Below are 115343 nucleotides of genomic sequence, written 5' to 3'. Positions count from 1 at the left end.
CGTCAGTGGCGCGCAGGTGTCGGGTCAAACCACCACGATGTCGCTCGACCGCCTGGCGCAGGATGTCGTCGCGAACAATCCGGAACGGCAATTCTACCAGCGCCAGATCGAGACCGCAGGGGTCGAGCGCGCCGCCGCCGGGCGGTGGGCAGACCCCGAGGCGGTGGTCGAATTCGGCCAGCGCAACGCGAACGATCGCACCAGCGGCGCGGCGCTGGGCGAGGGGACGACCTATGCGGTGTCGATCGTCCAGCCGGTCGAGTTCGGCGGGCGCATCGCCTTGCGGCGCGCGATCGCGGAACGACAGGTCGACCTTGCCAAAATGGGTCTGCAGCAGTTCGACGCGACGCTCGCGGCGCGCGCGCGGACGCTCGGCTATGCACTGTTCGCCGCAGACGAAAAAGCGAACGTCGCGCGGACCGTCGCGGAGCGGATGCGCGGGCTTGCGCGGATCATCGTCGCGCGCGACCCCGCAGGCCCCGCGCCGCGGCTGGAGGCGGCATCGTTGCAGGCAGGCGCGATCAGCGCGGAGCGCACCGCGGCGCTGGCGGATGCCGAGGCGAACTCGGCGCTGTACGAACTCAACCAGTTGCGCGGCGCTGCCTTTGCGGTGCGCATTCGGATCGTGCGCCCCGACATGAGCCTGCCCGCGCTGGGATCGAGCGAACTGCTCGCGGAGCGCGCAAGTGCCAATAATTTCGAGCTCAAGGCGTTACGCGCGCAGTTCGAGCAGCAGGGGCTGCGCGTCGACCTTGCGCGCAAGGCGCGGATCCCGAACCTGGGGGTGGGGCCCTATTACGACCGCGCGCGTTCGGACATTCGCGAGACCAATTACGGCGTGCGCCTGTCGACGACGATCCCCTTGTGGAATCGCCAGGCGGGCGATGTCGCGGTGGAGCAGGGGCGCCAGGCGCAGGCGAATGCGACGCTGATCAACGCGGAACGGCGGATCGCGCGCGACGTGTTCGACCAGGCGGCGCAATATGAGGCCAAGCGGCAGGCGCTGACCAAATGGGACGGCACGTCGTCGCAAAGCTTTGCCAGCGCGGCGGAGGATGCGGACCGCAACTATCGGCTCGGCGCGATCCCGCTGACGACGTACATGCAGATGCAGCAATCCTATGTCGAGGCGACCAACGCGCTGCTCTCGACCCGGCGCGAGGCGCTCGAGGCGTTGCTGTCGTTGCGCGCGCTCAACGGCGGCACCGCGCTCGTCCGATGATCGGCCGGCTGCTCGATCTCGTCACGCGGTACCGGCTGGTTGTCGCGGCCGTCACCGCGGTGATTGCCGTGATCGGCATCTGGGCGTTCGCGACACTCCGGATCGATGCGATCCCGGACATCACCGGGGTTCAGGTTCAGGTCAATACGATGGTCCCGTCGCTCGCGCCCGAGGAAATCGAGCGGCTGGCGACGCTGCCGATCGAACGCGCGATGGCGGGGCAGCCCGGACTCAAGGAAACGCGTGCGCTAACCAAGACCGGGCTGTCGCAGGTCACGCTGATCTATGAGGACGGTACCGACCAGATGCGCGCGCGCCAGCTCGTCACCGAGCGGCTGAACGCGGTCCGCGACCAGTTGCCGCCGGGCGCCTCGCCACAGCTCGCGCCGATCACCACCGGGCTGGGCGAGATCTATTATTACACGCTCGAATGGAAGCGCCCGCCGCCGGGGATGGACCCGCAACGCCAGTTGATGGAGCTGTACGAGGCGCAGGAATATACCGTCCGCCCGATGCTGCGCGCGGTGACGGGGGTTGCCGACGTCAACACCAATGGCGGGCTCGAGCAGCAGTTCGTCGTCGAGCCTGACCCGGTACGCCTGACGATGCACGGCGTCACCGCTGCCGAACTGGCTGCGGCGGTCGGCAAGAATGTCGAGAATGCGGGCGGCGGTATCATCGCGCGCGGGGCAGAGCGCTTTACGGTGCTGACCAACGGGCGCGTCAGGAATGCGACCGATATCGGCGCGATCCCGGTCAAGTTCGCAGGCGGCATCCTGCCGCTGCAGGTGCGCGATGTCGCCAATGTCGTCATCGGCGCGGCACCGCGGCAGGGGGCGGCGACGCAGAACGGGCGTGAGACCGTCCTCGGCACGGTGATGATGCTGGTCGGCCAGAACAGCCGCGAGGTCGCTTTACGTGCCGCGCAGGCGCTCCCCGATATCCGCGCGGCGCTCCCCAAGGGCATGGTGATCGACCAGCAATATAGCCGCGCCGAGCTGGTCGACCGGACCATCTCGACGGTCGAGCATAACCTGGGGGAGGGGGCGCTGCTGGTCGCGCTGGTGCTGTTGTTCGTGATGGGCAATTGGCGCGCGGCGCTGATCGTGACGCTGGTCATCCCGCTCGCGTTCCTCGTCACGGTGACGGGGATGAACGCGATTGGTGTGTCGGGCAATCTGATGAGCCTTGGCGCGCTCGATTTCGGGCTGATCGTCGACGGTTCGATCGTGGTCGTCGAGAACAGCCTGCGGCTGCTCGCCGAACGCCGCCGCGCCAAGGGTGAGGATCTGACAGCCGAGGAACGTCGCGCGACCGTGGCGGATGCCGCGCGGATGGTCGCGCGTCCGACGATGTTCGGGATCGCGATCATCGCTTTGGTCTATGTGCCGGTCCTCAGTCTCGGCGGGGTCGAGGGCAAGCTGTTCCAGCCGATGGCGCAGGCGGTGATGCTCGCGATCGTCGCCGGGCTGGCGTGGACGTTCACGATCGTCCCCATGCTGTCCGCCTGGCTGCTGCGCGCACCCGCGAGCGACAAGGAAGACGGGCGGAACACGGGGCTGATCGGCTATGCGGAGCGCGGCTATGCGCCGGCACTGGAGCGCGCGATCGCGCATCCGTGGCTGCTCGTGATCGGTGCGGTCGCGCTGCTGGCGGTGACGTTCGGCGTGTTCCGGACGCTCGGCTCGCAATTCACCCCGCAGCTCGACGAGGGCGCGATCACCGCGATGGTCTATCGACCGGTCGGCATGTCGCTCGAACGCAGTCTTGCGATCGAGCAGGAAACCGAGCGGCAGATCAAGCGTCACTTCCCGCAGGTGACGCATACCTTCTCGCGCATCGGCACCAGCGAGGTGGCGACCGATCCGATGCCGCCCAACGAGAACGACCTCTATATCTTCTATGCGCCGCAGAAGGACTGGCCGACCGGGAACGGCGCACCCAGGACCAAGGACGAACTGGTTGCCGGGATCCGCAAGGTCGGCGAGCAAGTCTATCGCGGCCAGACGTTCGAGTTCGCGCAGCCGATCGAGATGCGCTTCAACGAGATGCTGGAGGGCGTGCGCGCGGACGTATCGGTCAAGATCTTCGGCGGCGATTACGACGTGCTCGAACGCGCCGCCAAACAGGCCAAGGCAATCCTCGAAAAGCAGGACGGCACGGAGAGTGTCGAGTTCGAGACCGCGGGGCGGCCCAAGAGCATCGTCGTCGAACTCGATCACGCCGCGCTGTTTCGGCTTGGCCTGAGCACGGCGGAGGTCAATCAGGCGATCACCGACGCGGTGGCGGGGGCAGAGGTCGGCTTCATCCCGCACAACGAGGCGCGCCACGCGATCGTGATCCGCATGGCCGAAGGTCTGCGCGCAAATCCGTCCGCGATCCTCGCGCTGCCGCTGCGCGTCGGCGACTATGGGATGGTGCCGCTGTCGCGCGTCGCGCGGCTGCGCGAGACGCGGACGGTCGAGCCGATCCTGCACGACAGCGGCAATCGCCGCGCGGCGCTGATGGTCAATCTCAAGACCAGCGACCTTGCGGGCTATGTCGCGCGTGCGCGCGCCGCGGTCGACGGGCAGGTCAAGTTGCCGCCCGGCTACCGGATCGAATTCGGCGGCCAGTTCCACCAGCTCGAGGCTGCGCAGAAGCGCCTGTCGATCGTCGTTCCCGCCGCGCTGCTGCTGATCTTCCTGCTGGTTTACGCGGCGCTCGGCAGCATCAAGGAGGCGGTGATCGTCTATACCGGCATCCCCTTCGCGGTGACCGGCGGGGTGCTTGCCTTGTGGCTGCGTGGCATGCCGTTCTCGATCACCGCGGCGATCGGGTTCATTGCCTTGTCGGGGATCGCGATGCTCAACGGGCTGGTGCTGGTAGATCACATCAATAGCTTGCGCGACGGTCGCGATGGCGATCCGCTGCCGGTCGACGCGGCGGTGTGGCAAGGTGCGCACGACCGGTTGCGCCCGGTCCTGTCCACCGCGCTCGTCGCCGCGATCGGCTTCGTTCCGATGGCGATCGCGAGCGGGGCAGGGGCGGAAGTCCAGCGTCCGCTGGCAACGGTGGTGATCGGGGGGATCGTCACCTCGACCATCCTGACGCTGCTGCTGTTGCCGAGCCTCTATCGCTTGAGTGTCCGGGTGTCAGGATCGACGGCAAAGACGTCAGGCAAGTGAGCGGACGGACCGCCAACGGGTCCTGCGGTCAAGCGCGCGTGATCACGTCACCCGGCAGTTCTTGCCCCGTTTGGTTGCCGACCGGGTCATTATGACCGCAAATGCGACGAGCCGTTGCCAATGCTACGGCTGCACTATGGTGTTTCTAGTAATCGATCTCGAATCCCTACGCTTGGGTTCGTAATTCCGGTCTGCGGGTGCTTGGACGCCCGATCATAGAGGCACGAAGGCGAACATGTCGTCTAAACCCAATCCGGAGCCCGACGAACACGGGCTCGTCATCTACGTCGGTCAGGACAAGGCGGGCCATTGGCTCGTCCAGGATAACGGCAAAAAACTGGAAGGCCGTTTCGTATCACGCAGCGCGGCGCTGAGCTTCGCCAGGGGCGAATGCCAGATCTACCACGCGAGCCTGGAAATCGCGGCAATGCCGCTGGTCCCGCTGATCCCCTTCGGCCCGATTGCCGCAGCGGATTACGCGCTCGCCCGCGCTGCCTGAAGGACATTCCGACATGAAATCCATACAGAACAGGGTCGGCGTACCCTCGGGTGCGGCCGGTCGTCTGTGGCTTGCTGCGTCCGTGGCGGCGGGCGGTCGCGGGGCGCAGAGCGATCCGCGCTGGCCGTCTGTCGCTGCTGCACTTGCTGAACTGCGCGAGCAGCATCGCCACGCGGTGCGGATCGTCGATGCGGATTGCGCTTGCGGAACGCTGCTGATCGAGACGGCACGCTATGCGCGCGGGCTCGGGTTCACCGCGATCGAGGGACATGGCATCGATGGTGCGCCCACGTTGATCGGTCGCGCGCGGGCGTCCGCAGCTAGGCTGCAGGAACCCGCGATCGGCCTTACCTTCGAATGCGCCGACATGGTGGAGGCGTTGGCACGGGAGGCAGACTTTCCAGCCGACATCGTACTGTTCCATTGCCGTCACGGGGGAAGCGATCACCGAGTCACCTCGGCGCTGCTCGCTGCCGCCGGTAAGGTCGTGATTGGCGATGCGGTAGCGACCTCGGTTCGCAGGCAGGCAGCATGACGCGGCGCGACTTGCAATGGAAAGGCGCAGGCTTTGCGCTGACGGCGATCTCCTGTGCGCTGTGCGTGGCGGTCGACGGGGCGCCGTTCACGATCGCCTTCTTTCCGTTGGCGCTGCTCGGCCTGCCGCTGATGCTTCACGGCAAACGTGTGGGGCAGATGTTCCGTGCGGTACGGCGGGGTCACGGACACACCGTCGACGTCGTCCATGCAGCCCGTTTGCGCCGACGTGGGCAGGGTACGGACGGCTTCGGTCATTGAAGCGCTGAGGAATCATCATGACCTTCTTCAAATATCACAACGGCATCCTGCATGCCGAACGCGTACCGCTGCCGGTTATCGCAGACGCGGTGGGTACGCCCGTTCATGTCTATTCAGCCGGGGCCCTGCGACACACCGCCAACCGCTTCATGGCTGCGCTCCGCCATCTTCCGTCGGCGCGGTTCGCCTTTGCCGTCAAAGCCAACCCCAATACGGCCGTGCTCCGGCTTCTGGCGGATTGCGGCTATGGTGCCGATATCGTGTCGGGGGGCGAATTGCGGCGTGCGCTGGATGCAGGGATGGCGCCTTCCGGAATCGTGTTCTCCGGCGTCGGCAAGACCGACCGCGAGCTTACGGATGCGCTGGACGCCGGGATCGGTCAGTTCAACCTCGAGTTGGAAGAGGAGGGGCACGTGCTGGCGCGTCTCGCCCAATCGCGCGGTGTGCGTGCGCCTGCGGTTCTGCGGGTCAATCCGGACATCGACGGGGGCACGCACGCCAAGATTTCGACCGGCAAGCGCGAGAACAAGTTCGGGGTCGCCATCGCCGAGGCGCCCGACATGTTTGACCGCCTAGCGCGGTTGGATGGGCTGGATCTCCACGGCATCGCCTTGCACATCGGCAGCCAGCTTGCCGACCTCAAACCGCTTGAAGCCGCGTATCGCCGCGTCGGGAAACTGGTGTTCGAGCTGCGGTCGCGCGGGCACGCGATAACGCGTGTCGATCTTGGCGGCGGGCTGGGCATTCCGTACCGGTCTGGCGACGCAATGCCGTCGTTCGATGACTATGGCGCCATGGTTTCCCGGGTGACCGAACAGTGGAATGTTGGCCTCACGTTCGAGCCAGGCCGGGTTATTGCGGGTCTCGCCGGACTGCTGATGACTCGCGTGATATGGGTGAAGCCGGGCGTTACGCATCCGTTCGTTATCGTCGATGCCGGGATGAACGACCTTGCGCGGCCAGCTCTTTACGACGCGTTTCACCGTTTTGCTGCGGTGACCCCTGACGGGAATACCATGGTGGCCAACATCGCGGGTCCGGTCTGCGAGACCGGCGACACGTTCGGCATGGCGCAGACCGTCGATCTGGTACGTCGCGGGGACCTGGCGGTATTCCATGCCACCGGTGCTTATGGTGCAGCGATGGCGTCGAGCTATAATTGCCGCCCGCTGAGCCCACAGGTGCTGGTCGACGGCGATACCTTCGCGGTGGTGGGCGATCGTATCTTGCCGGCAGAGTTGGCGGCTTGATCCACGCGCCTTCGGGACCGCCTGTGATGCTCGGGAGGAAAATGATCCGCCCGAGCCTTTTCTCGACACCATCGGCGATCGTTGGGCTGATCGGTGCGATGATGGACCGACAGTCGCCCTGGAACGGGTGCCTTTCATCGTAGCAGCTGAACCCCCGCGATTGCCATATTGCGGGCGGGAGCGGCCAAGCCGATAAGGGTGAGCCGGACGAAAGCCGCCTTGGGTGAGGTTGGAAGTACGATCCTCTGCGGTGTCAACGCGTTCGCGATGTTAGAGAACTCGTCCGTGCGCGCTGTGGTCCATGTCTTTCCGTCCATGCTTGCTTCGACACGATAGCGTTTCGGTGGCGCTGCATCGGTCATCACCGCCCGTGATGGGATCAGGACGAACCCCCGCAGGCGAACAGGCACCGCGAGTTTCATCGTGATGGACACCTCCTGTGTCGGGTCGGTGACGGGGACGCGCCAGACGGTGCCGGAGTCATCGTCGGTCAGCGCCTCGGCGCCCGGTGCCGCTGCTGCAATGATCGACCACGCTTCGGGCGGCAGGACATCGTTCGGTCGTGCCGCAGGAAGCTCTACCCCCGCCGGATCAACCTGGCGGAACAGCGCAATCTCGGAGATGGCGGGGCATACCGGCGCGTCGACGATCCGCAAACGCAGCCGTCTGGCGTCGACCGGAGCCGGCAAACGAACAACGCGCTGCGCCGAGATGCAGGCGCCCGTTGCGGCTTCCTGCCATCCCGAACCTGTATCCAGATCGATCGCGAAGCGCGTGACGCGGGTTCCCAGAGGCAGATATTCCCGGATCCTGATGAGATCGAAGGGACGTCCTGGACGCAGATCGAGCACGATCTGCGGGGTGTGGATTGCATCCGGGCTCGACCAGTAACTGTCGGGGTCGCCGTCGAGGACCTTCGTCGCTGCGAAGGCGACGCCGCGTTCGTGATCGGCGGTGGCCCGTGCACCTTCCGCCAGGTTGGTGGAGAAAGTCGCTTGCTGGGCTTTTCCGAACGACTGCAGGACCGCGACATCCGGGTCAGCGAGCCGTCCGCGTCGATCGGGTGGGAGGTTGAGGATCAGGTTTGTTCCACGCGCCACCGACTCATCGTATAACCGGACGAGCCGCTGGGGCGTCTTGATCTTGGAATCCTCATCCGCATGATAGAACCAACCGGGTCGGATCGACGTGTTGGTTTCCGCCGGCCACCACAAGGGGCCATTCCGCAGGCCACTATTGCCCTCGGCCTGGCTGGGTTTGTGGTCGGCCATGGTCGGCCAGCACGGGTCGCCCGCGACGCCGTCTTCGTTCCCGACCCAGCGCAGATCGGAGCCGAGCGGTTCGAACGTGCAGGCCATCGGCTGATGCCGATGGACCAGCGAAACGATCGACGGCCAGTTGTAATAGGCTTCGGCGTCGATCTTCCGCGTCTCTCGCGCGCCGCCGTAATAGCCGTCGCCGCCGTTGGCACCGTCGAACCAGAATTCAAACAGTTCGCCATACCGCGTGCAGAGCTCGACGATCTGCTTGCGGTAGTAATCGATATAGGCCGCCTTTCCATAATCGGCATGGTTTCGGTCCCAAGGCGACAGATAGAGCCCGAACGCGAGACCGGCCCGCCGACAGGCCTGTTCGAACTCGCGGACAATATCGCCCTTGCCCTGCCGGAAAGGACTGTTGCGGACGCAATGCTCGGTCAGGGTCGTCGGCCAAAGGCAAAAGCCATCATGGTGTTTCGCGGTCAGGACGATCCCCCGCAATCCGCCAGCCTTCGCGGCACCGACAATCTGGTCCGCGGAAAAGTCGCCGGGATCGAACAGCTTCGGGCTTTCGTCGCCATAGCCCCATTCGCGATCCGTGAACGTGTTGATCGAAAAGTGGATGAAGGCATATTGCTCGCGCTTGTGCCACGCCAGCTGGCGCGGGGAGGGGGTGGCACCCCAGGGTGCGGGCGCCCCGGCTTTGCCGGAGCGCGGTGCAGCAGCGCTCGACGTTCCGATCATCGCCAGCCCGGATGCGGCGATGCTGGAAACAAGGACGGTACGGCGGGACATCTCGGACATGGGTATTCCTCGTATCTGTGCGTGGCGCATCGACGATGCCTAGGCCGAAACCTGTGCCGCGGTTCGGTTCTGCAGCGTGATGCGATAGGTCCTGCCAGGCGTTGCCTTGAACGCCACGAGACCCCGGTCGAGGGTGTGCGAGATCGCGCGGCCCGCGTGCTGCACGGCTATCGTGTCGAACGCGCTCGGCGGCCGGATCGTGATCGTATCGGCGCCAGCCGTGATCGTTGCGGTGACGCTTGCTGCTGTCCACTCGACCGCAACACGGTGCCCGCCCCGCGCACGCAGGCCGGTAATTCTTCCGGCTGTCCATGCTGGCGGAAGGGCCGGGAGCAGCGCGATCGCGCCTCCATGGCTTTGCACCAGCATCTCGGCGATCGCGGCGGTGATGCCGAGGTTCCCGTCGATCTGGAACACCGGCCGCGGCTGCGCCGGGTGTGTGTCGAGAAGGTTGCCCGCCACACTGTGCGCCAGGAAAGCGGACAGCGACCGGCCCGCATCCGAGCGGCTCCCCAGCCGCGCCCAGACTGCGGTCGCCCATGCGCGGCTCCAGCCGGTGCTCGATCCTCCGTGCGCCTCTCGCCGCGTCAATGCCGCCCGAACAGCTTGGGCGAGCCGCGGGGTGTTCTGCGGATCGAACTCGGTTCCCGGATAGCTGGGGTAAAGATGGGAGATGTGACGATGGCCCGGGTCCTGTTCGGGGACATCGTGCGACCATTCCTGCAGCTGTCCGTAGCGCCCGATCCGATAGGGCTCGAGTTGATCGCGCAGCTTTGTGAGCCGCCCGGCAAGCGCACTGGTGTCGCCCACCAGCCTGGCGGCTGCGATGCAGTTGACGAACAGTTCGCGGATCATCGCCAGATCCATCGTGCACCCGGTACCGATCGCTGCGGCTTTGCCGGACGCGTCGAGGTACAGGTTTTCCGGTGAGATCGACGGAGCGGTGGTCATCCGGCCGTCGCGCGGATCGCGGACCAGCCACGCGGCACAGAATTCCGCCGCGCCGCGAAGGATCGTGAATCCCCGTCGTTTGAGGAAACCGAGATCCCCGCTGAAGCTGTAGTGCTCCCAGACATGATGCGCGAGCCAGGGCCCCGCCATTGGCCAGTTTGCCCAGTTCGGGTCGCCGTCCCCGCCGCCGACCGGATTGCTCATCGCCCAGATGTCGGAATTGTGATGCACGCACCAACCCGGCATGCCGTACAGGATGCTGGCGGTGCGCGCGCCGTTCACTGCCATGCGTTCGATATGGTCGATCAACGGCAAGTGGCATTCCGCCAGATCGCAGCTTTCCGCGGGCCAATAGTTCATCTGCAGGTTGATGTTCGTGGTGTAGTTGGAACTCCACGGCGGCCGGACGGTCGCATTCCAGATGCCCTGAAGGTTGGCCGGCATGGTTCCCGCGCGTGAGCTTGCGATCAGGAGGTAGCGGCCTAGATGAAACAGGCGTTCCGAACAAGCGACGTCCGGGTCGCTCCCCGTGGCGTGAAGCTCCAACGCCGTGCGCCGGTAAAGCGCACGGTGATCCTTCACATGGCGATCCTGCAAGGCACGATACGAACGGCGCATACCTGCCGCGAGATCTCGGCGCGCATCGGCGAGGATCACTGCTGGCGCCAGATTGGGTGCGCAATCGAACCTTCGGAAGCCAGTCGCGGCCGTGACGCGGACGATGACTTCGCTTGCCCCGGTGATCTGCACTCCGTCCTCGGCAGCGACAACCCCGCCGCCAGTCGTCTCGACGCTGAGGATCGTCGCAAAGTGCATGCCCAGACCGGGCCTATCGGAATAGGCAATCGGTTCGGGCACCTTGCGATACTCGGGTTCGCATCGGGTGGGCGCCTTGCCGATCAGCGTGATGGCGTTGCCTGCCGCGGTGGCACTCCCACGAAGTTGGGTGCTCAGTCCGATCCGGCAGGAAATGGCGGAGCCCTGGTCCGCACTCAGCCTGAGGACGATCATCCGATCGGGATGCGACGCAAACAACTCCCGACGGAACCCGATGCTACCGATGCGATACGCGACCGATGCGATCGCCCGGTCAATATCGAGCTCTCGCCGATAGGCTGTGGGGACGTTGCTATGGTCCATGACGAGCTTCAGGTCGGCCATCGGCGCGAAACTCTGGCTGAATGCTCCCTGCAGCGGCTTGCTCCGGCGATCGGCCTCGACGCCATCCCCGGCAAAGGCAGCATCGCGCACCGCGGTCAGCACCGCCCGGCCGTCATGATCCGCTGCCCGGTCCGGCTGCCCGGTCCAGAGCGTGTCGTGGTTCAGCGAGATCGTGTCCTCGCGGATGCCGCCGCCCATCATCGCGCCAAGGATTCCGTTGCCGACCGGATGCCCAAGCAGCCATTCGCTTGCCGGCGAGGTTGCCGTGATGCGATGCCGGTCCGCCTGAGACCACTCTCCGCCAGCAGCGGCATCCACGTGAGCGGCAACCCCCAACAGCATGGCGCCACCCCCCGCCGCGAGAATCTCCCGGCGGGAAGGGGCGTCCGAAAAGCCGGGTGCTGCCAGGACAGCGTCGCTCGAAATGGTGCGCGTTTCAGAAATTGATCGACGCCCCGAAGTTGATCGACCGACCGAGCGCGTCATAGACCGACGGCGATGTATTCACCCGTTCCGCCGCCTCAAGCGGGGGGCTGGGCCGGATCGGCGCGGATGCATCGAACAGGTTGTTCAACACGACCCGAAGCGTCAGCTTCTGTGCGATCGTGATGCTGGCACTCAGATCGAACAGGTCGTAGGACGGCAGATACTTATACTGGTCCGGAACGCTTGCATCGTCCGATCCGAAAATCGGATTGCCGGCGAGCCGGGAGTTCTTCAGCCCGGAATTGTGCCGCCAGTTGAGCGATACCAGCGCGGGGTTCTTGGCAGATCTGGGCGACGAGAACGTGGTCCGCAGGTTGTGCTGATACCGGCGATACCCCTGACCGGCATAGGGGCCGAACAACCCGACGACGTTGAAGTCCGTATCCGGCAAGCCGAGATCGCCGCCCTTGTCGGTCTGGAGCGTGGCGACATAGCTGGTCGAAAATTGGGCCCAGCGGCCGAGCCGGGTCTCGTAATTGGCGGAGAAATTGAAGCCGGCTGCGCGTGTCTTGCCGAGGTTTGAGTAGCCTTGGTTGATGTATCCGCTTGACGCCCCGGCATTGCTGAACAGGGTGCCGTCGGAATTTCGAACCAGCTGCCCGCAGAAGAAATCATAGCCCGTATTGGCGCAGGTCTGCGTGAAGTCGATCGCGCGGTAATAGCCGATCCCGTTCTCGATCTGGATGTTGTAATAGTCGGCCGTCGCCGAGAAGCCGTGCAGCACCCGCGGCGTCAGCACCAGGCCGTAGGTGTAGGTATGTGCAATCTCCGGGGTAACCAGCCCTTGCGAGCCATTGCGTACCGTGCACAGGAAGTCCGGGCATTGTGCTATCGAACCATATTGCGCCGCCGTCACCCCCGAACGCTGACACGCAGCAAGGCTCGCGACCGGATTGGCGCCGGCACAGGGATCGCCCAGCGTGTTGGTGTCGAGCGTCCCGTAGCTGATCGCGGCATTCGAGGAGAGTTCGTAGATGCTCGGTGCCCGCGTCGCCTTGTTGTAGCTCGCGCGGAACAGCAGGTCCTGGATCGGTCGCCAGCTGCCGTCGAACTTGTAGGTCGACCGCATCTTGTCGACCCCCGAATAGCTTGACCCACGGATCGCCGCGCCAACGCTCAGATCGCGAATGAATGGCCGGTCGCTGACCAGAGGGACATTGATTTCGCCGTAGATGTCCTTGGCGTTGTTCGAGAGGCTTGACGGGGTCGAGCCGAACGCTGCCTGATACGCGGCGTCGGGATTGGATCGGTAGCTGCTGTTACGATATTCCGCGCCGATCGCGACGTTGATCCCCTTGCTCGAAAACGGGCTGCGAATTCCGTATTCGCCCAGATCACCGGTTACGTTCGCGTTGCCGACCCATTGTTGATACCGTTCCCGAAACAGGCCCCCGCCGCCGCCAAAGGCCAGTGCTTCAACCGCCGCGGCGCTTGGGCCAGCACTCGAGAAGATGTCGAGCGGGACGCAAGCGGGGTTGGTTGCCGCCGAGGCACAGGTTGCCACGCCATTCACGTTGACGACCTGCAAGGCAGCCGCGACCTTGGTCGGATCGACGCGATTGTTCTGGCGCTGCTGATAGAGCGTCGTCGAGTAGACGCCGCCCACGTCATAATGCCAGGCACTGCCAAGATCGCCGCGGAAGCCCGCAACGCCCCGGTAGATTTCGTTCGACGAGCGGGTCGTTCGTGCGTCGCTGAACCGGTACCGGACGTCGGTGGTGACATTGGTCGCGGTGCCCGCCGCGCTGCCGCACAGGGCTTGTGCCTGTTGCCCGGACAGCAAAGGATTGTCGCAGTTGATGGCATACGCAACGGACCCGGGCTGGATCGTCGCGGGGTCCGACTGGCTCACCGCTTCGGACTTCAGGTACAGGCCGTTGGCGTATAGCTGCAGCCCGGGGGATACCTTGTAGTTCAGGAAGACGGCACCGTTGTACCGCGTGTTTTCGCGCTGGAAGTAGAAGGTCTGGTTGTAGTTATACCCGTTCGCCCCACTGTAGGGCACGAACTCGCGACTACCGTTCGGGGCATTGCTGAGAATCGTCCCGTTCTGATTGGGACCGGATAGCGCCTGGAAATAGCCGGACGGCGTTGCCGATGACGGGGACGCGCAAACCACGCTTTGTCCTGACAGGGTGATCGGGCAGACCGAGAAGGACCGGTCCGATGCGAGGACGGGATTGACCTTGCTATAGGCCCCGAACACCGAAATGTTGCCGCGCCCTTCGTCGAAGTTGTGACCGACGCTGATATTGGCGTCGAAGCGACCACCGTCGTTAACCGACCCCTCCGGCACGCTAAAGCCAGCGTTGCGCGCTGCCTGTGCGGCGATATTGTCGCGGTTTCTGGTGTTGTAGAAGCCGTAATTGGCGTTGGCATTGATGCCTTCGAAGTCCTTGCGGAGGACGAAGTTGACGACGCCACCGATCGCGTCCGAACCGTAGACCGCGGACGCGCCGCCGGTCAGCAGGTCGACCCGTTCGATCAGGCCGACCGGGACCACCGACGCATCGATACCCTCGGTCACGCCGATCCGCTGCCCGTCGATCAACGTCAGGGTGCGGTTCGTGCCAAGCCCGTGGAAGTCGAACTGCTGGCGACCGTTACCGTTCGACAGATTGGTATCATTGTTCTTGATCGCCGGGACCCTGTTCAACACCTCCTGAACGCTGAACGCGGATTGCAGCTTGATCTCCGTCTGACCGACGCTGGTGACCGGCGCCGTCTCGACCAAATTCTTCGATCGGATCCGCGAACCCGTCACGATCAGGTCGCCGCCATCCGGTTCGGCTTGCGGAGCGTCCACCGGAAGCGGGGAGGCGATCGTCGCAACCGGCGCGGTGGCCGCTGCCCCCGAAATCGCATAGACGCCGTTGGATGTACGGGTGACCTTCAGGTCTGTGCCTTGCAGGATCCGGTCCAGCGCCGCGTCGATGGTCATGCTACCGGTCAGGGCGGACGAGTGCCGGCTTCCGAACGCCGCTTCGTCGAACACCAACTCGATCCGCGCCTGCCGCCCCAGCGCTCGCAACGCCTGGCCAAGCGGCTGCGCTTTGATATCGAACGAGAGCTGTCGTTGCTGGGCATAGGCCGGTGGTGCGATGACCGATGTCCCTGCTGCCATCGCCAACGCGCTCGCGCCCACAATCACCCGCTGCATCGCCCCCATCTTCCGCCCCTTTTTCGAAGTGTTACCGTTCAAAGACGTTCGACTTGGGCAAACCCACAGCACGCTTGAAACTTTTTTATTACCTCTCGCGCAAGATGGCATCAGATTGGCAATACACGGTGGTCATTTTCGATCGTCACCCTGTGTTTGGCCAAATCCCGTCAGGGGAAAGGGCTGCCATCGCAATCTGCTGTCCCGGCGTACCGGGGGATCAACGTTCGCCCGAAATTTCGGCCCTGTATCACCCAGTTCGCTACGCCGGCGCAGCTTCGGGTTGGCGCGACAGATCACGGGGCAAGACGCGTAGCGTGCGATCGTCCGCTGTATCATCCTGCATGGGTCAGGACGGATTGCGGACCATGCTGTGCGCCAAGACGCCGAGCCTTTCCTCGCAACCACTGTTCAAAATCGTCGACATAGGTGAAAATCACCGGCACCACGAGCAAGCTCAGCACGGTCGAGGTCACCAGACCGCCGATCACCACCACCGCCATCGGCTGGCGGAAGCTCGGATCAGCCCCGAAGCCCAGTGCAGTGGGCAGCATGCCCGCGGCCATCGCGATCGTCGTCATGATGATCGGCCGGACGCGCTTGTGGCACGCATCGATCAGCGCGTCGTAGCGTGACATGCCATGCTCGCGGCGCGCCATGATCGCATATTCGACCAGCAGAATCGAATTCTTGGTCACCACGCCCATCAGCATCAGCAGCCCGATTACCGAGGGCATCGAGAAACTCATCTTGCAGATCAGCAGCGCGAACAGCGCCCCGCCGAGGGACAAAGGGAGGGCCGACAGGATCGTCGCCGGTTGCAGGAAATCGTGGAACAGCAGCACCAGCACCGCCCAGATACAGAAAATCCCGATTGCCATCGCCAGACCGAAACTGCCGAACAGTTCGGATGTGCGTTGCAATTCGCCCTGTTCGACGAGACTCACCCCGGCAGGCAGGGTCTTCATCGACGGCAGCAGCTTTGCTTCGGCCATCACGTCGCTGAGCGGGCGGCCGTTGAGTTCGACCGAGATCGTGACATTGCGGTGGCGATCGAGCCGGTCGATCTGCGCAGGGCTGCTGCCGAAGCCGATCTCTGCGATCGAGCCCAGCGCGACCTGCCCGTTGGTGCCGTTGACGCGCAGCAGCCCGAAGGCCTGCGGATCGCTGCGTGCCGCGGGGTCGAGCCGGACGAGGATATCGACTTGCCGGTCGGACAGGTTGAGCTTGGGCAGGGACGCCGCATAATCGCCCGAGGTCGCGACGCGAACGGTATCGCCGATCGTTTGGCTGGTCACGCCCAGCGCGGCGGCGCGCGCATAGTCGGGCCGCAACTGGATTTCGGGGCGCTGCTGCGCGGCGCTGGAGGTCACGTTGCCGATGCCGGGAACGCCGCTGCGCACCGCCGCCTCGACGGTGTCGGCCGTGCGTTCGAGCAATGCGCCGTCGTCCCCCGCGAGCACGATCTGCAGCACTTCACCATTGCCCGATCCGCCGACGCTGACGCGCGTGCCAGGGAGGGCGCGGAGGGCGTCGCGCATCTTCGCCTCCACCGCCGACTGCTTGTCGTGCCGGTCGCCACGCTCGGCGAGGTCGACCGTCAACGTCGCGCTGTTGACCGCGGCAGTCTCGGTCGATGCCATGCCCCCGCCGGTGGTGGCGGTGCCGACGGCCGCAAAGACGTGCGTCACTTCCGGGATCTTCCGAAGGATCGCACTTGCTTGCCGCGTGATCGCGGCGGTCTCGTCGAGCGTGCTGCCGGGCGGCAATTCGAGCGAGACGCTCGACTGCGCATTGTCCTGCGCCGGGATGAACCCCGAGGGCAGCAGCGGGATCATCGAGCAGGAAACGAGCAGGAACACGGCGGCCAGGATCACCGTCGTCCGCCGATGTTTGAGCGTGGCCCGGATCGCGCGCATGTAGCGCTGCATCAACCGGCCGTCCTTGTCCTCATGATCGGTCGGTCGGAGGAAATAGGCGGCCATCATCGGCGTCAGCAAGCGTGCGACGAGCAGCGAGCACAATACCGCGACCGACGCGGTAACACCGAATTCGCGAAACAGTTTGCCGGGGATGCCGCCCATGAACGCGGTCGGCAGGAACACCGCGACCAGCGTGAAGGTCGTCGCGACCACCGCCAGCCCAATTTCGGCAGCGGCCTCGGTAGCGGCCTCGATCGGGCCCTTGCCCATGCGCATGTGGCGTTCGATATTCTCGACCTCGACGATCGCATCGTCGACGAGGATGCCGATCACCAGCGCGATCGACAGCAGCGAGATCATGTTGAGCGTAAAGCCGCACAGATACATCACCCCGAACGTCGGGATGATCGACAGCGGCAGCGCGGTGGCGGAGATCAGCGTCGCGCGCCAGTCGCGCAGGAACCACCACACCACCAGCACCGCCAGCAGCGCGCCTTCGATCAGCAGGTGCATCGAGCCTTCGTAATTGTCGACGATCGGCGTGATCGCGTTGCTGGCTTCCGTGATCCGGACTTCGGGATGCTCCTTGGAGAAGCGCTCGACGGCGGCGCGGACCTTCTCCGCCACCGCTGCGTCGCCGAAGCCGAGCGATCGCGTCACGGTAAAGCCAATGACCGGCTTGCCGTCGCGATAGGCGAGTGTGCTGCGCTCGGCATGGCCGTCGTCGACTGTCGCAATCTGCCCGAGCATGATGCCCTGGCCGGTGCTCGCCGGGATGCTGATCGCGGCCAGCGCCTGCGGATCGTGCACCGCCGCCAGCGTGCGGAGCGACTGGCGTTGCGTCCCCACGTCGCCGCGCCCGCCCGACTGGTCCGTCTGCATCGCCTTGAGTTTCGTGCTGACGTCGGCGGGGGCGACGCCGAGCCCGGCCATCGCGGCGGGATCGAGGTTGACGTTGACCGCGCGCGAGACGCCGCCGACCCGCGCGACACTGGCCACGCCCTGGACCGCCTGCAGCGCCTTGGTCACATCGTTGTCGACGTACCAGGACAGGGCCTCCTCGGTCATGTTCTTCGCCTGGATCGTATAGGTCAGCATCGACGAAGCGTTGGCGGTCTGCTTCGACACGGTCGGCGTCTGCAGCGCAGAAGGCAGGTCCTGCCGCGCGCCGTCGACTGCGTTGCGGACTTCCTGCACCGCTTCGTTGCCGTCCTTGTCGATCGTGAACTGCACCGCGATGCTGACCGTGCTTTCGGTGATCGTCGTGGTGACATGGTCGAGCAGCCGCAGCGAGGTCAGCCGATCCTCGATCTTGCGGGCGACCTCGGTCTCGAGTTGTTCGGGGGCTGCCCCTTCCAGCGAGGCGGTGATCGTGACGGTCGGCAAGTCCATGTCGGGGAAATTCTGGACCTGCAGCCGGTTGAAACCGATGATCCCGAAGATCGTCAGCATGATGAACAGCAGCACGGCGGGGACGGGATGCCGGATCGACAGCGCGGAAATGTTCACTTGGCTGTACTCCGCACGACGCGCACCGCGACCCCGTCGCTGAGGAACGCGCCGCCCGCGGCGACCACTTGCGCGTCGGCCGCAAGTCCGCTCACCTCGACGCGGCCGTCGCGGCGCTGGCCTGCGGTGACGGTGGTTTCGCTGACGCGATTGTCCTTGCCGACGCGATAGACGTAGGATTTGCCGTCCCGGAGCACGACCGCGGCGTCAGGGACGGTCAGCACCGGCCCGGCGCCGACCGCGATCACCCCGCTGCCATACATGCCCGCCCGCGCCAGCGATCCTGCGGGCAATCGGACATAGACGATCCCACGGCTGGTCGTGCTGGTCAGCGTTGGCGAAACCAGACGGACGACCCCCGCGACGGTCTGCCCGTCGGGCAGGGTAACCCGCGCGGACTGGCCGGCGCGCACCGCTGCGATCTGGCGCGCATCGAGTTCGGCTTGCCACTCGATGATCCCCTGGCGCACGAGGCGGAACAGCTCGTCCCCGGAATTGACGACCTTGCCGAGCAGCGCCGTGCGGGAGGAGACCACGCCGTCGTCCGCCGCGCGCACATTGGTCTGGCCGAGTTGCACGTCGGTGCCGCGCACCTGCGCGCGCGCCGCGGCGAGCGTCGCCTGCGAGGTCTGCTGCGTGACGCGATAGCCCTGGATCTGTTGCGCCGAGAGCGCGCCGCTGTCGCCGATCTGCCGTGCCCGCGAGACGTCGCTGTCCGCCTTGGCGAGATTGGCCTGCGCCTCCGCCACCGCCGCCTGCAGCCGGGCACGCTCGGCGAGCAGCGTCTCGCGTGCAAGCGTCGCCAGCACTTGCCCCTTGCGCACTTGCGCGCCGACGTCGGCGTCGAGCGTCGCGACCCGATAGGGGCCGGTCTCGGCGCTGATCACGACTTCCTGCCAGGGTTGCAGATTGCCGTTGGCGTTGAGCAGTCGCGGCCAGGACAGTTGCTGCGGGCGCACGACCGAGACCGTCAGGCTGGTGGGGGTTTCCTTCACCGCGGTGTCCTTGGCGCTACAGCTTGCCAGCAGCAGCGCACCGGCGAGCAGCGCGGCGGAAGAGGGGGATCGCATCATCTTGTCATTCCAATGGAGACTACGCCGGCATCCCATCCACCGCCGAGCGCCTTGTAGAGCGCGATCAGCGACTGCACTTGGGTCTGTCGCAGGTTGACCAGCGTCCGCTCTGCTTCGAGTGCGTTGCGGCGGGCGCTTTCGCGGTCGATCATGCTGACCGAACCGACCTGCCGCTGGCGGTCGATCGCCGCGTAGTTGGCCGCATAGCCTTGTGCAGCGCGGGACAAATCTGCGTCGCGGGCGCGCGCCGACTTAAGCCGGACAAGCGCTTGCTCGACCTCAAGGATCCCGGTGCGAACACTCTCGCGGTAGGTGGCGAATTGCAGCTGATACGCGGCGCGTGCGCTCCGCACCCCGGCGCGCGCCTTGCCGCCGTCGAGGATCGGCAGGCTGAGCGAGGGACCGAACGACCATTGCGACAGCCCGCCGCCGGTGGAAATCGAGCCCGAAAGCGACAGGCTGGGATAGAGTTCCGCGGTCGCCGCGCCGATTTCGGCGCTGGACGCCGCCAGTTCGCGTTCGCTCGACGCGATGTCAGGGCGCTGCCGCACCAGATCCGCGGGAAGCGTCGTCACGGATAGCATCGCGGGCATCGGCAAGCGGCCTTTGCCGGGCAGCAACGTCGCGCGCAGCGTCGCTTCGCCCGATCCGGTGAGCGAGGTCAGGCTTTTCACCAGCAGGTCGCATTGCGCCACCTGGTCGGTCGCGCTGGCACGCACGCTGGCTGCGCTGGCATCGGTCAGTTCGGCGTCGGCGGGGGCGGTGAAGCCCGCGCGCTGGCTGATCCGGGTCAGCCGCGCGGTCTCGGATTGCGACGTGGCTTGTTGATCGTAGAGTGCCGCCAGTTGTTCGCACCCGCGATACTGGACGTAATCGTCCGCCACCTCGGCCGCGAGCGCGATCCGCGCGTCGGCGAGGTCGTCTCCGCGCGCTTCGATCCGGGCGCGCGCGGCCTGGCTGTTGCGGCGGATCTTGCCGAACAGGTCCAGCGCCCAGCTGGCGTCGGCGCTCGGCTGGAGGCCGCCAGTGACGAACTGGAAGCTCTGGCCGCCGGTGCTCGTCCGCTGGCCACTTTCGGTAAAAGATGCGCCGACGTTCGCCAGCGGGCGCCCCTGCGCGCGGTTGGTGTCGAGCGTGGCGCGCGCTTGCTGGATCCGCGCGACCGCCTGGTCGAGCGTGGGGCTCGACGCCTCCGCCTGTTCCTGAAGGCGGAGCAGGACGGGATCGTCGAACCGCTGCCACCAGCCTTTCGGCGCAGTCGCGCTGGCGTCGTGGGGCAGCGGGGCTACCCATGCGGCGGGCATCGCGACCTGCGGGCGGCGATACTCGGGTCCGACGGTGCAGCCCGCCAGCAACGCCGCCGTCAAAAGCGGCGTCCAGCGAAGCGACCGGCGTGTGCGGGCAAGGGAGGGCAGGGGGATCATGGCCCCCCTTGCTTAGCCGAGCGCGATGTCCGGGTGTTCGTGGCGGGTGTAAAGTTAGGAAAAAGGTGCGTTTAGTTTTGTAAAGGTGCACGCCTGACGCGGCTTTACCAGGCATGACAGTGCAACCCGACACGCGCCGACCGGAGAAAATGACCAAGATCCTGCTCATCGACGACGATCGCGAACTGACCGCGATGCTGGCCGAATATCTCGCAGGCGAGGGTCTCGGCGCGTTCGCCGTGCATGACGGACAGAGCGGTGAGACCGAAGCGCTGTCGGGGCGCTACGATCTGGTAGTGCTCGACGTGATGTTGCCGCGCCTGTCGGGGATCGAGGTCTTGCGGCGGATCCGGCGGACCAGCGATGTACCGGTGCTGTTGCTGACCGCGCGGGGCGACGATATCGATCGCATCTCCGGGCTCGATCTCGGCGCGGACGATTATGTGCCCAAGCCGTGTTCGGCGGGAGAACTGGTGGCGCGGATGCGCGCGATCCTGCGGCGGGTCTCCAGCAACCGCGACAATGGCCCGGCCGATCCGATCGTCGCTGGCCCGCTTACGGTGTTGCCCGGCAAGCGGCGCGCGGAGTGGTATGGCGCTGCACTGGATCTGACGGGTACCGAGTTCAGCCTGCTCGAGGAACTGGCGCGCAACGCGGGGCATATCGTCGGCAAGGAGCAATTGTCGCGCAACGCGCTGGGGCGGGCGCTCACCGCCTATGATCGACGGATCGACGTCCACATCAGTAGCATCCGCCAGAAGCTCGGGCCGCGTCCCGATGGCCAGCCGTGGATCCTGGGCATCCGTGGGCAGGGCTATCAGCTGGCGTGCGAGTGATGACACCGTTCGCCCCGCGCCGTCCTGGTCGGCTGTTCTGGAAACTGTTCGTCGCGTTCCTGCTTGCGAGCGGCACGTCGTTCCTGATCGGTGCGGGTCTGTTCGCGTTCACCAGGCCGGATGCGGCGGAGCGGGCCGTGCTCGACGCGCTGCCGTTCAACCGCACTATGCCGCTGATGATCGGCACGGTCGTCAGCCTGTTCTTCAGTGCCGGACTGGCGTGGTATCTCGCCCGCCCGATCACGCATCTGAGCCGCGGGTTCCGCGCGATCGCGGACGGCCAGCTGGCGACCCGGGTCCATCCCTTGGTCGGTACGCGCCGTGACGAGATCGCCGATCTGACCCGCGACTTCGACGGGATGGCCGCGCAACTTCAGCACCTGCTCCAGACGCAGGAGCGGCTGTTTCACGACGTTTCGCATGAGTTGCGATCGCCCTTGTCGCGGCTGCAACTGGCGATCGGCCTGTTGCGCCAATCCCCGGAGAAGATCCCGGACATGCTGTTGCGCGTGGAGCGCGAGGCGGAGCGACTGAACAGCCTGATCGAGGAACTGCTGACGTTGGCACGTCTCAAATCGAGTTCGGCGGACTTCGGCGTCAGCCCGGTCGACCTCATCGACCTGCTGACCGCGATCGTCGACGATGCCAATTTCGAGGGCCGGGCGAAGGGGTGCACGATACGATATTCTCCCGCGGCACCGTTCGTCACTCTGGGTAACGGCGATCTCCTCTACCGGGCGTTTGAAAACGTGATCCGGAATGCCATCAAGTTTTCGCCGCCCAATACGTCTGTCGACGTGACGGCAGACGTGAACGGTGAATGTGCCGTCGTGTCGATCCAGGACCGCGGCGCGGGTGTTCCGGTCGGAATGGAAGCCGACATCTTCGAACCGTTCAAACGCGTCGATACCGACGGTGTCGAAGTCACTGGTTTCGGGCTTGGGCTTGCCATCGCAAAGTATGCGGTCGAACGGCACGGCGGGTCGATCCGGGCAATGGCTGGTGTCGGTGGCGGGCTGAGGGTGGTGATCTCGTTGCCACGGGGCATGCCAAGCGCGTGACGCAAAGTCTGCGCGATCGGTAAGCCCGCACATCCAGCGGATCAGGCACCGTCTGGCGCGATGGCGGGTGGATTGAGCGTGCAACGCCACCGAAACGGCTTGCCCGTGCAGAACCGAAACGCAATTCACGGGTCGAACGTTCAGTTCGATCAACGAACAAGGGAGACGGTATGTCTGGCAAGATTTTCGAGACGCCAGCGGCTGCGCTGGACGGACTGCTGGTAGATGGCATGACGATCATGTCGGGCGGCTTTGGTCTGTCCGGCAATCCGGAAAGCCTGATTCCCGAAATTCGCGCCAGCGGGGTCGGCGGGCTGACGGTAATCTCGAACAATGCCGGGGCAGACGGGTTCGGGCTGTGGATGCTGCTGGAAAGTCGGCAGATAGCCAAGATGATCTCAAGCTATGTCGGCGAGAACAAGCTGTTCGAGCAGCAATATCTGTCGGGTGACCTCGCGCTCGAATTGACCCCGCAGGGCACGCTGGCGGAACGGATCCGTGCGGGCGGTGCTGGCATCCCTGCCTTCTTTACCAAGACAGGCGTCGGCACCGTCGTCGCCGAGGGCAAGCCCGTGGAGACGTTCGACGGGGAGGCCTATGTCCGTGAAACCTGGCTGCGCGCGGATCTGTCGATCATCAAGGCGTGGCGCGCCGATCCGGCCGGTAACCTGATGTTCCGCAAGACCGCGCGCAATTTCAACCCCAATATGGCGACGGCGGGAAAGGTGACGGTCGTTGAGGTTGAGGAGATCGTCCCCGCGGGCACGTTCGACCCGGACTGCATCCATACGCCCGGCATCTACGTCGACCGGGTCGTGCTCAGCACCATCAACGAGAAGCGGATCGAGAAACTTACGACCCGCGCAAGGGAGACTGTCTGATGCCCTGGACTCGTGAACAGATGGCCGCGCGCGCGGCGGCAGAACTCGAGGACGGCTTTTACGTCAATCTGGGGATCGGTATTCCGACGCTCGTCGCGAACTATATTCCCGACGGGATCGACGTGACGCTCCAGTCGGAAAACGGGATGCTCGGCATGGGGCCGTTTCCGTTTGAAGGGGAAGCGGACCCCGATCTCATCAACGCCGGCAAGCAGACGATCACCCAGCTTCCCACGTCGAGCTTCTTCTCCTCGGCCGACAGCTTCGCGATGATCCGCGGGGGCCATATCGACCTTACGGTCCTCGGCGCGATGGAAGTTTCTGCTGACGGCGACATCGCCAACTGGACGATCCCCGGCAAGATGGTGAAGGGAATGGGCGGCGCGATGGATCTGGTCGCGGGGGTGAAGCGGGTGGTCGTGGCGATGGATCATGTCAGCAAGAACGGCACGCCCAAGATCCTGCCCGAATGCAGCTTGCCGCTGACCGGCAAGGCGTGCGTCGACCTGATCATCACTAATCTCGCGGTCATCGCTTGTGACAAGCCCGGCCTTCGGTTGATCGAATGTTCCCCCGGGACGAGCATCGATGACATTCGCGCAAGGACGGGCGCACCCCTCACGGTAGCACAGGAGCTCATGGCATGACCGACGCCTTCATCTGCGACGCGATCCGCACCCCGATCGGTCGGCTCAACGGTGCCTTGTCGAGCGTGCGGGCGGACGATCTTGCCGCGATCCCGATCCGGGCGCTGATGGCGCGCAATCCGCACGTCGACTGGCATGCGGTCGACGACGCGATCCTCGGCTGTGCGAACCAGGCGGGGGAAGACAATCGCAACGTCGCCCGGATGGCGGTGCTGCTTGCGGGGCTTCCCGAACAGGTCTCGGCATCGACGATCAACCGGCTGTGTGGCTCCGGCCTAGACGCGATAGGATCGGCGGCGCGGGCGATCCGCAGCGGCGATGCCGACCTGATGATCGCAGGCGGGGTCGAGAGCATGACGCGAGCGCCCTATGTGATGGGCAAGGCGGGCAGCGGTTTCGATCGATCGCAGAAGATCGAGGATACGACGCTGGGCTGGCGCTTCGTCAACCCGGCGATGCAGGCCAAGTACGGCGTGGATACGATGCCGCAGACCGCGGAGAACGTCGCGGCTGAGTGGCGCGTGAGTCGTGAGGATCAGGATGCTTTTGCTTTCGCCAGCCAGCAGAAGACGGCCGCCGCGCAGCGGAACGGCCGTCTTGCCGCGGAGATCGTCCCGGTCACCATCGCGCAACGCAAGGGCGACCCGATCGTCTTCGAAGCCGACGAACATCCGCGCGCTACCAGTCTAGAAGCGTTGGCAAAACTGCGCCCGGTCGTCCGTCCCGACGGAACCGTTACCGCGGGGAACGCTTCGGGGCTCAACGACGGCGCGGCCGCAATGCTGGTGGCTTCCGAAGCGGCAGCAACACGGCACGGACTGGTGCCTCGCGCGCGCGTAATCGGGATGGCGGCGCATGGTGTGGCGCCCCGGGTCATGGGCATAGGGCCGATCGAGGCTGCGCGTCGGCTGACGGCGCGCACGGGCGTCGGGCTCGATCAGATCGACGTCATCGAATTGAACGAAGCCTTTGCCGCCCAGGCGATCGCGACGCTGCGTGACCTTGGCGTCGATCCGGCAGACCCGCGCGTCAATCCGAACGGTGGCGCGATCGCTTTGGGACATCCGCTCGGCATGTCGGGCGCTCGGATCACGATGTCGGCGGTCGAGGAACTGCAGCGTACCAAAGGGCGCTATGCCTTGGCGTTCATGTGCATCGGCGTGGGGCAGGGGATCGCTTTGCTCGTCGAGCGTGTCTGACTCAGACTTGGGATCGCCAGACAGCATCTACGACCAAGGCTAAGAAAGATATGTCTTTTTCGTAAGGCATGAGTTGAGACGACGGGCGACCTGGGGTCGCCCGCGCTCGCTGTGTCATTCCGTCAGATCACGCCGGCCTGCATCTGTTTGAACGCCTGATCCGCGGCGCGCGCCGTGATCGCCATGAAGGTCAGCGACGGGTTGACGCAGGACACCGAGGCCATCTGCGATCCGTCGGTCACGAACAGGTTGGGTGCGTCATGCGCCTGGTTCCACTTGTTGAGCACCGACGTCGCGGGGTCGTGGCCCATCCGTGCGCCGCCCATCTCGTGGATCGCCTCGCCGGGGACATGCTTGCCGCGATAGCTGGTGACGTTGGTCAGGCCTGCCTTGCGCAGCATGATCATCCCCTGCTCCTGCGCATCGTCCATCATCTTGATTTCGTTGTCACGGAACCGGACGTCGAAGCGCAGCAGCGGCGTGCCGAAGCGGTCGACCTTGTTATGGTTGAGCGTGACGCGATTGTCGTCATAGGGGAGGCATTCGCCAAACGCGCCCATCTGGAAGCGCCACGGGCCATATTCGCGCATGCCGTGCTTCATCGCTGCGCCGAAGCCTTCGGGGGCGGCGGCTTGCCGGCCTGCGCCGCCCTGATAGCCATAGCCGCGCTTGAACGGCAGATCCTCGTCGGCGAGGTTGCGGAAACGCGGTACGTAGACCCCGCCCGGTCGCCGGCCATATTCCACATAGTCGGTCATGCCGGGAATCTCGCCCGACACGTTCACGCGGAAAATGTGATCCATCACCGCGCTGCCCAGCGCTCCGTTGGAATGGAAATAGCTCCGCTGGCTGTCGGCGGGCCGCGAGTTGAGCAGGATGTGGAGGGAGCTCATCGCCGAGGCGCACAGGAACACGATCCGCGCCGGGATCACTTCCGCCACCCCGGTATTGCCGTCGACCAGCCGCACGCCGGTGACGCGCTTGCGCGCCGGATCATATTCGAGATTGGTCACCCAACTGTCCGAACGGAGCGTCAGCTTCCCCGTCGCGCGGGCGGCGGGCAGCGTCACCGCCTGCGTCGAGAAATAGGCACCGAAACTGCACCCGCGATGGCATTGCGCGCGCTTCTGGCAGCGCGAGCGGTTCTGCTCGGGCTTGTCCTCGGTGATGTTGCTGAGGCGCGCGTTGATCAGCTTGCGGCCGGGGAATTCATTTTCGAGCCGGGTCTTGAGCCACTTCTCGGCGATGTTCATCGGCATCGGCGGCATGAATTCGCTGTCGGGTAGATAGGGCAGGTTCTCCCGCCCGCCCGAGACGCCGATGTACTTCTCGACATAGGTGTACCACGGCGCGACGTCCTCGTAGCGGATCGGCCAGTCGGTGCCGACGCCCTCGCGCTTGTTCGCCTCGAAGTCGTTCGGGCCCCAGCGGAAGCTCCACCGCCCCCAAGTCAGCGACTTGCCGCCGACCACCGACGGGCGCACCCAGTTGAACTTGTTGGGGGCATCGTAATCGTAGGGATTGAGCCGGTCGTTGATGAAGAACGGCTGCGTACTGGGCTGGACCCAGCCGTTGAGCGCAAAATAGTCACTCTTGGCGAGCGCGGCGGGCATCCGGTCGCGTGCAGGGATGTCGTAGGCGGACTTGCCGTCATACGGATAATCCTCGCCATGCTCGACCATCCGGCCGCGATCGATCATCAGGACGCGCAGCCCTTTTTCGGTCAGTTCCTTCGCGGCCCAGCCGCCGCTGATGCCGGAGCCGATGACGATTGCGTCGTAGCGATCTGTTGCTGCCATGATGATTGTCCACCGGATCGAAGAGGGGGATAGGGGAGGGTGCGCGAACCGCGCGGTCAGGCCGAGAAGATGCGCTTGACCTTCGCGTAGGGATACGCGCCGTCGTAATCACCGGGCACGGGCAGGTAATGCCGCTCCTGGGTGATGCCGACCTCGGACGTGTAGTAGCCGGTGATCACGAGCTGGCGGAACGGCTCGAAGAACGCCGGCGCGCCGGGCAGGGCACCCTTCATCGAGAGCGTCAGCAGCGCATCCTGCTGCGCCGCCGAGGCCTTGAGCGCAGGCTTGCCGTAATCGGCGATACTGCGGGCATCGATCGCGGCGAGGCCGTCGAGGATCGTCGCTCGGTCGTCATTGACCGCCCAGTCGCCAAGCATATGCTCGATATATTCGGGCACCCCCGCCGCGATCGCGCCGGGCGTGTCGGTGGTCGGCAGCACGCGCTCGCTGAGCGCGGCGACCAGCGCGCGTTGCGCCGGCGTGAAGACCACGGCGGGTGCGCCGGTGTTGATGGCGGGATTTGGCTGATAGCCGACGGCGCGGGCGAGCGGCGCGAACAGATTTGCCCCGAAGACTCCCACCAGACCGACGAGCGCAGCCCTGCGGTCGATCATCATGCGGCACCCCGGCCGGTCAGGGGGACCGCGCGGGCGAATGCCGGCTCACGCCCAGTTAACGTTAACACTCTGCTATGCGATGCTGTGTCGAACTGATGACCAATGGTCATTCGCCTCTCCTAGCCATTTTGTTTTTATGGCGGGAGTTAGTCATGCGTTAGCCCGATAGTCAATGCGGATGACATGCTGACCGGTCGTCGGGGGGCTCGATCCTGCCGCTACGGGGCGCTAGGCGGACGGGCACGTGCGGGCAGTTGAAAGCGAGACTGCGCTGCTATGGTTGCGTTCCCGCCGGCTAGACGAGCCTGTGGACCGAGCGTGCGCTCGGTCCAGGGAGCGGTAAGGGCTTGGCCGAATGTGCCGTACGTCGGGACGTAGCGGCACACATACGGCGAGCGGATCAGAACCGGACGGTCGCGCCCACGGACAGGTTACGGCCCAGGGAGTCATACCGCTGCGGGATCGTGTTCGTGCGGGCGAGCGCGACGTTGTACGAGTCCGGCACGATCGGCGCGCTGCGATCGAGCAGATTGTTCGCGATTAGCCGCAGCGAGAATGCCTTGTTGACCGCGAAGTTGAGCGCCAGATCGAAGTAGTTCTGCGGCGCGACCCGGAAATAGCCCGTCCGCGCGCGCTCCGGCGTGCCGCCGATTGCGGGATCGCCCGAATTGTCGGCGTTGGTCAGCGACCCGACATAGCGCCAGTTGGCCGAGGCGCTGAACACCTTGCTCATCGTGGTGTAGGTTGCACGCAGGCCATGCGACCACTTCGGGATCAACTGGCCGCAACCATTGCCATAATAGCCCGCACAATTGCGCGACGGCTGCACCGGCGAATCCTGGCCACCGGCAAAGGTCGTCAGCGAGCCGTTGAAATTCCAGTCGATCTTGCCGAGCTTGTCGAGGTTGAGCGTGTATTGCGTCTGGAAATCATAGCCGCGCGCGATCGACGTGTAGAAGTTGGTCGTGCCCTGACGAATGAAGCCCGTCGTCGGGTTGCTGGCCGCCGACGAATACAACGTACCCGTGCCAGGGTTGCGCACGATCCCCTGGCAGAAGAACGCATCGCCGTTCGAACGCTGGCAGCCATCGGTGTAATAGCTGAAATCGTTGTACCCGAGCGAGTTGTTGATCTTGATCCGGTAGCGATCGACCGAGAAGAACAGCCCCGGCACGAAGCGCGGCTTGATGATCAGGCCGTAAGTCTGGGTGTAGGCGGTCTCGGGATCGGCGGTGAACCCGCCCGAGCGCACGGTGCACCCGGTTGCGCCGGTAGAGGCGTCGCCCGGGCAGAGCAGCGTCGGGCTGCCGTACAGAGCGTCCGACAGGCCCGTCGCGCGGCAGACATCGCGCGATGCGACCGGCGACCCGTACGTCACGCCGCCATTGGGGTTGCTAGTGACGGTCGGCGCGCAGAAATCGTTGAACGTGCCCGATCCGCCGCGCGCGAACTCGACATTGGTCGCCTGGCGGATTTCCACCACCGTCGGTGCGCGCTGTGCCTTGTTGAACGAGGCGCGGAACGTCAGGTCGCGGATCGGGGCGTAGATGCCCTCGACCTTCCAGGTGTTGAAGGTGCTGGGGTTGCTGCTGTATTTCGACAGGCGGTAGCCGCCGTTTACCTGCAGTTGCTCGACGAACGGCTTGTGCTGAACGAGCGGTGCCTGGACCTCGATATTGCCTTCCCAGACATCCTGGCTGAGGAAGTTGTCGGTTCCGCCAAGGCCGGCGCGATACACGCTGTCCGCCCGCGATTTGAGCGTATCCTTGCGATATTCCGCACCCAGTGCGACCGCCAGACCCTGCTCCGCGAACGGCGATGTGATGCCGTACTTCCCGAGGTCGCCGGTCACGTTGGCCTGGACGTCGTACAGCGTGCCGACGGTGACCGCAGTGCCCTGATTATAGAGATAGTCGATCAGCGCCGGATCGCTGTTGCCCGCGCTGAAGGCGTCGAAGGGAACGCACGCCGCGTCGGCCGTCGCAGCGCAGGTCGGTGCAGCGCGGGTCCCGCCGACGTTGATCGCATTCTGCAACCGCGTCGGATCGACGAAGCTTGGCGAATAATCCTGATGGTTGCGCGCGTAGACGCCGCCGACGTCATACGTCCACGCATCGCCGACCTTGCCGCGCACGCCGCCGGTGAGGCGGACGCCGGTGTTGAGATAGGCGTCGGGCTGGTCGTTGCCTTCGCCCAGACGGTAGCGAAGATCGATTGGTGCGGTAGTCGCGGTTCCGGCGGCAGCACCGCAGATCGCGGTGGCCTGGCTCGCGGACAGGAACGGATTGTTGCAATTCACCTGGACGTTGCCCCCGGCGATCGCCGGGTAATTGTTGTACGACTTGTCGCGGAACCAGATGCCCGATGCGTAGAGTTCGGCGTTGGGCGAGATGTCGAGGCTGGCGAAACCACCGGCGTTCACGCGCTCGGAGGGGCGCTGATAAGCGTAGTTGCTGAAATAGTTCGACGCGTTCCCGGCACCCGGTCCGAACGGAACGAAGGTCCGCGAGCCGTTGGGGTTGTTCACATATTGCGCGTTGGCGTTCGCGCCGCTGAGCGGCGTGACCAGGCCGCTGGTCGAGCTGCTCGGCGTCAGCCCGCACGACAAGGGTGCGTTGAGGCCGGTCTGCGTCAGATAGCAGCCCGAGTTCGAGCGATCCGACAGCAGGATCGCGTCGGTGTGCTTGTAATTGACGAACCCGTTGAGCCGCAGCGCGCCGTCGAAGAACTTCTTGCCCGCGGTGAGCGTCACGTCGGCGCGGCCACCGTCATTGCTCAGCCCGCGCTTGCTGCCGAAACCGGCGCCATTCGCCAGCGACGACACGACCGTGTCCTTGTTGTTGTGGTTGTAGAAATTGTAGTTGCCGTCGAGCTGGATCCCTTCGAAATCCTTCTTCAGGACGAAGTTGACGACACCCGCGACCGCATCGGAACCATAGACCGACGAGGCACCGCCCGTCAGGACGTCGACCCGCTCGAGCAGCGACGGCGGGATGATCCCGACGTCCTGGCCGTTTTGCGTGCCGATGCGCTTGCCGTCGATCAGCACCAGCGTGCGTTCGAACCCGAGACTGCGCAGTTTGATCCGCTGGCGGCCATCCGAATCGTTATAGGTCTGCTGGCTATCCGGCGCGACCTGCGGGAGCCGGTTGAGCACGTCCTCGACGTTGATCGCGGCCTGCGCCTTGATGTCCTGCGCGGTCACCGACGTGATCGGGGCGGCGGAGGTCGTGTTCGGGCGCTGGATCCGCGACCCCGTCACGACGATCGATGCATCCGCTTGCGGATCGGGTTCTGCTGCGACGGTCGCCGTGGCGGCGTCGGCCTCGGTCTTGGCCTGTTCGGGTGTTTCCTGCGCAGCGGCGGGTGCCGCATTCAACAGGAAAACGGCAGCCAATACAGCTTGCGACGCAACGTTCCGTACAATCATAGCAACCTCATCCAGATGGCGTGCGCTCACGCTCAGCAACATACCGGGCTGGTACCAGCAATATTGCGAACTGGAAATACCAAAACATTACCAAAATGTTGTAATGTAGGAACGGGCGTACGATGCTCAAGGCGGCATGCCCTGGAGGCACGTTTACACACTACGACCGCAAGATGCGCCGTGCGGATTTTGCGAAGCGCACCTCCACGGCAGTAACGCCTGCTTTGCAGTGTTTTCGGCCACCGAGTTGAGATGCGTCGGACTGCGACGGCAGCGGGACGGGCATTCCATCGTCGGGTTCGCGGAAACCGGGAAGGGAGACGTTGACTGTACCGCGTTGGTTCTCTAAAGGTATGCCTAGAGCCAAACTGCCGGGGCGACCATTTCAGCTTTGGGCCATTCTTTAGTTTGCCCGGGCACCAAGCCTGACGCCGATTTGAGTGAAGCGTCAGAGCGACGGCGGTGGCTTCGTCGCGAACGAGCGCCTGCCTTGGACCGTCAGATCTGTTCGCTGGCGTGCGGAATGGAAAGATATTTCGGATCGAAGTCGCCCTGCCGCTTCAGGCCGGCCCAGTCATCGATCGAGACAGACCTCCGGTCGACGACCGCCAGTCCGATGTCGCGAATTTCCCGGACCATGCGATTCACGTGAACGGCGGTCAGCCCGAGGAAGTCCCCCAACTGGGATTGCGTCAGACCCAGGTTGAATTTCAGCCGGGGTTGATGGTCCGATACGCTCAACCGGTACGCCATCTCGCACAGCAGATGGGCAATTTTCTGACGGGCGGATAACCCGGCGACCCGGACGACGTGCTGGGCGATCAACAGCGTGTCTGAAACACAATCGCGCCAGAAGGCCTGGGATATTGCCGCATGGAGATGGGCGAGGGCGAGCAAGTCCGCTTTGGAAACCAGTTCGACCGTGACGTCGGTCATCGCCTCGAGCCCGAACGACACGTCCTTCAGAACGGTGGTGCACAGGTCCGCCATGTCGCCCGGAAGGTGCATGGCAACGAAATTCCGGCGTCCGTCCCTCGCCTGGTGATAGCGACCGACCACCCCTGCAGAGATGATCGCAGCATAGTCGGACTGTTCGCCGTATCGGCGCAGATCCCGGCCTGCGGGGATGACCGCTTCGCGCGTGTGGAGCCCCAGCAACGCAAGCTGTTCACCTTCCGTCAAATCGGAACGAACCAGTAATCGGTCGATAAAAGTGCGCAAGCCGCCCTCCCTTTGCCATCGTGCGGGAGGGTCCTCTACCCGGTGTTTGCGCGAAATAGAACCGACCGGTGCGGGCGGAACCTGGCATCACCCCGTTTGCGCGCACCTTTTGCTAGGCCGCCTTTGGCTGGGGTTCGAGCATGCGTGAGATGAAGGGGAGAGTTTCGGCAAGCGGGACGGGGCGGCTGTAAAAATACCCCTGCGCGCTGTCGCATTTTTCGGCGATCAGGATGTTCAACTGGTCAAGCGTCTCGACCCCTTCCGCGATCGACATGATCCCGAGGCTGCCGCACAATCCCGTCACCGCGCGAACGATGGCAAGGCTGTCATTGTTGGTGCCGAGGTCGCGAACGAACGATTGGTCGATCTTGACGCGGTCGAACGGGAAATTGCGGATGTGGCTCAGCGACGAGTAGCCGGTGCCGAAATCATCGAGCGAGATAAGCACGCCTTGTTCCTTTAATCGCTGCAATTGCTCGATCACACTGGCCGTGTCCTCGAGCATGGCACCTTCGGTGATCTCGAGCTCGAGCCGCTTTGGATCAAGACCGCTTTCGGACAGGGCTTGCGAAACGATTGCGGGCAGGGTGCCCGACTTGAACTGGAGCGGGGACAGGTTCACCGCGATCTTGATGCTTTTCGGCCAAAGCGCAGCGTCGCGGCACGATTGTTTCAGGACGAGTTCGCCGACGGCGCCGATAAGGCCGATTTCCTCGCACACCCCGATAAAGTCGCCCGGCGGAACGACCCCGCGTTCGGGATGATACCAGCGCGCGAGGGCTTCGAAGCCGATGACCGTATGCGTCGTGATGTCGACCTGCGGCTGGTAATGGACTTCGAATTGGTTGGACGACAACGCCTGGCGCAATTCGATCTCAAGTTGGCGTCGCCGGGTCGCAAAGACGTGCATGTCAGGCGTGTAGAAGCGATAGCTTCCGCGCCCTCCGCGCTTCGCACGGTAGAGCGCTAGGTCGGCGTCACGCAGCAACGTATCGGGATCGATCGTGTCGACCTCGACCAGCGCGATGCCGATGCTCGCGCCGATCTGGATATGATTGCCGGCGATCTCGAATGGCTGCGTCAGCGTGTCGATGATCCGCTGGCACAGCTGCTCGACCATGTCATCCGACGTCACGTGCTGCACGAGGATCGAGAATTCGTCACCCCCCAACCGCGCGACGACATCATGCGGCCGCACGAGTTTGACGAGCCGCTCGGCCACCGCGACCAGCAAGGCATCGCCAACGGGATGGCCAAGCGTGTCGTTGACCAGCTTGAACCGATCGAGGTCCAGGCCCAGCATCGCGCACCGATCGCCGCGGCGCGCGTTACGCACCATCTCGGCCAGCCGTTCATGCAAAAGCGTTCGGTTGGGCAAGTTGGTCAAGGCATCGTGTCGCGCAAGATGCGCAATCTGCGCAGATGCGTTACGCGCTTCGGTCACATCGGCAACCGTGTCGAGAAAGCCGCCATCGGCCAGTCGCGTGCGTTCGATCGTGATGGTCCGGCCATCCGGCAGGCGTTGTTCGATCTTGGCACCGCCAACCGATGTAACATCACGATATTCGTTGATCAGCCGACAATGCTCGACAGCCGTTCCGACCAACAGGCAGGGGCTGCGGCCCAGCACTTGATCCACCGTGTTGCCCGGCGGTGCGTCGTCGAGGCAGTAAATGTCGAGAAACCGCTGATTGGTCAGCACCAGCCGCCCAAAGACGTCGAACAGTGCAAGGCCCTGGTTCATGTTGTCCAGTGCAGCCTTGAAGCGCAGGTTCTGCAACGCGCTTTCCGACAGGGCCGCTTCCAGTTCCGTCGCCATCAACCGGTTGGCGTGATCGGTGCGCCGGCGATCGACATCGGTCTCGGTGTAGGTTTCGGACATCAGGGCCAACAGGCGATCGACGTCGATGCTTCCGTCCGGCATGCGGGCGCGGCGGGCCTGTCTCAGCGCGATCGGGTGCAGCCGGGGCGGTTCGATCGGGGGCCCGATTGTGGATACGTTCGAGGTGGGGGGGCTCATACGCGTTCGCCGATCAACGTGATCGTCATCGTCTGGTTATGAAGGCACGGGACGCCGGTGACGTTCTGGGGTGCGATCTCGCCATAAGAGTAGAAGCCCGCCAGAGCGATATCCGGATGCAGCGCTGCCGCAACCGCTGCAATCTCCTCCTCCGTACGCTGTCCCATGAGCAACCGGCGGCCGACACAGCTGATCGCCAGGCAGGCGGAGGGGGCGACGCCCCAAGTCGAGGCCTGGTGGAGCGCATGCTGCGCCGCGGTCGATGCCCCGTCGACCAGGTCGTCGAAGATGCCGCGCATCAGCCGTGCTTTCCATCCCTGGGGCATGTCTCCTGCAAAGGTCAGCGTGCCCCGGTCGCGGTCGATCGCGAGCAACGTCCGAACGACGCGGTCGTCGGGCTTTGCGGGATCCCAGATCTCGAGCGGATACAACAGTCCGGACGCCGGCAGGTCCGCCGCTTCGTCCCCCAGATAGCGCTCGTAGAGCGCGAGCGCCGGTTCATGATCGAGGCGGCACAATTCCGCGCCGTTCGCATCGCTGATCGTGCGCACCGGTCCGAACGGCTGCCATTCACCCGCGCTGCCATGGGCAAGGCGGACATGTTCCCCGTAAAAACCGATGGCAGCCACCGCGTTGGACAGACAGTCCCCGCCCGCCAGAATTCGCGTGTCGCCAAAGCGTGCGCCATCGCCCGCAAGCCCGCCGCTCAGCAAAACGGCGTCACCGGTCCCGCTCCGAATGCCGGCGACCAGCGCACTGCCGTTGACGTTCAACCCGTTGGACAACACGAATATCGCGGACAGGCTATCGTCTGCCAGATCCATGCCGATGGCAGCGCCCGCTGCAAACGAGCCGTCCGCCGAAGGCAGCGGCTGGACCGCGAGGGCGAGTTTGGTTCGTTCGAACCCCATGCCGAGCAAGACGACGGCATCATCGTCCAGACCGTCGCCATCGACCATCGTTCCCGAACTGCAGCCGATCACGATTGCGTCGCCGCAGCTGGACATCAGCCGGTCTGTCAGACCCCCGTCGGCCAGACGATCGGTCGGGCCGAAGACGACAACCAGATCGGGGATTGCCGGGAACGTCTCGGCGGGATCTTCTCCGTTAATACGCTTCGACCACATGACTCACGACCCCCAGAACGCGGTAGCCTCCGTCGTATCGGGATATTCGTTACGGCCGCTTTATTTGGCGATTACGGGCAAACCCCTAGTCCGAGCGTTTGTCGGGATAGCGCTGCGGGCATGGCAGGTGGTTGGCGGTACGACGGTTGCGATCAGACGCGCCGTTGTGATGACGCTACCGACACGCGGAAACATTTGGTCTTTCGCGTGGAGAAAAGCCAGCTAGGCTGAGGGGATAACAAAGTTCCGGGAGGGATGGCATGGCGATCAACCGTCGCGAGTTCGCGACCAGAACAGCAGCAACCGCGCTGTTAGCGCTACCCGCGGCTGGTCAGGCTGCCGCTGTGAAGGCCCCTTGGCATCAACGCATCAAGCGCGTTCTCCACATCAACTTCAATGAACTCGATCCGCTCGACATGGATGTGGAAGCCTATGCCGACCTGTTGGCGGCTGCGCAGGCACAAGTCACTTTCCTGAGCGTGACAGGTTCGGTGTCCTTCTATCCCTCTGCGGTCCCGGATTTCTACCCGGCGGCGGGCCTCGATGGCCGCGATCTTTTCGGTGAATGCGTCAGTGCGCTGCGCAAGCGCAACATCCGGGTTGTGGGGCGGTTCAGCCCCGACATCGTTCAGCTGAGGGCCGCGCAAAAGCACCCGGACTGGTTTCGGCGCGAACGCGACGGCACGATTGCCCGGCACGGCGCAGGCGGCGGCGTGCTGCCGCCCACTTACGGCGAGACATGCCAGTTCACGGCGTATTACGACCAGCAGATTCCCGCGATCATGCGCGAACTGGTCACGCGATACGACGTCGATGGACTCTATACGAACGGCTGGCCGAACACAGAGGTTCGCAAATGCTGGTGTGCTGCCTGTCAGAAAGTCGCGGACGCCGACAGCACGGCCTATGTCGGTGCCTATCAGGCCCGCGCGATCAAGCTGTGGAACCTATACACCGGCATCGCCAAGACCGGCCGGAGCGACCGCTTCTACACCGGCAATATCACCGGTGGCCTGCGCGGCGGGGAACTCGATCTGACCTCGCTTACCAAGAACGCGGAAGTCCTGCTGTGCGATAACCAGAACCGCGGGGCCAACCTTCCGGTGTGGGATTCGGCACAGCAGGCGCGCATTGCCCGCGATGTCATGGGCCAGCGTACCGTCCTGAACCTGACCGGGGGATGGGCGCGCGGGAACAACATCTGGTGGCGCAACGCGACCCAGAACCCTGCGGAGCTCCAGACCCGCATGGCGCAAACTGCAGCCGCTGGCGGGGCGATCCACTATCATTGGCTTGGCGCGCATCAGGGATTCAAGGAGGATCGCCGCTGGCAGGCGATCGGTCGCGAATACCTCGCCTGGCAGGCAAGAAACGACGCGCATTTCCATACAGTGCGATCTTTGCACAAGGTGGCGATGATCGTCTCCCCGCTGACGAACCGGGTCTATCCCAAACCCGATGGCAGCGAGGCAACGGATTCGGTTCAGGGACTGTATTCGATTCTGCTGGAAGCACGCATTCCGTTTGACGTTCTGACGGCCGAAAACCTGACGCGCGACAAGCTGGTGCAATACAGTGCCGTCCTCCTGCCCAACGTTGCGATCCTCACGGACGCGCAACTGGGGATGATCAGCGCCTTCGTCGAGAACGGGGGCTCGCTAATGTCGAGCTTCGAGACGGGGCTTTACGATACGAAAGGGATCATGCGACCCGATTTCGCGCTCGGCCCCTTGCTGGGGATGCGCCGGGTGGGCGACCGGGCCTCTTCCCATGAGCCGCTGCCGGGCAACACGGTGCCATATCCGCCGACCTTTGCCAGCTACCACCGGATCGAAGCGACCCACGCGATCCTCAAGGGTTTCGACGATACGAACTGGCTTGCGGGTCCGAACTGGACGATCCCGATCGAAGCGGGTGGGGACCCCATTCTGACGCTGATCGATCCGTGGCCGATCTACCCGACGGAGCAGACCTACAGTCGCGCAGACCGGACCAGCAAGCCCGCCATTGTCCTGCGCGAACGGGGTAAATCGCGTTTGGCGCACTTTGCGGGCGACGTAGAGGGCAGTTTCTGGCGCACCGGTGACAATGATCTTGCCACGCTTGTCGCAAATACGGTGCGGTGGATCATGCGGGACGACATCGGGCCGGTAGTGGATGGCGATGGGTTGATCGAGGTTTTCGCGTGGCAAACCGAACCGGGCTACGCAGTTCACCTGCTGAATTACACGAACCCCAATGCGCTCGCGTACACGGTGCGCAAACATTACCCCCTGGGGCCGCAGACTGTCCGCATGACCTTACCCATCGATACGAGGATCCAGCGGGCTCGTCTGCTGCGGGCAGATACCGAATTGGTCTTCAAACAGGACGGACGTCAGCTCAGCTTCACGGTCCCGGGGCTGATGGAATATGAGGTCGCAGCGTTCGAAATCTGATGCACTCAGATCTCAAACGCGGCGGGGTTTTGCCACAAAGCCGGAAAGCCGGTTCACCTCGAATACGCAATCGTCAGCCGCCTTTGCGGCCGCTGCATCACTGCGTCCGAACGCCTCGGGAGTCCCCGATTTCCAGCCAGTAGCCGTCGGGATCCTGCACGTAGATTTGCCGGACGCCGTCGAAACGGTTCTGCATCGTGCGCGCCGTACCAGCGAGGTCAGTCCAAACAAGCTTGTGACGGTCCAGCCATGCCGTGACCGTCGCGAGGTCGTTGACGTGGAGCGCGAGGTGTTCGTTCCGGTTCGACGGCTTGGGAGTGACGCGTCCGTCGAGGATGTGCAACGCCATCCCGTTGCCGAGGTCGAGCCACCGGCGGTTCTTCAGGGGTGTGGAAATGATCCGCAGTCCGAACGCTTCGTGATAAAAGGCCGCACTGCGATCGATGTCCGTCGCCTGGATTGCAACGTGCTCGGCCTGCGCGGGCGCTGCGACCTCGGTCTGTTGGGCGGCGGCGAGGGTGAGCAGAACTGGGTATAGGATCATGGATGACTCGCTCCGCGACAGGGGATGCGCACGCTAGCCTATTCGCGGTCAATCGCCAGCGTTGCGATCGCAGATTGGTTGCGCTGCGCCGACACGACCGCCCGAGCTTGCGAGGGCACCTGCGGTATTCTACGCCGTTCCGTCCCACCTGAAGGAACGCTTGGTGTCGCTGAAACTGCTGATTGCCGCCTTACTGTCCACCACGCTCGGCGCGACCGTAGCCACGGCGCAGGCACTGCCCCCGCCGGTCGCACAGCCAGGGGAGGGCGCAGACGACACCCGCCTCAAAAGGCTTTTCTACGACAGCGACGAGGCGAGCCTGAAACGCAATCCGATCACGGCGATCTTTCGCGGCGACCTGCGCTACGCGGATCGGCTCGGCGACTATCTGACCGATGCGTATTTGGCGGGCGAACGCGCCGCGATCGAGGGCAATCTCGCAGCGCTCAAGACGATCGATCGGAACCGGCTGACCCCGATCGACCAGATCGCCTATGACGTGTTCAAGACCAGCAACGAGACCGATCTCGCCGGATACGCGCCCGGGATCCTCAAGGTCCAGCGCGTCCTGCCGATCGACCATTTCAACGGGTTCCAGACATTCTACCCGGACTTCGCCTCGGGCAAGGGCGCCGCACCGTTCAAGACGCTCGCGGATTACGAGAACAACCTCAAGCGCAACGCGCAATATGCCGCGGTGCTCGACCGCGCGATCGGATTGTTTCGTCAGGGCATGGCGGACCGTATCGTCCATCCGAAGCTGATCGTCACCAACATGATCCAGGAGTTCGACAATCTCATCGCCGAAGGCGTCGAGGGGTCTACCTTCTACGCCCCGGTAAAGAGCTTTCCCGCGACGATTCCCGCCGCCGTGCAGACGCGCCTGAAGGCCTCCTATGCGGCGCAGATCCGCGACGTCATCACACCCGCGCATCAGCGGATGCGCGACTTCCTTACGAAGACGTATCTGCCGGTCGCGCGCGACACGGTGGGGCTGTCCGCGCTGCCCGGCGGCGACGCCTATTACGCGTATCTGATCCGGCAGAATACGACGCTGTCGATGACTGCGGAGCAGGTGCACCAGCTCGGGCTGTCGGAGGTTGCGCGGATCCTGAAGGGGATGGAGGCGCAGAAACAGGCGGTCGGCTTCACCGGCGATCTGCCCGCCTTCTTCACCTTTCTGCGCACCGACAAACAGTTCCAGCCGCGTTCGGTCGACCAGCTTCGCGACGGTTACAAGGCGATCGAAAAGCGCATCTACCAGCGCATTCCCGAGCAATTCTCGCTGACGCCAAAGACCGCGCTCGACATCCGCCCGGTCCCCGCGTTCAAGGAAAAGACGGAGGCGGGGGGCTCCTACAACGGCGGCACGCCCGACGGGTCGCGGCCGGGCGTGTTCTATTACAACAGCTACGACCTGCCCTCGCGCTACATGTGGGAGATGGAGACGCTGTTCCTCCACGAAGGCGTGCCGGGGCATCATTTCCAGATCAGCCTTGCGCAGGAAAACACCGCGCTGCCCGCCTTCATGCGGTTCGGCGGGAACACCGCTTATGTCGAGGGCTGGGCGCTCTATGCCGAGACCCTGTGGAAAGAACTCGGGGTGGAGAGCGATCCGTATCAGCGGATGGGTGGCCTGAACGACGAGATGCTGCGCGCGATGCGGCTGGTGGTCGACAGCGGCCTCCATGCCAAGGGTTGGACGCGCGATCAGGCGATCGATTACATGCTCGCCAATTCGCCGATGTCGCGCACCGATGCGACCGCCGAGGTCGAACGCTATATCGCAATTCCAGGGCAGGCGCTCGCCTACAAGATTGGTCAGCTGACGATCTCGCGGACCAAGGCGAAAGCGCAAGCGGCGCTGGGTGCGAAGTTCGACCCGCGCGATTTTCATGCGCAGGTGCTCGATACGGGATCGTTGCCGATGCCGGTCCTCGAACGCAAGATCGACGCTTGGATTGCCATTGGCGGGGGCCCCGCGAAATGATGCTGCGCCTGATCCCTTTGCTCGCTGTGGCAAGCCTGGTCGCGACACCGATCGCGGCACAGGACAAGAAGGAAACCTCGACCGTCGAGAAGAAGGTCGACGACGAGGTCAAGCTGCCGCCGCTGCCCGCCGACAAGACGGTGCGTCAGTCGGCGATGATCGGTGGTCGCCGCATCGCGTACGACGCTACCGTCGGCAAGATCTCCGTGCGGGACGACAAGGGCAAGGAAATTGGTCAGGTCGTCTACACCTCCTATGTCGCGGCCGGTTCGGGGAAGGGGGGTGCCGCACCCAATCGTCCGGTGACGTTCGCGTTTAACGGTGGTCCCGGCGCGTCGTCGGTGTTCCTGAACCTTGGCGCGGTAGGCCCCAAGCGGGTCCAGTTCGGCGCCCAGGGCAACGCACCGTCCGATGCGCCGATCACGACCGACAATCCCAACAGCTGGCTCGATTTCACCGACCTGGTGTTCATCGATCCCGTCGGTACGGGGTTCAGCCGCAGTCTGGTCGACGAAGAGAAGACCAAGAAGGCGTTCTACGCCAATGACCCCGACATTAAATATCTGTCCAAGGTGATCTACGACTGGCTCGTTACGGCGGGCCGGTTGCGGTCGCCGAAGTACGTGATGGGCGAAAGCTACGGCGGCTACCGCGCGCCGCGCATCGCCTACGAACTCCAGTCTCAGATCGGGGTTGGGGTCAACGGGATCGTGATGGTCTCGCCGTATCTCGACCCCGCGTCGGGCGACGGCGCGACGGCGCTGTCGCCGTTGCCGTGGATGATCGCCTTACCGTCGATGGCCGCCGCGCATCTCGAGCAACAGAAGCAATTGACGCCTGCGGCGATGGCCGACGTCGAAGCGTACACCCGCGGAGCATTCGCAACGGACCTGCTGCGCGGGCGGACCGATCCGCAGGCGGTGTCGCGGCTTGTGGCCAATGTCAGCCGGTTGACGGGGCTCGATCCGGGGCTGGTCCAGAAATTGGGCGGGCGGGTCGACTCCGCGACGTTCCTCCGCGAAATCCACCGTGCAGACGGGACCATCGGCAGCATCTACGATTCCAACGTGACCGCGTTCGATCCGTTTCCCTGGTCTGCCGCACGCCAGTCGAGCGATCCGATCCTTGACGCGCTGATCGCGCCGACGACCAGCGCGATGGTCGATTTCATGACGCGCGAAGTGGGGTGGAAGACCGACGCCCGGTATCATGCGCTGTCGTACGAGGTGAATGCGGCATGGGACCGTGGCAAGCCGGACGACACGCCGGTCACCGACCTGCGCAAGGCGATCGCCAACGATCCCAGAATGGCCGTGATGATCGTGCACGGCTGGGACGATTTGTCCTGTCCGTTCTTTGCCTCGCGGCTGATCGTCGACCAACTGCCGAGTTTCGGTGCGGTGGAACGGGTAAAGCTCACCGTCTATCCCGGCGGCCACATGTTCTATAGCCGCGAAGACAGCGGCGCAGCCTTCAAACGCGATGCCCGCGCGATCTATGGAGGCGGTGCCTTGCCAGCCAATTAGGCAATGGCACCGTCGCCCGGTTGCGCATCACGTCCTTTGCTGGCGGGCGACTTTCTCCAGAACGGTGAGCGGCATGGCACCCATCGTCAGGATCTTGTGGAACGCCTTCGGATCCCATTGCGCGCCCGCCTTCCGCTTGGCCTCGTCACGCAACCGGACCCAGACGGTGTGGCCGATCTTGTAACTGCACGCCTGGCCCGGCCAGACGGTGTAGCGGTCGATCTCGCCCTGACTGCGACCCCGCGCGATGCCGGTGGTGGCGATCAGATAGTCGGTCGCCTTCTCGCGGCTCCACCGCTTGGCGTGCATCCCCGAGTCCACCACGAGACGCGTTGCGCGGAAGAGCAGCGACTGCAGATAACCGACTTGGCCTAGCGGATCGCCCTCATACAGGCCCATCTCGTCGGCAAGCTGCTCGGCATAGAGCGCCCACCCTTCGGAATAGCCCGAATAGAAGCCGCGGCGGCGGATCAGCGGGATGTCCTCGCTCTCCAGCGCGGACATGACCTGGAGATGATGACCCGGTACTGCCTCGTGATAGCTGAGCGTCGCCAGTCCGAATTTCGGACGGTCGAACGTGTCGCGGAGGTTGATGAAGTAAATCGCCGGTCGCGTGCCGTCCAGTGAGGCCGATTGGTAATACCCTCCGGGAGCACCGGCTTGAATCGCCTCGGGCACCCGACGGACCTCGACCGGCGCCCGCGGCAGAACGGCGAATTGCTCGGGAAGGCGCTTCGTCATCGCGGAAATCTGCCCGCGCAGTTGCAGGAGAAGCTGTTCGCGCCCCGGATCGGTATTGGGATAGAGTTGGTCGGAGCGCTTGTTGAGGGCCACCAATCGCTCGCCGACGCTGCCTTGGGTCAGTCCCTGTGACCGGAGGATGGTGTCGATCCGCGCTCCAATCTCCGCCACTTGTGCGAGGCCGAGCCTGTGGATCTCGTCGCCGGTCATGTCCACCGTGGTCGCTGCGCTGGCCGCCGCAGCGTAATAGGCGTCGCCATCGGGCAGGCGCCAGACGCCGGCATCATGGCGTGCGCGTCCGCGAAGCTCCGTTACCAGCGCGCGTTGCCGGTCCAGCGCGGGGTAGACCCGATCGCCCATCAGTTTCTCGACGTGCATCGCGCGTTCCGGCGGGAGGTTGGCCGCCTTGAGCTTGGCAGAAAGGTCCGCCACGAGACCGCTCGCGCCGGGTGCCTTGTCGCGTACGGCGGCCAGCTGTTTCAGCGTGGTGTTGAGGATGAAATCCGGGGCAAATACGCCCTTGGCAGCGTCTTCCTGCTGCCGTTCGGTTTCGGCATCGATCGCGCCGGCGAATGCCTCCACCCGCGCGACATAGGCGTCGGCGTCGGAAGCGTTTTGAACCCTGTGCTGGTTAGCCAGGAAGTCAGGGACATTCCGGTACGCGCCCGTCAGCTGCGACAGGACATAGGGCGCGTAGCGACCGGCACTGGCCCCATAGGCATATCGCTCGCCGTCTAGCACCCGCTCCAGGCCATAGCGGACGACATCATAGTCGAGGCGCGCGGCTTCGCCCAACGTGTCGCGCCGGACCGTCTTGAAGGCGGCGAGTTCCTGCCTGGCCCGCGCGAACTGTCGTGTTTGGGCAGCGCGCGATGTGTCGTCCAGTTTCATCTTCAACTGCGCGCGCGGGCCGCTATCCAGGCCGAGCGACGTTGCCTGTTCGGGGCTGTCCTCGAGGCGGGCGTAAAAGAAACGATCGAGCATCGCGCGGAAGTCTGCGTCCTGATTGCGCGAGGCTGCGAAAACCGCCTGAGGCAGTGTTGCCGCAGCTGCAGACAGGAGGCTGGTAGAGGCAAGGAATTGACGGCGGTGCATGATCGCTCCCGATGATGATGGCGACCGGCTTACTGTATTCTGTCGCTGAAATTTAAGCGATTTGTTTGCATTAAAGGATTGTGACGGGCGTTTTGCGGAACGTCAGGCGTCGGAACGCAGGCGGTAGCCAACGCCCAGTTCATTGGCGATGACGCTGCCGACCGGCCCCGGATGTTCCAGTTTCTGCCGCAGGTTGCGGATCACGATGCGGAGATATTCGACGCGCGGGTCCTCCTCGCCGCCCCATGCCGCGGCGAGCACGCGCTGGTGCGTGACCACGCGACCGACATGCCGTGCAAGCACCGCGAGGACGTCATGCTCCTTGCGGGTGAGATGGAGTTCCTCGTCGCCGCGCAACACGATCCGGCGATCGAGATCGATGCTGACGTCGCCGGTGCGCACGATCTTGGGCGTGGTTTCTGACAGTCCACGATGCCGCAGCGCCACCCGAAGGCGGGCCAGCAGTTCCTCGCTGTCGAACGGCTTGGTGATGAAATCGTCCGCCCCCAAATCGAGCGCGGTGACCTTCTCGTCGACCGCATCGCGCGCGGACACGACCAGGATCACCGCATCGCCATGCGTCCGCAGCAACGGGATCAGACTCAACCCGTCGCGGTCGGGCAACCCGAGGTCGAGCAGCACCGCGCTCGGATGCTCGACCGCCGCCTGGTGCAGCGCTTGCCGTCCGTCCCCCGCCTCGACCACGGCATAGCCCGCGCGGGTCAGCGTGTTGCGGAGCAGGCGACGGATCGCGGCTTCATCGTCCACCACGAGGATCTTTGCAGGCATTCAGGCGAGGCTTTCGGGTTTGAGATCGCGGACGATGAGCGCGGGCGGGAAGATCAACGCGAAGGCAGCGCCCGGACCGTCGTTGCGGTTCCCGGCCTCGACCGTCATGTCCATCGCCTCGGCGAACGCCTTGACGATCGCGAGGCCAAGGCCGGTTCCCCCGATCGCGCGATCGGACCCTTCGAGGCGGCGGAACGTCTCGAACACTTCGGTTTCCTTGCCCGGCGGCAGGCCGGGGCCGTGATCCTTCACCGCGAGGCGAAGCTCGCCGAATCGGTGCCGCCCTTCGATCACGATCTCGGTGCCGGGATCGCCGTAACGCCCGGCATTGTCGAGCAGGTTGAGCAGGCAATGGTGGAGCAGCTGCGGATCGGTGTAGACCAACGGCAGGTCGGGCGGGACGTCGAGCCGGACCGCATGGCCTTCCAGCGCGCGCCGCGCATCGTGCGCCGCGCCGGTCACCGCATCGCTGAGGTCGGTCGGCTCGATATTGAGCTTGAGCGCCCCCGCCTCGACCCGCGCCATGTCGAGCAGATTGGCGACGAAGCGGTTGAGCCGCGCCGCCTCGGCCTTGATCGTCCCGATCAGGTCTGGCGTCGCGCCGTGCTCGAGCTGGTCCGCCGCGGCGATGACCGCGGTGAGCGGGGTGCGCAGATCATGGCTGACCGAGGACAGCAGCGCCGCGCGCAACCGGTCGCGCGTCCGCACGGTCTCGACATCGCGCATCTCGACCTCGAGCCGCAACCGTTCGAGCACCAGGGCGGACTGGTCGAGCAGGCTGCTGAGCAGCGGCAATTGGTCGGCGCGGACCGGGTCTGCGGTCGTGTCCTTGGCGACGCCGAGCACGCCGAGCACGCGGCCACCGGCTTTTAGCGGCTGGAACAGCCATTCCGACGCCGCGAGCGTGCCCGAGCCCTTGCCGGCCGCCATGCCGGTGTCGAGCGCCCAGGTCGCGGCGGCGGTGTCCATCGTGTCGAGATGGTAGGCCGCATCGCTCGCCGCGAGGATCTCGAGGTTGGTGCCCGTCCCGGCGACGAGCAGGATCACCTGCACGTCGAGCAACCCGCCGACGTCGTCGCAGATCATCTGCGCGGCGACGTCGATGTCGTTGACGCTGGTGATCTGGCGCAGGAACCCCGCGAGCGTCGCATTGGTCCGCGCACTCGCCGCGGCGAGATCGGCCTGCGCCCGGACGCGCGAGGTCAGCTGGCTCGTCGCGATCGCGATGCCGAGCAGGACGACGACCGAGACGAGGTTCTCGGGGTTGCTGATGCTCAGCGTGCCGACCGGCGGCAGGAAGAAGAAGTTATAGGCAAGGCTGGAGGCGATCCCCGCGAACAGGCCGGTGCGCAGGCCATAGAGGCTCGCCGCGGCCATCACCGGCAGCAGATACAGCAGAGCGACATTGCCGAGATCGAGGATGTGGAGCAGCGCGCTGGCGATGCCGGTGATGCCCGCGATCATCGCGGTGGTCACCGCATAGCCACCGGGCGTGCCCCAGCGCGCCGGACGGCGGCGGCCGCGTTCGCTTGCCCCCCCTTCCGCGACCATCGGCAGCACATGGACCGTCACCCCCGGCGTATCGCGGATCACACGGTCGACGACCGAGCCGTGGAGCCATTCGAACCAGCGCGACCGCCGCGACTTGCCCATGACGAGCTGCGTCGCGCGTGCGTCGACCAGGAAGCTTTGGAGTCCCGAGACGACATCGGTCGCGGGCACGGTGGCGACCGCCGCGCCGAGCTGCGTCGCCAGCGTCATCGCGGCGGCAACGCGTTGATGCTGGAGGTCGGTGAAATGCGCCGCGCGCGGGGTTTCGATGAACACCGCGGTCCAGGGCCCGCGCAGGCCGTCCGCGACGCGCTTGCCCGCGCGCACCAGCGTGTCGGCACCGGGCAGTTCGTTGATCGCGACGACGATCCGGTCGCCGCCCGCCCAGGTGCCGCCCAATCCCAGCGCGCGAACGTCGTCGAGCATCCGCGCGTCGACCGCCTGTGCCGCGCGCCGCAGCGCGAGTTCGCGCAACGCCGACAGGTTGGATTTGGAAAAGAAATGCGACAGCGCGCGCGTCGCTTCCTGCGGCAGATAGACCTTGCCCGCCTTCAGCCGATCGATCAGCTCGTCGGGCGGGATGTCGACGACCTCGATCTCGGCCATTTCCAGCACGCTGTCGGGCACGGTTTCGCGGACGCGGACTCGGGTGAAGCTGGCGACCACGTCGTTGAGGCTCTCGACGTGCTGGATGTTGAGCGTCGAATAGACGTCGATCCCGGCGGCGAGCAGTTCCTCGACGTCCTGATAGCGTTTGGGATGACGGCTACCGCTTGCATTGGTGTGCGCGAGTTCGTCGACCAGGACGAGCCCCGGCGCACGCGCGAGGATCGCGTCCAGATCCATCTCGTACAGGGTGCGCCCTTCATAGGGGATCGGACGGCGCGGCATGATCTCCTGCCCGCGGGTGAGCGCCTCGGTTTCCGCGCGCCCGTGCGTTTCGACGACGCCGACGACGACATCCGCCCCGTCACGCCTGCGCGCCGCGCCTTCGGACAGCATTTCGAAGGTCTTGCCGACTCCGGGCGCGGCACCGAGGAAGACCTTGAGACGCCCACGGCCCTCCTGCGCGGCGGCGCGCAGGAGGGCGTCGGGGTCAGGTCTGCCGTCGCCCGAGACCGGCATCAGCGCGCGGGCGCGCCGGAGGCTGGCAGAGCGTCGAGCGCGCGGTTGAGCGCGAGGACGTTGACGCGCGGCTCACCGAGGATCGATGCATCCGTCGCATGTGTGACCAACGCGCTTACCCGCTCGACCGGCACGCTGCGGACGCGCGCGATCCGCGGAGCCTGCGCCAAAGCGGCGGCGGGCGACAGGTCGGGGTCGAGCCCCGAACCGCTGGCAGTGACCAGATCCGCGGGCAGCGGACCCGACACGCCCTCGGCACGGCGTTTGGCGATGTCGGGCTTGACGCGATCGACCAGCGCCTGGCTCGCCGGACCGAGGTTCGAGCCCGACGACGCCAGGCCGTCATAGCCCTTGCCGGCGGCCGATGGCCGGGTCTGGAAATAGCGGTCGGTCGTGAACGCCTGCCCCACGACGGTGGAGCCGATCACGGTGCCGCGGGCGTCGCGCACCAGGCTGCCGTTCGCCTGGCTCGGGAACAGTGCCTGGCCGATTCCGGTCATGGCGAGCGGGTAAACGAGCCCGAGAAGGACCGCGAACAGGATCGTCATGACGATCGCTGGTCGGAGTGCGGAAGAGAAATCCTTGCCCATTTCAGTTGATCCTTACGCGAGACCGAGGCCACCGACCACAAGGTCGATGAGCTTGATGCCGATGAACGGTGCGATCAGGCCGCCAAGGCCATAGATCGCGAGGTTGCGCGCGAGCAGCGGTCCGGCTGCCATCGGCTTGTAAGCGACGCCGCGCAGCGCGAGCGGGACGAGGCAGGGGATGATGACCGCGTTGAAGATGATCGCCGACAGGATCGCGCTTTCAGGGCTGCCCAGCCGCATCACGTTGAGCACGCCAAGCCCCGGATAGAGCACGACGAACATCGCCGGGATGATCGCGAAATACTTCGCCACGTCATTGGCGACCGAGAAGGTCGTCAGCGCGCCGCGCGTCATCAGCAACTGCTTGCCGAGGCCGACGACCTCGATCAGCTTGGTCGGATCGCTGTCGAGATCGACCATGTTGCCCGCCTCGCGCGCGGCTTGCGTGCCGGTGTTCATCGCGACGCCGACATCCGCCTGCGCGAGCGCGGGCGCGTCGTTGGTGCCGTCGCCGCACATCGCGACCAGCCGGCCGCCGGTCTGCTCCTTGCGGATCAGCTCGAGCTTGTCCTCGGGCGTCGCCTGGGCGAGGAAATCGTCCACCCCGGCTTCCGCCGCGATCGCGGCAGCGGTGAGCGGATTGTCGCCGGTGATCATCACCGTGCGAATGCCCATCGCGCGCAACTCGCCGAACCGTTCGCGGATGCCGGCCTTGACCACATCCTTGAGGAAGATCGCGCCGAGCAGACGCCCGTCCTGCGCGACCGCCAGCGGCGTGCCACCGGCGCGGGCGATCTCGTCGGTAATCCGGCGGAGTTCGGTTGCGGCTGCGGTTTCGCCCGATCCGGCATTGGCGCGCAGGATCGAATCGACCGCCCCTTTCTGGATCAGCGTGTCGCCGATCCGCACGCCCGATATGCGGGTCTGCGCGGTGAACGGGATGATCTCGGCCCCGGTCGGAAGCTCGGTCGTCGCGACGCTGAACGCTTGCCGCGCGAGCACCACGATCGAGCGGCCTTCGGGCGTTTCATCGGCTAGGCTCGCGAGCAAGGCTGCCTCGGCGAGTTGCTGCGGACTGGTACCGGAGACGGCGCGGAACTCGCTTGCCTGCCGGTCGCCGATCGTGATCGTGCCGGTCTTGTCGAGCAGCAGGACGTCGATGTCCCCCGCCGCCTCAACCGCACGACCCGACTTGGCGAGCACGTTGAAGCGCACCAGCCGGTCCATCCCCGCGATCCCGATCGCCGAGAGCAGCGCAGCGATCGTCGTCGGAATCAGCGTGATCAGCAACGCCGCCAGGATCGCCACCGGGATCGACCCGTGGGCATAAGACGCGAAGCCCGGGATCGTGCCGACCGCGATCAGGAAGATGATCGTCAGCCCGACGAGCAGCAGCGTCAGCGCGATCTCGTTGGGGGTCTTCTGGCGCTCAGCGCCTTCGACCAGCGCGATCATCCGGTCGAGGAAACCCTTGCCCGGCTCGACCGTCACCTTGACGCGGATCTCGTCCGAGATGACGCGCGTCCCCGCGGTCACCGCCGAGCGATCGCCGCCCGCCTCGCGGATCACCGGCGCACTTTCGCCGGTAATCGCCGCCTCGTTGACCGAGGCGACCCCCGAAACGACGTCACCGTCCGACGGGATCAGGTCGTTGGTCTCGACCAGCACGATGTCGCCGACCTTGAGCTGGCTGGCGGGGACCGCGTCGATGTCCCGGCCATCGCCCTTCAGCCGCTTGGCGGTGAGCTCCGCTTTGGTCGCGCGCAGGCTAGCGGCCTGCGCCTTGCCGCGTCCTTCGGCGAGCGCCTCGGCAAACGTGCCGAACAGCACGGTCAGCCACAGCCAGATAGCGAGCTGGAGCTTGAAGCCGAGCGACAGATTGTCCTGCCCGGCCATGAGCAGCACGGTCATCAACGCCGCGACCACGCCGGTGACGAACATCACCGGGTTGCGGATCAACTCTTTCGGATTGAGCTTGAGGAACGACGCCTTGATCGCGGGGACGACGAGGTCGGCCGTGAACAGGCTTTTTGTCTGGGTCTTTGCCATATTGGCCCCCGATCAGGACAGTTTGCCGCTGATCATCGCAAGATGATCGGCGATAGGACCGAGCGCGAGGCTCGGCAGGAAGGTGAGACCACCCAGGATCAGGATGATGCCGACCAGCAGCCCCACCCACAGCCCGCCCGTCGTCGGGAACGAGCCCGCGCTTTCGGGCGTGTACTTCTTCGCCGCGAGACTCCCCGCGATGGCGAGCATCGGCACGATGATGAAGAACCGCCCGACCCACATCGCGACACCCAGCAGCCCGTTGTAATACGGCGTGTTGGCAGTCAGGCCAGCAAAGGCGGAGCCGTTGTTGGCTACCGCGCTGGTGAAGGCGTAGAGGATCTCCGAGAAGCCATGCGGCCCCTTGTTGAGCGGCCCAGCGAGTCCTTGTTGCAGCACCGACGACAGCGCGGTGAGCCCGAGGATCATCAACGGCAGCACCGCGATCGCCAGCACCGCGAGCTTCACTTCGCGGCTTTCGATCTTCTTGCCGACATATTCGGGCGTGCGCCCGACCATCAGCCCCGCGACGAACACCGCTAGGATCGCGAACAGCAGGAAGCCGTAGATCCCTGCGCCGACGCCGCCGATGACGACCTCGCCGAGCTGCATGTTAAACAAGGGAACCAGCCCGCCGAGCGCAGTGAAGCTGTCATGCATGCTGTTGACCGCGCCGCACGACGCCGCGGTCGTGACGACCGAGAACAAGGCGGATGCGGCGATCCCGAAGCGGACCTCCTTGCCCTCCATGTTGCCGCCCGCGACGCCGAGATGCTGGAGCACCGGATTGCCCGCGGCTTCCTGCCAATAAGTGACGGTGACGCCGGCGAGGAACAGGATCACCATCGCCGACAGGATCGCCCAGCCCTGCTTGGTGTTGCCCACCGCCTTGCCGAACGTCCAGGTCAGCCCGAAGCCGATCAGGAAGATCGACAGCATCTGGACGAGGTTGGTCAGCGCGGTCGGGTTCTCGAACGGATGCGCGCTGTTCGCGTTGAAGAAGCCGCCACCATTGGTGCCGAGCATCTTGATCGCTTCCTGGCTCGCGACCGGGCCGAGCAGCAGCGACTGTTTCGCGCCCTCCAGCGTCTGCACGTCGACCACGCCCGCCATCGTCTGCGGCACGCCGCTGGCGATATAGAAAAGTGTCAGTGCGAGACAAATCGGCAGCAACAGGTACAGCGTGATCCGGGTCATATCGGCCCAGAAATTGCCGATCGCTTTTGCTTCGCGCCGCGCAAAGCCGCGGAACAACGCAAAGGCGAGCGCGATGCCCGTCGCCGCCGACAGGAAGTTGTGGATCGTCAGCCCCAGCATCTGGCTGAGGTTCGACATCGTGCTCTCGCCGCCATAGCTCTGCCAGTTGGTGTTGGCGGTGAAGCTGATCGCGGTGTTGAACGCGAGATCCGGCGACAGTCCGGCCAACCCCTGCGGATTGCCCGGAAGCATGCCCTGCAAGCGCAGTACGGCATAGGTAAACGCCATCAGCACAACGTTGAACAGCAGCATATGCACCGCATAGCGCCGCCAGCCCTGCTCGACGTCGGGATCGATTCCGGCGAGTTTGTAGAAGCCGCGCTCGACCGGGCCGAGCACGACGTGGAGCGGAGTACGCCGTCCCTCGTACAGCGTGAAAAGCCACACGCCGACCGGCTTGGTCAGCGCGAGCAGGATGGCAACGAAGCCTAGGATCAGGAACCAGCCCTGGAATGTCATTGGTCCGCCTCCTTCAGAAGCGTTCGGGGCGGATGAGAACCGCCACCAGGTAGAGGAGAAGGCCGAGCGCGGTCAGCGCCGCGAGCCAGAGGTCGAGGGTCATTGCCTGCTCCTCACGCGTTATCGCAGAGGCGGGCGAAGGCGAGCGTCAGCGCCACCAGTCCGACCATGATGGCGATCCAGAGAACGTCCTGCATCAGATGTCCTTTCGAGGTCAGAAGGCAGCCGTCAGCGAGACCACGACGGTGCTGCCGGCGATGTTGCCGGTGCCGTCCTGGCCCTTGCTGAAGCTCGGGCGGAGGTAGCTCGCCTCCTGGTTCGAGATGTCGGTGTCGATGTAGCTGACGTTGAGCGTCAGGTTCTTGTAGGTGGCATCCGCCCCTAGCGACCAATCCCAATAGTCGCCGGTGGGCGCGACTGCGGTGGCGTTCGGGCCGAGGCCATCCTGCCCCGAGCTGTGGCCGACATGCGCCTTGGCGGTGATGGGCGTACCGGCAACCGCCAGCGCGCCGTCACCCCACAGATAGAGGTTGTCGTCCTTCGCGCTCGGACGGTTGTAGACGCCGGCCGCGGCATCCGCGCCGGTGTTGTACCATTTGCCGATCGCCTGCTGCTTCGGCGCATAAGCGACGCCCGCGGTCAGCGTGGCGGGGCCGGTCGTGCCGGTCAGCTTGGCATAGGGCTCGGCGAAGTCGGTCTTGTCCGCCCCGCCCGGATACATGTACCAGGTCACGCCGACGTCGAGCGTCGCGCTGTTGGTCAGCTTGGTCTTGTAGCCGCCGATCAGGTCGAGCTCCATGTTGGCGCCGCCGAACGTCCCCCAGCCCGCGAGGTTCGAGGCCCAGGTGCCGACGTAGAGCCCGCTCTGGTGCGCGACCGTGATGCCGCCCTGGATCGCCATCTCCTGGTCCGACTGCGACACGCCGCGGAAGCGATAGTCGGAAGCGAGCGCGACCGACCCGGTGACCGTCAGCGCGGAAGGAGGTACGGTGGGCGGGTGTGCGGTGGCCTCGGCCGCAGCGGCCTTGTCGTCCGGAGTCGATTGCGCGTGTGCGGCGATCGGAAACATCGAGATCGCGACGACCGCGGCCGCATGACGGAACTTCATTGGTGCACCCCTTGAGCGGCGCTCGTCCCACGACGATGCCTTCAGGGATGTGCGATTAGGCGCATCCAACGTTCGATTTCGAGATCGATTCCGGGAAAACGCATAGTGCGCGCATATAGTTGGCGTATTTTTCGTCGGTTACGACCAACGCCGCCGGGGGGGCTGAAGCCTTACTCCTCCAGACCCAATGCCCCACGGTCGGCGGTTGCCGCCGCCAGTTCCGCGCGGGCGGAGGCGATGCGGGCCTGTGCGTCGATCAGGCGAACGCGCGCGTCCGTGGCAGTGTCCTCGCGCTGGTTGACCAGAAAGAAGTCGCCAGATCCGAGCTCGAACCGCCGACGTTCGGCAACGGCAAGGCGCTCGGCGAGGCTTTGTTCTTCCGCCGCGATCGTCGCCAGTCGTTCGGTCGCGCCGACCGCGATCACGATGCCCTCGACCTCGACCGCGATCTGGTCGCGCAGAAAGCGGCTGCGTTGGGTCAGCGCGTCGATTTCGGCGCGGGCTTCCGCGGCGCGGCCCTTTGCCGCGCGGTTCTGCAACGGCACGCTGAAGCGGAAGCCGACCACCGCTTCCAGTGGCGTTTTGGTCGGGCCGCCGAGCCCGACCGCGCCGACGTCCTTGCCGACCTCGCCGCGCAGGTCGAGCCGTGGCGCAAGGTCGTTCTCGGCCAGCATCAGCCGGGCGGTCGACTGGTCGATCCGAGTCAGGATCGCGCGATAGTCGGGGCGCTCGACCGGTGCAGGTCCATTGCCGCGCAGCGCCACCCCGGACAGCGCGCTGCTGTCGGGGGGCAGCCGCTCTGCCGATACGAGCAACGGTGCCCCGTTCTCGTCGCGCAGGTAGAAGGAGAGGGCATTGGCCGCCGTGGCGAGATCCTGCTCCGCCCGCACGGTCAGCGCACGCCGCCGGACGAGGTTCTGGTCGTTCTCAACCAGCAGGATGTCGGGCCGCGCGCCGAGCGTGATCTGCCGCGCGATCGCGCCGCGCCGCCGTTCGGTCAGATCGAGCAAGTCGCGATAGGCGCGCAGCCGCAATCCCGCCGCGACCCACGTCTGATAGGCATCGACCGCGCGGCGCTGAACGCCGATCGCGACCATCGCCGCCTCGAACCTTGCGACATCAATATCGGAACCCGCGACGCGTCGCCGGGTGCGCCGCTCATCCACAACACGGTCACGCAGCAACGCGAACAACGCGCCGACCTTCGCCTCGCCAAGGCGATTGGTGTAGGACTGATCCTCATACACCGGGAACGTCCCGCGCGACGCGCGATAGTTGCCGTAGAGATAGCCGCCATTGTTCGTCAGCGGCCGGGTCGCGCGGCCCTCGACGACGGTGCCGTCGTAATAGCCCGCGACCCGCGAACGCCCGTCGACATCGAACACCGTGTCGAACGCGCCGTCTGCGGACAGCGCACGTCCCTCCGCTTGCCGAACCCGTGCCAGCGCCTCGACGATCTGTGGCGCGGACCGTGCGGACGACTGCAACACCTCTTCGAGTGTGAGGGGTTCGGTCTGTGCGATCGCGGCGACCGGGCATAGGGCTGCAGCCACGAACAGGATCAGGCGGATCATTTCTTGCCGCCTTCGTCGCTGGCAGTGTCCTTCGATTCCGCAGGCTTGGCACCCGCCTTGGCCGGCGGGGCAGGGCGGCGGCCGAATTCCAGCGGGAAGTCGTTGAGCTGACGCCACAGTTCATAACCCACCAGCACGGTCTCCCCGCGCACCCAGCCGCGCACCTTGCCGCCGGGCCGGACATAGTCGCGCGTCGGCCAGGCGGGTTTGCCCGGCGCAGGTTCGACCAGGATGCGGAACAGACCGTCGGGCGCGGCATTGGGATCGATCGCGCGGACGCGGCCGTCGAACATGCCTTGCGCGACCGAGGGCCAGCCGCTGAACTGGATCGCAGGCCAGCCCTCGAATTCCAGCCGGACCGGACGGCTGGGGCGGACCAGCGGCATGTCGCGCCCGTCGACATACAGTTCGACCGCGCGCTGGACGCGTTCGGGTGCGATCACCGCAAGCACCGTGCCCGGCGACACCATCGATCCGCCGGTCGCGGCGTTGAGTTGTTGTACGCGCCCGTCGCGCGGCGCGCGAACCATCTGCGCGGACTGGCGGTTGAGCTGGATGTCGATCCGGTTAAGCTTGGCGCGCGCCTCGGCCAGCTTTGCACCCGCGTCAGCGACCTTGATCTGCGTCTGCTCATAGTCGCGGCGTGAAGCGAGCCCTTCGGCGAACAGCTGGCTTGTGCGGTTCACGTCGATCCCGGCGACCGCGCGGCTCTGCTGAACCGCGGCGATCTCCGCCTGCACTTGCGCGCGTTCGGCCCGGAGCCTGGACAGCAGGTCGGGATCGAGATCCGCGACCCGTGCGATGGGGTCGCCCTTGGCGACATGCTGTCCGTCCTGGACGTACCATTGTTCGACGCGACCGGGAACGAAAGCGGTCACCTGTTGCTGGCGGTCGTCGGGATCGAGCGCGACGACTTGTCCCGTGCCGCTCGCGGTCTGCACCCAGGGGACCAACGCCATGATCGCCACCGCGACGATGATCCCGATGATCAGCATGCCCGCAATAGTCAGTGCGATACGCGGCGCGCGCATCGACGCCAGCGTCGGAAAGTGCGCCACGCGGTCAGGCTGGTACGCCATCATCGCCTCCACGCTGCTGATCTTCGTTCATATCGGCAATCAGCGCGTCACGCGTCGCGAACCGTCGCTGTCGGTGGGGTTCGAGCCGGAACCAGCCATCGAGCGCAATGTCCTCGGGCCGACCGGTACAGAGCAGGACGGTTGTCTCCGCCGCCTTCAACCGCTGCAGCACGTCCGCCAGCCGCTGGGCGGGGATCAGATCGTAGAGCTGCGACAGCATCAGCACGCGTGGCTGGACGAGCAGCGCGTTGGCGAGCTTGAGCGCCATCACCTCGCGGATCGACAGCGGATAGCCCGATCCGGCAAGCGGGGTATCGAGCCCGTGGGGAAGCCGCGCGATCCGTTCGCGCAGGCCGACCGCGTCGAGCGCATCGAGCATTCCGCCTGACATCGCCCCCGCAGCACCAAGCGCGAGATATTCGCGGATCGTGACTTCGACGATCGTTGGCCGGTCGAGCACCATGATTTCCGAGCGCAACAGGTACATGTCGAACGTCGCCAGATCCGTGCCGCCGACCGTGACGAGACCGCGCTCGGGCACGCTGTGGCGCTTCAGCACCATCGCCAGCAGTCGCTCGGCACCCCCGTCCGCCAGCGTGACGAGCTGTTCGCCTGCAGCGACCGCGAAATCGAAACGGGCGTCCTCGATCGCGACGCCCTCGAGCCGGACTGCGCCGTCCGCCGGCGCCTGTCCCGCCGCGGCGACGGCGTGTTCCTGTGGGATCGCGAACACCAGCGACAGTTCCTCGGCGCTCGCGACGAGGTCGTACAGCGTGTCGAGATACCAGCCGAGCTGCGAGATGCCGTAAAAGACGCCGCTCAGGATCAGCTCGGCGGCGACGAGCTGGCCGATCGACAGTTCGCCCCGCAGGATCAGGTTGCCCCCAAGCGCGAGCAGCGCGGCGCTGGCGAACGCATAGAGCAGCAGGAAGGCGACCGTCTGCGCAAAGCTGTAGCGGAAATAGCGGCGATGCCGGTCGATATAGGTTGCGGTCACCGCTTCGGAGCGATCCATAGCGAAATCGAGATGACGGCTCGACTTGTAAAAACCGTTCGACCCGCCGACGCTTTCCAGCCAGCGCGCGGCGTCATGCTTGGCATGGCTGAGCGCGACCGCCGAGCGGATCGATCCGCGCGACCACAGCAACCAGATCGCGAGCACCAGTAGGATCAGCAGCGCGTTGAACGCCAGGAAGAACGGGTGATAAAAACTGGTGATCACCAGCCCGACCGCGGATTGCAGCAGAATGGTGAAGCCGCCGATCACCAGGCTCGGGATCGCCTTCTGCACCACGACCAGGTCGAAATAGCGGTTGAACAGGTCACCGCGATTCTGGTCAGCGAAGAACGGGTTCTGCGCATGAACCGCGCGCTGCGTGATCTCGGCAACCACGCGCGCGAAGAAGCGCCGCTCGAACAGCGCCATGATCCAGAAGCGGAGCGCGCTCAGCCCGGCGACGAACAGCAGCAGCAGAAGGAGCAGCCCGGCCAGCGTCCAGAGCGGGGCGGGGAGGGCGGTGTTGGCGACGCTGTTGATCAGCAACTGGACCGAGATCGGGGTCGCCAGCGACAACAGGCTGATCGCAAGGCCATAGACCATCGCAAGCCGCAGATAGGGCATGTCGGGCCCGACGATCTCCGCCAGCCACCCCGCCGCTTCGCGCCAACCGATCCGTTTTCCTGCCGCGTCCATCATCCGTCCTAACTGACCCCGGACACAGGATCGTTCCGGCGGGCTATTGGCGCAAGAATGGGTAAGCTATACTTCCGATAGGATATACCTATCGGACGACCGCACGCAACATGTCGGCAATCAACTTATAGGCGGGTGCCCGACCGGCACCCGTACGCCACAGCAGGCCGATTTCGCGATACGGCCGGCCGCCCGCAAAGGGGCGCACGACCACGTCGTCACCGTCGCGGATTTCCTGGCGGACGTAGAGGTTCGGCAGCAGCGCGAGACCCATGCCCATCCCGGCCATCTGCCGGATCGCGTCGAGGCTGGTGCCTTCATAATCGTTGAGCACGACCGCGCCGACCTCTTCGGCAATCACGGCGACCTGTTGCGCCAGGCGATAGTCCGCGACGAGCGTCAGGAGGTTTTGCCCCGCCAGATCGCCGACGGTCACGGACGTCTTCTGGCTGAACGGATGATCGGCGGCCATCGCCAGATACAGCGGCTCGCGGAACAGGCGCTCGCTGTGGAAGCCGCGCCCTGCAACGGGTAACTGCGCGAGGATCAGGTCGTGATCCCCGGCCGTGAGGCCTGCCGTCAGCGCAGAGGGGAGCCCTTCGCGCACGTGAATCCGCAGCGTCGGATGTTCGCGGTGCAGCCGCGCGACAAGGCCGGGGAGCAGATAGGCGCCGAGCGTCGGCGACACGCCCAGCCGGATCGTGCCGACCAGCGCGTCGGCCGACGCCGCACGGACGTCTTCCAGGTCGACCAGATCGAACAGGATCCGCCGCGCCCGCTCCAGCAGTTCACGCCCGAGCGGGGTCAGGATCGCGGGACCACCGCGCTCGAACAGCGGTGCACCGAGGATCGTCTCCAGCGCGCGGATCTGTTGCGAGAGCGATGGCTGGGACACCCCCATCCGCTCGGCGGCACGCGTGAAGCTGCCGGCTTCGGCGAGCGCGACGAAGTAGCTGAGTTGGCGGATCGTCGTTCGTGGGCGCTGCATGGGGCATGGTACCGAGCCGCTACGCCTTTGGCACGCCCGAAGAGATTGCGGGGTCCTTGCGGGGAGAATGCGGGGGCGGGATCTGGCGTACCTAAAGCCCCTCCCCCTCGGGGGAGGGGTTGGGGTGGGGCAGTCCAGCAGAACCCAATTCTCTGCGAGGCACCGCCCCCACCCCCGACCCCTCCCCTGAAGGGGAGGGGCAAGAAGAAGGGATCACGCCAACCTCAACATAAGCCCCTCCCCATCGGGGGAGGGGTTGGGGTGGGAAGTCCAGCAGAACCCAATTCTCTGCGAGGCACCGCCCCACCCCAACCCCTCCCCTGAAGGGGAGGGGCAAGAAGAGGGGGCACCCCGACCGCAACTAAAGCCCCTCCCCCTCGGGGGAGGGGTTGGGGTGGGGAAGTTCAGCAGGACCTACTTCTCTGCGAGGCACCGCCCCACCCCCGACCCCTCCCCTAAAGGGAAGGGGCAAGAAGAGGGGGCACCCCAATCGCAACGCCGCTGACCGGCCTGTCGCGCGAACCCTCAATCCCGGAACAGCAGCGGGGCCATCTCGTGCAAGCTGCGGCGCCACGTCAGGAACTCGTGCGCCGTGTTGGGCGAAACGTAGAACGCACTGTTAATCCCGGCGGCCTTGATCGCTGCCGCATTCGCGCGCGGATCGGGGCGGGGGCCGCCGCCGGGCGCGGGCGGGCGGTTGCCTTCGAGTTCACGACTGCCGAAGCTGACGAACACCAACTTCACCTTGTCCTTGAACCCCGGCGTTGCGCCGACGTCGTCCATCCCGACCGTGCCGCCGCTCAACAGCCCGATATAGGCGAACGTGTCGAGGTTCTTGGGCGCGATCAGCTTCGTCTCGAAGCCGCCCATCGACAGGCCCGCCATCGCCCGATGTCGCGCATCGGCAACGGTCCGGTAGGTGCGGTCGACATACGGAACCAGTTCGTTCAGCAGCACCGTCTGGAAGGGCCGGATGTCGAAGCTCGCAAGCCCGCCCGGGCTGCCGGGTTTGATCTCGTTCGTCATGCCGTAGGTCATCACGATGATGAAGGGCAGCGACTTTTTCTCCGCGACCAGATTGTCCATGATCAGGTTTGCATGGCCCTGGTTGCTCCATGCGGTCTCGTCTTCGCCCCAGCCGTGCTGGAGGTACAAGACGGGGTAGCGGGTCTGCGGCTTGTCCCCGTAACCGGGGGGCGTGTAGACCAAGGCGCGACGTGGCGTGCCCGTACTCGGCGACGGGAACAGGATCTGCTCGACCCGGCCATGCGGCACGTCCTTCAGCGCGTAGAAATCGGCATCATGCGCCGGTATCTCGATCCCGCTTTCCCAGCGGGTCGATCCATAGAAGTTCAGCGCGCCTGGGTCGTTGAACGTGCCGCCATCCACGGTGACGTGGTAATAGTGAAAGCCTTCGTCGAGCGGACCTTCCGACGTGCCGATCCAGGTGCCATCGGGTGCCTTGGCAAGAACGGTACCGCCGCGTCCGCCCAACCCGAGGCTGACCTTCACGGCTGTAGCCTCCGGCGCGACGATCCGGAAACGCGCATAGCCTTGCGAGTTCACCTGCGGGTATTGCTGTCCGGGTTGGTTGAGCGATGACGGCTTGAAGTCTTCGGAAATGGACGGCGCAACTGTCTGCGCACCAAGCGGGAAGGCCGAAATACCGGCCATCAACAACGCTGCTGCTATGCGTTTCATCATGCTCTCCCTGAAGTGTTCGTGCCGCCCTGTTTGGCGATCGACTGATCTTGACCAAGGTATTGCAACAACCTTTGCCGCCCGCAACGCCTTAATCTGCAAACGCTACCTGTTCTGTGCGAATAGTGCCAGTGCCAGCTGTCTTGTTGTTGTCGTCCGAGACGTGGGGCCGCAGAGGCTTCATCACCACGCCTATCCGGCCAAAGTCCGTGCCGGCTCGGAGAGGGGCGACCGTGGGGCCATCAATCCCTGTTTGCACACGCGATCGGATCGCCTAGAAGGCGCTATCCCCGGGGGGCCGCTGACGCGCGGCTGAGAGGTGGGCTGCAGCCCATGACCCGCTGAACCTGATCCGGCTGATACCGGCGTAGGGAGGGTTGGCGGAACGTCCGTCGTCCTTCCGTGTGGAGTGGACGTAAGACAATGCCAGCAATGATTTCGTATGATGGGTTGAGGAGCCGGCGCAGGGCGTTGGTGCTGACGGCGGTGCTTCTGACGGTGCCGGCATCCGCATGGGCACAACAGACCACCGAAGACACCGCGGACATTCGCGTCACCGGACACCGCGATCCCGAAGGACTGTTGCCCGACCAGACCGCCCCCAAGGCGGTGAGTGAGATTTCTGCCGACTTCATCGTCAAGCAGGCCCCGACGCTGAATGCGTTCCAGCTCGTCAACCTGTTGCCGGGCGCAAATGTGGCATCGAGCGACCCGTACGGCCTGTCGACGAGTTCGAGCCTGACGCTGCGCGGGCTGGGGCAGGATCAGATCGGCGTCCTGATGGAAGGCGCGCCGCAGAACGATATTGGCTATTATTACGCGTATCCGTCGCAGTTCGCCGACCCGGGCAACCTGCGCACGATCACCCTGGCGCAAGGGTCGGTGGACATTGATTCCCCGACCGTGGGCGGGGCAGGCGGGCTACTGTCGCTGACGCTCGACGACCCCAAGGCCGCGCCGCAAGCACTGCTCGACGTGTCGCTCGGCTCGTACGATGCGCGGCGGGTGTTCGCACGGGTCGATACGGGTGAGATCGGGCGGACGGGCGTGAAGGCGTTCGTTTCCTATTCGTACACACGCGCGGACAATTGGCGCGGGGCTGGCTTCGACACGCGCCAGCATGTCGACGCCAAGCTGCTGCGTGACTGGGGCGACGGCAACCGCGCCAGCCTGGCGCTGTCGTACAACAACGCCAATGCATCGAGCTATCCCAGCCCGACACTCGCCGACTGGCAGGCCCAGGGGCGCGGGTTCAACTATGATGCGCGCTACACCGCGGGAAACACCAATTACTGGCGGCTTTACCGGGCCCCGTTCCGTAACCTTTATGCGTCGGCTCCGGTGCATCTCAAACTGAACGACCGGCTGACGCTCGACAACACGACCTATTTGCAGTTCGGCTACGGCAATTCGCCGTACGGCACGCAGCTTGCCACGACCGGCAACTTCCTCGGCAATGAGGAACTGACGCAGCCGATCGTTCTGCCGGGCGCGGTGGATGGCGTCGCGACGGTGCTCGGCAATTACACCGGCGACCAGATGCGCACCGGCAATGTCACCACGCTGACGTTGCAGGCGGGGATGCACCGGATCACGGGCGGCCTTTGGTTCGATTACGGGACGGACCGGGTCACGCAGACGTACACCAATGTCGATCCGGACGGGAACCCGACCGACCGATGGGGATACCGCGACAGGGCGATCCAGACTGCGGATGGCCGCCTGCTCGCTTATGAGAATCAGCGCACCGTCACGGTGACCAAGGGCTTCTTCCTCGCCGACAGTATCGCGCTCACCCCGCGCCTGACGCTCGACGCCGGTTTCAAGGGCGTCAACTTGCTGCGCAATGGTCGCAACTATCTCCCGGGGCCGCAAACGCGGGTCCGCAAGGACAGTTTCGCCGCCTTGCCGCGTGCCGCGATCCATTATGCGTTGAGCGATCGTCAGCAGATTTTCGCCAACATCACGACCAATTTCCGGACGCCCAACGAATTCACGCTCTACGACAGCTATGACGGCGGCGTGGTTTCTACCCGCGGGACGAACGCGCTGAAGAACGAATATTCGGTCTCGCAGGAGCTTGGCTATCGCTACATCGGGCCCAATCTGTCCGCATCGGCGACTGCCTTCCACTACAAGTTCCGCAACCGGCAACTGGCGACGGTGATCGACGTCGGCGGCGCGCAGGTGAACTCGACGCTCAATGCCGGGGGGCAGACAACGTACGGAGTCGATGCGGAAATCGATTATCGCCCGGCGAAGGGCGTCAGCGTCTATCTTTCGGGCGAGTATCTGCACGCGCGGATCGACGATGATCTGCCGGTCGGCGGCGATTTCCTCCCCACGCGCGGCAAGCATGCGGTGTCCAGCCCGAGCGTCCAGTTCGGCGCGGGCGGCACCTATGATGACGGGCATTTGTTCGGCAGCATCGCGGGCAAGTATCTCGGACCCCAATATGCGACGTTCATGAACGACGAGCGGATCGCGGGCTATGCGACGCTCGACCTGTCGGTCGGCGTTCATCTGGCCGACTGGATCGACGGGAAACGCACGGATCTGCGCGTTAACGCGATCAACGTGACCAATCCGCACGTGCTTGCGGGGGTGCAGGCGGTCAGCACCAACGCACGTGATGTCGTGGGGAGCGGGGGCACGGTGATTTCGGGCTATGCCCCGGCCTATTACATCGGCAGCGGTGCGGCGGTCATCGCGACCGTGTCGCGTAGCTTCTGAGCATGGCCAAGGCCGCACCCGCGTCCACCGGGCATCTGGTGCACGGCATGGGCACCGCGTTGGAGACGCCCGCCTGGCCCATGATCGAGGTGGGCGAGGCCGACGCGGTCCTTGCCCGCTTTCCGGCGGCGGGCCGTATCGAGCGATTGCTGTGGCATTCGCCGCGGCCGTTTTCCGCGGCGACGCTGATCGATACGACGCGCGGGCAGTTCCTGCTGAAACGGCATGATCGCCACGTGCGGTCCGCGGTGGAGCTGTCTCAGGAACATGCGTTCGTGTCGCATCTCGCGGCGGCCGGAATATCGCTGCCCGAAATCATGCGGACGGCGGACGGTGCCAGCGCCCTGGCAATGGGCGAGGGGACCTTCGAGCTTCAGCGTCGCGCGACCGGGGCCGACCTGTATCGGGACAGGCCGTCCTGGACCCCGTTCCTGTCCTATGGCCACGCGCACGCGGCGGGTGTCGCGCTTGCCCAGGTGCATCAGGCGTCCCGCGCGTTCGCCGCGCCGGCGCGCACGGTGCAACCGCTGGTCGCGAGCTTCACCATCCTGCCGGCGAGCGATCCGATGGCGGCGGCAGAGGCCTATGTCGCGGCACGCCCCACGCTGGCGGCTTTCCTCGCCACCTTGCCGTGGCGCAAGGAACTGGAGCTGCTTTTCGAAGCACTGGCGGGAGGGCTGGCGGCGCGCCTTGCCGATCAGCCTTCGCTTTGGACGCATAACGATTGGCATCCGTCCAATCTGCTCTGGGCTGCGGACGGCACGGTTGCGACGGTGTTCGACTTCGGATTGTCCGACCGGACTTGCGCGCTGCACGACCTCGCCACCGCGATCGAGCGGACGGCGGTGGAATGGCTGCGACTGGGTGACGACGATGATGCCATCGCCGATCCGGCGGCGGCGCTGTCGTTGATCGCGGGCTATGCGACGATCCGGCCCTTGAGCTGCGCCGAGATCGAGACAGTCGTTCGACTGCTGCCGCTGGTGCATATCGAATTCGCCCTGTCCGAGATCGCGTATTTCGCAGGCGTCTTGGGGGATCCTGCGGCCGCGATGCATGCCTGGGACGCGTATGTCATTGGCCATGCCCAATGGTTCCTGTCCGCACCCGGCCAGGATTTCATGGCGCAGGTCGGCGCGGCGGCGGGCGGTTGATGTCGACGCTGGAGATCGTCGCGGTCGTCGTCAGCTTCCTGGCGATCTGGCTGACGGCACGGCGCAATCTGCTGTGCTGGCCGCTCAACCTCATCGCGTGCGGCCTGTATTTCAAGCTGTTCCTCGACGTGCGCCTCTACGCCGACATGGTGCTGCAGGCGGTGTTCGCCGTTGGTATCCTGTATGGCTGGCTGGTCTGGGCGCGGGGCAAGCGTGATACGGGGGCGGTCGTCGTGGTGCCGCTGAAACGATCACACGCGCTGATGGGGCTGAGTGGCGGGGCGATCGGTGCGATTGCGATCGGATGGTTCACCAGCCATCATACCGACGCTGCACTACCGTGGATCGACGCCACTCTCAGCAGCTTCAGCCTTGTCGCACAATATTGGACGGCGCGGCGACATTGCGAAAACTGGCTGCTGTGGATAGTCGTCGATGTCGCCTACGTCGGCATGTTCGCTTTTAAGGGGCTGACGCTGACCGCTGGATTGTATGCAGCCATGATCGGACTGGCGATCGCCGGATATCGCGAGTGGCGGCGGGCGGGGCCTGCTGCATCCATCGTCTGACAGACGGATTTTCGTGCGGACCGCCGCGCCACCATAGGCTAGGATCAGCCTGCGACTTTGAGGGCCTTGTCAAGCATCTGCAGTTCGATCGGGGTGAGCCCAGCGCGCGGATCGTCATTGAGCCGCCGTGGAACCTGTGCAGCCCTTTTGGACAGAGCCGATCCGTAAGTCCTGCGTACCATGTTCTGCTTCCTGAAGAACGAGTTAACCAATCCCGCACGCAAACGCCGACCTGCTCTGACAGTTCCATACCGCGTAGAAACGGCCATCATCAGGCTGTGCCGGATTGGTACGGCCCGGTTCGATCCCCCCCGGTCACTGATAGCGCAGGGCGTTCTCGAACCCTTCGTTCGTCTTGACCATCTTCGCCAGCTTCCGGAGATAGCTACGCACATGTCGTTCGAAACGCACGTCGTCGTAGATCCCCGTTACGGGATAGTCGTCCTGCCCGATGAGGTCCTTGATGCGCTTGGCAAACGCAGGCTGGTCGTTGACGTCAGCAGCGCCCTGAAGCCTGCTGCAGACCCATTCCTCGGCGGCGGCCTTGTCGTAATCGTCGCAAGCCTCATAGCCGCGCCGATCCGCTGCCGCCTGGTCCAGCTTCGCCGCCGCCACGCGCCGCGTCAGCCAGTTCCGAACTTGTTCACCGTCCCATATCTTTGTCGGGTTGCTCATCGCGTGCTCCAATAATCGTGCCCATGGCGGCAAGGATCGTTCGTGCGTGAACGAGCCTGCCGGCCAGTCCGCGGCAGGCCAACGGCGCTTGTCTTTCCGCGGCGGCCAAGGCAACCCCGCGCAATGCATACCGAGGCAAATCTGGAAACCATCCTGCTCGGGCCGGTCCTCCCCGACCGCGTATGTGGTGACTGCACCGTCTGTTGCACCGTCCTGACCGTGGATACGCCGGAGTTTCGGAAGCCCGGCGAAACGCCCTGCATGCACCTCACGCCACAGGGGTGCGGCATCCATGCGACGTGGCCCACGATCTGCCGAACGTGGTTCTGTGCCTGGAGACGCACCGCGGCGATGCCGGAGCAGGCGCGTCCGGATCTGTCCGGCCTTCTCGTCTCGCTCAATTTCGAACGCGCGCCGCGCAATTGCTTCGAAGGCGTGTCGATCATCGTCCGCACCACCAGTCGCGGCGGTGCGATCGACAAGGGCATGGCCGGGGCCGTTCTCGACAGCCTGTGTCATCAGCTCGTACCCGTCTGGTTTAGCGACGGGACGAAGAAGATGTTGATGCACCCGACGGACGACGTGGCCAGCCTGGTCCTGTCCGGAGAGACGGCCCCTGCGCACCTGCGAGACGAAGTTGCGGCATGGCGCGAGCATTACGGGGTTTTCGGCACCGAGGCCTAGCGATTCTGCTGGTGGGTGGACCCGGGTAGCGGGGGATTGCGGACGCGCACAAGATCAGGCGACCTAAACGCTGCTCGACCGTTGTGCGGTGCAGAGGAGTGCAATGCCATGTCCCGCCGTATTCTGATCACCGGTGCCAGCGTTGCCGGCAACACCGCCGCATGGTGGCTTGGCCGCGCCGGTTTCGACGTGACCGTGGTCGAGCGCGCACCTGCGTTCCGTGATGACGGGCAGAATATCGACGTCCGCGGTTCGGGGCGCGAAGTGCTTCGTCGGATGGGGCTTGAGCAGTCCGCTCTGGAACAGGGCACCGGGGAGGAAGGCACGGCTTGGGTCGATGCAAACGGCCACATCGCTGCGCAATTCCTGACCGCGGATCAGGACGGCGACGGACCCACCGCCGAGATGGAGATCCTGCGCGGCGACCTCGCCCGGCTGCTCTACGAGCCCGCCGCGGAGCGCGCAACTTACCGCTTCGGCGACAGTGTGACGGCGATCGTCGAGGACGATGAGGCCGCCTGCGTCACCTTCGCCAGCGGGCGGACGGAGCGGTATGATGCGGTCATCGTGGCGGAGGGCGTGGGCTCGGCAACGCGCGCGCACGTTTTTGCACAGGAGAACGCGCCGCGCTGGATGGACCTGACGATCGCCTATTTCACCATTCCGCGCGCGGCGGATGATGACCGGCTCTGGCGTTGGTACAACGCGCCCGGGGGTCGAAGCGTGTCGTTGCGACCCGATCGCCACGGCACGACACGGGTCATGCTGTCGGTCCAGCAGCCGCCCGGCGGCGAACAGGATTGGAACCAGGAGCGCCAGAAGACATGGCTGCGCAAGCGGTTCAGCGATGCCGGCTGGCAGTCCGCGCGCGTGCTGGACGGCATGGACACAACCGACGACTTCTATTTCGACGTACTACGTCAGGTGCGGATGCCGCGCTGGTCGAAGGGCAGGGTTGTGCTGACCGGAGATGCCGCGTGGTGCGCCACGCCGATCGCCGGGATCGGTACGACGCTGGCGATCACCGGGGCCTACGTGCTGGCCGCCGAGATGGCGCGGTCCGACGATGTCGTAGCAGCGTTTGCCGCCTATGAGCGCGCGATGCGCCCGATGGTCGAGGATGCGCAGGGGGTCCCCAAAATCGCTCCGCGACTGATGAATCCGCACAGTCGGCTTGGCATCCGTCTGCTGCATGGTGCGTTAAGCGTGGCAAGCCGCCCCGCTGTGCGCGGCATCACCGGCAAGCTGTTTGGCGGTAGCACGAAGGAACCCGACTTGTCGCAATATGATCAAAACCGCACGGACGGGTCTTCCGACGCACCGGAACGCGCTGTGACGGCAGCCGGAAAGGGCGCACTGTCGCCGCTGCTGGCGCTCGGCGCGGTTGGTCTCGTGCTTGGCGTGAGTGCGGTCGTTGGGCGGCGCAACGCGCCCGATCCCTCGCATCCCCGGATCCGCAAATGGTATCGCGGGCTCGACAAGCCCGGTTTCACGCCGCCCGATGCGGCGTTCGGGGCAGTGTGGCCCGTGCTCGAGACCGGGCTGGCTGTCGGCGGGTATCGGCTGTTGCGCCAGCCCTCGGGCACCGCGCGCAATACTGCCGTCGGATTGTGGTTGCTCAACACCGCGATGGTCGGCGGCTGGACGCAATTGTTCTTCCGCGAGAAGCAACTCGGCGCGAGCGCCGCTGCATCGGGCGCGATGGTCGCGTCGAGCGCCGCTTACGTCGCCGCGGCCGCGCGGGTGGACAAACCGGCGGCTGCGGTCGGGATCCCCTTCGTTGCGTGGCTCGGTTTTGCGACTCTGCTTGCCGAACGGATCTGGCGCGACAATCCGGAAAAGGGGCGATGAGCCAGTGAGGCCCAAGCCCGATACGCCCGCCCCGGGACAGGAAAGTGTCTGGCGCTATCCGCGGCCGGCGATCGCCGAGCCAAGTCGCCGCCGGATTCATATCGAACACGCCGGAATCATCGTCGCCGACACCAATGCGGCGGTGCGCACGCTCGAGACGAGCCATCCGCCGAGCTGGTACATCCCGCCGGATGCAATCACGCCCGGCCTGCTGCGTCCGTCGACCCGCCGTTCGTTCTGCGAATGGAAGGGCGAGGCGCGCTACTGGCATGTCCAAATAGCCGGACGCACGTTCAATGACGTGGGCTGGAGCTATGCGAACCCCACTCCTGCCTTCGCGATCCTTCGGGATCATGTCGCGTTCTACGCGGCACCTTTCGACCTGTGCGCGGTCGATGGCGAGCGGGTGATCCCCCAGCCCGGCGGTTTCTATGGGGGCTGGATCACGTCCGACCTTGCAGGGCCGTTCAAGGGCGTCCCCGGCAGCATGGGATGGTGAGTGTGACGTTACCGCAAGGGCTCGCCGACTGGCGCGAGCTGCCGCGGGTTCGTGCGATGAATGACCGCCCCGTCGCGAAAGGTGCGCGTTACGTCCTGTGCTGGCTCCAGCAGGCGCTGCGTGCAACCGACAATCCGGTTATCGACGCAGCGGTCCGGCTTGGCAATGTGCTGGGCTTGCCGGTGCTCGTCTATCACGGCGTGCGGGAGGATTATCCCTATGCCTCCGACCGGCTGCATCACTTCATCCTTGGTGCGAGCCGCGATCTTGCCGCGGGATGTCGGGCGCGGGGTCTTGCTTGCGTCCAGCACGTCGATCGCGCGAGGCATCGCGAGAAAGGGCTGGTCTACAGGCTCGGTGCCGACGCCGCTGCGCTGGTGCTGGAAGACCAGCCGACGTTCGTGGCACGCTGGCAGGCGGAGCGGGTGGCCGAACGGATCAAAATCCCAGTCTATGCGGTCAACGCCGCGTGCCTCGTACCGCCTGCCGTTTTGGGCGAGGGGATCGGGGGGCGTTCCGGCTTCCTGCGACGCCATGAACCGGAGCGGGCGGCATGGACCGTCGCCGACGACGAGTCGACCGACATCGCGCCCTATGACGGTACGTTGCCGTTCGTGCCCGATACGCTGGAGGGCGACCTCGACGCATTGATCGCCGAGCTGGATATCGATCACAGCCTGCCAGCAAGCGCCGCCTTTCCCGCAGGACGAGCGGCGGCGGAAACGCGGCTAATGCGCTTGATCCAGGACGTTCTGCCCGGTTACGCCACGACCCGCAACGATGCGACACGGCGCGAGGGCGCAAGCGGCTTGTCGCCCTATCTCCATTTCGGAGTGCTCGGGCCGCGCGAGGTGATGCGCGCGGTGGAGCAGGCGGCTGTCGGGGCACGCCACAGCATCAAGTTCGCCGACGAACTGCTCGGGTGGCGCGAGTGGTTCCATTATCAGGCACGCGCTCTGGCCAAGCCAGAACAGTACGACCGTGTCGCCGGTTGGGCGCGCGCGACGCTAGCTGACCACGCCGGCGACCCGCGGTCCCATCTGGAAAGCCTGACGGCGATGCTGCTAGGCGAGACGCGCGATGAAAGCTGGAATGCTTGCCAGCGCCAGTTCCTGCGTTTCGGCTGGATGCACAACAACCTGCGGATGTATTGGAGCAAGCGCATCATCGCGATGACGCCCGACCCCGAAACCGCCTGGGCAACGGCCTGTTACCTCAACGACAGGCTGAGCCTGGATGGTCGTGATCCCGCGACGTACGGCAATATCGCCGCAATGTTCGGCGGGTCGCCCGGGGATACCGACCGCCCCGTCTACGGGCGCGTTGCGACGCGCAGCGATGGGTCCACCCGCTCGCGCGATGGCGGTGCCGCATGGCTCGCCAAGGCGGCGTCGCGCCCTGTCCCTGCGGTGAGCGTTCCCGTAGATCTGCCGCGCGCGCTTTATGCCCCCGGGTGACAGACTTACTGATCAGCCCGTAATCTTGACCCGAAACGCCAAACGAACAGCATGACCCAACGGGACAAAGCCAACCGGACGCTCGTCGTCGTCTTCGGCGCTGCGGTGCGTCCCGACGGCACCGCCAGCCCGGCGCTCGCGCGCCGCGTCGGCTATGCCGCTGCGGTCGCGCAAAGTGATCCAAGCGTGGATCTGTTCCTGTCGGGCGGGGTAGGGACGTATCGCCCGTCGGAAGCACGCGCGATGGCCAATATGGTCGATGGCGTCGTGTCCGCCGAGCGGCTCATCCTCGACGAAGCCAGCCGCGACACGCTGCAGACGGTAGAGGCGGCGGTCGCGCATGGGCGCGAACATGGCTACGGCACGATCCAACCCTGTACGGATGCGTATCATCAGCCGCGCGTGATCATGCTGTTCCGCCTGATGGGGTTTTCGACCCGCGCGGTGCCGATCGTCGCGCGCGGCCCGAAGCGGTTGCAAGCCAAGATGTGGGCCCGTGAATTTGCCGCGATCCCCTATGACGCAGTGGCCGGCCTCAACGCGGTTTGGCGCGGGCGCCGCAAGTAACGGCGCCGTCAAAGGTCGCGCAGCGCCGCGGCGGGCTTGGCACGAAGCGCAGGAATACTGCCCGCGATCCCCATCCCGAGCGTGATCGCGACCGCGAGCGCCAGCGTCGCCGCAACGATGTCCCAGCGCGGTGCCCAGGCGATCGAGAACACCTGCGTCACGACATACCATCCCGCCCCCGTTCCGACCGCCAGCGCGACCACTACCAGGATCGCCGCCAGCATCGCATATTCCAGCGCCTGCGCGCCCAATACCTGGCGTCGGCTGCCGCCGAGCAGCTTGAGGATCACCGCATCGTACCGCCGTGCGCGCGCCGATGCCGACACCGCGCCGATCAGCACCGCGATCCCCGCCGCCACCGTCACCGCCGCAGCCGCCCGGATCGCCACTGCGATCTGGCCGAGTACCGCGCCGAGCTGGCCGATGACGTCACCGACGCGGATCATCGTGACCGAGGGCAAAGCTGTCCCGACGCTGCGCATGATCGCCCCGTCGCGCACAGGGGGGGCATAGACGCTGGCAAGCAGGCCATGCGGCGCTTCCTCGATATAGCCCGGTGAGAAGACGATCGCGAAGTTGAGCCCAAGCCCACCCCAGTCGATCTTGCGCAAGGCGGTGATCCGCGCGGGCACATCGACGCCGAGCACCGAAACCGTGATCGTGTCGCCGATCTTCAGGCCAAGCGCCGCCGCCGCCTTGTCCTCGAGCGAAACGAGCGGGGGGCCGCGATAGTCGGCAGGCCACCACCGGCCGGCGACGACGGCGTTGCGGGGGGGCAGCGTCGCCGACCAGGTGATCGTGCGGTCCCCGCGCAGGATCCAGGCACCCTCGGGCAGCGTCTTCATGTCGGCCACGCGTTGCCCGCGCAACGCAACGATCGACCCGCGCAGCGATGGCAGTGCCTCGATCTTCGCGGCGGGGGCTGCGCCCTTGACGGCTTGAGCGAAGGCGGCGGCGTCTTCGGGTTGCAGGTCGATCGCGAAGAAACGCGGTGCCTTGGCGGGGGCTGCGTTGCGCAGTTCAGAGGACAGGCTCGCATCGATGACCGCCAGCGCGACGAACAGCGAGAAGCCCAGGCCCAGCGCCACCACGAGGCGGTCGGTCTGCGCGCCGGGTCGGTGCAGATTGGCGATGGCGAGGCGCACCAGCGGCCTTCTCGCACGCGGAAGTCTGGCAGCGGTGAACCGGGTGGCAAGGCCAACGAGCCACAACAGCACGATCAATGCCGACACCGCCCCGACGAATCCGAGCGCCAGAAGCCGGTTGGACGTCGTGAGAACCACGAGCGCAACTAGTGCCGCGACCAGCAGTGCCATCACCCCCAGCACGATCGCGGATGGTCGGCGGCGGGTGCCGAGCGCATCCCGCAGCAAGGTCGCCGCGGGCACGTCGCGTGCGCGTGCCAGCGCGGGCAGAGCGAATAGCAGTGCAACGAGTAGCGCCAGCAGCGCGGCCGTCGCCAAGGGCACGGGATAGAGCGCCAAACGTGGCGGCGCCGGAAGCGCTGCTCCGACGATCCCCGTGACCAGCCATGGTACCGCCGCACCGACCAGCAAGCCGCCGCCGATCCCGACCGCGGCGACCATGCCGAGTTGCGCAAGGAACACCGTCGCGATCGTCCGCGAGGTCGCCCCCAGCACCTTGAGCGTCGCGATGATCGGGGTCTTCCCCGCCAGATAGGCGGCAACGCCGCTCCCCACGCCGACGCCCGCGATGGCGAGCGCGGCAAGGCCGACGAGCAGAAGAAATTGGCCGAACTGGTCGATACCGCGCCGCAAACCGCCCGCCGCGCTGTCGCTCGTCCGCGCCGACCATCCTGAGTCTGATACGCGCGCGAGCAAGCGATCCCGTACCGCCTTGGCATCGGCAGGCTTGGCGAGCGCGATGCGATAGTGGCTTTCGTAGAGGCTGCCGGGCTGAACCAGCGCGGTCGCATCCAGCCCTGCCAGATCGACTAGCGCCGGGGGACCGAGGGTGAACCCCGCGCCAAGCCGGTCGGGTTCCTCCGCGATGATCCCCACGACGCGTAAGGTGGTCGTACCCATGCGGACGGTATCGCCAGCCTTCACGCCCAGCCGGTCCACCGCAGCCGCCGCGATCGCGATCTCGTGATCGTGCGGTCGGGAAGCGAGCGCCCCGGCCGCAAGCCGGAAACGCCCCACCAGCGGCCACGCCGCGTCCGTACCGCGCAGGTCGACGAGCATCGCGGGGGTGCCTTCGCCTCTGCTCATCATCGCGCGCATCGACACCGTCTCGGACACCCGGCCCGCCTGCGCGAAGGTCGCCAGTTCCGCCACCGTGGCGCGACGCTGCGACACGGTGAACTCGACGTCGCCGCCAAGGATCTGTCGGCCATTCGCGTCGAGCGCCGCGATCATGCTCGCAGCAAGGCTACCGATCCCGGCAAGCGCCGCGGTCCCGAGGAACAGGCACGCCACCAGCAGAACCAGTCCGCGCCCACCACGGCGCAGGTCCCGCAGCGCCAGCCGCCACGCGATGCTCAAGCGCGCGGCCGATCGGTGGCGATGCGGCCGTCCGCCAGCGTGACGACCCGGGCGCATCGCGCTGCCAAGGCGGGATCGTGCGTGATGACGAACAGTGTCGTCCCGCTGGCGGCGTGGCGTTCGAACAGCAAGTCCATGATTGCGGCACCGGTCGCGGTATCGAGATTGCCGGTTGGTTCGTCGGCGAAGATCAACGCAGGTGCGGCGACCAGCGCTCGCGCGATCGCGACGCGCTGCTGCTCCCCGCCCGACAGTTGCGCGGGATAGTGCCCGGTGCGGTGGCCGAGGCCGACCGCGGCAAGCTCTGTCTCGGCGCGCTCGAACGCGTCGCGCGCGCCCGCCAGTTCCAGTGGGACGGCGACATTCTCGAGTGCAGTCATCGTCGGGAGGAGATGGAATGCCTGCAGCACGATACCGATCCGCCCGCGCCGCGCGATCGCGAGTGCGTCCTCATCCAAGGCTGCGAAATCCAGCCCGGCGACCGTCACGGTGCCGCCGCTCGGGCGTTCCAGTCCGGCAAGCACCGCCATCAGCGACGACTTGCCCGATCCCGACGGCCCGAGCAGCGCGACGCTTTCGCCCGCGGACACCCTCAGGTCGATGCCGCGCAGGATGTCCACGCGTGCCGGCGCACGGCCGAGCGACAGCGAGACGTTGCGTGCTTCGATCAGCGCGCTATCGATGGGGGATGATATGGTCACGTCTCAAGCGATATGGATGGTGGCGAGGGATTGTCCATCTCGCATTGCTGTCGCCTGCGGTATTTGTGCCGACCGCGGACGCATCGCCGCGTGCCCCGGTGATCTGGGCCTTCGGCGACAGCCTCAGCGCTGGCTACGGCCTCCCACCCGCTGCAGGGTTCACCGCAAGGCTGCAGGCCGCGTTGCGGCGGGCGGGTGTCGCTGCCACCGTGCGCAACGGCGGCGTCGCGGGAGATACCGCTGCGCAAGCACGCGCGCGGCTGCGCTGGGGGCTGCGTGGGCTTGGCGCGACCCCCGATCTGGTGATCGTGGAACTCGGCGCGAACGACATGCTGCGGGGGCTTCCGGTGGGGCAGACCAGAACCAATCTCGACGCGATCCTGACGGAACTGCGGAACCGGCATATTCCCGTACTCCTCGCCGGAATGCGCGCTGCGCCGAATCTGGGGCCGGACTATGTGACCGCTTTCGAAGGCATTTACCCCGCGCTCGCCAAGCACCATCGGGTTGCGCGCTACCCGTTCTTCCTTGAAGGCGTCGCGGGAAATCGCACGCTGCTCCAGGCCGATGGCCTGCACCCGAACGCCCGCGGCGTCGAGATCATCGTCGGGCGTATGCTGCCCAGCGTTCGCTCCGCATTGAAAGAATAGGCGCATGGACCTCGACGACCAGTTCCGCCGCTATTTCGGCAGCAGCGATCTTGCCGCGTTGAACCCGTCCGCGCTCGATGCAGGGATCGAGCACATGCGGGTCGATTTCGGACTGGAAAAGGATCGCGACCGCCGCTTCGGTTTGTGGACGCTACTGCACATGCTCGGTGCCGCGCCCGATCTGGACGTCGCCTTCCCGTCCGAAGCGGACCGCGCGGCTGCACGACGCTTCATGGAGATGGCGGAAAGCCTCGACGAAGACTGACGCTCGCGGCTGCGTTGCAAACTGGTTGGTCACCCAGCGACGATGGAATAACATCATGGCCCCCGCACCGTCGAAACTCGGTTGGCTTCTGAAGCAGAACAAGCGCTATGCGCCGCTGCTGGATACCATCCTCAAGCTTGCCCCTATTCCCTTAGCGATAGGGGCTGTGCTGGCGCTGCCGATGCTGTTCATCTTCAACGGATATCTCGGCCAGCTGAACCAGCCGCCAATTCCCGTCAGTCAGGCAAGCGACTGGGTGTTCCTGCTTTTGTTTGGTATCCTGGCGTCCACGATGTTCGCCGTGATCGTCCTTCTGCCTGCGGTCTGGACCACGGTGGTCCGATGGAATGCGCCAACCATGCCGGAGCGCAAGATCAAGCTGGCCTGTGGCGTGACGGCGCTTGTCACGGTCCTTGTCGTCGCCGTGACGTTGATCGCGGATCTCGACCAGCTTGCGATCGCATTTATCGGCGGCACGGTTCTCGGCGGCATGGCAGGCGGTTGGGCCGCAACCGGTCGGCCACCCCCACATAAAGACGTTTTCGCGGCGTCCGCCGGTTTCATGCTGTCGGCCTTCGTCGTCCTCATATGGCTGGTGTTACTATTGTCGTTGCTGTCGCCGATGTTCGAAGCGTTCGTGAATGGCCGATCGCACCTGGTCTTGGTCGGAATGATGGTGGTGCTGCTCGCGATGCTCGGCTTGTCGATCGTCAAGCCGGCGCTCGGCGCTATCGTAGGGGCCTTGATCACCGGTTACTGGGTATCGGAGCAGGCGTCCCCCGATCGTGGAACGTTGATTGCCAGCGCGCTTTACGCAGCCGACCTTGGTGGCGGGCGACCGGCGCACGCAGCCCAGCCGGATGCGTTAGGGGAAATATGCAATCTTGGCGTCGACGAACGACCCGTTTTGTACTTTGAAGTTGCGGGTTGCAGTCGCGCGGCAGCGTATCGACGTCTGCGCGCCCTCAAGGGAAACAATAGTATTGAACGGAGACAGCAAATCCAGCGTTGGAATATGCGGGCCGTAGAACAGGGCGCGCCGAGGCGTTGACCACTTACATTTCAGTCGTACTGGCGGAGATGTAGTAACCTTTTCCAGACGGGACTGGCGCGATCGGTGATAACAGGCTGGGGCTCAAGACGAAATGGACATCGGACTTGTCCAATCGTGTCAGGTTGACGGCAGGGATCAACACCCCCTAGCGTAATGGTACCGATAACAAGGTGACCGTGCATCGAGTCGCCAGGGGGTTGAGGAGCTGACGATGACTGGGTCCGACCAGACGATACGGCATCGCGGCATATGGCGGGTCTTGACGACCGTCTTGCTGGGCCTGTCCATACCGGCCACGCTCCACGCGCAGACCGCCGGCAACGTGGTCGAGGCGCTGCCCCCGCCAACCGGACTCGCACCGTTCTTCAGTCCGGCGACTGCTGCTCCCGGTACCCCGGACGAGGACGGATTCCTTCGCCGCTGGCTGTTGCTGGAGCCGATCGTCAAGCCCAACCGGACGAACTCGGGCTTCACATCGGCCTATGTGCGCGATGCCTTATCGCCCGCAAACTATCCTGGCCGGTTCGACGCCGTGCCGCGGGACGGTCAAACGACGACCGCACCAGGTACGCCGCGGTGGCACGCGCTCGATACCAACCTGTTCGACGTCAAGCTGTTCAATCTGGCGCAAGGGCTGGGCAAGCCGACCTACGGCGTCATCTTCTGGGCGGTCACCGTCGTCGACAGCCCGCGCGAGATGCGGGACGTTCGTCTCGCGGTCGGCTCCAATTCCGCTTCCGTGTGGTGGCTCAACGGCAAGGAAACCGTCGGCCTGTTCGGCGATCGACGCATGGTCATGGACGACGTGCTGTCGCGCCCCGTGACGCTTCGCAAGGGGCGCAACGTCCTGCGCGGCGCGGTGATCAACGGACCCGGCCTGAGCGACTTCTGCGTCCGCCTGCTCGACGAAAGCGGCCGTCCGATCCGGGACATCAAGGTCGACGTGAAGTGAGGATCATCATGCAGCGCTCCATCGTCCTGGCAGCAGCGATGCTGCTCGCGGTTCCCGGTACCGCATCGGCGCAACTCGAGGGCGAGCCGTTCATTCACGATCCGTCGACCCTGACCTTGTCGGACGGCAAATGGTGGACCTTCGGTACCCGCGGCGGTGGGCTCGTGTCCGACGATGGCTGGGTCTGGCACAGCGGTGGCGAACGGCCCGGGGGCGGTGTCGCACCCGACGTGATCAAGATCGGCGACCGCTATTACGTTGCCTATGCCGTCGGGGGCGGGGGGATGAACGGCGGCCATTCCAGCAACGTCAAGATCATGTGGACCAACTCGCTCGATCCCAAATCGCCGGCGTTCGGCTATCATGACGTCGGGATCGTCGCATCGACCAACGGGATCGAAGTGGCGGATGCGATCGACCCGGCGTTCCTCTACGCCGACGGGCATCTGTGGCTGAGCTACGGCACATATTTTGGGTCGATCCGCATGGTCGAACTCGATCCCAAGACCGGAGGTCGTCTGGCGGGCAACCAGCCCGTTGATATCGCTATCGACATGGAGGCGACCGCGCTGCTGCACCGCGACGGGTGGTACTATCTGCTGGGGACGCATGGGACGTGCTGTGACGGGCCCAACTCGTCGTACAACATTCGGGTCGGTCGTTCGCGCAGTCCGCTTGGACCGTATGTCGACAACATGGGCGTGCCGCTCCTCAAAGGGGGTGGCAAACTCGTCGTGGCCGGACGGGGGCGGCAATATGGCCCCGGGCATTTCGGACTGATCGACCTCGGGGACGGCGTCGAGAAATACTCGATGCATTATGAAGCGGATCTCGATCGCAGTGGGCGCAGCGTCCTCGCGATCCAGCCGCTACTTTGGAAAGACGGCTGGCCCGTCGGTGGCGCGAACATTGTACCCGGCACCTACGAGATCCAGTCCGAGCGCAGTGGCGGAGCCCTGCAACTGGCGGTCGATTTCGTGCGCATGCCCTTCAACGTGCGGCGCAGTTTCATGGCGAAGAGCAACGAGCCCGTAGCGCCGATCCCCAATCAGACACTGGCGGAAGGTCGGACGTCGTGGCCCGCGGGGGACGCCGAGGTGGATCTGGGCGACTATATGATCCGCGCGCATCAGCAATGGACGATCTCACCGGTGGCGGGCGCAGGCGGTGCGTTCGGCGCGCCTTACTACAAGATCGTCATCGCCGGGACTGAGCGCGCTCTTGCGGTCGGTCCGCAAGGGACCGTTCGCGCCGTACCGACCTTCGATGGTTCCCAGGGACAGCTCTGGCGGATCGATCAGCTGAACGACGGCACCTACCGGATCATGCCCAAGGTCAGCGTCGGGTCGAAGGGGCCTGTGGCACTGGTGGCCCTTGGCCGAAGCACGCCGGCGCTGGCAGCATTCTCTCCCGCCAGCGATACAGGACGGTGGACCTTCCAGCGGCCCTGACCCGGTCTCGAGTTTTCGACCAACAGTCCCAAGCGTGATCGACGGGGGGACGAACGGGCGAGGAACGCTCCGGCAGGAGATGCGAGATAGTCTGGCGCCACCTTAGGCGCACGGCTAGCCTTCGGTCGCCTAGCCAATGTGCGAAACAGGAGGATTCGGTGCAACGCTACTCACGTGCCGGAGCGATCGCGGCCGTTCTGGCGGCTGCCCCGCTTCCCGCTGCACCAGTTCCTGCCACAACGGTGGCGGAGCAGGCTCCCGCCTTTACGGTCCGTCTCTATGAGGGCGGGGAGGTTGACTCGCGCAGCCTTGCCGGCCGCGTCGTGATCCTCAATTTCTGGGCGACCTGGTGCGCGCCGTGCAAGCGCGAGCTTGTCGAGCTCGATGCGGTGCTCGCGCGGCATGGTGCCGCTCGCGTTGCGGTGTTCGCGATCGACGCCGGGAAGCGGACAGAGCCGCGGCTGCTCGCGCGTCAGGCGGCGGCGATGCGCGTGCCCGTCGCGACCGCCATCACCGCGCCATATCGCCCACGTGGTGCCGCGGTTCCGACGACGTATGTGATCGACCCTTCCGGGCGGATCGTGCGGGTCGAGGCGGGGGCGTTCCGGCCGGGCGAAATCACCCGGCTGGTCGACACGCTGTTAGGGGTTACTTCGGCATCTGGTAATGGACGTTGACCGACTGGCCGACGCACCCAAGCACTTCGTTGCCGAGCGTCGGCGGAAGATATCGGAAGCGTGCGACAGCGCGCTCGGTCGCTGGCCCGAAGACGAACGGCGGATAGGCGATCACCGTGCGCGTCTGCTCGACCCGGCCATCGGCGGCAATGTCGAACGCCACGCGCGCATTCCCCTCGAAGTTCCAGCGTAGCGCCTCGCTCGGGAACGCGGCGCTTGAGATATTGGTGTTTTGCGGGACGGGGCGGACATCGAGCAGCGAGCATTGCTCGGGCGTGATGCCCGCCTCGGTCAGTCGCTGGTCGGCGCGGGCAGGGGCACCGTCGCGTTTCTCGATCAGCGACAAATGGAGCTGTGCGAGGCTGCGGATCGGATCGTCCTGCGGAATTGATGCCGCGGGCGTTGCGATCACCCCCTGCAACAGCTGGCGTGCCGGTGCGAGCGTGCCGCTCGCTTCGAGCGCCAGCGCCTGTTCGGTGCGCAACCAGGCGCGCGCGCGTTCAGAACCTGACTGCGTTTCGAGCCGCGCGACCGCAACGCCGAAAGCGCGTGCCTTGTCGCTTTCATACCCGCTGCGCGTGGCGGAACGGACCGGGGAAGCCCCGACGAATAGGGCGTAGGCACGCGCTTCTGCAGGCGCATTTAGCGAAACCAGCACAGCATCGAGCGCGGCAACCGCCTCGGCGCGACTACGATTGTCCTTCGCGGTATACACCGCCGCCAGCGCCCGGGGAATGGCACCGGCACCGGGCTGGTTCGGATCAAACGTAGGGGTGATCACGTCGGGATCGACGTGGATCTGCGTGAGCCAGTCGCGCGTCCGATCGTTGAACGCATCCGACAGCGCGAGCAGGGGCGGGCGCTTGACGCAGCGCAGTTCGAGCCGGATCGACTGTCGCCAGAATGGATCGAGCTTTGCCAGTGCAGCGGGTTGCCAGCGCCACTCCGCGACGGCTGCGGCGAACACGTTGCCCAGTGGCCCCGGCTTGCTTGCATACACCGGACTTGCCCCGGAGACGCGCCCGTTGTCCTCGATTGCAAACTCGACCACCGCGACGTCCTGCGGCGCGACGTCCCCGCCGCACACCGGCAGGTCCTTGTCCGACATCGTCATCCAGCTTTGGTCGGGCAAATGCCCTGCGCCGGAATAGGTCAGATATTGCCGCACCTTTTCCGAATCGCCGAGGCGGGCATAGATGAGCGCTGCATTGCCGCGGATGCGCACCTGACTGATCGAGACTTTGGTCGTGGTCCGGCCGGTCAGGTCGAGCGCCTGTTCGATGAACGGCGCGGCGAGTTTGGGCTGCCCGCGATTGAGGTCGGCGAGCGCGCGTACGCTGAAGAAGTTAGCCTGGTCGGTCTTGGGCAGTTTGGCAAAGCTGGGGGCGTCGGCGCGGACCGCGTCGAGCGTCGCCGCGGCCAGATCGGGCTGCTCAGTGAGTGCGGCCAGCGCCAGTGTGTAGCGCACCGACAAGGCGTCCGTGGACTTGGTGTCGGTTTCGGCGGCGATTGCACGTTGCAACTCGGTAATCGCCTGCGTGTTATTTGCCCCGCCACGGTGCAGGCTGCCAAGCAACCGCAGGGAATACGCCAGGTCCTCGTCGCGCGTGACCTTTTGTGCGGCGAAGGCACGGACCGCGAGCGTCGCCTCGGCCATCGCGGGATCGAACTGGCCGCTCTGCTGTAGTGCATAGGCGAGGCGCGCCCGGATCACGGCGGTCGATCGCGCCAACGGTGGCAACCCCGCCACCGCGGCGCGATAGCCGGTGATGGCGGCGGCAAAGTTGCCCTTTTCCAATGCCGCCTGCGCGGTGTCGAACAGCATTTGCGGGGTTTGCGGTGCTGTCTGTGCTATGGCGCTACCGCCCCCCAGAACCGCCGCACATGCCGCAACCCGAAGCCAGCCTTTGCTGATCCGTCGCATTCAATCCCCCCGTTTTCAAACCCCTGCGGGACGATAACAGGGGAAAGCACCGTACGTAAGCGTCATCTTCAAAGGCTCGGGCGCGCGCGGACGGGGCAAAGTGGTGCGCCATGCCCGGGACATCAAACGCCGCCCGGGCGACGAGCGCGAACGGCGGTCAGAATAATCCGGGCGCTATCACGTGGCACGGTTTCGCGGCGGGGCGGCGGCGAATGCGGCGGCCACCGCCTCACGCATAGGCTTCGGTCTGAACTCCCTGTCGTACAACGTCGGCCGGCGAAGCGCTTTGTCCTTGCGCGGTTCGAACCCCTCGATCCAGCTGTATCGGTCGCACAGCCCCCAGCTGAGCACGTCGCGCACGGCCGGATAGCTCAACGTGACGTCCAGATATCCCTTCGTGAAATCAGCGACGGCGCGGTCCCGCGGCGTGATCTCGGTCGGCAATCCGTTGTCGCGCACGTCGAGCTCGGTCAGCACCAGTGCATAGCCCATTTGCGTCACTGCATCGAGGAACTGTCGCCAGTCCCGTTCGAGCCGAGTCACGCTGGCCCTGGCATCCAGACCCTGGGTCACGAGATGCGACTGCACGCCAAGCGCGTCCACGGGCGTCCCACGGCGCTTGAACCCTTCGAGCAGTTTGAGCACGCCGGCACGGTGGGATGCGTTTCCCGGCTCCCAGCTCATGTAATCGTTATAGACCAGTTCTGCGCGTGGGGCCCCGGCACGCGCGGTGTGGAACGCCAGATCGAGCGTCGCCTCCGCCCCGCCAATCGCGGTCGACAGGCTGGTATCGTACAGCTGCCCGTCTGACGGGCGGACGGCTTCGTTGACCACGTCATAGCTTTCGATCCGCTTCCCATAACGCGCCAGGACGGTATCGATATGCGTGGTCAGCAATCGCTCACCCTCGCGTTTCGGCGTCGCGCTGAAATCGTAGCTGTTGAGCCATCTGGGCAACCATTTGGGTTGATGCCACAAAAGGTTATGGCCCCGCGTAGCTAGGCGCTTACTTTCGGCCCAGGCGACGATGGCGTCGAACCGTTCAAACGCGAAGGCGGTCGGCGACGGCCGCAAGGCCTGCCACTTCATCTCGTTTTCGGCGACGATCACCCCGCACTCCGCCGCGACAAGCCGCGCGTACGGTGGGTTGGCAATCGATCCGCGATCGGCCCCCGCGGTGCCCCAGCTGATAGCGGAGCCGAACCGCAAGCCCTTGCGTCGCGCCAGCACGTCGAGGGAGGGCGGGGTGTCGGTCTTTGCCACAAGCGGGGAAGCCACCGCACCCATGATACCGGCCATCAGAACGTCGCGACGCGCAAAACCGGTCATGATCAACCTCTTCGAGGAGTAACACTATCGATGATGGCGTTAACTCTCGAAGGTTGGGGGCGTGACGTCAAGGATTGGCATTGGCCACTGCGGAGCGCGTGAGCCGTCCGTTACCCACGGGTATCCGACCCTCGCGACAATGAGGTCAGGGTTCTGCTTCTTGGCACGTTCGGTAAAACCGACGGCGCACGGAACGATCGCGGCTTCCGATACGCGGTTGCGCACCGGAAGCCGTGATCGTTGCCCGTTTAGAAGTTCAACCGGAAGCCGATGTCATAGCGCGGCCCGAAGTTCTGATAGCCGAGCAACTGGTTATCGAACCGACCCGTCGTGATGTACTTGGCGTTGAACAGGTTGGTGCCCTCGATGAACACCTGCGCGTTCTTGGTCACGGTATAGGCCGCACTTCCGTCGAACTGGCCGTAGTTCCGAACGAAGACGGGTTCGTTGCCAGGGCCGCCCGCGAGCGTCTGCAGGAACCGCTCGCGCCGGTTATAGGCGATGCGCGCCGAGACACCGTACTTCTCATAGAAGACCGTCCCGTTCTGTGAGTTGCCGATCCCCTCCGCAGCGAAGGACTGGCCGACTTGCGTCACGTCGAAGCTCCGATTGGTGCTGACGAACGTGGCGTTCGCCTGCACGCCGAACCCGCTGAGGATGCCCGGTGCCCAGTCGAGCGTATGGACGAGGTTGAGTTCGAGCCCGCGGATATCGAGCGACTCCGCATTGCGCGGCCGCCGTACGCTGAACCGCGCGGTGTTCAGCCCGGTGATCAGGCCGCCGACGGGTAAGTTGCCAGAATTGGCGATCGTGAAGTTTTCCGGTGCGAAGGTCTGAACGATGAAATCGTCGATGCTCTTGTAGAACACCGCCGCCGACAGCGTCGTCGTCCGCGTCGGATAATATTCGAACGACAGATCGAAATTGGTCGCGCGATAGGGCTTGAGTTCAGGGTTGCCCCCGCTTGCAGTCAGCGTCGCCGGACGCAGCGTATCATAGTTGAGGTTCGGCGCGAGATCACCGATCGCAGGACGCGTCAGCGACTTGTAGGCGGCGAAGCGGGCCTGGAACTTGGGCGCGATGTTCACTCGGACGTTCAGGTTCGGCAGGAACGTGTTGTAGGTCGATTCCTTGTCGACCGAGACCGTCTGACGGTTGTTGGCAAAGACACCGTTGTAGATGGTGGGATCGCCCGCCACCGGCAGCAGGTCCGTCAACTGCAATTGCTGCCCGAACGACCGCAACTCTGTGTGCTCGTAACGCGCACCGACGTTGACGAACCACGGAACGCCGCCAAGCGTCCCCTCGAAGTCGACGTCGGCATAGCCTGCGTAGACCGTCTCTCGGACCCGCGTCGAAGGCTGCGCCGTCGCGGCATAGCCGTTCGAGGCAGCATAGAGCGCAGCCGTCGTTCCCGGCGCATTCCCGCGCGCCTGGTCCAGTGCAGCTGTGGCGGCCGGGCTGGTGAGGAAGTTCAGATAAGCACGTGGATCAAAGGTAAGGAACGACGTCGGCAACTGGCTCGAGCCGAACGATCCGATGGAGAATGGCGAGAGCAGCGAGGAATCGGCGAAGGTCGAATAACCGCAATAGACGCAGCCGACGTTCGGATCGGACGTGATCGGCACGTTCTGCTTGTCGCGCGATGTCCGCATCAGGCCGAACCGGAGCACCTTGAGCGCGCCCGAATCGGCTTTCCATTCGGTGTTGAGGCGATATTCGGTGACCTTCTCGGTCACGTCATTGCCGCTGACGCCGGCGATGTGGGTTTTCCCAAGCGTGGGATCGGACAGCGCCCCCGATGCATAGCCGAAGGTCGAGGGGATCCCGCCGCCTTCTGCCGCCGTGAAGCTGTACGGCGTCGGGGTTCCGATCACCGCGAAATAGGATTTGCCGCCGCCCGAGTTCTTCGCACGCGATTGCGTCGCATCGAGCACGACCTTGACGGTGTCGCTGGGCTTCCATTCGACGTTGCCGCCGAATTCGTATGTCGTCGTCTCACGCACGCTGCCCGAGGCGATGAAATCCGCGTTGCCGTTGGTGCTCAGCCCGGTGATCGACCGATTGGCGTCGATCGTTGCCGCCGTGTAGTTGGAAGGCTCGAACCAGCTGCCGAGGCCGTGGCCGCTCTGGTCGCTCTTGAAGCGGTTGTACAAGCCGTCGACGGTCAACGTCAGCGTGTCGGTCGGGGCATATTGCCCGACCAGCGTCGCGCCGAGCCGCGTGCGGCGATCGACGGTGTTGGTGATGTTCTGGTTCCGCGGCGCGTAGACGTTGGTGAACAGCGGCGCGTTGTTGGGGCCGACCGACGTGTTGGGGATGTAGCCGTCGTTCGAAATCGAATCGATCGACGCAATGCGCTTCTGATAGGACAGCGACGCGAGCAGCCCGATCCGGCCGTCGGCGAACGTGTCGCTGAGCAGGCCGAACAGCTGCGGCGTGAATTTCTCGCTGTTCTTTTCGTACAGGCCCTTGGCGCTGAACACGCCCTTGAACTTCTTGAGATCAAGCGGGCGCGGGGTCTGGACGTTGATCGTCGCGCCGATGCCGCCGCCCTGGAGCGGGGCCTGCGAGCTCTTGTAGACCTGTGCGCCGCTGATCAGTTCGGCGGGGATGAGATCGAACGAGAAGGCGCGGCTGTAATTGTCCGAGGCGAAGCTGCGGCCGTTGAACAGCACGGTGTTGAACGCCGGCCCGAGCCCGCGGACGGTGACCGACTGGCCTTCGCCGCTGCTGCGATCGATCGCGACGCCAGGAATGCGCTGGAGCGATTCAGCGACGTTCGCGTCGGGGAACTTGCCGAGATCTTCGGACGAGATCGCATCGAGGATGCCCGACGCGTTGCGCTTCTGTGCAGCCGACGACGCGAGGCTGCCGCGGATGCCGGTGATGACGATGTCAGGTGACGCGGCATCCTGCGCCAGCGACGGCGGAACAGACGTATCAGCACCGGCGGTATCCGCGGGGATCCCGGCCTGTGACGGTGGCTGTGCCTGAGTCGGGGCCTGCGTCTGCGCCTGCGCCGGCATGGCGGCTGCCAGCATCACGACAGCGGCCACTGCGGTGCTGCCCATCAGGCCGACAATACGCCGATTGAATGACTGCGTCTGCGAAAAGTCCGACATATATCCTCTCCCCCTTTTCTACTCGTTCCGCATCATCTGTACGGATTTCCTGAAGCCGGTTTATTTCATTTGTCCGATATATCAAGGTCTATTCGCAGGGCCCGTTTTGCGCGATAGGGGCGATCAGGGAGAGCGCATGCAAAAGCAGCAAACCGGAACCAAATCCGACATAATCCGGACGATCGTGGTCGTCGGCGGGGGATCTGCCGGCTGGATTGCGGCTGCCAGGCTCGCCGCGAAGGGCGCGCGCGGATCGGACGATATCGTCGTCAAGCTGGTCGAATCCGCCACCGTGCCGACGATCGGCGTTGGCGAGGGAACGTGGCCGACGATGCGCAACACGCTTGCCAAGATCGGCATCGGCGAGACCGAATTCCTGCGATCGTGCGATGCAGCGTTCAAGCAGGGCGCTCGGTTCGTCGGCTGGAAGGACGGATCGGCGCGCGATGCCTATTACCATCCGCTCAATCCTCCCGCGGGTGCAGCCGACCTGAACCTGTCGCCGCATTGGCAGGCGTTTGTTGCGGAATCACCGGACCGCGATTTCGCCGACTGGGTCGATTTCCAGCAGGCGCTGTGCGACGCCGGTCTTGCCCCGAAGACGATCACCGCGCCTGAATATGGCGGGGTCGCCAATTACGCTTATCATCTCGATGCGGGCAAATTCGCGACGTTGCTGCGCGAACACGCAGTGGGTCGGCTCGGCGTCGAGCATATCATCGGTGATGTGACGGACGTGGTGATGGCCGACAATGGCGACATCGCTTCGCTTGACCTGGCCGACGGCGGCAGCGTCGCCGGGGATTTGTTCATTGATTGCACTGGGTTCGCAGCACGCCTGATCGGGAAGGTGTACGGTGTGCCCTTCCGGCGGTGCAATGACATCCTCTTCGCGGACCGCGCGATTGCGATGCAGGTGCCGTATCCCGATGAGAATACGCCGATCACCAGCCATACCGTATCGACCGCGTCGGATGCCGGGTGGATCTGGGATATCGGTCTGTGGGCACGCCGCGGCACGGGCTATGTCTATAGCAGCGCGCATATCGACGACGATGCTGCCGAGGCTGCGTTGCGCGCTTACGTGGGACCGCAGGCCGAGCACCTTTCGACGCGGCGTATCTCGATCGAGGCGGGGCATCGTGAGCGGTTCTGGCAAAACAACTGTGTTGCCGTGGGCTTATCGGCGGGCTTTCTGGAACCACTGGAAGCGTCCGCGCTGATGCTGGTCGAGGCGTCGATGGACGCGATCGCCGATCGCCTGCCACGCACGCGCGGCGCAATGGACACTGCGGCCCGTCAGTTCAACGAATCCTTCCGCCACCATTGGGAACGGATCATCGAGTTCCTCAAGCTGCATTATGCGATCACCAAGCGCACTGATACCGCCTTCTGGCGGGATAATGCCGCACCGGAGTCGATCCCGGATGCGCTGAAGGAGCGCCTCGACCTGTGGCGGCAGCATCCCCCGGCGCCGCAGGATTTTGCTCATGCGCGCGAGGTGTTCTCCTGGCCGAGCTACCAATATGTCCTCCACGGTATGGGATTTGAGACGCAATATCCGACAGTTGCGGCGTCATCCCCAGACGCGGTCTTAGCGCGCCGTTGGGTCGGGCGGATCGAGCGGATGCGGGGGGATGCGGTGGCGCAGATGCCGAGTCACCGCAGTTTGCTGCGTGCGATCCGTGAGCATGGGTTGCAGGCGGTATGAGCCGGATCGTCCCGCTCGATGCTGCACGGCACCATGCTGTTTGCGTCGATACGATGGCCGGCGCGGCGGCTCGGCAGTTCGTGCAGATCGGGCTGTCGGAAATCGCGTTGGCGGCGGCGGACATGCCGCTGTTTCTCGTCAAGGATGGGCAAACCGGCCGGTTCAACCTGGTCGCGCTGTTCGGTCTCATCGAGCAGCGCAACCTGTTCTGGCAGCAGGGCGGGATGCAATCGACCTACCTTCCGCGTGCTGCGTCGCTGACCGCGTTCCGGATAGATCCCGAGGGATTGGAAGGCATTGGCCTGGATGAAGCAGACCTAGCCTTAAGTTTGCGCGGCGAACCGCTGTTTGCGGCTGACCAATCAGCGACGCCGTTTCTGACGTCCATCCGGGAAGCGCTTGGCGCGGTGATCGCAGACGTTGCTGCCGCACAGGCGTTGATCGACGCTTATGCGCAACTCCGCGTGATACGGCCCCTGTCGCTGGTGCTGCGGCATGCGGATGGCCACGAACATGCGATTACCGGGCTTTATGGGCTGGACGAGGAGCAGCTGGCGGCGCTTGACGATGCGACGGTTGTTGCACTGCACCGTGCCGACCGTCTCGCGCCCGCCGCGGTGATGACGGCGTCGCTCGCTCAAGTCGAACGGCTGAAACAGCTGCATAATGCAGCACAATTGCGTCCGATCGCGTCGTTTCAGCTGACGTTTTCAGCCTGAAAGCCGCAGTTTCGGTCGATTTTGACGCCATATTATGCAGCCATTGCGCGCGGCGCGGGCACACCGGCGTTTGCCGGCAGGCATAATCTAGTAGGACTAATATATCTGGTCGGCTACGCTGCCGTTCAAGACCCGAAGACGGGTATTTGGGACGGGGGGTAGGATGCGAACTGTGTCGATCGTGCTGGCGTGTTGCGCGCTCGTCGCTTCGCCTTCTACCCATGTTAAGGGCAATGCCGCCGCCGCAGTCCCGCTCGCCGCGCCAGCCGTGAAACAGCGGATGATCGTCCTGAGCGACATCGAAGCCGACCCCGATGACACGCAGTCCTTCATCCGGCTGTTTCTCTACGCCAGCGAGATCGATCTCGAAGGGCTGATCGCGACCACGTCGGTTCACATGAGGACCGCGATCCATCCCGATTCGATCCGCCGAATCATCCAGGGCTATGCGCAGGTGCATCCCAATCTGCTGAAGCATGAGGCCGGTTTCCCGACCCCCGATCGTCTGCGGTCGCTCGTCCGCGACGGGCAGCCGGGCTATGGCATGGCAACGGTCGGCGCTGGCAAGGACACGCCGGGATCGCGGCTGATCGTCGAGGCGCTCGAGCGGCCCGATCCGCGACCGCTGTGGATCTCGGTATGGGGCGGTGCGAACACGCTGGCGCAGGCGCTTCACGCGATCCGTGAGACGCGATCGCCCGACATCGCCCGGCGGCTGGTCGCCAAGCTGCGGGTCTACACCATCTCCGATCAGGACGACGCCGGTGCGTGGATCCGCAAGAGTTTCCCCGATTTGTTCTACATCGTCAGCCCCGGCGGATATGGCGCGGGCACCTGGACCGGGATCCACACGCTGATCGACGGGGCGGACAATAGGACGATCAGCAACGCGTGGCTGCGCGACAACATCCAGCAAGGGCATGGACCGCTCGGCGCACTCTATCCCGACGTGTCCTACGGCATGGAGGGAGATACGCCCGCGTATCTGTCGCTGATCCCCAACGGGTTGAGCGACCCGGAACATCCCGACTGGGGCGGGTGGGGCGGTCGGTATGAACTCTATACCCCGCCGGTCGCCACCACCGACCCGAGCGGTTTCAGCGGGGTGACCATCGTGCCGGAAACGCGACCGATCTGGGCCAACGCGATCGACACGTACACGCCGCAGGTCGCGCGCGCCTATGGCCGAACGGACGGTCCCGGCGAGCGGCAGATCAAGGATTTCCGCGCCGGGATCTGGCGGTGGCGCGACGATTTCCAGAACGATTTCGCCGCCCGCATGGCGTGGACGACCCGACCGTTCGCGCAGGCCAACCATGCGCCGGTCGTTCACCTGGCCCACCCCAACCGGCTGACGGTCAAGTCGGGCGAACGCTTCGTGCTGAGCGCGCGCGACAGCACCGATCCTGACGGCGACAGCCTGAGCTTCCAGTGGTTCCACTATGCCGAGATCGGTCATTGGCAGACGGGAATCGCAAACGGGATCGCCGCCAATATCCATACTGTCGATTTCACCGCCCCGACCGTCACCGAACCGCGCGAGGCGCATTTCATCGTCCGTGTCACCGACAAGGGCGATCCGCCGCTCAGCCGATACGAACGCGTGATCGTCACGATCACACCCTGAGCCACGCTTTACCAGGAGTTGGACCTCACATGCGATCCTTTCGTCAATTATCCGCGCCTGCGCTGCTGGCGGCGGCTGCGGTCATCGCGCCTGCGTACGCCGACGCACCGATCATCCAGACGCGCTTCACCGCCGATCCCGCGCCGCTGGTGCATGACGGCGTCGTCTATCTCTACACCAGCCACGACGAGGACGACGCCGATGGCTTCAAGATGCTCGACTGGCGGCTGTACAGTTCGACCGACATGGCCAACTGGACCGATCGGGGCGTGGTCGCCTCGCTCAAGACCTTTCCCTGGGCGGTCCAGAGCAACGACGCTTGGGCGCCGCAGGTGGTCGCGCGTGACGGGAAATTCTATCTCTACACGCCGATCAGCGTCGCGGGATCACCCAAGAACGTCATCGCGGTGGCGGTTGCCGATACGCCTGCCGGGCCGTTCCGCGACGTCCTCGGCAAGCCGCTGATCGCGCCGGGGGAGGGCTATATCGATCCGACCGTGTGGATCGACAAAGACGGGCAAGCCTATCTCTACTGGGGCAATCCGGACCTGTGGTACGTCAAGCTCAACCGCGACATGGTGTCTTATTCAGGCCCGATCACGAAGGTGCAGCCGCGGATCACCGACTATCAGGAGGGGCCGTGGTTCTACGAACGCAACGGCCGGTACTACATGGCGTTCGCCTCGACCTGCTGCTCGGAGGGGATCGGCTATGCGATGAGCGAGAAGCCGACCGGACCGTGGACCTACAAGGGCCCGATCATGAACCACGATACCCGTGCGACGGGCAATCATCCGGGAATCATCGACTATAAGGGCGGCTCCTATGTGTTCGGGTTCAGCTATGAACTCAATTTCGCGCTGACCCCGATCCATCATGAGCGCCGATCGGTATCGGTCGCCAAGTTCACCTACAATGCGGACGGCACGATCCCCAACCTCGGCTGGTGGGACAAGGCAAGCGCACCGCAGATCGGGACGCTCGATCCCTATGCCCGGGTCGAGGCGGAAACGATCGCGTGGACGTCGCGGATCAAGCGCGACCGTGACCGCCCATTCACCTGGGTGCCGGGGGTCACTACCGCGCAGGATGATCGTGGGCGGGTCTACGTCACGCGCACCGCTGATCGCAGCTACATCAAGGTGGCAGGGGTCGATTTCGGCGCGAGCGGCGCGAAGGCGTTTCGCGCCGGTTATGCCAATGGCGCGCCCGACGCGAAGATCGAACTACGGCTCGACCGGGTCGATGGCGCGGTGATCGGGACGATGCCGGTCGGCGCGGGCGGAGCGGCGGGGCAGTGGCGCGAGGCGAGCGTTGCAGTGTCCGGTGCGCGCGGGGTTCATGACCTGTATCTGGTCTTCCGGGGCGGCGATGCACCGTCGCTGGTCGATGTGGATTACTGGCGGTTCGACCGTTGAAGACGTCGCACAAAGGGGAAAGTCGCATGAAAGCTCGCTGGATGGCGACCGCCGCCGCCGCCATTCTGACGGCAAGTCCGACGCTCGCGCAGTCGCCTACGCCGCCGACCGGTCTCGACCCGCTCGGGCATATGCGGACGGCAGCCCCCGCAGCGGACGCGGCGTTCCACTTCCAGCGGCTGCGCAACGGGGTGCAGTTCACGCTCGGTGGCGTGACCAAATCGGTGATCTTCTATGCCCCCGGCGTGGTGCGGGTGAATGCCAATCTCGGGCAATCCTACTGGACGCAGCGCAGCCTGGTCGTGATCCGCGAACCCGATGCAGTGCCGTTCACGGTCCGCGAAACCGCCGGCACGCTGGAACTGTCAGGCGCGAAACTGCGTGTCTCGATCGACACGCGCACGGGGGCGGTCAGCTATTACGATCCGTCCGGCCGGTTGCTCACGCAAGAAAAGCGCGATGCTCCGCAGTCGATCGACAAGCGCGTCATTTCCGACGCGTCGACCTATGAAGTGGAGAACCGCTTCACGCTGAAGCCCGACGAGGGCATTTACGGCTTCGGCTTCACCAGCGACGATGCGGTGAACCGGCGCGGCAAGGATCTGCTGCTCGTCCAGACCAATGTCGGCATCATCATCCCCGTAATGGTCTCGACCGAGCGGTACGGGGTGCTGTGGGACACCTATTCGCAGATGCGCTTCAAGGACGATGCCGATGGCGCACGGCTGTGGGCGGAAAGCGCGCCGGGCGGGGTGGATTATTACTTCATGGCCGGCGACACGATGGACGGGGTGGTCAAGGCCTATCGCTGGCTGACCGGCGAAGCGCCGATGTTCCCCAAACAGGCGTTCGGGCTGTTCATGAGCAAGGAGCGTTACCCGACGCAGGATCGCCTCGTCGAGGTCGCACGGACCTTCCGCAAGGAGCAGTTTCCGCTCGATTACATCGTGCAGGACTGGCAATATTGGGGCAGCGACAAGGACGGCAGCTGGTCCGGGATGATCTGGGACCCGAAGCGCTATCCCGACCCGGCGGGCATGAGCCGCGAAATCCACGACCTGCACATGAAGTTGATGGTGTCGATCTGGCCGTCGGTCGGCAACGACACGCCGCTGGCTAAGGAACTCGACCAGTCCAACCTGCGGTTCGCGCCGCTCCACTGGATCTCCAAACAGGCGCGCGTCTATGATGCGTACAGCGCCAAGGCGCGCGGGATCTATTTCAAGTACATCAAGTCCGGCCTGCTCGACAAAGGCGTCGACGCGCTGTGGATGGACGGGACCGAGGTCGAGGTCAGCTCCGCGATGTGGAACCCGGTCGACAATGTGCGTGATACCAAGGCGCTCGGCAGCAATGCGATGGGTGATTTCACACGGTATCTGAACCCCTATTCGTTGCTGACGACGCAAGGCACCTATGACGGCGAGCGCGCGACCAGCGACAAGCGCGTGTTCACGCTGACGCGCTCGGCCTGGGCGGGCGCGCAGCGTACGGGGGCGGTGTCCTGGTCCGGCGACATCTACGCGAGCTGGAAGACGTTCGCGCAGCAGGTGTCGGGCGGCGTCAACGTCACGATCACGGGCAACCCTTATTGGACGCAGGATACCGGTGGCTTCTTCGTCAGCGATTTTCCCGGCGGCGAGAAGAACCCGGCTTGGCGCGAGCTGTTCGCGCGCTGGTTCCAATATGCGACGTTCAACCCGATCATGCGGGTCCACGGCACCAACGTCGAACGCGAGCCGTATATCTTCAAGACGCTCGATCCGGCGGTGTACAAGACGCTGCTCGACAGTGTGAACCTGCGCTATCGGCTGCTGCCCTATATCTACAGCTTGAGCGCAAAGGTGACGTCCGACGGGTACACGCTGATGCGCGCGTTGCCGATGGATTTCCCGGACGATCCGGCAGTGCGCAGTATCGACGACAGCTTCATGTTCGGGTCGTCGTTGCTAGTCCACCCGGTGACGCGGGCGATGTATAACATCCTGCCGTCCGGGGCGACCGTGGTGCCGACCGAGACCCTCCGCACCGCCGACGGCAAGCCCGGGCTGACCGTGCAGTATTTCGCCGGCGAGAATTTCGAGAAACCGGCGGGCACCGTGGCCGATGCGAAGATCGATCACACTTGGCCCGATCCGCCGCTCGCCGAACTTCCGCTGGGCCTGACGTCGCTCAGCCACTTCTCCGCGCGCTGGCAGGGGGAGCTGGTCGCGCCCGAGGATGGCGAATATGAGATCGGCCTGACAGGCAACGACGGGATGCGCATGTTCCTGGGCGGCAAGCCGGCGATCGACGACTGGAACCGCAGCGCGACCCGCACCCAGGTGGTGCGGCATACGCTCCGGAAGGGCGAGCGGCTGCCGGTACGGCTCGAGTTCTTCCACCCGGAAGGCGGGCGGGTGTTCCGCTTCGTCTGGCGCACCCCGAGCGAGCTGAAGCGGGATGCCGTCGCCATGAGCGCGCCGCGCGACCTGACGATGCGGACGTATTTGCCGCGCGGGAGCGACTGGTATGATTTCTGGACGAACCAGCGCTTCCGTGGTGGCGAGACCGTCGCGCGCGCGGCCCCGCTCGATGTGATCCCGCTGTATGTCCGCGCAGGGTCGATCGTCCCGATGGGGCCGGTGCTGCAATATGCGACCGAGCGACCGGATGCGCCCTATGAGATTCGCGTCTATCCCGGAGCGGACGGCGCATTTACGCTCTACGAGGACGATAACGAGACCTATGCTTACGAGAAGGGTCAGTCGGCGCGGTATGATCTGCGCTGGGACGATGCGGGGCGGACGTTGACGGTCGGCGCGCGGCGCGGGACTTTCTCCGGCATGGTGCGCCAGCGGAGCCTGAAGGTGATCGTGATGGACCGCTCCGGGAGCGCGACCACGGTGCCCGCGGCGGCGAAAGTCGTCCAGTACGATGGGCGCGCTGTCCGTGTGCGGTTCGACGCCGCGCGCTGATTGCGGCAGGCGGTTCGGGCAGAACGCGGCGGGCGGGCGCGCTTGCGCGACCATCCGCCATACGGATGAGCGTTTCGTAGGGAGCTATCCGGGCACTTGAGAGTTGCACCCCCGCAACGAATATGAGTGATTACGGCGCGGGGCCGTACCGAAACGCATGAAGTCAAAGGATCAGACTATCGCTATCGAACGGCAGCGCCTGGAAAACGGCGGGCTCATCCTCTTCGTCGTCCTGATCACGATCGGACTGGGGCTGGTCGTCAACACCTTCCTCGGCGCATTGCTGTGGTCGGCGCTGGCGGCGATCCTGTTCCAGCCGCTGTTCCAGCGCCTGCTCGCGCGCTGGCCGGACCGGCGTAATCGCGCGGCGTTGGTGACGTTGCTGATCATCACGGTCGCGGTGGTCATCCCGGCGCTGATTGTCGGCAGCATGGTCGTGGACCAGGCAGCTGGCGTGTACAGCCAGATCCGGTCGGGGCAGATCAACTTCGCGTCCTATTTCGAACAGATCCATGACGCGTTGCCGGGCCGCTTGCAGCAATTGCTCGACAGCAGCGGGTTCGGCAGCTTCGAACGCGCTCAGGCGCAGATTTCGGAAGCGATCAGCAACAGCGCCAGCATGCTGGCGAGCCGCGCCTTCTCGATCGGCGCGAATGCCGCGGCGTTCCTGCTGGCGTTCGGCGTCGGTCTGTACGTCACCTTCTTCCTGCTGCGCGACGGCGAGCGACTCGGGCCGGCGATCATCCGCGCGTGCCCGATCGAGCATGATGCGGCGGTGCGGCTGGCCGACAAGTTCGTGACGGTCGCGCGCGCGACGATCAAGGGGTCGGTCGTCGTGGCGCTGGTGCAGGGTGCGTTGGGGGCGGTGACGTTCTGGATCGTCGGGCTGCCCGCCGCATTGCTGTGGGGCGTGTTGATGGCGATCGCCGCGCTGCTCCCGGCGGTTGGGCCGGCGATCATCTGGGGACCGGTCGCAATCTATCTGTTTGCCACCGGCGCCCTCTGGCAAGCCGCGGTCGTGGTGGCGTCGGGCGTCGTCGTGATCGGGGTTGCCGACAACATCCTGCGCCCGATCCTGGTGGGCCGCGATACGGGGATCCCCGACTGGCTCGTGCTGGTCACGACGCTGGGTGGGATCGAGTTGGTCGGTTTGAGCGGCATCGTCGTCGGGCCGATCGTTGGTGCGCTGTTCCTTACCGGATGGAGCATCCTGACCGAGCAGCGGCTTGGCCTTGCGCCCGGGTCGGTGGACGGTGACGACAGCGCGCCGAAGGACGGGCATGGCAACGCCAAAAGCTGAGCGCCCGCGCACGGCGGGCATGGCGCGCGTTGTCCTGATCGCGCTCGCCGGGGCGACGGCGCTTGCGGGAGGCTTGCGGCTGCTGAGCCGGTTGCCGGACCGCAAGCCGGAAGCAGAGCCAGCGGCGCGGGGCGGTCGGGATACCACATTGAGCCGGGCGGCGGCGGCAGCGGCGGCGCGGCACCCCGATCTGACCGGCTTGCAGCTACTGTCCGACGCGCACGATGCCTTTGCCGCGCGCGTCCTGTTGGCGCGGCAGGCGGAGCGGACGCTCGACCTGCAATATTACATTTGGCACGGCGACCGTACGGGGACGCTGATGCTCGAGGCGGTTCATCAGGCTGCCGATCGTGGCGTGAAGGTGCGGTTGCTGCTCGACGACAATGGCATCGCCGGGCTCGATACCGTGTTGTCGGCGCTTGATCGGCATCCCAATATCGCGGTGCGGTTGTTCAACCCGTTCCGCATCCGCTTTCCCAAGGCGATCGGCTACCTCGCCGATTTCAAGCGGCTCAATCGCCGGATGCACAACAAGAGCTTCACCGCCGACGGTGCCGCGACGATCGTCGGGGGACGGAACGTCGGCGATGAATATTTCGGCGCGGGCGACGGCGGGCTGTTTGCCGATCTCGACGTGCTCGCGATCGGCCCGATCGTCGAAGCGATCGAGCGCGACTTCGAGCGTTACTGGAACAGCGCCTCGGCCTATCCTGCCGCGCAGATCCTGCCACGGGTCAGCGACGGCAAGCTCGACCAGTTGACCACCAAAGCATCGCTGGTCGAGCGCGACCCGGGGGCGAGGGCGTTCGTCGAGCGGCTTCGCGCGCTGCCGCTGATCCGCGACCTGGTCGACGGAAGTCTCAGCCTGACCTGGGCACCCGTGCGGATGATCAGCGACGATCCGGCCAAGGCACTGGACGCAGCGCCGCGCGAGGCGTTGCTGGCGGGCAAGCTCGACGCGGCGATCGGCACGCCGGACCGCGAACTCCTATTGGTGGCGGGCTATTTCGTTCCCGGCGACGCGGTGACGGAGCAGCTTTGCGCGCTCGCACGGGACGGCGTGTCGATCCGTGTGCTCACCAACAGTTTCGCCGCGACCGACGTCGCGCTGGTTCACGCGGGCTATGCGCCATCGCGCACCGCGCTGTTGCAGGCGGGGGTGCGGCTGTTTGAGCTGTGCGGTACCGCGCGCGATCTTCCCGATCACAAGGCGCGTCGTCAGGGCAGTCGGCTCGGGATCGGGAGTACGCTGCGGGGATCGGGCACGGGACGCGTTGCCGCACTGCGTTCGGGGGCATCGACGCTCCATGCGAAGACTTTCGCGGTCGACCGTGCGCGCTTGTTCATCGGGTCGTTCAACCTCGATCCGCGGTCCATCGACCTCAACACCGAACTCGGCTTCGTGATCGACAGTCCCGAACTCGCTGCGCGCATCGCGGAGACATTTGACGAGGCCATTCCTGAGGCAGCGTATGAAGTCGTGCTGGCGGACGGCGACAGCCTCCAATGGCGCGAAGTCCGGGGGGAGACCATAATCCTGCATGATCGCGAACCCGGCATGACGGCCGTCGATCACGCGGTCATCGCGGTGGCGGAGCGATTGCCGATCCGGTGGTTGCTTTAGATCTCAGGGAGATAGCGAGGGATTGTCAGATCGAATGTCAGCACGGCCGATGGGCGACGATCTGGCGGACGACGGGGTACATGTTCATCGTGAACCGGTGTTCAGCGGTCGCGCACGCTCTTGCATCGGGCGAGCTTTTCCTGAAACGCACGCATCATGACCAATCAGTATTCCCAATCGCTTATCCCTTATGCGGACCGTTCGTTCCAGGCCTGTCTGTTCGACATGGACGGGACGCTGCTCACCTCGATCGAATCCGCCGAGCGCGTCTGGTCGCGCTGGCTTCGCTCGCATGATCTCGATCCGGTCGTGATTCTCCCCACCATTCACGGGGTACAGACGATCGAGACGATCACCCGGCTCCGCATTCCGGGAATCGATCCGCGCGTGGAAGCCGCGTGGATCGCGCGCGAGGAGGCGATCGACCTCGACGGGGTTCGCGCCATCGAGGGGGCGGCCGAATTCGTGGCCGGTCTGCCGGAAGACGGCTGGGCGATCGTCACGTCGGCCACCCGCGTGCTGGCAGAGGCGCGTCTGGCGGCGGCCGGTCTGACCGCGCCGCCCCTGTTCATCACCGCCGAGGACATCGCCAACGGCAAGCCCGCCCCCGATTGCTACATAGAGGCAGCACGCCGACTGGGGAAGGACGTGACGCAGTGCGCCGTGTTCGAGGACGCACCAGCAGGGATCGCGGCCGGTCGCGCCGCGGGATCACCGGTCGTCGTGATCACCGCCACCCATGCGCATCCCGTCCCGACGGAATATCCGCAGATCCGCGATTATCGCGGCCTCACCACGATCCACAGCGACGGAACGATGCGACTGGCGTCGAGTCGCTAGCGCACACGCAAAACATCAGCGCCGCGGAGCGCGGCGCTGATGTCAGGTTCACCGGAAACAGGATGACTGGCGGGGAGGGCGTTCCGCACCCCGCCAGAGAATCAGGCGTCGCGTTCCGCGCGCTTGCGATCGGCCTTGCGGGCACGACCGATGGCAGCAGCCCGCTCACGTGCGCGCTTCTCGGACGGCTTCTCGTAATGACGGCGCTGCTTCATCTCGCGGAAAATCCCTTCCCGTTGCATTTTCTTCTTGAGCGCACGAAGCGCCTGGTCGACGTTGTTGTCGCGAACGGTAATCTGCATGGTCGTTAGCTCGTGGTGTGATGCGGGTGAATTTCCACCGCTGTATGGGCAATGCGCGGGCGTGCCAAGGGACGAGTTCACGTTCTTGTCGCTGAATCGTCCTAATTAGCCCGTATGGAGGCCAGATACCGGCGCGAAATCCGGTTTTGCCCGCTCTCGCAAGAACGCGACGGCGTCTTCGGTGCTGCGATCCCCAAGGTACGGGTGATCGTCGCTCGCGGTGCGACTCTCAGCCCGGGATGCCCCAATTGGCTTCTTCGTCGGCAGCCTTCGCCGTGCGGACGAGGTGCTCGACGTAATTCTGGAAGATCGGAACGGTGAAGGTGACCAGCGTCGGTTCGCCCTTGGGTTCCTTGAACGTCAGCACGACGAAGCGCTGGCCGTCCTCATCGAGCACGAGGCCTGCTTCCATCGCGCCGGGGCCGCTGGGGGTAATGACGGTCGCTACCACGGGAAAAAGCCTCGCTCGTTAGGGTCGGCAACGGAAGGGGTAAACCCCGTTGTCCGGCCCGGTCTCTCGCGGATTTACGCGGCTCTCGCAATCCCGATATCGGCTGCGTCATTGGCTGGCCCGCTCTTGCTTGCGGTCGCCCCGAGCGCTGCAGCGTCGGCGGACTGCGCCTTGCGATACTGGATGTAGAGGGCGATCAAGGAAAACATGGCAACCTCGCGAAGTATTGCTGCGCTGCAGCATTCGCAGAATATGTGACGTCGCCCACGTTCCGGCGCAACTGCGTTCCTTCCAATCACGACTGTGCAAAACGAAACCGTCGCAGGACGATCCGTCGAGGGGGCTGGGAATGGCATGATTCGACGTGGCGTCTGACTGCACCGGCATCGACCCGGGTCTATCATTTGCGCGTCGCGTCGACGAACGCAGCCGTCCAGACGAGGGGGGCGTTCCAGTTGATCGCCACCTCGTTGACCGTGAAGGCACGGTAGTCATCGACCCAGCAAGTTTGCGGCGCACAGCCCTTCAGCGGACCGGCATCGTTCGCCGCGCCGGAATTGGGCCCACCCGACAGGACACCGCTGGGTGGTGCCGGGAACCGCGCGTCCGCCGCGGCCGCCCAGAACCGGTGGTGCGGATGCTGCATCGGGCGAACGCCGACGCCCGTCACATAGGACCGATCGAGCGGATTGCGGCCGAGGATGTAGTCGAGGCTTGCAACCACGGCGTCGCGGTACGCAGGCTTCCGGTCGATCTGCCATGCCACGCCAAGCACGATCGCGCGGTTGAGGATCGTGCTGTTCGAGCCCCAGGGATACCGTGTGCCGCTGAACGGGATGCCATACCCGCTGCGCCCGGTCTCGGCGACGAACCCGTCGGCAAGCGTGGTGATGCGGTTGCGGAGCGTCGCGGCGTCAGTGTCGGGCAGCCCCGTGGGGAGCGTTGCGAGTGTCAGCGCGCCCGCAAGCTTTAGCGATCCCCAACTGATATCCGTGCCGGGGTCGGTGAAGATCCCGTCCTTGCGCAATCGTTCGAGGAACACGGGCTCGCGCGTCGTTGCGTAAAGCTGCGCCGCCGCGAAGCTGAATTCGTCGCGCACGTCCCGGTCGCCATATCCACCGCTGCCGGTGAAGTCGGAACTCGTCAGCAGATCGGGATGGCGCAGCGCCGCCGCCCATCCCCGTCGTGCCGCGGTCAGGCAGCGGGTGGCGAAAGCCGGATCGACCGTCCGCCAGATCCGCGCGCAGTGCGCCGCGACGCCGACCATGTTGAGCGTTGCGGCGGTCGATGGCGGGTACAGGAACCGGGTCTGCCGATCCTCGGCGGGCGCGGTCGGTATCCTGGTCCAGGTCTCGTCGGCGATCTTGGTGTGGACGAGGCCGCCAGCATCGATCGTCTCGAACCGCGTGATCGGCTTGCCCGGACGCCCTGCATCCGGCGCGATCGCCAAGCGGGTGCCGTCGGGGATCTGCATCGACAGGAGGAAGCCGACTTCGACGCGCGCCTCGTCGAGCAGATCGTCGATGCCATTGCCGCGTTCGGGTAGCGCAAGGCGGCCATCTGCGAAGGCCGTGGCATCGCCCCACGCGGCAAGCCGTTCGTGCAGGTCGAGCAACGTCCATGTCGAGACGCCGCCGTTCACAACATATTTGCCGTGGTCGCCCGCGTCATACCAGCCGCCGGTCGCATCGAGCGTATAATCGCACCCGGGCCATTGGACGCCCTTCTGGTCGCGTCCGGCGAAACAGGTGGCGGTGTCGGACGGATGACCGGCGGGGCGGGCGAGGTCGGGGCGCTCGACGTAGTCGGGCAGGATCGGGACCGCGCTGCGCTGCTGATAGAAGAACGCCATGGCCGTCAGTGCGAGCGGCCCGAACGGACGAGTGTTGATGGCGAACGGATGGCTGGCTTTGGGGCCGACGTGAAGACGGTAGCCGTTGCCCGAGCGGCGGAACGCGCCGAAGTCGATCCGGTGGACGCTTTCGCCGGACGCGCCGTCGGGGCCGAACGGGATCGTCTTGCCCGACGCCACGATCTTGCCGCGCGCGTCGGTCAACGTCCACGCCAGCGGCGCGGTTTCGGCCGCCGCGAGGATCGCGATCTTGGTGCCGCTGGTCTCGAACCCGGCCTGACCGATCCGGATCGGGGCGGGCGGCGGTACGGGCGGGGGCGGGGCGGCGGCCGTCGTCAGCAGCAGGGCCGCTGCGCCCGACAGGATCCGGCTCATCCGCCGCACTGGGTCATCGGGACGGGTGCCGAATCGATCTTCACGTCGGAGATCGACAGCGCGAGCTTGCCATCGGTCGCGATCACGAACGGTGCGGTGACCTGTGCCATGTCGATCCCGCGCTTGGCGAAGCACTGCAGCGGGACGATCACCTGTTGCCATGCGCCCGCCTTGCCCGCCGCCAGCGCGCCGGTGATCGGGACGGTCACGACCTTGCCGTCGTTGCTGACCATGCCGAGGGAGACGGGCGCGCTGCCCGCGCGATCGACGCGGACGTCGACGACCAGGCTCAGTTCCCCGTTGCTCTCGCGGGTCAGGTCGAGCGGTCCGGACGTCTCGACCCGCGCGTCCGCAGCGCCACCCGCCCAGACGAACGCACGCGCATCCTCCTGACGTCGACGATCGACCGCGGACGCGGTGAGGTTCCTGGAAGTGGTCGCTCCGGTTGCGCCGAGCAGGCGGACCTTCGACTGCCCTTGCTCGACCAGCGTCAGCGACCAGCCCTCGGGTACGCGTCCCTTGCCGAAGATGGTGCCGTTCGACGACGCGGCCATGCCGGCGGGGCGCGTTTCGTCGAGCTTGGGCACGACCCCGGGCTTGGCGTAGCTAAGGCCATAGCCGAAGGGAAACAGCGGGTCGTAGCCGGGATCGGAACGGTTGAGGACGAACTGGTCGGGGCGCTTGGGCCAGGAAAAACTGAGTTTCCCGCGGAAGTCGTGCGCGATGCCGCCGTCTTTCTTGCGGAACAGCACGTCGGCGACGCCGCCACCCTCGCTGCCCGGCAGGAACGCCGCGACGAATGCGTCCGAGGCGTTGAGTTCGGCATTCACCCACAGCGGCCGCCCCGACAGGAACACCGCGACCACCGGCACGCCCGCTGCCTTCAGCTTGCGCAGCAGTTCGAGATCCGACTTGTCCTCGGGACTGTAATCGAGATTGGGGCGGTCGCCCTTGAATTCGGCATAGGGCTGTTCGCCGAACACCACGATCGCCGCATCGGGCTTCCTGCTATAGCTGCCGTCTTCGGACAGCGCGGCGGTGCCGCCCGCGGCCTTGACCGCGGTGCTGATCCCCGACCAGATCGTCTCGGCATGGGGGAAGTTGGCGTTGGTCGTGCCGGTGCCCTGCCATGTCAGCGACCAGCCACCCGCCTGTTGCGCGATGTTGTCCGCGCCGCCGCCCGCCACCAGAATGTTGGCGGAAGGCTTCAATGGCAGCAGGCCGCCGTCGTTCTTGAGCAGCACGAGCGACTCCTGGACCGCGCGGCGTGCGATCGCGCGGTGATCCGCCGCGCCGATCAGCGCCATCTTGCCCGCCAGTGCCCGCGACGAGGGACGACCGCGGTCGAACGTGCCCGCGCGGATCTTGACGCGCAGGATGCGACGGACCGCGTCGTCGAGCCGTGCGGTGGAAATCTCGCCGGTCTGCGCCTGCTTCAGCGTGTTGTCGTAGAGCGTTTTCCACCCGCTGCCCGAATACATGAACATGTCGAGCCCGGCATTGATCGCCGCGGCGCAACTCTCGTTCGAACAGCCCTCGACCTGGCCGTGGCCGTTCCAGTCGCCGACGACGAACCCGTCGAAGTGGAGACGATCCTTGAGCACGCCGGTCAGCAAACTCTTGTTGCCGTGCATCTTCGCGCCGTTCCAGCTCGAGAAGCTCGCCATCACCGATTGCGTGCCCGCCTCGATCGCCGCGGGATAGCCGCCGAGATGCACGTCGCGCAGTTCGGTTTCGGGGATCCGCGCATCACCCTGGTCGCGTCCGCCCGTGCCGCCGTCGCCGAGGAAATGCTTGGTCGTGGCGATGACGTGGTCGGGGGCGAGAAATTCCTTCGTGCCGACCTTGCCCTGCACGCCCTCGATCACCGCGCCGGCATAATCCTTCTGGATCGTCGGTTCTTCGGAATAGCTTTCGTAAGTGCGGCCCCAGCGATCGTCGCGGACGACGGCGAGCGTCGGCGCGAAGGTCCAGTCGATCCCGGCGGCGGCGGTCTCGATCGCGGTGACGTGGCCGATGTCGCGCATCAGGTCACGGTCGCGCGCCGCGCCGAGGCCGATGTTGTGCGGGAAGAGTGTCGCGCCGGGGATGTTGTTGTTGCCGTGGACCGCGTCGGTCCCCCAGATGACGGGGATCGCGGGGCGACCGTCGCTGCGCGCCATCGAGGCGTCGTAGAATTCGTCGGCGAGCTTCAGCCATTCTACGGGTGGCGCAAGGTCGTTGCCGCGGGGGCCCGAATTGCCGCCGTTGAGGATCGAACCGAGCTTGTAGGTGCGCAGATCGGACGGGTCGATGCTGGCGATGTCGACCTGGATCAACTGGCCGACCTTGTCCGCGAGCGACATGCGTTTGAGGATCGCCTCGATCCGCGCCTCGACCTTCGGGTCGCGAAGCGGGCGGGCGCTGGCGGTTGGCCAGAGTTCCGGGTGCGCGACCGCCGAGAGCGGTACCGCGGGCGGCATCGCTGCCGATTGCAGCAGCAGCGCAATGGTGAACGTCGAAAGACTGGCTGACATCATACTCTCCCCCCGCGGTTCGCGGTCCTGATTGTTACGCCGGTATCACCCCGACCGGTATATCACCGCTTCCGGCGTCGTTCGGCAATATGCCCATCCATTTCGCCCCGACGGATGCGCCGGATGACGCGCGACCCGTGCGACAATTTGACAACAGGTCCGTGACATTGCTGGCGCAAATATGAAAACGGTGTTGTCCTATAAATGCGGTACCGCTAACAGCCGCGGATGGAAGCACTTTTATAAGGTGCGCCAATCTTGACGATGGCACCGCCCTGTGGGGGGCGGCGCGCAGGGGGGATATATGAAGGCGTTCACACTTAATCTTGGCCGGCAGTCGCGCGGCGTGCTCGCGATGCGCGCGGGCGTGTCGATGGCGGCGTTGCTTGCCGCCGGCACCAGCGCAAGTGCCTGGGCACAAGCCGAAACGCAGGCGATCGCGCCGAACACGACTCAGGCCGCAGCACCTGCGCAGGAAATCGGCGAGCCCGCGCCCGCTGAAACCACGGGCGATATCGTCGTCACCGGACGCCGCGCCGCGCTGCAAGCCGCTGACCAGCGCAAGCGCCGCAGCGAGACGATCGTCGATTCGATCGTCGCCGATGATGCCGGCAAGTTGCCCGACAACTCGATCACCGAAGTTTTGCAGCGCGTTTCGGGCGTGTCGATCGTCCGTTTCGCCGCGCTTGGCGATCCCGATCACTATTCGGTCCAGGGTTCGGGCGTCCAGGTGCGTGGCCTGACCGGCGTGGCATCGCGGCTCAACGGGCGCGAGATCTTCAGCGCGAACAACGGTCGTGCGATCCTGTGGAGCGACGTGACGCCGGAACTGATGTCGGCGGTCGATGTCTACAAGGCGTCGACGGCGGATCTCATCGAAGGCGGCACCGGCGGCCAGATCGATCTGCGCACCAAGATGCCGTTCGACTTCAACGGCAAGTTCCATGTCGCGGGCACGGGCGAACTCGCGGTTGGCGACATGGCGAACAAGGTCGATCCGTCGGGCTCGATCCTGGTAACGGATTCGTTCGAGACGCCGATCGGGCGGATCGGGCTGCTCGGCGACGTGGCGTTCAGCCAGTTCAGCTCGCTGTCGCAGTTCATCCGCACCAGCCCCTATTTCAAGACCAGGCTCAGCGATGGCAACGATCGGTACGTTCCCAGCGGCTTTGCGTACGGTGACGAGGCGTTTCAGTACAAACGCTACGGCATCTACGGCGCGGCGCAGTGGCAGCCCGCCGAATCGCTGACCTTCACCGGCAGCTTCTTCCAGTCACGCTACAAGAGCCAGTCGAGCGACTATGGCACCCAGCTCGATTCGCAGACGCTCGCAGTCGATCCGGCGAGCAGCACGTTCGACAGCAATGGCCTGCTGACCAGCACGAACGCGCTGTTCAACCGTGATGTCAGCGCGGAAGGCAACTTCCAGCCGACGGGGCAGGCGGTCAACAGCAGCGGTAACAAGGGTTTCGTCCAGAGCAACACGGTGACGCGCGATTACTCGCTGTCGTTCGCCTGGGCGCCGAAGGATGGTCCGTTGTCGATCAAGGGCTCGCTCCAGCGGGTTGATTCCAGCCAGGTCTATGATCGTATCGACATCTTCCGCGATATCGGTTTCGGTCAGAGCTATGGCATCGACCTGCGCGGGGATCTGCCCCAGATCAGCGTCGGGCCGGAGGCGCAGGCGGGGTTCGCCGATCCTTCCAAATATTTCTGGACGGCCTCCATGCCGCACAACGAACGCAACAAGGGGCGGCTCGACGCAGCCCAGCTCGACGCCGAATACAAGTTCGACGACAGCTTCTTCCGGTCGGTCAAGGTCGGCGGGCGTTACGCCAAGCGGACCGAGCGCGATCTTTCGAACGGCTATAACTGGACGGCGCTTGGCCGTGGCTGGAACGGCGATCCGCAGTTGACTTACGCCAACGCCGCAGCGGGTGACGTTGCCACCCATGCCTTCAAGGACTTCTTCCGCGGGAACGCAGCGTCGCCGGGTAACCTGATGTTCGCATCGGAGAATCTTGCGTCGCGGTTCAACGTCAACCGCACCGGGCTGGTGACGGCACCCCCGGCGGGCTTCTGCACCGGGCGCGAGTTCGACTGTTCGGCGTCGGGTCCTCTGCCGAGCACGGGCTATGGCGGCCAGTTCAACGCGGACGGCACGCTGGCCATCCGTCAGCCGGGTTTCGTCCTTCCGGGCGATCAGGTCGACAACAAGACCCAGAATATCGCGGGCTATGCGCTGGTTCGTTTCGGACCTCAGGATGGCGCGCGCGGCGTCTCGGGCAACGTCGGCGTGCGGGTCGTGCACATCGAGAATGAGGGCAGCGGGTTCATCCAGCAGAATGGCGGGACGGTGTTCATCCAGAACGGCGTCCAGCGGACGCTGGCGAACACGTTCCTCGCCCGCGGCGGCAAGGCGGACTTCACGCGCGTCCTGCCGTCGGTCAATCTCGAATATTCGCCGACCGACAAGATCAAGGTCCGCGGCGGCTACAACATCACGATGGATCTGCCGACCTTCAACGCACTGCGCGCATCGGGTTCGATTGGCGTGGCGACGACCCCGAGCCAGACTCCCGGCGGCATCGGGACGTTCAACAACTTTACCGCAGACACCGGCAACCCGTTGCTCAAGCCGACGCTGTCGAACAATTTCGACATCTCGCTTGAATATTACGGACGCGTGGGGACGTCGTTCCACATCGCCCCGTTCTACAAGCGGCTCACCAACCTGCCAATCTACGCGCTGACCAACCGGCAGGTCACGGTCCAGTTCACCGACGGCAGCACCGAGAACGTCACGGCGTCCGCGACCGACTATACCAATTCGACCAAGGCGGCGAACGTCAAGGGTGTCGAGGTCGGCGGCCGCTTCTTCCTCGACATGCTGCCCGGCGCGCTTGCCGGGTTCGGGTTCGAGGGCAATTACACCTTCATCAAGAGCAGCAATCCGGGCGACGTCTACCGCGACATCACCGGTGCGATCCGCAACGATGCGCCGCTGGTTGGGCTGTCGAAGCACAATCTGAATGCGACGTTGTTGTATGAGCGTAACCCGGTTTCGTTGCGCGTCGCCTATTCGTGGCGTTCGCAATATCTGCTGTCGACCAACAGCAACGGCACCAACGGCACCTACAGCTATTACACTGCGCCCGGCGTCGTGAACAATCAGGATGGCGGCAACGATACGACCACGCAGATCGCCTTGCCGATCTACGGCGGTAACTATGGTTCGATCGACGCGGGTGTGCGGTTCAAGGTGAACGATCAGTTGTCGTTCGGCGTGCAGGCGACCAACCTGACCGCCTCGACGCAGCGGACGCTGATGGGTGGGTATCCCGGTGGCAAGCTGGTGGGTCGTAGCTGGTTCCAGGCCGATCGCCGCCTGAGCACTGGCATCAACCTGGCCTTCTGACGATGATGGGGTGTCGGCCGACCTGATGTCGGCCGGCACTCAAGCGGAGGGCGCGATGCGCAAGCGGATCCTGATCGTGGGCGGCGGCACCGCCGGGTGGCTGACCGCGGGCTATCTTGCGAAACGGCTGGGGGCCGATCTTGCGGGCGGGGTTTCGATCACGCTGGTCGAGTCGCGCGACATCGGTGTTCTTGGCGTCGGGGAGGGGACGTTCCCGACGATCCGCCGCACGCTCGAGACGATCGGCATCGACGAGGCGGAGCTCGTCCGTCGGTGCGGGGCCACGTTCAAGCAGGGCGCGAAGTTCGCGCATTGGCGTCATACGCCGGGGCAGGGCGCGACCGATCATTACTCGCATCCGTTCCAGGTCGCGGACGCGAGCGACGGGCTCGACCTGTTGCCCTACTGGCTGCTCGGGCTTGGCGGCCCTGAGAATTGGGATGAGGTGTCCAACCCGCAGAAGAAGGCGGCGGACCGGCATCGCGCGCCCAAGCTGCCGACCAACCCCGATTACGTCGGGCCGCTCAATTACGCCTTCCATTTCGACGCAATCGCGCTTGCCGGGCTGTTGCGCGAGCAGGGGATCAGGAACGGCGTCCGGCACCTGACCGATACCGTCGGCGAGGTGCTGCTTGCCGAGGACGGATCGATCGCTGGTGTGCGCACCGAGCAGAATGGCGTGCTCGACGCCGACCTATATGTGGATTGCACGGGCTTTCGCGCCGAACTGATCGGCAAGGCGATGGGCGTGCCGTTCAAGTCGTGCCGCGACGTGCTGTTCTGCAACCGCGCGATCGCCGCGCAACTCCCCTATGCGCGGCCGAACGATCCGATCGCTTCCTATACCATCTCGACCGCGCAGGAATCCGGGTGGATCTGGGACATCGGGCTCGATCGCCGGCGCGGCATCGGGCACGTCTATTCCTCCGACCATAGCGACGACGACGCCGCCGAGCGCGTGTTGCGCGGCTATCTCGGTGCCGCCGGGGCGGATGCCGAGGTGCGCCACTTCAAGTTCGATGCGGGCTATCGCGAGGTCAATTGGGTCAACAATTGCGTCGCGGTCGGGCTGTCGAGCGGGTTCTTCGAGCCGTTGGAGGCAACCGGTATCGCGTTCGCCGAAGTGTCGGCGGGGATGATCGCCAACCTGTTCCCCTGGGGCGGCGACTATGAGACGTCTGCGCGCCAGTTCAACGCGAACATGCTGCGCCGCTACGAACGCGCGCTCGATTTCATCAAGCTGCATTATTGCATCTCGCAGCGGCGCGACAGCGCGTTCTGGCGCGATAATGTCGACGATGCCTCGGTTCCCGACAGCCTGCTCGAAATGCTCGACCGCTGGCGCTTCCGCCCGCCCAACGAGCTCGACATCGACGGGCAGATCGACATCTTCACCGACGCGAGCTGGCAGTACGTCCTGTACGGCATGGGCTGGAAGACCGACCTGAGCGCGAAGGCGGGGGCGCTGCGCTATCATGAGGACGCGCGGCGCGCGTTCGCCGAAGTGCGGCGGCAGGCCGACTTTGCGATCGCCAATCTTCCGTCGAACCGCGATCTCGTCACCTTTGCGCAGACGCACCGCTTCGGCGCACGGGTAGCAGCGTGACGGCGGAGCCTTCGCGGATCACCAAGGTCGTGATCGTGGGCGGCGGTACTGCGGGGTGGATGACCGCTGCGGCACTGTCCCGGCTCGTTGCGGGGGGCGTGTCGGTCACGCTGGTCGAGTCCGAGGAGATCGGCACGGTCGGCGTCGGCGAGGCCACGATCCCGTCGCTGCTCGACTTCAACGCGATGCTCGGGATCGACGAGGACGCGTTCATCCGCGCAACCGCCGCGACCTTCAAGCTCGGCATCGAGTTTCGCGACTGGGCGCAGCCTGGGGACTCCTATCTCAACCCGTTCGGGACGCACGGCCGCGATGTTGCAGGCGTGGCTTTCCATCATCTCTGGCTGCGTCAGCGTGCTTCGGGTGCGCCCGATCCGGGGCCGATCGGCGCTTATTGCCTGGCCGAGGTGGCGGCCCGACGCGGACGGTTCACCCGACCGAGCACCAATCCGCAATCGGTCCTGTCGACATTGTCCTATGCGTTCCATTTCGATGCCACGCTTTATGCCGCCTTCCTGCGGGATTTGGCCGAGCGTGACGGGGTCGTCCGCGTCGAAGGGCGGGTGGTCGCGGTGGACAGGGATGCGGACACCGGCTTCATCGATGCGGTGCGGCTCGCGGATGGCCGACGGATCGATGGACAACTGTTTATCGACTGTAGCGGGTTTCGCTCGCTGCTGCTCGGGGACGCCCTTGGGGTTCCGTTTACGAGCTGGCAGCAATGGCTGCCGTGCGACCGCGCCTGGGCCGTGCCGAGCGCACGCAACGCTCCGCCGATGCCGTACACGCGCGCGACCGCTGACACTGCGGGATGGCGCTGGCGCATTCCGCTCCAGCACCGTGTCGGCAACGGCTATGTCTATTCAAGCGCGCATAGCGATGACGACGCCGCACGGTCGGCGCTGCTCGCAGGGCTGGATGGCGCGCCACTGGGCGAGCCGCGGCCCCTGCGGTTCGTGGCCGGTCGGCGCGATCGGCTGTGGGAGAAGAACTGCGTCGCGATCGGGCTGGCGGGTGGGTTCCTCGAACCGCTCGAATCGACCAGCATCCACCTGATCCAGTCGGGCATCGCGCGGTTGATGAGCCTCTTCCCGGATGGCGAGTTCGCGGCGGTCGAGATCGACGAATATAACCGCGTGATGCTGCGCGAGTATGCGCAGATCCGCGACTTCATCATCCTCCATTACCACGCGACCACCCGCGCGGACGCGCCGTTCTGGGACCATTGCCGGACGATGACGCTGCCGGCGTCGCTCGAGGCCAAGCTGGCGCTGTGGTCCGGCAAGGGGCGCGTGTTCCGCGAGCAGGGCGATCTGTTCACGCCCGACAGCTGGATCGCGGTCCTGCTTGGCCAGGGGATTCAGCCGCGGTCGTTCGACCCGTTGGCGGCGACACTGCCGGCGGACGAGACGGCGCGGTTCATGGCGCATGTCCGCGACATGATCGACAAGACCGCCGCTGCGATGCCGACGCAGGACCAGTTCATCGCGCAGCATTGCGCAGCGCCTCTGCGGGAACCGGCATGATCCGAATGACGTCGGCGGCAGGGTTGCAAGCGCTGGCCGCAGTGGTGGCGATCACGCTGGCGGGTTCGGGTTGGCAGTCGGTTTCAGCCGGGCCGCACCGGACGGCGCCCTATCGCTGGACCAACGTGAAGGTAGGGGCAGGGGGCTATGCGCCCAACATCGTGTTCAGTCCGGCAGAGCGCGGCCTGGCGTATCTTCGCACCGATATGGGCGGTGCCTATCGCTGGGATGCGAAGGTGCAGCGCTGGATCCCGCTGCAGGACGGCAATGCGACGCCGAGCTATATGGGGATCGAAAGCATCGCGCCCGATCCGCGCAATCCCGACATCGTCACCATGGCCGCGGGCATGAACGCCGGGCAACCCGCCGCGATCCTGCGGTCGGCGGATCGCGGACAGACGTGGCGGGTCACCCCCGTGCCATTCGCGATGGGGGGTAACGAGGATGGCCGTGGGCTCGGTGAGCGGCTCGCGGTCGATCCCAACGATCCGCAGCGCCTGTTCTTCGGCTCGCGGCATGACGGGCTTTGGCGCAGCGACGACGCTGGCGCGACCTGGCGCAAGGTGACGACCTTTCCGGTCGCGGGGCTCGGACGGCCCGCGTCGCGAAAGACGCATGGCGGCGTGGCCTTCGTCGCGATCGACGCGACGAGCGGCGGCGGGGGCACGGGATCGCGCCGGATCTGGGCGGGTGTCGCCGACCCGGGGGAGGTGCATCTCTTTCGCTCGGACGATGGCGGCAAGACGTGGGTCGCCGCGCCGGGCCCGGCACTGCTCGCGGCAAAGGGCGTGATCGATTCCCGTGGTGTGTTGTGGGTCGGCTATGCCAGCGGGCTCGGGCCGAGCGGGATCAGGACCGGGGCGGTGTGGCGCTATGCTCCCGATGGAACCGGCCGGGACGTAACCCCTGCGGCATGGCGCGAGACCGGCGCGGAGGGTGCGTTCCTTGGCGTCGCGGTCTCGGCCATGGCGCCCGGCACCGTCGCGATCAGTACGGTGGATCGGTACCGCCACGGCGACTCGCTGTGGGTCAGTCGCGACGACGGCGGTCACTGGGACGATGTCGGCGCGCGCAGTCGGCGCGACGTGTCCGAGACGCCCTTCCTGCTGCACGAAGGCAAGGGCGCCGATTTCGGGCACTGGATCTCGGGCCTCGCGATCGATCCGTTCGATCCGGGACATGTCGCCTACACGACCGGCGCGACCGTCTACGCAACCCGCTCTCTGGGCAAGGCGGATGTGGGCTGGGCACCCTGGACCAAGGGGATCGAGCAGACCGCGATCATCACGCTGGTCTCGCCGACCGGTGGTGCGCCGTTGATTTCGGGCTTCGGCGACCTTGCCGGGTTCGTCCACGACGATCTGACGGCTTCGCCGCAACCGACCTTCATCAACCCGTACATGTCGAACACCAACACGATCGATTACGCCGGGCTTGCCCCCAAAGTGATCGTCCGCAGCGGAAGCCTGTACCTCGATCGCCCGCGGGAGGCGTCGATGGGGCGGTCCGAGGATGGCGGCCGGACCTGGACGGCGTTGACGCTGCCGCCGATGGGTGATCCGGCCAGGCGCGAGGATCTGAACGGCGACTGGCCGATCACCGTTTCCGCCGATGGCGCGACGATGGTGGTGGGAACCCCGGTGCCGCAGGTGTCGAGGGATCGCGGCAAAAGCTGGACGGTGGTGCGCGGGCTGCCCGGCAAGACCCGCGCCGTCGCTGACAAGCGTGATCCGCGTATCTTCTACGCGGTCGATATCGCGCGTGGGCGGGTTCTCGTTTCGCGGGATGCTGCCGCCAGTTTTGCCCCCGTGGCGAGCGGGGGGCTGCCCGCCGATCTGACCCCTGCGGGCCGCCATGGCCGCGAGGCGCAGAGCGCGCTCGTGGTCGACCCCGGCCGTTCGGGCATATTGTGGTTGCAGGCGGGCGAGCGGCTGTTTCGCAGTACGGATGGTGGCGTCAGCTTCGCGCCGGCCAGCGGTGCGCTGCAGGTCGAACTGTTCGGACTGGGAAAGAACGCGGTCTTTGCGGTCGGAACGCTGGAAGGCATCCGTGGCGTATGGCGGTCGGTCGACATGGGACAGACCTGGTCGCGGATCGACGATGATGCGCATCGCTGGGGCGGACGCTACCGCGTCGTTTCGGGGGATCCCCGGCGCGAGGGGCGCGTCTATCTGGGCACGGACGGGCGGGGCATCTTCTACGGCGATCCCGTGGCAGCGCGATGATCGCTGAACGCACACGACAGGCGTGCTGACGGGGTGCAGGGGCATCGCCGCCGAAAACGCAGCGACGTGCCCCTGCAACCGATATCCGCCGAATTACGGTTCCATCACGCTCAGCAGGTCATCGACGCTGCCCGTCGCGAACGCGCTATATTCGTCGCCGATCGCATAGGGCAACAAGATCCGCCGCCCGTGTAGCAACGCGCCGCAGCTGTACGTCACGTTCGGGACATAGCCGCCGCGTTGCTCGGCCGAGGGGAACAGCAGCGGGGAGGGGGTGCGCGCCAGCACCTTCGACGGGTCATTCTTGTCGAGCAGGCATGCACCCACGCAATAGCCGCGAACCATGCCGACGCCGTGCGTGAAGACGAGCCAGCCCTCGTCGATCTCGATCGGCGATCCACAATTGCCGATCTGGACGAACTCCCACGGGTATTTGGGTCCCATGATCCGGGTGCCCTCGTCCCAATTGTAGAGATCGTCGGAGTAGAGCAGCCACATGTTGACGCTGTCCTGCCGGCCGATCATCGCGAAGCGACCGTCGATCCGACGCGGGAAAAGCGCCATGCCCTTGTAGCCGGACATTTCCCCCGTCAGCGCGCGCATCTCGAAGGTGCGCTGGTCGATGCCGCGCAGAAGCTCGGCGCGCGCAGAACTGCCGTCATAGGCGGTGTACGTCCCGATGACGCTTTCTACCCCGTCATGATCGGTGAAGCGCACGAGCCGGAGATCCTCGACGCCTTGCCGCTGGCTCGGGAGGATCGGGAAGATCACGGTTTCGGAAATGTCCTCGCTGTCGTCGGCGCGCATCCGCACCCAGCCATCGTTGTCGCTCTCGATCCGCGGTGGAACCCCCTGTTCGCTGGGCGGATCGACGACGAGGTTGGTGCCCCCGTCCCAGGTCCCGGTCCGGAACGTCACCGACGAGATATGACCCTCGCCAACCCCGCGCAGCGACACGATGAAGCGCACGCTGTCATCGTTCGGATCCTGATCGGGCAAGGTGACGATGCTCGGGTTGAACAGCGCGGCGGACTCGAACGCATATTCCTGGCTGTAATAGGCCCCCAGCAACAGCTGGTCGCGCTCCTCCTCGACCTGCACGTCGCCGAGCTTGTCCTTCACCTCGGCGAAGCGACGGAGGAAGCCATCGTCGACGTTGCGATGACGCACGGACATCGAGTCGGTCAGCAGACGCAGCATGCGATCCCGCGTGGCAGGCTCCAGCGCCATCACGCGCGCCGCAACCTCCTGCAGACGGGTCGGCTGTTGTTCGAAGGCGGACGGGTATTCGAAACTGAACGGGCGAATGACGGTGCGTGATGGATCCGGTTTGAGTTCAATGTCCAGGGTGGTGAAAACGTCCGCTGCGATCATCCGCTGGCCTCTTTCTGTGCAACCGTGTCGATAGAGGCGATACTCCCGCCGCGCGGTAAAGGTCCGGCTCGAGACATCGGAGCAATAAACTTTGACGATGTGGCAATGGCGGCGACGTCGCGACTCCCCCCGTCGGGTCCGCATGTTGGCAGACCATGCCGACGATCTGGTGGGCATCTTACATTCGAACCGCGACCTCCCATCTCACACGGCTCGATGACAACACCCCCCTTTATTCTCGCGCTCGGCGACAGTCTGGTCGCCGGCTATGGCCTTGCCACAGCGGACGGCTTTCCCGCGCAACTGGAGGCGGCGTTGCAGGTCCGCTTTCCGGGTGCACACGTGCTGAACGCCGGCGTGTCGGGAAGCACTAGCGCGGACGTCGAGCGACGTTTGCCCGGGATCCTGTCGGGCCTCACGCAGCGACCCGACCTGGCGATCGTGCAGGTCGGGCCCAACGACGTCTTGCGGCAAGTCCCTGCCACGCGTACCCGGGCGCACCTCGCGCAGACGTTGCTGCGCTTGCAAGATTGCGGGATCCCGGTGCTGCTGACGACGGTCGCGCCCCCGGCCATCCTGCGGGACCGGGCCGCGGCGTATCTGGGTATTCATGCCGAACTGGCTGCCGATTATGGCGCGACGGTGCGGCCGTTCTTTCCGCCCGGGGTGCTGGGGCATCCGGACATGGTCCTGGCCGACAAGGTCCATCCCAACGCCAAAGCGATCGCGGCGGTGGTTGCCGCACTGCGCGATGCGGTGGAAGCCATGCTATAACGCCACCGTGATCGTCCGGAAGGCCGGAAGGGTCAGCGCTGTTTCTTGGTGTTGCCCGCGGTGAAATCGGGTTCCTTCTTGGCGACCCAGTCGACGAACTTGCGCACCGCCGGCTCGGCCAGAAGCCCCTCGACGTTCATGCCGTGCCGCTCGAGTTCGGCGTTGGTGAAATTGGCCGTCACCGTTTGCTGGCAGATCGGGTGCATCGGCACGACGTCACGACCGCCGCGGCTCTTGGGGACGGGATGATGCCAGACGATCGTCTTGCCCAGGGGACGACCACACAACCAGCAGGGCGCTATCTCGACCGGCGCATCCTCGTCGTGCTGCGCATCATCATACCCGCCGTGTTTCGAATGTTTGCGCGCCATGCTTCGGTCGATTCCGTGCCTGTGCCACCGGGGAAGGCGGCGGATCCGGGGCCGTTACTACATCAGGCGCAGATCGTTATCGACATTCCTGTGCCACGGCGTGGGTGGCTGCCGATTTCCCCTTGGCACTAGCGATCACCGCCACCAAGCCCAGCGCCGATGCCACCGCGCCCGCCAGTGCCACGGCGGGATATCCCAGCCCGCCCGCGATGACCGCACCACCGACTGCCGCGCCGATCGCGTTGCCAAGGTTGAACGCCCCGATGTTCATTGCCGAGGCAAGGTTGGGCGCATCCGCCGCGGCTTGCATCACGCGGATCTGCAGCGGCGGGACGAGCGCGAAGCTCGCGACGCCCCACAGGAAGATCAGGATTGCGGTCGGCACCGCAAAGGACATCAGCATCGCAAACGCGACGAGGATCGCGGCAAGCGCCGCCAGCGTCACGATCAGCGTCCGGTCGACCGAGCGATCGGCAAACCGCCCGCCGAGCCAGTTGCCCAGTGTAAGACCCACGCCGTAGGTCACCAGCATCGCGGTGACGTAGCCGAGCGAGGCCTGCGTCGCCTCACGCAGGATCGGCGTGATGTAGGTGAAGACGGTGAACATCGCACTTGCGCCCACCGCGGTCAGCCCAAGCGCACCGAGGACGGGCCCCCGGGTCAACACGCGCAGTTCGGCCATCGCATTGCCGCCCGTCGGCGCGGGCAGTGCGGGGAGGGTCAGGCGCAATGCTGCCATGGTCAAAATCCCCAACGCGGAGATTCCCCAGAAGGACGACCGCCACCCGAGATGGTCGCCCGCCCAGGTCGCGAGTGGCACGCCGACGACATTGGCGATCGTCAGCCCCATGAACATCGCCGCGACCGCCCCCGCGCGGCGTTCGGCCGGCACAAGGCTGGCGGCGACGATCGAGCCGACGCCGAAGAAGGCCCCGTGGTTGAGCGACGTCAGGATCCGCGCGGCCATCAACATGCCGTAGCCGGTCGACACCGCCGCCAGCAGATTGCCGACGGTGAAGATACCGGCCAGCGCGATCAGCAATGTTCGCCGTGGTACCCGCCCGGTCGTCAGCGTCATCAGCGGCGCGCCGAGCACGACGCCTAGCGCATAGGCGCTGATCAGAAGGCCCGCGGTCGGGATCGATACGCCGAGATCGCCTGCGATGACGGGCAACAGGCCCATCGGGGCAAATTCGGTGACGCCGATGCCGAAGGCACCGACGGCCAGGGCCAGCAGGCCGGGATTGAGCTTCATCGTGGCGATCCTGCGACGAGCGCGGGCACACGCAGCCCTGATGACCCCAATTGACGATAATCCATTTCCGTGTCCCCGACTGTTCCGTTGAGGCATAGATGGACTGGCGGTGGACGCGTTATTAGAGGTCGGTGACGCGAAGGATTTTTGACATGGACGCAAAGATGGGAATGGGGGCGGATCGTGCCCGGGCGCTCGAAGTGTTCGCGGCGGTGATGCGTGAAGGCAGCTTCTCCGGTGCAGGACGTGTGCTGGGGCTGACGCCATCCGCGGTGGCCCGATCGATCGACCGGATCGAGGCGCGGCTCGGCGTTCGGCTGTTGCTGCGCTCGACCCGGGCGCTGACCCCGACCGCGGAGGGGCAAACGTATCTGCAGACCGCACGCCGGATCCTCGCCGATCTCGACGACGCCGAGCAGCAGATCGCCGACCAGGGTGCGCCGCGCGGGCGTCTGCGGATCAGC

82 protein-coding genes and 1 riboswitch (2 of these 83 running past the window's edge) are annotated in these 115343 nt (G+C 65.3%); of the genes, 42 read left to right on the top strand and 40 right to left on the bottom strand.

Annotated elements, in window-relative coordinates; translation table 11 throughout:
• The 6 genes from AC3WJR_RS08355 to lysA form a co-directional block, all read left to right on the top strand.
• On the top strand, positions 1 to 1222 hold the 3' portion of the coding sequence (locus tag AC3WJR_RS08355; protein WP_492723890.1) for a TolC family protein. It extends 44 nt beyond the left edge of the window; only the last 1222 of its 1266 coding nucleotides appear in the window; the start codon falls outside the window, past its left edge; it ends in the stop codon at positions 1220 to 1222.
• On the top strand, positions 1219 to 4389 hold the full coding sequence (locus tag AC3WJR_RS08350) for an efflux RND transporter permease subunit (RefSeq protein WP_492723886.1): 3171 nt from the start codon (positions 1219 to 1221) through the stop codon (positions 4387 to 4389). Before AC3WJR_RS08355 ends, AC3WJR_RS08350 begins: the two co-directional genes overlap by 4 nt.
• Before the next feature lie 235 nt (positions 4390 to 4624).
• A complete protein-coding gene (locus tag AC3WJR_RS08345; protein ID WP_492723883.1) occupies positions 4625 to 4888 on the top strand; it encodes a hypothetical protein in 264 nt (87 codons plus the stop codon).
• A 13-nt stretch (positions 4889 to 4901) separates the two neighbouring features.
• Complete coding sequence (locus AC3WJR_RS08340; RefSeq protein ID WP_492723880.1) at positions 4902 to 5423, top strand: SAM-dependent methyltransferase; 522 nt, start codon at positions 4902 to 4904, stop codon at positions 5421 to 5423.
• Entirely contained in the window at positions 5420 to 5683 is a 264-nt protein-coding gene (locus AC3WJR_RS08335) for a hypothetical protein (RefSeq protein ID WP_492723878.1), read from the top strand. Before AC3WJR_RS08340 ends, AC3WJR_RS08335 begins: the two co-directional genes overlap by 4 nt.
• A 17-nt stretch (positions 5684 to 5700) precedes the next feature.
• The gene (lysA, locus tag AC3WJR_RS08330; protein WP_492723876.1) at positions 5701 to 6933 is read left to right on the top strand and encodes a diaminopimelate decarboxylase; all 1233 of its coding nucleotides are present in this window, start codon (positions 5701 to 5703) and stop codon (positions 6931 to 6933) included.
• Positions 6934 to 7067: 134 nt separating this feature from the next.
• Here the strand turns inward: lysA and AC3WJR_RS08325 are convergent, their stop codons facing one another.
• The 6 genes from AC3WJR_RS08325 to AC3WJR_RS08300 form a co-directional block, all read right to left on the bottom strand.
• Positions 7068 to 8996: an alpha-L-fucosidase gene (locus tag AC3WJR_RS08325; RefSeq protein WP_492723874.1), complete on the bottom strand. Its 1929-nt coding sequence runs from the start codon at positions 8994 to 8996 to the stop codon at positions 7068 to 7070.
• Between the two features lie 39 nt (positions 8997 to 9035).
• On the bottom strand, positions 9036 to 11450 hold the full coding sequence (locus AC3WJR_RS08320; RefSeq protein WP_492723872.1) for a glycoside hydrolase family 95 protein: 2415 nt from the start codon (positions 11448 to 11450) through the stop codon (positions 9036 to 9038).
• A 94-nt stretch (positions 11451 to 11544) separates the two neighbouring features.
• The gene (locus AC3WJR_RS08315; protein ID WP_492723870.1) at positions 11545 to 14754 is read right to left on the bottom strand and encodes a TonB-dependent receptor; all 3210 of its coding nucleotides are present in this window, start codon (positions 14752 to 14754) and stop codon (positions 11545 to 11547) included.
• A 335-nt stretch (positions 14755 to 15089) separates the two neighbouring features.
• On the bottom strand, positions 15090 to 18185 hold the full coding sequence (locus tag AC3WJR_RS08310) for an efflux RND transporter permease subunit (RefSeq protein WP_492723868.1): 3096 nt from the start codon (positions 18183 to 18185) through the stop codon (positions 15090 to 15092).
• The gene (locus AC3WJR_RS08305) at positions 18182 to 19258 is read right to left on the bottom strand and encodes an efflux RND transporter periplasmic adaptor subunit (RefSeq protein WP_492723865.1); all 1077 of its coding nucleotides are present in this window, start codon (positions 19256 to 19258) and stop codon (positions 18182 to 18184) included. Before AC3WJR_RS08305 ends, AC3WJR_RS08310 begins: the two co-directional genes overlap by 4 nt.
• Positions 19255 to 20682, bottom strand: coding sequence for an efflux transporter outer membrane subunit (locus AC3WJR_RS08300; protein ID WP_492723863.1), 1428 nt, complete (start codon positions 20680 to 20682; stop codon positions 19255 to 19257). Before AC3WJR_RS08300 ends, AC3WJR_RS08305 begins: the two co-directional genes overlap by 4 nt.
• Positions 20683 to 20795: 113 nt before the next feature.
• Here AC3WJR_RS08300 and AC3WJR_RS08295 point away from each other — a divergent pair, with 113 nt between their 5' ends.
• The 5 genes from AC3WJR_RS08295 (at position 20796) to pcaF (ending at position 25306) form a co-directional block, all read left to right on the top strand.
• Complete coding sequence (locus AC3WJR_RS08295; protein WP_492723861.1) at positions 20796 to 21518, top strand: response regulator; 723 nt, start codon at positions 20796 to 20798, stop codon at positions 21516 to 21518.
• Positions 21518 to 22579 carry a HAMP domain-containing sensor histidine kinase gene (locus tag AC3WJR_RS08290; RefSeq protein WP_492723859.1) on the top strand — a complete coding sequence of 354 codons (1062 nt, stop codon included), beginning with the start codon at positions 21518 to 21520 and terminating at the stop codon, positions 22577 to 22579. The genes AC3WJR_RS08295 and AC3WJR_RS08290 overlap by 1 nt, the downstream gene beginning before the upstream one ends.
• A gap of 170 nt (positions 22580 to 22749) precedes the next feature.
• A complete protein-coding gene (locus AC3WJR_RS08285; RefSeq protein ID WP_492723857.1) occupies positions 22750 to 23460 on the top strand; it encodes a CoA transferase subunit A in 711 nt (236 codons plus the stop codon).
• The gene (locus AC3WJR_RS08280; RefSeq protein WP_492723855.1) at positions 23460 to 24107 is read left to right on the top strand and encodes a 3-oxoacid CoA-transferase subunit B; all 648 of its coding nucleotides are present in this window, start codon (positions 23460 to 23462) and stop codon (positions 24105 to 24107) included. Before AC3WJR_RS08285 ends, AC3WJR_RS08280 begins: the two co-directional genes overlap by 1 nt.
• The gene (pcaF, locus tag AC3WJR_RS08275; protein ID WP_492723852.1) at positions 24104 to 25306 is read left to right on the top strand and encodes a 3-oxoadipyl-CoA thiolase; all 1203 of its coding nucleotides are present in this window, start codon (positions 24104 to 24106) and stop codon (positions 25304 to 25306) included. Before AC3WJR_RS08280 ends, pcaF begins: the two co-directional genes overlap by 4 nt.
• 122 nt (positions 25307 to 25428) lie before the next feature.
• On the opposite strand, the gene AC3WJR_RS08270 is transcribed toward pcaF, so the two are convergent.
• The 6 genes from AC3WJR_RS08270 to AC3WJR_RS08245 all read right to left on the bottom strand — a co-directional run bounded on the left by AC3WJR_RS08270 (position 25429) and on the right by AC3WJR_RS08245 (position 35520).
• Complete coding sequence (locus tag AC3WJR_RS08270; protein WP_492723850.1) at positions 25429 to 27105, bottom strand: GMC oxidoreductase; 1677 nt, start codon at positions 27103 to 27105, stop codon at positions 25429 to 25431.
• Between the two features lie 56 nt (positions 27106 to 27161).
• Positions 27162 to 27722 carry a gluconate 2-dehydrogenase subunit 3 family protein gene (locus tag AC3WJR_RS08265; protein WP_492723847.1) on the bottom strand — a complete coding sequence of 187 codons (561 nt, stop codon included), beginning with the start codon at positions 27720 to 27722 and terminating at the stop codon, positions 27162 to 27164.
• 400 nt (positions 27723 to 28122) lie between these two features.
• Positions 28123 to 31119: a TonB-dependent receptor domain-containing protein gene (locus tag AC3WJR_RS08260; RefSeq protein WP_492723843.1), complete on the bottom strand. Its 2997-nt coding sequence runs from the start codon at positions 31117 to 31119 to the stop codon at positions 28123 to 28125.
• Positions 31120 to 31650: 531 nt separating this feature from the next.
• Positions 31651 to 32373, bottom strand: a complete 723-nt coding sequence (locus AC3WJR_RS08255) for a Crp/Fnr family transcriptional regulator (RefSeq protein WP_492723841.1) — start codon at positions 32371 to 32373, stop codon at positions 31651 to 31653.
• 112 nt (positions 32374 to 32485) lie between these two features.
• Positions 32486 to 34297: a putative bifunctional diguanylate cyclase/phosphodiesterase gene (locus AC3WJR_RS08250; RefSeq protein WP_492723839.1), complete on the bottom strand. Its 1812-nt coding sequence runs from the start codon at positions 34295 to 34297 to the stop codon at positions 32486 to 32488.
• A 92-nt stretch (positions 34298 to 34389) separates the two neighbouring features.
• Positions 34390 to 35520 (bottom strand): FIST signal transduction protein, encoded by a 1131-nt coding sequence (locus AC3WJR_RS08245; RefSeq protein ID WP_492723837.1) that lies wholly within the window; start codon positions 35518 to 35520, stop codon positions 34390 to 34392.
• A gap of 260 nt (positions 35521 to 35780) precedes the next feature.
• Between AC3WJR_RS08245 and AC3WJR_RS08240 the strand changes: the two genes are divergently transcribed.
• Positions 35781 to 37958: a beta-galactosidase trimerization domain-containing protein gene (locus AC3WJR_RS08240; RefSeq protein ID WP_492723834.1), complete on the top strand. Its 2178-nt coding sequence runs from the start codon at positions 35781 to 35783 to the stop codon at positions 37956 to 37958.
• Positions 37959 to 38055: 97 nt separating this feature from the next.
• On the opposite strand, the gene AC3WJR_RS08235 is transcribed toward AC3WJR_RS08240, so the two are convergent.
• Complete coding sequence (locus AC3WJR_RS08235) at positions 38056 to 38502, bottom strand: VOC family protein (RefSeq protein WP_492723832.1); 447 nt, start codon at positions 38500 to 38502, stop codon at positions 38056 to 38058.
• Between the two features lie 163 nt (positions 38503 to 38665).
• Here AC3WJR_RS08235 and AC3WJR_RS08230 point away from each other — a divergent pair, with 163 nt between their 5' ends.
• Together AC3WJR_RS08230 and AC3WJR_RS08225 are read left to right on the top strand one after the other, a co-directional pair.
• On the top strand, positions 38666 to 40492 hold the full coding sequence (locus AC3WJR_RS08230; protein ID WP_492723830.1) for a DUF885 domain-containing protein: 1827 nt from the start codon (positions 38666 to 38668) through the stop codon (positions 40490 to 40492).
• Complete coding sequence (locus AC3WJR_RS08225) at positions 40489 to 42018, top strand: S10 family peptidase (protein WP_492723828.1); 1530 nt, start codon at positions 40489 to 40491, stop codon at positions 42016 to 42018. Before AC3WJR_RS08230 ends, AC3WJR_RS08225 begins: the two co-directional genes overlap by 4 nt.
• 27 nt (positions 42019 to 42045) lie before the next feature.
• Here AC3WJR_RS08225 and AC3WJR_RS08220 read toward each other — a convergent pair whose 3' ends face one another.
• From AC3WJR_RS08220 to AC3WJR_RS08160, 13 genes are all read right to left on the bottom strand, one after another.
• Positions 42046 to 43854 carry a DUF885 domain-containing protein gene (locus AC3WJR_RS08220; RefSeq protein WP_492723826.1) on the bottom strand — a complete coding sequence of 603 codons (1809 nt, stop codon included), beginning with the start codon at positions 43852 to 43854 and terminating at the stop codon, positions 42046 to 42048.
• 102 nt (positions 43855 to 43956) lie between these two features.
• The gene (locus AC3WJR_RS08215) at positions 43957 to 44643 is read right to left on the bottom strand and encodes a response regulator transcription factor (RefSeq protein WP_492723824.1); all 687 of its coding nucleotides are present in this window, start codon (positions 44641 to 44643) and stop codon (positions 43957 to 43959) included.
• On the bottom strand, positions 44644 to 47319 hold the full coding sequence (locus AC3WJR_RS08210) for a DUF4118 domain-containing protein (RefSeq protein ID WP_492723821.1): 2676 nt from the start codon (positions 47317 to 47319) through the stop codon (positions 44644 to 44646).
• Entirely contained in the window at positions 47319 to 47909 is a 591-nt protein-coding gene (gene kdpC / locus AC3WJR_RS08205; protein ID WP_492723819.1) for a potassium-transporting ATPase subunit KdpC, read from the bottom strand. Before kdpC ends, AC3WJR_RS08210 begins: the two co-directional genes overlap by 1 nt.
• Positions 47910 to 47921: 12 nt before the next feature.
• Complete coding sequence (gene kdpB, locus AC3WJR_RS08200; protein ID WP_492723817.1) at positions 47922 to 49958, bottom strand: potassium-transporting ATPase subunit KdpB; 2037 nt, start codon at positions 49956 to 49958, stop codon at positions 47922 to 47924.
• Between the two features lie 12 nt (positions 49959 to 49970).
• The gene (kdpA, locus tag AC3WJR_RS08195; protein ID WP_492723815.1) at positions 49971 to 51674 is read right to left on the bottom strand and encodes a potassium-transporting ATPase subunit KdpA; all 1704 of its coding nucleotides are present in this window, start codon (positions 51672 to 51674) and stop codon (positions 49971 to 49973) included.
• 13 nt (positions 51675 to 51687) lie between these two features.
• On the bottom strand, positions 51688 to 51777 hold the full coding sequence (gene kdpF / locus AC3WJR_RS08190) for a K(+)-transporting ATPase subunit F (protein WP_038665721.1): 90 nt from the start codon (positions 51775 to 51777) through the stop codon (positions 51688 to 51690).
• A 111-nt stretch (positions 51778 to 51888) separates the two neighbouring features.
• The gene (locus AC3WJR_RS08185) at positions 51889 to 52782 is read right to left on the bottom strand and encodes a TorF family putative porin (protein ID WP_492723813.1); all 894 of its coding nucleotides are present in this window, start codon (positions 52780 to 52782) and stop codon (positions 51889 to 51891) included.
• A gap of 170 nt (positions 52783 to 52952) precedes the next feature.
• Positions 52953 to 54356, bottom strand: coding sequence for a TolC family protein (locus AC3WJR_RS08180; protein ID WP_492723811.1), 1404 nt, complete (start codon positions 54354 to 54356; stop codon positions 52953 to 52955).
• Positions 54353 to 55435, bottom strand: coding sequence for an efflux RND transporter periplasmic adaptor subunit (locus AC3WJR_RS08175; RefSeq protein WP_492723809.1), 1083 nt, complete (start codon positions 55433 to 55435; stop codon positions 54353 to 54355). The genes AC3WJR_RS08180 and AC3WJR_RS08175 overlap by 4 nt, the downstream gene beginning before the upstream one ends.
• The gene (locus AC3WJR_RS08170) at positions 55419 to 57128 is read right to left on the bottom strand and encodes an ABC transporter transmembrane domain-containing protein (protein WP_492724228.1); all 1710 of its coding nucleotides are present in this window, start codon (positions 57126 to 57128) and stop codon (positions 55419 to 55421) included. Before AC3WJR_RS08170 ends, AC3WJR_RS08175 begins: the two co-directional genes overlap by 17 nt.
• A gap of 88 nt (positions 57129 to 57216) precedes the next feature.
• Complete coding sequence (locus AC3WJR_RS08165) at positions 57217 to 58116, bottom strand: hydrogen peroxide-inducible genes activator (protein ID WP_492723807.1); 900 nt, start codon at positions 58114 to 58116, stop codon at positions 57217 to 57219.
• Between the two features lie 525 nt (positions 58117 to 58641).
• Positions 58642 to 59817, bottom strand: a complete 1176-nt coding sequence (locus AC3WJR_RS08160) for an alpha/beta hydrolase-fold protein (protein ID WP_492723805.1) — start codon at positions 59815 to 59817, stop codon at positions 58642 to 58644.
• Positions 59818 to 60098: 281 nt separating this feature from the next.
• A riboswitch (TPP riboswitch) is annotated at positions 60099 to 60208 on the top strand.
• 32 nt (positions 60209 to 60240) lie between these two features.
• Here AC3WJR_RS08160 and AC3WJR_RS08155 point away from each other — a divergent pair.
• The 3 genes from AC3WJR_RS08155 to pnuC are packed head-to-tail and all read left to right on the top strand — an operon-like array spanning position 60241 to position 64273.
• Positions 60241 to 62550, top strand: a complete 2310-nt coding sequence (locus AC3WJR_RS08155) for a TonB-dependent receptor (protein WP_492723803.1) — start codon at positions 60241 to 60243, stop codon at positions 62548 to 62550.
• Positions 62551 to 62552: 2 nt separating this feature from the next.
• Entirely contained in the window at positions 62553 to 63704 is a 1152-nt protein-coding gene (locus tag AC3WJR_RS08150; protein ID WP_492723801.1) for a phosphotransferase enzyme family protein, read from the top strand.
• A complete protein-coding gene (pnuC, locus tag AC3WJR_RS08145; RefSeq protein WP_492723799.1) occupies positions 63704 to 64273 on the top strand; it encodes a nicotinamide riboside transporter PnuC in 570 nt (189 codons plus the stop codon). Before AC3WJR_RS08150 ends, pnuC begins: the two co-directional genes overlap by 1 nt.
• Before the next feature lie 315 nt (positions 64274 to 64588).
• Here pnuC and AC3WJR_RS08140 read toward each other — a convergent pair whose 3' ends face one another.
• On the bottom strand, positions 64589 to 64960 hold the full coding sequence (locus AC3WJR_RS08140) for a hypothetical protein (RefSeq protein WP_492723797.1): 372 nt from the start codon (positions 64958 to 64960) through the stop codon (positions 64589 to 64591).
• 111 nt (positions 64961 to 65071) lie between these two features.
• Here AC3WJR_RS08140 and AC3WJR_RS08135 point away from each other — a divergent pair, with 111 nt between their 5' ends.
• From AC3WJR_RS08135 to AC3WJR_RS08115, 5 genes are all read left to right on the top strand, one after another.
• Positions 65072 to 65632 (top strand): YkgJ family cysteine cluster protein, encoded by a 561-nt coding sequence (locus tag AC3WJR_RS08135; RefSeq protein ID WP_492723795.1) that lies wholly within the window; start codon positions 65072 to 65074, stop codon positions 65630 to 65632.
• A gap of 108 nt (positions 65633 to 65740) precedes the next feature.
• Positions 65741 to 67483, top strand: a complete 1743-nt coding sequence (locus tag AC3WJR_RS08130; protein ID WP_492723792.1) for a tryptophan-rich sensory protein — start codon at positions 65741 to 65743, stop codon at positions 67481 to 67483.
• Positions 67484 to 67487: 4 nt separating this feature from the next.
• Positions 67488 to 67982: a DUF427 domain-containing protein gene (locus AC3WJR_RS08125; protein ID WP_492723790.1), complete on the top strand. Its 495-nt coding sequence runs from the start codon at positions 67488 to 67490 to the stop codon at positions 67980 to 67982.
• A gap of 2 nt (positions 67983 to 67984) precedes the next feature.
• Positions 67985 to 69439: a deoxyribodipyrimidine photo-lyase gene (locus tag AC3WJR_RS08120; RefSeq protein WP_492723788.1), complete on the top strand. Its 1455-nt coding sequence runs from the start codon at positions 67985 to 67987 to the stop codon at positions 69437 to 69439.
• Positions 69440 to 69490: 51 nt separating this feature from the next.
• On the top strand, positions 69491 to 70006 hold the full coding sequence (locus AC3WJR_RS08115) for a YdcF family protein (RefSeq protein ID WP_492723785.1): 516 nt from the start codon (positions 69491 to 69493) through the stop codon (positions 70004 to 70006).
• Positions 70007 to 70014: 8 nt separating this feature from the next.
• On the opposite strand, the gene AC3WJR_RS08110 is transcribed toward AC3WJR_RS08115, so the two are convergent.
• Both AC3WJR_RS08110 and AC3WJR_RS08105 read right to left on the bottom strand, forming a co-directional pair.
• Positions 70015 to 72510 carry an ABC transporter permease gene (locus tag AC3WJR_RS08110; protein ID WP_492723783.1) on the bottom strand — a complete coding sequence of 832 codons (2496 nt, stop codon included), beginning with the start codon at positions 72508 to 72510 and terminating at the stop codon, positions 70015 to 70017.
• Positions 72507 to 73211, bottom strand: a complete 705-nt coding sequence (locus AC3WJR_RS08105; RefSeq protein ID WP_492723781.1) for an ABC transporter ATP-binding protein — start codon at positions 73209 to 73211, stop codon at positions 72507 to 72509. Before AC3WJR_RS08105 ends, AC3WJR_RS08110 begins: the two co-directional genes overlap by 4 nt.
• Here AC3WJR_RS08105 and AC3WJR_RS08100 point away from each other — a divergent pair.
• The 6 genes from AC3WJR_RS08100 to AC3WJR_RS08075 all read left to right on the top strand — a co-directional run bounded on the left by AC3WJR_RS08100 (position 73199) and on the right by AC3WJR_RS08075 (position 78260).
• Positions 73199 to 73861 carry an arylesterase gene (locus tag AC3WJR_RS08100; protein ID WP_492723780.1) on the top strand — a complete coding sequence of 221 codons (663 nt, stop codon included), beginning with the start codon at positions 73199 to 73201 and terminating at the stop codon, positions 73859 to 73861. The two genes, AC3WJR_RS08105 and AC3WJR_RS08100, sit on opposite strands and share 13 nt — an antisense overlap.
• A gap of 4 nt (positions 73862 to 73865) precedes the next feature.
• Entirely contained in the window at positions 73866 to 74126 is a 261-nt protein-coding gene (locus AC3WJR_RS08095; RefSeq protein WP_354282547.1) for a hypothetical protein, read from the top strand.
• 55 nt (positions 74127 to 74181) lie between these two features.
• Positions 74182 to 75177 carry a hypothetical protein gene (locus tag AC3WJR_RS08090; RefSeq protein WP_492723779.1) on the top strand — a complete coding sequence of 332 codons (996 nt, stop codon included), beginning with the start codon at positions 74182 to 74184 and terminating at the stop codon, positions 75175 to 75177.
• Between the two features lie 214 nt (positions 75178 to 75391).
• Positions 75392 to 76132, top strand: coding sequence for an acetylxylan esterase (locus tag AC3WJR_RS08085; protein ID WP_492723777.1), 741 nt, complete (start codon positions 75392 to 75394; stop codon positions 76130 to 76132).
• 8 nt (positions 76133 to 76140) lie between these two features.
• On the top strand, positions 76141 to 77583 hold the full coding sequence (locus AC3WJR_RS08080; protein WP_492723775.1) for a family 43 glycosylhydrolase: 1443 nt from the start codon (positions 76141 to 76143) through the stop codon (positions 77581 to 77583).
• Between the two features lie 158 nt (positions 77584 to 77741).
• Positions 77742 to 78260, top strand: a complete 519-nt coding sequence (locus AC3WJR_RS08075; RefSeq protein ID WP_492723773.1) for a TlpA family protein disulfide reductase — start codon at positions 77742 to 77744, stop codon at positions 78258 to 78260.
• On the opposite strand, the gene AC3WJR_RS08070 is transcribed toward AC3WJR_RS08075, so the two are convergent.
• The 3 genes from AC3WJR_RS08070 to AC3WJR_RS08060 form a co-directional block, all read right to left on the bottom strand.
• Positions 78232 to 80085 carry an energy transducer TonB gene (locus AC3WJR_RS08070; protein ID WP_492723770.1) on the bottom strand — a complete coding sequence of 618 codons (1854 nt, stop codon included), beginning with the start codon at positions 80083 to 80085 and terminating at the stop codon, positions 78232 to 78234. The genes AC3WJR_RS08075 and AC3WJR_RS08070 overlap by 29 nt on opposite strands.
• 276 nt (positions 80086 to 80361) lie before the next feature.
• Positions 80362 to 81513: an endo-1,4-beta-xylanase gene (locus tag AC3WJR_RS08065; RefSeq protein ID WP_492723768.1), complete on the bottom strand. Its 1152-nt coding sequence runs from the start codon at positions 81511 to 81513 to the stop codon at positions 80362 to 80364.
• Between the two features lie 248 nt (positions 81514 to 81761).
• A complete protein-coding gene (locus AC3WJR_RS08060; RefSeq protein WP_492723765.1) occupies positions 81762 to 84638 on the bottom strand; it encodes a TonB-dependent receptor in 2877 nt (958 codons plus the stop codon).
• A 136-nt stretch (positions 84639 to 84774) separates the two neighbouring features.
• On the opposite strand from AC3WJR_RS08060, the gene AC3WJR_RS08055 reads away from it, so the two are divergent.
• From AC3WJR_RS08055 to AC3WJR_RS08020, 8 genes are all read left to right on the top strand, one after another.
• Positions 84775 to 86349, top strand: coding sequence for a tryptophan halogenase family protein (locus AC3WJR_RS08055; protein WP_492723762.1), 1575 nt, complete (start codon positions 84775 to 84777; stop codon positions 86347 to 86349).
• Positions 86346 to 87068 (top strand): SapC family protein, encoded by a 723-nt coding sequence (locus AC3WJR_RS08050; RefSeq protein ID WP_492723760.1) that lies wholly within the window; start codon positions 86346 to 86348, stop codon positions 87066 to 87068. Before AC3WJR_RS08055 ends, AC3WJR_RS08050 begins: the two co-directional genes overlap by 4 nt.
• Before the next feature lie 163 nt (positions 87069 to 87231).
• A complete protein-coding gene (locus tag AC3WJR_RS08045; protein WP_492723758.1) occupies positions 87232 to 88695 on the top strand; it encodes a DUF1593 domain-containing protein in 1464 nt (487 codons plus the stop codon).
• A gap of 29 nt (positions 88696 to 88724) precedes the next feature.
• Positions 88725 to 90113 carry a glycoside hydrolase family 43 protein gene (locus tag AC3WJR_RS08040; protein WP_492723756.1) on the top strand — a complete coding sequence of 463 codons (1389 nt, stop codon included), beginning with the start codon at positions 88725 to 88727 and terminating at the stop codon, positions 90111 to 90113.
• 26 nt (positions 90114 to 90139) lie between these two features.
• Positions 90140 to 93070: a TIM-barrel domain-containing protein gene (locus tag AC3WJR_RS08035; protein WP_492723754.1), complete on the top strand. Its 2931-nt coding sequence runs from the start codon at positions 90140 to 90142 to the stop codon at positions 93068 to 93070.
• A gap of 157 nt (positions 93071 to 93227) precedes the next feature.
• The gene (locus AC3WJR_RS08030; RefSeq protein ID WP_492723751.1) at positions 93228 to 94370 is read left to right on the top strand and encodes an AI-2E family transporter; all 1143 of its coding nucleotides are present in this window, start codon (positions 93228 to 93230) and stop codon (positions 94368 to 94370) included.
• Positions 94351 to 95994, top strand: coding sequence for a phospholipase D family protein (locus tag AC3WJR_RS08025; protein WP_492723749.1), 1644 nt, complete (start codon positions 94351 to 94353; stop codon positions 95992 to 95994). The genes AC3WJR_RS08030 and AC3WJR_RS08025 overlap by 20 nt, the downstream gene beginning before the upstream one ends.
• Before the next feature lie 156 nt (positions 95995 to 96150).
• The gene (locus AC3WJR_RS08020) at positions 96151 to 96834 is read left to right on the top strand and encodes an HAD-IA family hydrolase (RefSeq protein ID WP_492723747.1); all 684 of its coding nucleotides are present in this window, start codon (positions 96151 to 96153) and stop codon (positions 96832 to 96834) included.
• Positions 96835 to 96935: 101 nt separating this feature from the next.
• On the opposite strand, the gene rpsU is transcribed toward AC3WJR_RS08020, so the two are convergent.
• From rpsU to AC3WJR_RS07995, 5 genes are all read right to left on the bottom strand, one after another.
• On the bottom strand, positions 96936 to 97136 hold the full coding sequence (rpsU, locus tag AC3WJR_RS08015; protein ID WP_354282516.1) for a 30S ribosomal protein S21: 201 nt from the start codon (positions 97134 to 97136) through the stop codon (positions 96936 to 96938).
• Positions 97137 to 97365: 229 nt separating this feature from the next.
• A complete protein-coding gene (locus tag AC3WJR_RS08010) occupies positions 97366 to 97587 on the bottom strand; it encodes a hypothetical protein (protein ID WP_354282514.1) in 222 nt (73 codons plus the stop codon).
• A 74-nt stretch (positions 97588 to 97661) separates the two neighbouring features.
• Positions 97662 to 97796, bottom strand: a complete 135-nt coding sequence (locus AC3WJR_RS08005) for a hypothetical protein (protein ID WP_492723744.1) — start codon at positions 97794 to 97796, stop codon at positions 97662 to 97664.
• 191 nt (positions 97797 to 97987) lie between these two features.
• The gene (locus tag AC3WJR_RS08000) at positions 97988 to 99814 is read right to left on the bottom strand and encodes a glycoside hydrolase family 9 protein (RefSeq protein WP_492723742.1); all 1827 of its coding nucleotides are present in this window, start codon (positions 99812 to 99814) and stop codon (positions 97988 to 97990) included.
• Positions 99811 to 102330 (bottom strand): glycoside hydrolase family 3 protein, encoded by a 2520-nt coding sequence (locus AC3WJR_RS07995; protein WP_492723741.1) that lies wholly within the window; start codon positions 102328 to 102330, stop codon positions 99811 to 99813. The genes AC3WJR_RS08000 and AC3WJR_RS07995 overlap by 4 nt, the downstream gene beginning before the upstream one ends.
• 304 nt (positions 102331 to 102634) lie before the next feature.
• Here AC3WJR_RS07995 and AC3WJR_RS07990 point away from each other — a divergent pair, with 304 nt between their 5' ends.
• The 4 genes from AC3WJR_RS07990 to AC3WJR_RS07975 are packed head-to-tail and all read left to right on the top strand — an operon-like array spanning position 102635 to position 111105.
• Positions 102635 to 105748 carry a TonB-dependent receptor gene (locus AC3WJR_RS07990; protein WP_492723739.1) on the top strand — a complete coding sequence of 1038 codons (3114 nt, stop codon included), beginning with the start codon at positions 102635 to 102637 and terminating at the stop codon, positions 105746 to 105748.
• Between the two features lie 55 nt (positions 105749 to 105803).
• Positions 105804 to 107354, top strand: a complete 1551-nt coding sequence (locus tag AC3WJR_RS07985; protein WP_492723737.1) for a tryptophan halogenase family protein — start codon at positions 105804 to 105806, stop codon at positions 107352 to 107354.
• On the top strand, positions 107351 to 108880 hold the full coding sequence (locus AC3WJR_RS07980) for a tryptophan halogenase family protein (protein ID WP_492723734.1): 1530 nt from the start codon (positions 107351 to 107353) through the stop codon (positions 108878 to 108880). Before AC3WJR_RS07985 ends, AC3WJR_RS07980 begins: the two co-directional genes overlap by 4 nt.
• Complete coding sequence (locus AC3WJR_RS07975; protein ID WP_492723732.1) at positions 108877 to 111105, top strand: sialidase family protein; 2229 nt, start codon at positions 108877 to 108879, stop codon at positions 111103 to 111105. The genes AC3WJR_RS07980 and AC3WJR_RS07975 overlap by 4 nt, the downstream gene beginning before the upstream one ends.
• A 93-nt stretch (positions 111106 to 111198) precedes the next feature.
• Here AC3WJR_RS07975 and AC3WJR_RS07970 read toward each other — a convergent pair whose 3' ends face one another.
• Positions 111199 to 112479 (bottom strand): glycoside hydrolase family 130 protein, encoded by a 1281-nt coding sequence (locus AC3WJR_RS07970; protein ID WP_492723730.1) that lies wholly within the window; start codon positions 112477 to 112479, stop codon positions 111199 to 111201.
• 216 nt (positions 112480 to 112695) lie between these two features.
• Here AC3WJR_RS07970 and AC3WJR_RS07965 point away from each other — a divergent pair, with 216 nt between their 5' ends.
• Positions 112696 to 113253 carry a GDSL-type esterase/lipase family protein gene (locus AC3WJR_RS07965; protein ID WP_492723728.1) on the top strand — a complete coding sequence of 186 codons (558 nt, stop codon included), beginning with the start codon at positions 112696 to 112698 and terminating at the stop codon, positions 113251 to 113253.
• A 32-nt stretch (positions 113254 to 113285) separates the two neighbouring features.
• Here AC3WJR_RS07965 and AC3WJR_RS07960 read toward each other — a convergent pair whose 3' ends face one another.
• Together AC3WJR_RS07960 and AC3WJR_RS07955 are read right to left on the bottom strand one after the other, a co-directional pair.
• Positions 113286 to 113624 carry a hypothetical protein gene (locus tag AC3WJR_RS07960; protein ID WP_492723726.1) on the bottom strand — a complete coding sequence of 113 codons (339 nt, stop codon included), beginning with the start codon at positions 113622 to 113624 and terminating at the stop codon, positions 113286 to 113288.
• A gap of 76 nt (positions 113625 to 113700) precedes the next feature.
• The gene (locus AC3WJR_RS07955) at positions 113701 to 114879 is read right to left on the bottom strand and encodes an MFS transporter (RefSeq protein ID WP_492723724.1); all 1179 of its coding nucleotides are present in this window, start codon (positions 114877 to 114879) and stop codon (positions 113701 to 113703) included.
• 152 nt (positions 114880 to 115031) lie between these two features.
• On the opposite strand from AC3WJR_RS07955, the gene AC3WJR_RS07950 reads away from it, so the two are divergent.
• Positions 115032 to 115343, top strand: partial view of a LysR family transcriptional regulator gene (locus AC3WJR_RS07950; protein WP_492723722.1) — the beginning only. The gene runs 597 nt beyond the window's last position; the window shows 312 of its 909 coding nt (coding positions 1-312); its start codon is at positions 115032 to 115034; its stop codon lies off the right edge, out of view.

The sequence above is a fragment of the Sphingomonas sp. FW306-05-A genome (assembly GCF_058782275.1).
This window is presented reverse-complemented; position numbering and strand designations above follow the sequence as displayed.

Bases quoted from the DNA above. Each gene is read 5' to 3' on its own strand.
- AC3WJR_RS08300 (WP_492723863.1), bottom strand. From the start codon at position 20,682: ATGATCCCCCTGCCCTCCCTTGCCCGCACACGCCGGTCGCTTCGCTGG.
- AC3WJR_RS08155 (WP_492723803.1), top strand. From the start codon at position 60,241: ATGCCAGCAATGATTTCGTATGATGGGTTGAGGAGCCGGCGCAGGGCG.
- AC3WJR_RS08100 (WP_492723780.1), top strand. From the start codon at position 73,199: ATGATATGGTCACGTCTCAAGCGATATGGATGGTGGCGAGGGATTGTC.
- AC3WJR_RS08150 (WP_492723801.1), top strand. From the start codon at position 62,553: ATGGCCAAGGCCGCACCCGCGTCCACCGGGCATCTGGTGCACGGCATG.
- AC3WJR_RS07975 (WP_492723732.1), top strand. From the start codon at position 108,877: ATGATCCGAATGACGTCGGCGGCAGGGTTGCAAGCGCTGGCCGCAGTG.
- lysA (WP_492723876.1), top strand. From the start codon at position 5,701: ATGACCTTCTTCAAATATCACAACGGCATCCTGCATGCCGAACGCGTA.
- AC3WJR_RS08225 (WP_492723828.1), top strand. From the start codon at position 40,489: ATGATGCTGCGCCTGATCCCTTTGCTCGCTGTGGCAAGCCTGGTCGCG.
- kdpA (WP_492723815.1), bottom strand. From the start codon at position 51,674: ATGACATTCCAGGGCTGGTTCCTGATCCTAGGCTTCGTTGCCATCCTG.
- AC3WJR_RS08215 (WP_492723824.1), bottom strand. From the start codon at position 44,643: ATGCCTGCAAAGATCCTCGTGGTGGACGATGAAGCCGCGATCCGTCGC.
- AC3WJR_RS08050 (WP_492723760.1), top strand. From the start codon at position 86,346: ATGAGCCGGATCGTCCCGCTCGATGCTGCACGGCACCATGCTGTTTGC.
- AC3WJR_RS08115 (WP_492723785.1), top strand. From the start codon at position 69,491: ATGACCCAACGGGACAAAGCCAACCGGACGCTCGTCGTCGTCTTCGGC.
- kdpB (WP_492723817.1), bottom strand. From the start codon at position 49,958: ATGGCAAAGACCCAGACAAAAAGCCTGTTCACGGCCGACCTCGTCGTC.
- AC3WJR_RS08240 (WP_492723834.1), top strand. From the start codon at position 35,781: ATGGCGATCAACCGTCGCGAGTTCGCGACCAGAACAGCAGCAACCGCG.
- AC3WJR_RS08315 (WP_492723870.1), bottom strand. From the start codon at position 14,754: ATGCAGCGGGTGATTGTGGGCGCGAGCGCGTTGGCGATGGCAGCAGGG.
- kdpF (WP_038665721.1), bottom strand. From the start codon at position 51,777: ATGACCCTCGACCTCTGGCTCGCGGCGCTGACCGCGCTCGGCCTTCTC.
- AC3WJR_RS07970 (WP_492723730.1), bottom strand. From the start codon at position 112,479: ATGATCGCAGCGGACGTTTTCACCACCCTGGACATTGAACTCAAACCG.
- AC3WJR_RS08325 (WP_492723874.1), bottom strand. From the start codon at position 8,996: ATGTCCGAGATGTCCCGCCGTACCGTCCTTGTTTCCAGCATCGCCGCA.
- AC3WJR_RS08160 (WP_492723805.1), bottom strand. From the start codon at position 59,817: ATGAAACGCATAGCAGCAGCGTTGTTGATGGCCGGTATTTCGGCCTTC.
- AC3WJR_RS08130 (WP_492723792.1), top strand. From the start codon at position 65,741: ATGTCCCGCCGTATTCTGATCACCGGTGCCAGCGTTGCCGGCAACACC.
- AC3WJR_RS08000 (WP_492723742.1), bottom strand. From the start codon at position 99,814: ATGAGCCGGATCCTGTCGGGCGCAGCGGCCCTGCTGCTGACGACGGCC.
- AC3WJR_RS08350 (WP_492723886.1), top strand. From the start codon at position 1,219: ATGATCGGCCGGCTGCTCGATCTCGTCACGCGGTACCGGCTGGTTGTC.
- AC3WJR_RS08040 (WP_492723756.1), top strand. From the start codon at position 88,725: ATGCGATCCTTTCGTCAATTATCCGCGCCTGCGCTGCTGGCGGCGGCT.
- kdpC (WP_492723819.1), bottom strand. From the start codon at position 47,909: ATGGGCAAGGATTTCTCTTCCGCACTCCGACCAGCGATCGTCATGACG.
- AC3WJR_RS08025 (WP_492723749.1), top strand. From the start codon at position 94,351: ATGGCAACGCCAAAAGCTGAGCGCCCGCGCACGGCGGGCATGGCGCGC.
- AC3WJR_RS07960 (WP_492723726.1), bottom strand. From the start codon at position 113,624: ATGGCGCGCAAACATTCGAAACACGGCGGGTATGATGATGCGCAGCAC.
- AC3WJR_RS08295 (WP_492723861.1), top strand. From the start codon at position 20,796: ATGACAGTGCAACCCGACACGCGCCGACCGGAGAAAATGACCAAGATC.
- AC3WJR_RS08020 (WP_492723747.1), top strand. From the start codon at position 96,151: ATGACCAATCAGTATTCCCAATCGCTTATCCCTTATGCGGACCGTTCG.
- AC3WJR_RS08060 (WP_492723765.1), bottom strand. From the start codon at position 84,638: ATGTCGGACTTTTCGCAGACGCAGTCATTCAATCGGCGTATTGTCGGC.
- AC3WJR_RS08135 (WP_492723795.1), top strand. From the start codon at position 65,072: ATGCATACCGAGGCAAATCTGGAAACCATCCTGCTCGGGCCGGTCCTC.
- AC3WJR_RS08250 (WP_492723839.1), bottom strand. From the start codon at position 34,297: ATGCCGGACGGAAGCATCGACGTCGATCGCCTGTTGGCCCTGATGTCC.
- AC3WJR_RS08265 (WP_492723847.1), bottom strand. From the start codon at position 27,722: ATGATGATCGACCGCAGGGCTGCGCTCGTCGGTCTGGTGGGAGTCTTC.
- AC3WJR_RS08180 (WP_492723811.1), bottom strand. From the start codon at position 54,356: ATGATCCGCCTGATCCTGTTCGTGGCTGCAGCCCTATGCCCGGTCGCC.
- AC3WJR_RS07965 (WP_492723728.1), top strand. From the start codon at position 112,696: ATGACAACACCCCCCTTTATTCTCGCGCTCGGCGACAGTCTGGTCGCC.
- AC3WJR_RS08170 (WP_492724228.1), bottom strand. From the start codon at position 57,128: ATGGACGCGGCAGGAAAACGGATCGGTTGGCGCGAAGCGGCGGGGTGG.
- AC3WJR_RS08005 (WP_492723744.1), bottom strand. From the start codon at position 97,796: ATGTTTTCCTTGATCGCCCTCTACATCCAGTATCGCAAGGCGCAGTCC.
- AC3WJR_RS08305 (WP_492723865.1), bottom strand. From the start codon at position 19,258: ATGATGCGATCCCCCTCTTCCGCCGCGCTGCTCGCCGGTGCGCTGCTG.
- AC3WJR_RS08320 (WP_492723872.1), bottom strand. From the start codon at position 11,450: ATGCTGTTGGGGGTTGCCGCTCACGTGGATGCCGCTGCTGGCGGAGAG.
- AC3WJR_RS08165 (WP_492723807.1), bottom strand. From the start codon at position 58,116: ATGCAGCGCCCACGAACGACGATCCGCCAACTCAGCTACTTCGTCGCG.
- AC3WJR_RS08270 (WP_492723850.1), bottom strand. From the start codon at position 27,105: ATGGCAGCAACAGATCGCTACGACGCAATCGTCATCGGCTCCGGCATC.
- AC3WJR_RS08095 (WP_354282547.1), top strand. From the start codon at position 73,866: ATGGACCTCGACGACCAGTTCCGCCGCTATTTCGGCAGCAGCGATCTT.
- pnuC (WP_492723799.1), top strand. From the start codon at position 63,704: ATGTCGACGCTGGAGATCGTCGCGGTCGTCGTCAGCTTCCTGGCGATC.
- AC3WJR_RS07990 (WP_492723739.1), top strand. From the start codon at position 102,635: ATGAAGGCGTTCACACTTAATCTTGGCCGGCAGTCGCGCGGCGTGCTC.
- AC3WJR_RS08090 (WP_492723779.1), top strand. From the start codon at position 74,182: ATGGCCCCCGCACCGTCGAAACTCGGTTGGCTTCTGAAGCAGAACAAG.
- AC3WJR_RS08055 (WP_492723762.1), top strand. From the start codon at position 84,775: ATGCAAAAGCAGCAAACCGGAACCAAATCCGACATAATCCGGACGATC.
- AC3WJR_RS07985 (WP_492723737.1), top strand. From the start codon at position 105,804: ATGCGCAAGCGGATCCTGATCGTGGGCGGCGGCACCGCCGGGTGGCTG.
- AC3WJR_RS08070 (WP_492723770.1), bottom strand. From the start codon at position 80,085: ATGCTGTTCGACACCGCGCAGGCGGCATTGGAAAAGGGCAACTTTGCC.
- AC3WJR_RS08340 (WP_492723880.1), top strand. From the start codon at position 4,902: ATGAAATCCATACAGAACAGGGTCGGCGTACCCTCGGGTGCGGCCGGT.
- AC3WJR_RS08235 (WP_492723832.1), bottom strand. From the start codon at position 38,502: ATGATCCTATACCCAGTTCTGCTCACCCTCGCCGCCGCCCAACAGACC.
- AC3WJR_RS08220 (WP_492723826.1), bottom strand. From the start codon at position 43,854: ATGCACCGCCGTCAATTCCTTGCCTCTACCAGCCTCCTGTCTGCAGCT.
- AC3WJR_RS08345 (WP_492723883.1), top strand. From the start codon at position 4,625: ATGTCGTCTAAACCCAATCCGGAGCCCGACGAACACGGGCTCGTCATC.
- AC3WJR_RS08085 (WP_492723777.1), top strand. From the start codon at position 75,392: ATGACTGGGTCCGACCAGACGATACGGCATCGCGGCATATGGCGGGTC.
- AC3WJR_RS07955 (WP_492723724.1), bottom strand. From the start codon at position 114,879: ATGAAGCTCAATCCCGGCCTGCTGGCCCTGGCCGTCGGTGCCTTCGGC.
- AC3WJR_RS08185 (WP_492723813.1), bottom strand. From the start codon at position 52,782: ATGAAGTTCCGTCATGCGGCCGCGGTCGTCGCGATCTCGATGTTTCCG.
- AC3WJR_RS08210 (WP_492723821.1), bottom strand. From the start codon at position 47,319: ATGCCGGTCTCGGGCGACGGCAGACCTGACCCCGACGCCCTCCTGCGC.
- AC3WJR_RS08030 (WP_492723751.1), top strand. From the start codon at position 93,228: ATGAAGTCAAAGGATCAGACTATCGCTATCGAACGGCAGCGCCTGGAA.
- AC3WJR_RS08280 (WP_492723855.1), top strand. From the start codon at position 23,460: ATGCCCTGGACTCGTGAACAGATGGCCGCGCGCGCGGCGGCAGAACTC.
- AC3WJR_RS08285 (WP_492723857.1), top strand. From the start codon at position 22,750: ATGTCTGGCAAGATTTTCGAGACGCCAGCGGCTGCGCTGGACGGACTG.
- AC3WJR_RS08080 (WP_492723775.1), top strand. From the start codon at position 76,141: ATGCAGCGCTCCATCGTCCTGGCAGCAGCGATGCTGCTCGCGGTTCCC.
- AC3WJR_RS08335 (WP_492723878.1), top strand. From the start codon at position 5,420: ATGACGCGGCGCGACTTGCAATGGAAAGGCGCAGGCTTTGCGCTGACG.
- AC3WJR_RS08175 (WP_492723809.1), bottom strand. From the start codon at position 55,435: ATGGCGTACCAGCCTGACCGCGTGGCGCACTTTCCGACGCTGGCGTCG.
- AC3WJR_RS08290 (WP_492723859.1), top strand. From the start codon at position 21,518: ATGACACCGTTCGCCCCGCGCCGTCCTGGTCGGCTGTTCTGGAAACTG.
- AC3WJR_RS07995 (WP_492723741.1), bottom strand. From the start codon at position 102,330: ATGTCAGCCAGTCTTTCGACGTTCACCATTGCGCTGCTGCTGCAATCG.
- AC3WJR_RS08245 (WP_492723837.1), bottom strand. From the start codon at position 35,520: ATGTGGTCGAAGCGTATTAACGGAGAAGATCCCGCCGAGACGTTCCCG.
- AC3WJR_RS08065 (WP_492723768.1), bottom strand. From the start codon at position 81,513: ATGACCGGTTTTGCGCGTCGCGACGTTCTGATGGCCGGTATCATGGGT.
- pcaF (WP_492723852.1), top strand. From the start codon at position 24,104: ATGACCGACGCCTTCATCTGCGACGCGATCCGCACCCCGATCGGTCGG.
- rpsU (WP_354282516.1), bottom strand. From the start codon at position 97,136: ATGCAGATTACCGTTCGCGACAACAACGTCGACCAGGCGCTTCGTGCG.
- AC3WJR_RS08035 (WP_492723754.1), top strand. From the start codon at position 90,140: ATGAAAGCTCGCTGGATGGCGACCGCCGCCGCCGCCATTCTGACGGCA.
- AC3WJR_RS08045 (WP_492723758.1), top strand. From the start codon at position 87,232: ATGCGAACTGTGTCGATCGTGCTGGCGTGTTGCGCGCTCGTCGCTTCG.